Source organism: Mucilaginibacter hurinus, assembly GCF_003324525.1.
Classification (GTDB): Bacteria; Bacteroidota; Bacteroidia; order Sphingobacteriales; family Sphingobacteriaceae; genus Mucilaginibacter; species Mucilaginibacter hurinus.
In genome coordinates this window covers 1-115,343 of record NZ_QGDC01000010.1, presented here as the reverse complement: position 1 = coordinate 115,343, position 115,343 = coordinate 1, and the positions used below count along the sequence as shown (strand labels likewise).

Below are 115,343 nucleotides of genomic sequence, written 5' to 3'. Positions count from 1 at the left end.
ATTTTTAACTCTGTTATTTCCTGGTTCATGAAAAAGCGTATCCACCAGATAGAGCTTTTTATGAAATACCCGCATGAGGTGCAGGAAGAGTGGTTTGAGAACCTGATGATGACGGCCGAAAACACAGAGTGGGGCCGTAAATACCAGTATAAAAGCATCGAGAATTTTAACCAGTTCAAAGAGCGGGTTCCTATACAAACGTACGATACCCTGAAGCCCTATATTGAGCGTATGCTCAGGGGCGAGCAAAATATATTATGGCCGTCAGAAATACGGTGGTTTGCCAAATCATCAGGTACCACCAGTGACCGCAGTAAGTTTATACCTGTTAGCGAAGAAGCGCTGGAAGAATGCCATTTTAAGGGCGGCAAGGATGTGCTTACTATTTACTACAACAACCGGCCCGAGGCAAAATTATTCACCGGTAAATCACTCACCATTGGCGGCAGCCAGCAGATAAGCCAGTTTAGCGCTGACACCTCTTTTGGAGATTTATCGGCCGTAATTATGAAAAACCTGCCTTTTTGGGCGGAATTTGGCCGGACGCCAGACCTGGAAATCGCGCTGATGGAAAATTTCGAAGAAAAGATCGAAAAAATGGCGTATGCCACCCTGGATGTTAACGTAACCGGTTTCGGCGGCGTACCTACCTGGAATATTGTACTGTTTAACCGTATGCTTGAGCTTACAGGTAAAAGTAATATGCTTGAGATTTGGCCAAACCTTGAGTTCTGCTTTCACGGCGGTGTAAATTTTACGCCGTACCGCGAGCAGTTTAAAAAATTTGTGCCGAGCGACAGGATGTATTACCTCGAGAACTACAACGCGTCGGAAGGCTTTTTCGGCATACAGGATTTAGAAGAGCCCGGAGAAATGTTACTGATGCTTGATTACGGTATTATTTACGAATTTTTACCTGTTGAGAACCTGCACGACGAGAATCCCCGTACGCTAACCCTTGATGAAGTAGAGATAGGACAAAACTACGCCCTTATTATTAGCACCAATGCCGGCCTGTGGCGATATATGATTGGAGACACCATCCGTTTTAGCAGCCTGTCGCCTTTCCGTATACAAATTACCGGCCGTACCAAACATTATATAAACGCCTTTGGCGAAGAGGTGATCATTGACAATGCCGAGCGTGCACTTGAGGAAGCCTGCACAAGTACCGGCGCCATTATACGTGATTACACCGCCGCTCCCGTTTATTTTAGCGGGAACGAATGCGGCGCGCACGAGTGGCTGATAGAATTTATAACTCCTCCTAATGAGTTTGAGCGTTTTATAGACATTATGGATGATACGTTGCGAAAGATAAATTCTGACTATGATGCCAAGCGCTTTAAAAACCTGGCGCTACGCCGCCCCGTGGTTCGCCGTATGCCCGAAGGAACTTTCTTTAATTGGATGAAAGACAAAGGTAAACTTGGCGGTCAGAATAAAGTACCCCGTTTAGCAAATAACCGGGAGTATGTGGATGCTATTTTGAAAATGGAGCCGGCGGGATAGCTTATGCGGCCAAATGCATTAACACTTATTTGCGTAATTATTAGCATCATGTTGGGTGGTTGTAAAACCCAAATTGATGAACATTTATATATAGAAAATTTTGACAATGGTAAAGAATTGGTGTACGTAGATGTTGACGATTATATGTTTTCAGTTATTGATGCAGACGTGAAAGCGTACGCCAAATGCAGTAAGTTCTTATTTGTAATACAAGAGGATGCTAATGGCCGGCTACAGTATTACATTATTGATCGAAGCCTTGATTATTCAGATGAAAAGCTAAAACCCACACCATTTTTAAAAAGCTATTTTTATTCATTCTTAAATGATGAGTGCACCAATGTTGAGTTAGCGGAGTTTTAAAAGTTATATTTTCATCCGCTGGAACTAAGCGATAACATTGTGGAGAGCATAAAAATAAGGATGACGGAAAAATTGAGCCCGACCAATTGGGGTTAACCGTTCCGGCGGCATCTACTGGCACTATAGCATAGGTGCTGCAAAGCAATAACCCTAACAGTAAGGCGCAGCCAAGAGGCTTTCCCTTAGTACTGCCTTTTTTTCGAAAAAAATAGGAATACATCACTAACTTTCAAGGCTGTTTTCGGAAGCAACGAAGAGTTAGGATCTGTAAACGACTGTATTTAAAAATTGAAGAAGAGATCAATTAAACAATGCCGTTGCATCTCTTAGTTTACTTATCCGCTTCATCCATAACCTTCCTAACCAAAAAATTTGCATTGATATGGCAAGGATGACAACGGCTAGCAAATAATATTTCCCGGTATTAAAGCTGATACCATAAGTGAGAAATACAAGCAGGCCGGACGCGTAAAACACTCTTGACGCAACCGATACAAAAGCGTAGACCCTTATTTTTGAAAAGTAATTTTGAAGCGATTGCCTGATATTTATCCCATTTATCAGGCATTTAGAAAACCGGTAACCTGCAAGGTTATGCAGTACAGGGAACAATATACATCCAACCAGCAAAGCATTTATATGTAAAGGTTTCCTGTCGCCGTCGAGGGCTGTATAATAAAATACCAGGAAAACCACCCAGCAGGTTATTTCAAGTGTAAACTGTCTCCTTATCTGCTTTAAAACCGGGTGCTTGTTTTCATGCAGCATCTCTTTAATTTCTTCTGTTGTTTTAGCTGCGGGCGATACATCCTTCCAGGCTGATTTAAGTGCGTTAAGTTCCATGATATTTATTTAATTAAAAGTTTCTGAAGTTTTGATTTAATACGATTGAGCCTAACGCCCACGTTGTTTTCGGTTATGCCAGTAATCTCAGCTATTTGTTTATAACTGCAATCATCAAGGTATAGGGTAATAACGGCCTTCTCGCTGTCATCCAGTGTTTTCAGGGCTGCAAAAAGTTTGTCTTGCCTTAAAGCCAGCTCTTCATCGGGTTGCTCTTCGGCCATATCAGGCAGCACCTCGCGGAATTGAACTTCCGGCTTTCTTTTACGATAAGCGGCGATGGCGGTATTGAGCGTGATTCGATACATCCAGGTGCTCACTTTAGCGTCGCCCTTGAAAGATATTCTGCTGTTCCAAAGTTGAAAGGTAATCTCCTGGAAAAGGTCTTCCCTATCTTCCTCACTGTCGCGGTATAAGCGGCAAATTTTATGTATTATGCCCTGGTGTTCTTTAATCAGGGTCAAAAATTGCGCTTCGTTCATGCCTGTTATTTTAGCTATAAGTAGCAGAAATCACGATAAACTTACATCAATCCCGAAATATAATGGTACGTTACCTGGATTGGCGGGTGGGATGAGGTATTTAATTAAATGCTGTCTTTTCTTATTTTTAACGGAAATATGTTTTTCCGCTACACGTAAACTTAAAATGTTTACTTATCACATCCATTATGAAAAAGCTATTTATATCCCTTGTTGTGGTTCTACTATGCTTTGGTTGCAGCAAATCCCGAAAAAATTCCACTGTTAATAGCGAGGCGCTGCAGGGTGTCCTTAATGAAAAGGTTGCGTCCTACAAGGCAAAAATGCAGAATAAAGACATTGGGATAGGATTATATATCAAGAGTGAGATGTCTGATATTTACCTGTCTTCCGGCCTGCCCCAGGGTTATAAAGAGAACATCCGGTTTAGAGGTGCAAGCACCACAAAAACCTTTACCGCCGCTGCTATACTTAGGTTGCACGAACAAGGAAAGTTAAATATTGATGATAAAATAACGGCAAATATACATAGTGCAAACCAGCCCTATCTTCCAAACAGTGCAGATTATAACGTGCCGTATAAGGATGAGATCACTATTCGCCAACTGCTTAACCACAGGGCCGGTGTATTTGATGTTACCAATACCGCTATTCCCGATACGGTAGACGCTCCATATGCCGGACAAAATTACACCCAGTATCTTAAAATGGTTAACGGGGATGCGTACACCTTTAATTTTACAGAATTGATTGGGGTTGTCGCTAAACATGGCCTCAGCTATTTTAAGCCGGGTACCGCCTTTCATTATTCTAATACCGGTTATAATATGCTTGGGGTAATTATTGAAAGGATATCGGGCAAGCCGCTTCATCAGTATTTTGAGGATGAGTTTTTAAAGCCGCTAAACATGCAACATACCTATTTTCCGCACATGGGTACAGATCGTGAACTGCCGCAACCGTCGGTAACCTCATGGCTAAAAATTGAAAGCGAGCTTATACCGCTTACACTGGATAATGTAACCTCGGCCGCATCAGAAGGTAATATAGTTACTACACCCAAAGATTTAAGTACATGGGCCTATAACTTATACGCCGCGAAAAAGGTATTAGGCGAACAAACACTTCAGGATATGGTTACCGGCCTGCCTACTTTTGAAGAACATGTAAGCTATGGGCTAGGCTGTGAATTAAATCCTGCGGATATAGGGTATGGGCACAACGGGGCGCGCCCGGCTTATCTTACGCTTATGCGATACCATCCTGATACGCGCCGCACATATGTTGTATTTACCACATTTTTCAATTTTGACGGCTTTGAGCAACAAGCACGTGATATGGAAGAGGTGATTCGGCGTGCAATAAACGAGGTGGCCAAAACACAAAGTTAACTATCGTTTTTTCCAGCATTTAACTCCAATTGCCTTTAAACAAGTTATTATTACCGTTATGAAAAATATATATCTATCGCTTATTTTAATAGTATTGGGAATAGGCTGTAGTAAATCAAAAAAAGATAATACTGTTAATTCCGATACCTTACAAGCTATACTTGATAAAAAAGTATCGTCCTATAAAATTTTGATGCAAAGTAAAGCGATAGGCATGGGACTGTATATAAAAGACGAAGTGTCCGACATGTATTTATCTTCCGGATTTCCTGAAAGTCATAAAGAAAATATCCGGTTTAGGGGAGCGAGCACTACTAAAACGTTTACCGCAGCGGCTATACTAAGGCTGCAGGAACAGGGCAAGTTAAACATTGATGATAAGATAACAGCAAATATACACGGTTCAACAGAGCCGTATGTTCCAAATAGCGCTGATTATGAAGTGCCTTACAAAGAAGAAATAACAATTCGCCAGCTGCTTAGCCACCGGGCCGGTATATTCGATGTTACCAATACTCCCATTCCGGATACAGTTAAAGCACCCTACGCCGGGCAAGACTATACTGAATATCTGCAAGCCATTAAGGGGGATACCTACACCTTTGAATTTTTGGATCTGATTGGTGTGGCTGCAAGGCATAAACTAAGTTATTTTAAACCAGGTTCGGCATATCATTATTCCAATACCGGGTATAATATGTAAGGAGTGATCGTCGAAAGGATTTCAGGCAAGCCGCTTTCTAAATATTTTGAGGATGAATTTTTGAAGCCGCTAAATATGCAGCATACGTATTTCCCGCAGCAAGGTACCGACCGTGAATTACCACAGCCTTCGGTAACATCATGGCTTAAAGCTGATAATAAACTTACACCGTATACGCTTGATAATGTAACTTCGGCTGCATCTGAAGGTAATATAGTAACAACACCGAAGGACCTAAGCACGTGGGCATTTAATTTATACGCAGCTAAAAAAGTATTAAGCGAGCAAACGCTCAGGGATATGATAGCGCGGGACGATAATGGCCAAGAGCCTGCTAGTTATGGGTTAGGCTGTGATTTGGAGCCCGCGGCCATCGGTTACGGCCATAACGGTGCCCGCGCCGCGTACGTAACCATAATGCGTTACCATCCCGGAACACACCGTACCTATGTAGTATTCAGTACGTTTCTTGATGTAAAAGGCCTTCGGGAGCAAATAATGGATATGGAGGAGGTTGTTCAACAGTCTATAAACGAGGTTATTAAAGCCGAGCGCTAATAATTGCCGGTAGTAGCCTGCCAAACTTTAACTGCTTGTACAGCTTCTTTTACATCATGTACGCGTAATATGCCAGCGCCTTTTGTTAATGCTATGGTGTTTAAAGCAGTGGTGGCATTTAAGGCTTCTTCGGGCGCTATATCCAATAAACCATAAAGCATTCGCTTACGTGATATACCGGCAAGTAACGGTAACTCAAGCGGTGCAAAATCCTGCAACCGATTCATCAGTGCGTAGCTGTGTTCAGCCTTTTTTGCGAAACCGAACCCAGGGTCTATAATCACATCGTTTACTCCAAACTGCCGTAATTGGTTGTACTTGTCTACAAAGTAATCAAACACTTCAGCAATCACGTCTTCATAATCTGCAAGTTGATTCATCGTTTGCGGATTGCCTTTCATATGCATTAATATATAAGGCACCTGCAGTCGTGCTACGGTGGTAAACATCTGCTCATCTAATTGTCCGCCGGAAATGTCATTAATAACATTCGCCCCTGCTTTTACAGCATTTTCTGCCACAGAGGAACGAAAAGTATCAACTGAAATAACAGCGTCAGGAAAGGCGGCAGCAATAGCCTCAACCACCGGCAGGAGTCGATCAGTTTCTTCCTGAAGACCGATATCAGCAGCGCCCGGTCGGGAAGAATAGGCGCCGAGATCAAGAAATGTCGCGCCCTCATTCATCATTTTTTCTGCCTGCAGTAAAGCGTCTTCAATGGCAGGTTTGCGGCTGCCTGTATAAAAGGAGTCGGGAGTGAGGTTGATAATACCCATAACTTTTGGGATGCCCAGGTCTATTAACTTGCCGCCTGCGTTAATGCTTGTTTTTTTACGAAAAAATGAATGCGTGATTTGCATAAGAGCTCACCAAAGATTAGATGATGTAAAGTTACTTTATATATTTGCAAATAGAACTAAAACTGATGGCCCCCTTTCAGAAGAAGGAGCAATGAGAGACTTCGAGCGCTCTGCTTCCGCCAGTACTAAACGCACAAGGAATGTCCAATACAACAGCAGAATACGAAGCAGTAATTAATGTTTGCAAGGGGCTTTTTATAAAAAAAACCCGCGATTACGGGACCGCCTGGCGTATACTGCGTATCGAATCCATCACCGACCAGATTTTTATAAAAGCCCAGCGTATCCGCACGCTCGAAGAAAAGAAAATATCAAAGGTAGGTGACGACATTACCGGCGAATACATCGGTATTGTAAACTATTGCGTTATAGCTATGATGCAGCTGGATTGCGAGGCGGAAACGCCCATTGAACTACCTGCCGATCAGGTAAGTATAATGTTTGATGAAAAGGTACGCGAGACTAAAGAACTCATGTTCGCTAAAAACCACGACTATGGCGAGGCCTGGCGGGATATGCGTATCAGTTCGTTAACTGATTTGATATTGATGAAGTTGCTGCGGGTAAAGCAAATAGAAGATAACAAAGGCGAAACGCTGGCATCAGAGGGGGTAAAGGCTAACTACCAGGATATGTTGAATTACGCGGTATTCGCGCTTATTAAATCAGGAGTAAAATGAAAACAGCGTTAGTTTGGTTTTGCAGGATATTTGTAGGCCTGCTGTTTATTTTCTCAGGTCTTATTAAAGCTAATGACCCGCTTGGCTTCTCATATAAATTAATTGAGTATTTTGAAGTCTTTCATATAAACTTTCTGGATAATTTTGCGGTGGCCATAGCCATGATACTTTGCGCCCTGGAAATAATATTAGGCTTTGCATTGCTAGTTGGAGCACGGGCAAAAGCAACGCTGTGGGGATTGCTTGCACTGATTATATTTTTCGCTTTTCTTACATTTTACTCAGCCTATTTTGAAGTAGTGCGCTCATGCGGCTGTTTTGGCGATGCCATACCACTGACGCCCTGGCAGTCATTCTTTAAAGATCTGGTGCTGCTGCTGCTAACACTTGTTGTGTTTTTTAACCGCGATAGGGTTAAACCGGTGTTCACAAAAAAGGGAAGCGATATTGCGGTAGGGGTAGCCACTGTTTTGGCCTTCGGTGTTGGAATTTATACCTATAGCTTTTTACCGGTACTTGATTTTTTGCCATATAAGGTAGGCGCAAATATTCCGGAAAGTATGAAGATACCGCCGGGAGCCCAGCCCGACGAATATGAGCAAACGTACAATTTGAAAAATAAAGCTACAGGCGAAAAAAAAGTAATGAACGATAAAGCTTACTTAAGTTCAGGTATATGGAAGGATGATAACTGGGAGGTTGTAGGCGATGCCGAGAGTAAGTTGATTAAAAAAGGCTTTACGCCCAAAATTGTTGACCTTGCTATAGCTGATATGCAGGGAAACGATTACACACAGGAACTGCTGACAAATCCGTTTTATAATTTAATGATTGTGGCCTATGATCTGAAAAAAACAGATGAGACGGCGATTGATAAGATTAATGTACTGGCACTTAACCTGGCCCAAAACTATAATACACGCGTAGTATTGCTTACTTCAAATTCGGCGGCAGACGCTATGAACTTTAGTAAAAAGCATAAGCTTTATGGAGAGGTGTTTTTTGCTGATGCCGTACCGCTGAAAAGTATGGTGCGTGCAAACCCCGGCGTTCTATTGCTAAAGGATGGAGTAGTAATTGACAAATGGCACCATAATAATATGCCCGGCTACGATGAACTTGTTGAAAAGTATTTTGACAGAGATGCTGTTCGCGGCGGCGGAAATCAGCGGGTGAAATAACTACAATGATACACTATCTCATTCGCAAAGCAGGATACGCATTGGCAGTAATGCTGGGTGTTATAGTGGTAGTTTTTTTCCTGTTTAATATTCTGCCTGTTGACCCCGCCAGGATGACTCAGGGGCAGCGCGCCGACGTGCAATCGTTGGAGGCGGTACGTAAAGAATTTGGGTTGGATAAGCCGTTACCTGTACAGTTTGTTTACTATCTTAATGATCTCTCGCCCTTAGGTGTGCACGTAAACACCGCTGCTGAACAACAACGATACGGTTACGCCGCACTTTTTAAAGTGTGGCATGATAAGGTACTGGCCATAAAGTGGCCCTACTTACGCCGCTCATACCAAACCCATCAAAATGTAACCGTTACGCTGGCAGGCGTTGTGCCAAATACCCTGATACTCGCCGCCTCGGCCATGCTGATAGCTATTGTGGTTGGTGTATTCCTGGGTGTTACATGTGCCGTGCATCAAAATACATGGATAGACAGAGTTTGTATCAGTCTTTCCACTTTAGGGATTTCTGCGCCCTCATTTTTTGCAGGCATCATCATTGCCTGGCTGTTTGGTTTTGTATTAAGCGAATATACCGGCTTAAATATGTCGGGCAGTTTGTATAGTTATGATCCATTTGAAGGGGAGGTGATGACTATCAAAAATTTAATATTACCCGCTGTGGCCCTTGGCCTTCGGCCGTTGGCTATAATTGTGCAGCTTACCCGTAATGCTATGCTTGATGTACTGGCACAAGATTACATCCGTACGGCAAAGGCAAAGGGTTTAAGTAATAACGCAATAGTGTATCGCCATGCGCTAAAAAACGCGTTAAACCCGGTTGTTACCGCCATAGCCAGCTGGTTTGCATCCCTACTGGCAGGTTCGTTTTTTGTAGAATACGTGTTTGGCTATAACGGTTTGGGGAAGGCTACAGTCGAAGCGCTTGAAATGTCTGATTTCCCGGTTATAATGGGTTCTTTGCTATTTATCGCTTTTATTTTTACCGTTATTAATATTTTGGTAGATGTTGTATATGTTTGGATTGATCCTCGCGTAAAAGCTGTATAATAAATGATTGATATATCTGTTAACAACGACGATTCAGGAAGCGGCAAAGACCTGATATTTTTTGTAGGCTTTATGGGGTGCGGTAAAACAACCTGGGGCCGCAAGCTTGCTGCGCATTTACAATACTCATTTGTTGATTTAGATCACGCATTGGAAGAAAAAGCCGGTATGAGCATAGCCGACTATTTTTCATCCTATGGCGAGCATGCCTTTCGCAAATTGGAATCATCAGTCCTTAAAGAAACGTTATATCCAGCAAAAACAGTGATATCAACAGGCGGCGGGGTACCGTGTTTTTTTGATAATATGGAATGGATGAACGCGCACGGAAAAACCGTATATATCAAACTTTCGCCCAAAACTCTTGCCGGCCGGCTGGAAAATAGCAAGACTGAACGTCCTGTGCTCCAAGGCAAAAAGGGCGATGAGCTGGTAGCCTTTATCACTGCCAAACTTGCCGAGCGCGAAGGATATTACGAGCAGGCAGAGTACATTGTTAACGGCATTGATTTGTCGGTAGAAGGGCTTCAAGCCGAGTTGCATGTTTAGCCTTCTAATTCTCTTTTAATAAATTGAGCAAACCATCCCATGTCAATGTTGTTAAACAGTTATTATGGACCACAATGTGTACCTGTTAGCGACCGATCCGAACGACCCGTGCCGAGATATTATTCACTCAAGGGATACAAGCCTTAAGGTAAGGGTTTTTTGCCTTAACAGTGACAGATTTAGTGCTGACAATAATGAAATACAGCTGTACGGTTATGCCCATGATAAACTATACGCCTTTGAAACCATTAACATAACCGCGGAAGACGCGCTGGATGTGGTAGGTGCGATACAGTGGTACGCTGAATACATTAATTATCCCGAAATGGAAATACTGCCTGAAGATCCGCGCCCGGGTCATCATCTGGCTGTATAGTATTCTACATTGCATATTAGATATTGTTAAATTTGCTTATGCAGGAGCAAACAGCTATTTCCGTCCCTTTATCATTTAAAAATGCTATAAATCAAGATAGCAATGAAGTAAATGCAGCTATTATTTATCACGAACTAAACCAACATCTTCCTGCTATTTCAAACATGCTCACATCTTACCATTGGGAGGAGCGGGGAGCGGTACAGGAGGTAATGATAGAACAAGATTCTATCCATGTCAACAAATCAGGCGAGGGCAAGTTCAGCGTTAAATATGGGGTAAATATCCATTATGGTTGTTCTGACAAGGACATCGATATGGATCACACGATGCTTATTACCATGAAAGCCAATGCCGATAGCAGTATAATCATTTTAGCAGGCGAGAACTTCCCCGAAAGAGACCCGGATATTTTTTAGTAGCTCCTTGATGTACTCAAATTTAGATATTCGAACTATACGTGTAAACGTTTTGTTATCGTGAATATTAACTGACGTCTCTGCTACGTCAGAGTTTGCCAATAAATTTTCCAAGTAATTACCGTAAATGCTTATGTAAGCATGGCCAGGTAAACGGATTGTTTAAATAAAGACACTTACAAAAATAAATGGCAAAAGTACATTTATACGCTTTTTTTGCTTATTAATTTAAATATTTATGGATATATAGTTAATAGTCAATGGTTTAATTACTGTATTTTCTACAGTAATTGTTAATCGTACACTTTGCAGGCCAGCTTTTAAATCAATTTTACAATTGTAATATATAGTGATTTTGGGTTTAAAAAAATGATTTAGCATAAAACAGGATGTAATCGATTGTAGAAATAAATCAAAGCAACACTAAAAAAAATTACTTACCCAAAAGCCAATATTTCATCAATAATTGGTAATAAAACATCATTTTTCGGTTATTCCCTCCTTTAGATTTATCAATACCAATTGCCAAAAATTAAATTATGAAAAACTTCAAACCATTTGGGCTACTCGCGGCCAGGGCTATGTTGCATCTGCAAATGCGTGAGGAATGCAAACTAAACTTGGATAAACTAACAGGAGCGTAAGTTAAAAATGTAACTACACCTGCCTGCTGATTATTTACCGACTTTACTTTAACCGTTCGATTCACAAATCTGTGCTCACTCTGGGGTTGTCAATAATTGATCGCTCCGGGTCACAGCATGATTACATAGCCACCAATTATTAACCTTGAAATAAAAATTATGAGAAAATTGAGACTACTGGGCCTGCTTACGGCAGGTGCTTTGCTCATGCTGCAAAGCTGTAAAAAAAATGAACTGGCAGGTAAATCGCCTGCTGATGTTGCCGGAAAAAATAAAAAAGCCGGACACTGGGCTCCTGATGATGCCATTGTAACCGGCACTTACCGGATATTTCAGCATCAGTATAACACAAAAGCGGTATCAACCGTAGGGCAGGCCGACGGCAACGGCGTAAAAATACATCACTGGAGCTACGCCAGCCAACATGCAAGCCAGAAATGGTACATTGAAGACCGTGGTCTTATCAATGGAACGCGATTTTATACGTTAAGAAATACTGATAGCCAGAAGTACATGCAGTCGCCGAACGGGGCTGTGAGGGGCAGCGAAGTTGAACAGTGGGATTACGTAGCCGGTGATGCAAAACAGCTATGGAAAATTACGCCAAAAGGTATATATGGATTATATATCTTGGTAAATAAAGCTACGGGCCTGGCCCTTACCTTATCGCAAAACGGTGGTAACCCGGGGGCAGACGGTGCTAAGTTACTGCTTGGTGCAAATGATGATACTGCACCTAAGTGGTTCACTATGATGAACCTCGACGACTATTTTTACAACTCCATATTGCAAGACGGGCCCGACCCTTGGGTAGTTGAAAAGGATAACGTGTATTATTATATGAACACTACCGGTTCAAATCTCATTATCCGTAAAGTGTCAAAAATGTCAGATATGCGGGTATGGGGTTGGGGCACTGTAGTGTTTACGCCGCCGGCGGGCACATCGTATTCAAAAAGACTATGGGCGCCTGAGCTGCACTTCCTTAATAATAAATGGTATATTTATTTCGCAGCTTCATATACAGACGGTGAGAATGACCTTAGCCACCGTATGCATGTGCTTGAAAACGCGAGTGCCGACCCCACTCAAGGTACGTGGAACTACATTGGAGAAATGAACACAGGCGGCATATTTTCTATTGATGGCACAGTGTTGAAGTTGGGAAGCAATCTTTACTTCCTCTGGTCAAGCTGGACTCATCAGAATATCTCGCAAAAAGGAATACAGCAGATTTATATAGCGCCTATGAGCAACCCGGTAACTATATCCGGCGCGCGTGTAAAAATTGCCGAGCCGATTTACAGCTGGGAAACCAACGGCCTGGTAAACGAAGCACCCCAAGTGCTGAAAAGCCCGGTTAACGGTGCCACCTTTATCATTTATTCGGGTTCAGGCTGCTGGACGGATGATTATAAGCTGGGGCTAATAAAATTAAATAATGCTGGGGCGCCGTTAAGTGCATCATCGTGGCAAAAGAAAAATGTGCCGGTGTTTGAAAAGAGTACAGGCAATTCGGTATACGCACCGGGTCATTGTTCATTCTTTAAATCTGTAGCGGGTAATGAAGATTGGATAGTTTATCATGCCAGTAATCAATCTTACCCGGCCGGCCAGGCGTGTGTGCCTTCGCGCAGCCCACGTATGCAGCCGTTCCTTTGGGCCGGCAATGGCGAACCGGTTTTTGGAGCTCCGTTAAATATAAATACACCGATACGCCAACCCTCAGGCGAATAATACAAATAACCTCCGGGCTTAAACCAGCCCGGAGATTACTTATTTATTTAATCACATTAGTTATGAAGAAACAATTACTTATACTGTTATCAGCATGTATGCTGGTAATTTTTGAAGGCTGTAAGCGGGATGCCAATCTTCAACCGGCAAAACAGCTTGATAGTAAAAAGGCTACTTTATGGGAAGGAGGAGATCCGCTGGTTAATGGCCGGTGGAAGTTCACGCAATATCAAAACCCTAATAAGTCTGTTTGTGTAGTAGGTAATGCACTGAGCGATGGCGCCGGCATACATCAATGGTATTACAAGCCCACCAATTCGCAAAACTGGGACCTTACCAAGCAAACCGTTGGCGGTATTGATTACTTTAAAATTGTAAGCGTAGCCAGCGGCAAGGCATTGGCTGCACCAGGCAATTCATCGGGTGTACAACTGGTGCAAAAAACAGTAACTGCGGATGATAAGCAGTTGTGGCGCATAATATATGTAGGCGGCTACGGGCTATACTACATAACCAACAAATCAAGCGGTTTGGCTATTACACTGCAAAGCACACCCGGAGCTGATGGCACAACATTGATACAAGCCGCTTATACCGCAGCCGGTAGCCAGTACTTTCATTTTTATAATCTCACGTATCCGGTACTGGGTGCCCGTATACATATTTACAATCCCCAGCCGGGCGGACAGCAATATTATATAAACGATCATTGTTTTATACAGCACACCAATGGCATATGGCATATGTTCGGCATTACACGCAAGTGGGATACCGATGATATTGATGGAGGAAAGGAGATAAGCTTTGCACATGCTACAGCCAGCACACTTGATCAAATTGACTGGAACCCGAAAGCTGATATTCAGCGTCACCCGAGTGAGGTAACTCCCGGAGGGTGGAACCCGATATGGGCGCCACATGTGGTATATGACGCAGCTACGGCAAAATACTATATGTTTTATTCGGGGGGCATAAGCAGCCACCAAATGCAAATGCGGGTGCGTACTTCAACAGATTTGTATAACTGGTCGGCGCCTGTAAATTTATTTATTGACGGTTACCTGGCGCGCGATCCGCGGGTAATGAAAATTGGTAGCCAGTGGGTAATGTATTACTCTGCAACCGCTAACGGTAATGCTACCGATTTTGGGCTAAACATCGTAGCCTATCGCACAAGTGCCAGCTTAACAAGCGGATGGAGCGGCCGCAAGGTAGCATTCAGCGATTACACAAATGATTATCTTACTGAGTCGCCATATGTAGCTAAAGTGGGTTCATATTATTACCTGTTCAGGTGCTGGGGTGGATTTCCGTGGGAAACAAAATATGAGGTTACAGACGTGTATCGCGGAACAGACCCTTTTAACTTTACTTCGTTTCAAAAAGTAGGTGTTATAAAGGCCCATGCCGCTGAGGTACTGCAGGGGGAAGGCGGCCAATGGTGGGCCAGCCATTGCGGCTTAGGCAAAAACGGTTTGTACCTCGCGCCAATTGACTGGGAGCCTTAATCACTTATATACATCCAAAAAATTATGAACATTAAAAATATTAGTATCGGTATTGCCTTAATAGCCACAGCTTTCTTTATGCAAAGCTGCAGCAAAAAAGACACATTTAACCCCGGGGAGAAATCGGCAATAAAGGGTTCAGACCGGCCCAAAGCCAACAACGGTATTGTTATTGCTAATGGCCGGTATTTTATCGCATCGCGTAAAACATCTACAGTTAACCCTTACCGGTTGGTTGAAATAGGCGGCGCGGTAACTACCGATGGCGCAGAAGTAAAGCAATGGGACGCATACACTGCCGGCGACAACCCACACCAGCGCTGGGACGTTCAGCGTATATCAACTGAAAGCGGCGTAAATTATTACCGTATAATAAATGTAAAAAGCGGTAAGGTAATGGATCTTTTTGCCGGCTCAACCGCCGACGGTCAGATCATACGTCAATACCCTTATACGGGCTCCCCCTCGCAATTATGGAGTTTTGAACCCGTTAACGTAAGCGGTACCTACTGGTGGCGAATCAAGAATAAAAATAGTGGTAAGTATATGACGCTTGAAGGTAATAATCCTGCTAACGGAACCTTTATGACGCAGCGCCCGTTGTCATCAACGGCCCCCGAATCGCAGCAATGGGTTGCATCATTTGCCGCGCCTGATGATACGCCTCCGGCTGATGCAAGTTCTCCAACCTTGTCTGTTAGCTGGCCCGCTGGGGATGGTGTAAAAATTTCGCACGCGGCAGCGGTAAGCGCACGCTATGGCCGTGTTATGCGATTGTCGTCAACCACGTTATTGGCTACGTATAACTTTCATACGTATCTGTCACCCGGTAAAATAGCCGTGGCAAAAAGCACCGATAACGGGGCTACATGGACGCTGATAAAATCGTTTGAACCAAGCGGTACAGATGCAAACTACTATCATTCTAATTTTAAGAAACTGGCTAATGGTGATATATTACTTGGCTTTACATCTATAGGTGTTACAGATGATAATGCCAACGATAAAGTATACCTGTCGCGAAGTACCGATGACGGTGCAACATGGTCTAACCACCAGGTTATAGTTTATGGCCGCAGCTGGGAACCCGCGTTTATTCAATACAGTTCGGGTGAGGTACAGGTGTTTTACTCAAACGAAGCGCCTTATTATTCAGCAGGTGTTTTTCCTATTCTGCAACAGGAAATAACCATGAAGAGCTCGCCGGATAACGGTGTAAACTGGTCGTTGCCAAAAACTGTTGCTTTTACTGCCAATATGCGCGATGGCATGGCAAACCCAATACATCTGGGTGCAGGCAAAGGTGCGGCATTTGCTATTGAAAGCGTTAACGCTGCCAGTTCGCCATACATTGTATGGTCAAATACAGGTACGGCAAAGTTCAAGTACGGAGGATATGGCACGGTCGCTAATGGCCGCAGGTGGCTGCACCGGGCCAATCCCGGTTATTTCGGCGGTGCACCTTACCTTGCCTTGCTGCCTAATGGTAATACCGCATTATCGTTTCATTATGATGGTGGCCGTACAATAAACGATTGGCAGAAAAGCACCATGGGCTTTTGCATAGGTAACACGGTAGCCAAAAACTTTAGCGCGCCTACCCAGCCATGGCCGGGATTGCCGGCAGACCAGGGCGCTATTGAAAACTCCATAACCGTAGATGGCAGCAACGCAATTTTTGCGGTATCCAGCCGACGGTATACCGATGGACATTACGAAGTAAGGATGAAGCGGGGGACTTTTTAAAGGCTTAAGTTATCTAATCAACAACGCTGCTTTTAAGCAGCGTTGTTGATTTTTTGAACGTTTAGTAGTGTTGCCCATACACAATATCAGTTGTCAATTTATTTACCTGACCGTACACTCTTGCTCACCCGGATGTTGAAGATTACAACAGCAGCAAAAACCACTGCATAACCAGTTAACTGCATAGCGTTAACCGGCTCATGAAATACTATAACGGCAATAGTAAATCCAATTAGAGGGTTAATGCTTAATAACATACCCACTGTTGATGAAGTTAAGGCTTTCAGCGCATAGAGGTTTAAAAAAAGCGGGATGATGGTAAATACAACAGATATAATGGCCGTATAGCTGTAAAAATCAGCACTGGTAGGTAACCGGGCACTAAAAAAAGGATAGAGCGGCAATAGCAACACTGCGGATATCACAAAATGAAAAGTAAGCACCAGCAACTTATCAAACCCGGCATTACGGCGTTGGCTAACCAGATACAGCGCGTATGACAGCCCCACTACAAGGCTGTAAAGCATATCCAGCATATTGCCAAGGGCCAGCAGCAGACAGCCACCTATACTTAAGCCTATTGCCAGTCGCTGATACTTATTTAATTTCTCTTTCAATACGAAGAATGCCAGTAGCGCGGTAAGTATGGGGCAAACCAGGTAAGCAAGCGAAGTAGCTTTTATACTGATGTGGTTCATTACATAAATAAAAAAGAACCAATTGCTTGTTAAGAATATGCCGCCGCCAATATTCAATAACACACTTTTCTTTTTTTGATGGTAGGCCAGCTTTCTAAAAAGTTGTACATTCTCATTAAACGTGCGGCGCCTGAAAATAGCGGTTATCAGCAGCATTAATACAGTAGAGAAAAATACCCGGTAAAAAAGTATATCTAATGATGGATAGTTCTGCAAAGGCATTAAAGCAAAGCTGAAAAAGCCCCATATTGCAAATGCCGCAATAGCGGCAGCATAATACTTTGTGGTATTTGATGTATCTGTTTTTTTCACCGCCGGCAAAGCTGTACAGAATTATTTATTGTACCATCATTCCTGCGTAAAACTGTATTGCGCTATTTTTACAGCTTACTAAAATAATTTACTGTGTCATGTACAGCCTTCTTACACAATGGCTGACTTTTACAGTTCAAATCTATAGCTATGGATATATATTTAATGTATATTTAAAAGCATAATATGGGTCAATCAATCTAAATAATTCTTGCATTATATTCACTTCATTATAATTTTGGGTAATGTTTAAAGCCAATTCGAGCAGTTATCTAACGTTTGTCGGTCCATTTAAAACTCAGCTATTCATAAATATCCAGGAGCTTATTCATTCCGGATATGCAGCATTTCAAAATGTACTTTTAGAGAGATTACAGCAAGATCCCGGAAATGGGATTTGGCGATATTTTTCTAATCAACCACGGTCGAGCAAATTGAGCTTTGATGTAGACACTTACCAGGGCGAAACAATTACTCCGAGGTATTTAATGGAATTTGATTACCTGCCCGATGCTGCACTGCAGCAAAAAGTGAACGAGTTGACCGGCAATGTTTCTGCTGATATAAAAATTAAGATAGACAGCATAAGTTTAAAGTACATGGATTCTGGTACAGGCACTATTTACTTTAACACCGAATATTTACTTGAAGCGGCTAAATCGGCTGGTGAGATCAAAGATTTTCATGAGAAGCTAAGTTCGCTTTTGTCTGAAATGGCCAACGGGCTTATAGTACAATGCACTGCAAAGCTAAAAGCAGCTTTGCCGGCGTGGTGCTTGTTAAAAGATGAACGAAGTGCAGCACAGCCTGTGTTGGCGTGGATGCACTGGGTGTTTTATGTAGCGGCAGCAGATCACGATGATTCAAACATTAAGCATATAGCAAACTCTTTTATTTCCAGATTGGATGACAACGGATTAACCGATGCATCTATTATTGAAGGTTTACATTTTTACCCCAGTATTGGCAACTCTTTAGTTATTTATACTGATCCGGGGTTGGTATCAAACAAACATTTCGGCGCTTTAGAGGGTATGGTAGGTTACTTAAATTGTAACTGGTTAGCCATGAGTGAGATGGATAAAAAGTTGTTTTATCAAATTAATGAATTGAGCAGAAACAACCATATACTTAAACTAAAAGATCTTGAGATTAAATACAACCTCATTCATGATACTTTTGAACAGATTACCTTATTTAAGTCCATTTGAACCCCGCCGGGGTGTTAAGGATAACTGGTTTGTTTTCGTTGTTTTCGTTGTTCATGTTTGTTATTATTTTTTTCTCACTCTACTTTACTTGTACCATCATCATGCTGGCACCTCACATAATAACTATTATAGTTTTATTTGGGTACTAAAGTTTATTTTATACAAGAATCTAATTATCAATTATTTATAATGCAAATATAGTCTATATTTGAGCCCTGTCAAGCGGTGCATTGAAGTATTTTTTTACTATAAAAGATAAAGATAGGGTAGCCCGAAAACAACCTTGAAAACCCCGTAGTTACCCCGTTAAAGACCACACCATATATAATTAATAGTAATAGTTAATAGAAATAGAAAAGATTAATATAACTTATAATATATGAAGCGTCACTTTAGAATACTGTGGCAATTTTAATTTGTTAAGGTTTTTAGCATCAATCATTCTGTGATAATGCTATGGAATATTCTTCTCTGCCTAAGTTTCCTTGATAGATTGCCCTGCGCAGCAGAACCTCTCAATCGTTTGAGTGCCGGGCGGCGCCGCTAAATTTGTAGCCTATAAATCCTTTCATCAAGTTCTTGCCAGTTACCAATATACTTGGACAACTCAGCCCAATATTCCTTTGAATGATTTTTAATTTTAGTATGTACCAACTCATGTACTATTACATAATCAATCAGTGAGAATGGTAACTTAATAGTATCTATATTAATGATAATATTGTTGGTGTCCGTACAGCTCCCCCAACGTTTCTCCAAAAAAAGGAATTTGATTTTGTTGTAGGGTAGTCCGGTAGCGGTAGACCACTTGCGAATACGTGGGTTAATCTTTTCAACGGCTTTAGCCTTGTAGAATTGTTTAAGTGCTTTACCTATCTCAACCTGAATATCTATGAACGGGTTTACTGTAAACTTAAATTGAGAATGATTGAAGTCTACCGTTACCCCTTCAACCTTAGAATCAAAAATAATTTCAGCGTAGTACTTCCGCCCAAGGTAGGGTATACGGGAACCGGTAACGATTTCATCGGCATCAACCTGCTTCACTAAATCCAGCTTATTGAGTATCCACCGGGCTTTTTTCAGTATCATTTGGTCGGCTTTGTACAGCGGTACAGCTTTGCCCTTTAATACTACACCTACACCTTTTTGCACACTAATATAATGCGCTTTAAGCCCTTCCTTTTCCTCAATGGTATATTGAATCGTACTGCTACCGTAAACTACGTCAGGCATGTTTATTTCGCTTTAAAACCTCAATCAATTCTTTAGCCTTAATCTTAGCGGCGGGTCGGTCAATCTTATCTTTCAAAATGGAAATTATTTTTTTCTCCATCTCATGTAGCACCATTCCCTTAGCTTCCCAACCGATAATTTCCAACTCGCCGGTTATATTATCAAATAACGCATTTGTGGCTGCCTCAGCATCTTCGGCACCATAAATAGTTTTCATGGTATTGTAAACAGCAACCTGCTGCTCTGTGATGAAGCCCTTAGATGCACCTTCCCGCTGTTCGTTAGCGATTACATCCTGAATGTCGGCAAATGCCTTTAACAGGCTTATTTGCGTTATCCTGTCTTCTTTACGCTCTTTCAATAGCTGCTCTAACCGCTCAGCCAAAGGCCGGTAAAAGTCCGGGTTCTTTTCTAATCCAACCTTGATAACGTGTATCAGGTTATTACGCATTTTAAGCTCTGTGGTAGCAGGTGATGCATTCAGTATTTCCTCTTTAAACTTATCTTTATCGATAATAGAAACCGGTTCGTTCAGTAACGACTCAATACCTTCCGATTTCAAATAGGTATCAATCAGGGTTTGCAGCATCTGGCTTTCGTCCTTGGTTATCTTCAACTCCTCATCGTCCGGGTAAGCATTCTTAGCCCTGAGCTTAATCTCGTTGTATAACTTGAAATCATCCAGAAACTTTATGGCCTTAACATCCGGCAGCACAATAGCAACCGATTTGTTAAACTGCTTTAAAAGCTCTTTGAAGTTGTCCCGCTTATCTACAGGTTCAATATAGCGCAGGGCTTCATCAACATATTTGTTGCGGTCTAAATGTCTATCCGCTTTTAGTGGCCTGAAAAAATCAACCAGCTTATTGTGGTTTAATTCAAGCTTTGGATATTCCTCATTGATGTTCTTAAGAATGTCGTTTGGCCGAATGTCGCCGGAGAAAATCTCCAATGACTGTATTAGGAACGCTGAAATACCAAAGTAATCAACAATGTACCCTGCGGCCTTGCCTTTTCTACTTCGGTTAACACGAGCTATCGCCTGTAACAGATTATGCTCCTTTAATGGCTTATCGAGATATAAGCAGGAGGCTATTGGGGCATCATACCCGGTTAGCAACATATCGGACACTATCAGGATGGCTGTGTTGTCAAACTTCTTCCTACCTGATTTTTCAATGTCAGTAACATCCCCAAAGGGAAGCTTGTAATCTTCGGTAACCTGCTTTATGTCATCGGGTGCAACTACCCAAATTGGTTGAGTGTCATGCGGGTGGTTTTTATTCCATTCAACCGTTTTGTAGTACTCTTCAGCTACCTCATCCGTTTTAGGCGAACCAATGCTCACCACAACCTTGGCGTCAAAATCGTGGTAACCCTCAGCTCGTAACGCTTCAAAGGCTTGCTTATAACGTATGGCACCAAACCGGCCATCACAAACCAGCATTGCTTTGTTGCCGTTGCTGTATATTTTCTCCTGAAAATGATTGATAATGTGCTTGCTTATCTCACCGATGCGGCTTGCCGAGAACTGATAGGTTTTAAGGGCTTTATCTTTTAGTAATTCCTGTTTCTTTTCCGATTCATGGCCGAACTTTTCGTGAAACTCTGCATCCAGTTCATCTTTTTTAACATCCAGTTTGGCTATGCCCTCATCATACAGCAGCTCAACTGTGGCACCATCAGCCACTGCCTCTTTAATGGTGTAAGTGTCCAGATAATCGCCGCCATAGAACTCGCCTAACGTACTTTTATCTTCTTTTGATATTGGCGTACCAGTGAACGCTACAAACTTGGCATGGGGCAGCACAGAGCGCATAAAAGTGGCAAGAAAGCCGTATTGGGAGCGGTGGGCTTCGTCTACTAAAACATAAAGGTTCTTTTTATCAGATAACTCTTCCAGCTTTACTTCTTCCCGTTCAATTTCTTCCCACCGGCCATCTCTTGCAATCTTTGTGATTTTAAAAAGCACATTGTTACTTATATGCTTTTCCACTTTTAATCGCTCTTCTTCGGCCTCTGTCTGGTCGGGGGTATCGGTAGCATCTTTATCAACCTCCTGAAATTTTTGTATAGTAGTGGTAATGATACCCCCGTAGTCATTTCTTAATAACCTATCCAAATTCCTTACAGAAGTAGCCTGTCTCACATTCTTTAGGCCAACGTTCCTAAAAGTTCCGGTTATCTGTGCATCTAAATCCTTTCGGTCGGTCATCACTATTACCGTAGGGTTATCAAAGCCAAATTCTGGTGCCTGTAGCTTCCGGGTAACGTAGGCCATTGTGATAGACTTACCACTACCTTGGGTATGCCAGACTACGCCCCCTTGCCCTCCTTGTAATTTCTCTATAGTGTTGTTAGTAGCCCTGATTTGTTGGTAACGAGGTAGCTTTTTAATTACCTTCCCCTCGTCAACTTCGAAAATGACAAAGTGCCGAATAATATCCAGCAACCTCTCCTTTTGGAACAGGTTATATATTAATTTATCCTGCTCAGTGATAATACCGGCAACCTCCTCAAAGGGTTTCAGGCGATACACTGAATAAAAGGCGGCTGGTGAGTTAATTGCGCCATATCTCCCGCCGACCTCCCAAATAGCTGCGCATATCTGGTTGTAATAAAACAATTTTTCAGAGTTGCGCTGGTAAAAATCCAAGTCGCTGTAGGCATTCTCAAAAGCATTGTGAGAGGTTGGTGATTTACATTCAATAACCCCCACCGGGAGGCCATTGACATAAACCACTAAGTCTGGTACTGAATGCCGGGCAGTGCCATGGAATTTTAACTGGTTAACTACTAAGAAGTCGTTGTCATTAATCCGCTCGGCATCGTACTCAATATACTTAACAGGGATAAACTCGTCTTTACCTCGTATCACCTGCTTGACTGAAAAGGCGGCACCCTTTAACAGCTCCCAAAAGTTTTGATTTATTTCTATCAGGGATGCGCCCTGTGCGTCTGTAATCTTATCGTACGCCTTGTTTAGGTTATTATTGTCAATCCAAGGGTTAAGGCGCTTAATAGCTTGTAGTAGCCGGTCTTTAAGGGTTATTTCGGTAATACCGGTACGCTCATCTGTACCGCTGCCATCCCAATACTGATAGCCAAGCTTTCTAAACAACTCAATAGCAGGCACCTCGCTAAAAGTATACTCGGGGGATTGGCTCATGCTACTGCGCTTTCTGGTTGGTAAGTATTTACCCGGACTTTACCGGTAAGGAGTTGCTGCATCAAACTTATTTTAAAATCAATGTAAAGACTTTGTTTACTCGCAAGTAAAGTCAGCTTTTTATCTATAGTTTCTAAGACTTCAACTATTTTAGCTTGGTCTTCAATTGGGGGGAGGGGTATTGAAAACTTCAATATATCTGATGCTGGCAAATTAGAAATAGTTCCTTTTCTCGCAAACTTCTTCACTTGGCTAATCGCAAAATTAGACTGCATAAAATATTTAAAATACTTTGCCATCAATTTATCATTGAGCCTTATCCTTACAGCATACGCACTCGGTATAAACGGAATATCTTGATTATAAAACACACCTGTTAGGCCACAGTCTGCGGTGGTTATCATTATGACATCATTTTCCCTCAATTTATGTTGAGTAATTATTTCTTCATCCAAGAGCGCAAGGGGAACCTGTTCGTACTTGATTTCCCCTTTTTTATTGATGTCTGTACCTCTTATTGTTTTAACATTACCGGTTAAAGAATAATCATTGGCACTAAATCGAGGGCCATAGTTTATGCTCTCAATAACATAAGCAAAAACAGCTTTTATCCAACTTTCCGGTATCTCACCCAATTCAGAACTTTTAAACGCAGTGTGTCCTATACCTTTAATAAGCAATTGTTGCGTTAAGCCCTGCTTAAGTTTTTCTGTTTCGACTATTTGGGTTGTAATGATATTGATTTTATCATCTACAGTCGATAGGATTTCCGCTATCTTTTGTTGCTCAGATAATGAGATGGGGTAGTGGATAATCAATGTCTTTGGAAGGTCACTCGGGACGTGAGGTATACCCGAGCCTGTCCTATTCTTTTGTATCCAAGAGTAATTATTCTGTAATTGATAATATAAAAAGTATGGATTGATTGTAATTTTGGGCGTTATCTTAGTTACGGTAGACCCAATAATACCTTGGTGTCCAATCGTTGTTAGACCGGAGCGTTCCCCATCCCATAACATAAGAATATCATCTAAGTCGCATTTTACACCACTTGCCGAAATTGAAAAATTAATATAATTTCCTTCAAAAGAACCGGCTCCAATTACTGGCATACAATTTTCGTCCATTGAATTCTGTACATCAACCTTTTTTCCCTTCTGAAACGATGCAAGCATTCCAATATAATCAGAACGCCATCCTTCAATAAGAATTTCGTTTTTTTTCATAATCCCAGTTCAGCTAACAGAATTTGCAACTTTTCATTAATGACGTTTTCTTTAAGCTCTAACTGTTCGATTCGCACTTTAACTTTATGTAAGTCTATTTCTTCAACCTTAACATGGGTGTCAATATATCGGCTAATATTCAGGTTGTAGTCATTACCGGCAATCTCGCTTACCGGGACAAGCCTTGCAAAGCTTTCAAGCACGGGTACGGCTACTAATTCCTGTTGGGCAAAGTGATTATAAGCTTCTAAGATAGATTTGACATTACCATTTGTCAACTCGTTTTGATTACTGCCTTCCTTATACTCTTTGCTCGCATCAATTACTATAACTGAGTTTCTTAAAAGTTCCGGTTTGCTTTTATTGATAATCCAAATGGAAGCCGGGATACCGGTATTGTAAAATAGTGCTGGCGGTAACCCCACAATACCCTCTATAAGGTCTTCTTTCAAAAGCTTTTCTCTTATTGAACCCTCTGCGCCACTTCTAAATAATGTCCCATGTGGTAACACTACCCCGGCTTTGCCGTCTTGCTTTAGCGAAGCAATCATGTGCTGCAAAAATGCTAAGTCGGCGTAACCACGTGGCGGGATACCATACTGAAACCGCCCATGCTTATCAACTACCTCTTTGGTATAGTTTGGCGTGGACTTCTTTTCCTTACCATTTTTATCTAACTGTACTTCCCGGTTAGCCTCAATCAACCCCCACCACGCATCTTGTGAGAACGGAGGATTGGCAATAACCCGGTCGAACAGCATTAAACTATCATTTTCTAAATGCTGCGGGTTGGTAAGGGTATCACCTTTACGTAAGTCTGCTTCAACAAAGTTATGTAGTATCATGTTCATCTTGCCGATAGCCCATGTACCAACATTTTTCTCCTGTCCGTAAAGCGATACGTTAATGTTGTTATTAACCTTACCGCCCGGTAATTGAGCTACATATTTAGCAGACTCTATCAACATGCCCCCGCTGCCAAATGTGGGGTCATATATCTTATGCTTAGGCTGTGGTTTGATTAATTGCACTATTGTTTTTACCACGCCCTGCGGGGAATAAAACTCGCCACCTTTCTTCCCGGCATCGTCCGCAAACTGCTTAATCAGGTACTCATAAGCATCGCCCAAAAGGTCCGGGGTGTATAAGTCCTTGTTGGCTAATGAATGCTGGTTGAAGTGGCGTAGTAGCCTTTGCAGCACTTCATCACTCAGACGGTCTTTATCGCCAAACTTTGTGGTGGTTAATACACCCTCCAAGTATTTGGTGTTCTCACGCTCTATCGCTGCAAAGGCTTTATCCAGTGCAACGCCAATATTTTCCGTTACCTTTTTAAGTTCTTCCCACTGGGCTTCTGCCGGTAGTTTAATAAAAGGCTCTTCTTCGGCCTCTTCCCGGCTCAGGTTGTCACGCTCCATGATGTTAATTACTTCTTCTTCGTACACATCATTAGCACGTTTTAAGAATAGTAATCCGAATATATAGTTCTTGAAATCTGAGCTATCGATGCTGCCCCTCAGTATGTTGGCTGAATCCCAAAGCCACGATTCCAGTTTATCAAGTGTAAGTTGAGCCATAGTAAAAATTAGTATCTCCCGGTTAAAAAATCGGCAAAGCTAATCTAATTTTTTGATTTGAATTTTCTGCGAAAATTTTTGGCAGGGAATTCACTTCTCTATTAGGCTGCTTTTCTGGCGTCAAATTTTTAGCAAAAATTTTTGACGGTAACCCACGGGAAGGGGTGGTAGGGGGTAGCTGGGGGCTACTGGGGGATACCTCCGGCATGCCGGGGAGTAAGGTAAACTTAAACTTTGCCTTGATAATTCCGGTAAATTTCGTATATTGTATACAATTAATCAAATCAATAACCCGGTTTGGTTGCTGTAAAATTTGCAAACATTTGCAAGCGATTTGCAACACGTTTACAGAATGGTAAAGTTAAAAGCAACAAAAAAGCCCTTAGAATTTAATCTAAAGGCTTTATTTCGTGGGAGCAACAGGATTCGAACCTGTGACCCTCTGCTTGTAAGGCAGATGCTCTGAACCAGCTGAGCTATGCTCCCTTCCTTTTGGGTCTGCAAATATAGAAGCTTTGTGTAATTGTTCAAAAAATAATTTGCAATAATTTTACAGCCAGCGGTAAATGCTTGTTTATAAAAAAGTTAATTTTTAGTCAGGGTGCTTTTTGTTGTTATTAATACTGCCTATTTGCTGCCAAATCTGTATTGGAATCCTAGCCCGGCATTAAAAGTTCCATAGTTAACTTTGTCATCCAATACTTGTTTGCCCATTATACCGGATAGTTTATACCCTGCATACTGGTAACCTGCGTCAATAAGCACCGCAAAGCGTTTATTAATCATCAGCGATGGGCGAACGTGTAATGCATAATAAAATGCGCCGCTGCCGCCAGCCTTGTAGGTGTAGGTGGTATGTGGCTCGGTATCTGCAATTACAGTGATTTCAGGCGTTTGCAACTGCGAGTAACCGATCAGCGGTGAGAGCCTGACAAAAAAAGAATTGCCAAAATTCCAGTCGTAATAAATACCTGCACCAGCGTTGGTGATATTAAAAGCACCTGTTTCCACTGTCAATGCTACGGCATTAGGATCGGTATGCAGCAATCTCTCTGCCATGCCCTTACTGTTTGCCGACAGAACGTTGTGCTGGATATTCACAACACCTCCCCATCTTTTGCCTAAAGGGAACATCCCCGATGCCTGCACATAATATCCTTTATCAGCTTCGGTAAAAAGTGAGCCGCCGTTACTGCTTTTGGCCTTGCTAAACCCGCCTGATACAGATGCCGAAAATCCCCGGGATTGCGCATTTGCTGTTAGGGTAAAAAGGCAAATACTTACCACAGCCGTTATACATTTTGTGTGGTATCCACTGTTGAAATATAATCTCCCTATCATAACTTTTCCAGGATTATCCGGTTATTAAGCGGTTGTACAGGGCGGGCATTATTGTGGTGATGTGAGGCAAAATCCTCAATTTGATCGCGGCTGGCTTGAATGTGCTCTTTAAATATAATAAATTGTACCGAAGCCGAACAAGGCGGCGTTGTTAAGGAACCGAAATAGGTATAGTACGCCTGGTTGGCGGGCTGGAATGAAGCAAGGTCTATCTGCACACTCGGAAAATCCCTTTCTTTGTTCACTTCATCAGGGACGTGGCTCAAGGCCTGTTCAAGCAATTCATTTTCGGCACCTTCGTCTATCATATAAGCTAACACCAGCAGGTTGCCTGCGTTGTCGCGATGTACGCAATGTAACTCCATCTGCGATGCCGAGTTATTGATTTTATGTTCGCTTGCATGATGAAAATGAAGCTGTACAAAGTTGTATTTTGTGTTGTTATAAAGTATTGATGACTCCTGGTTGGATGCATTTACCTGTATAGTATGCCCGTTATCTACAATTTTGAGCGGAAACGGCGCGTAATCAAATTCAATACCTGACAGGCCGCCGCTGGTAAGCACCTTGGCTGTCTCTACATTGATAGGCGACTGCGAGTTACCGCCGCATTGTTTATAGCCTATATCCTGCCAGTTAGGATTTTCATATTCCCAATGTGCGGCTTCTTTAGTTACGGTAATGGTTTTTTTGCACGAGCCGATGGTAAGTGCAATAAAAGCGGTTAAAAGCAACCTAAATAAAATGTTCATATTGTGTATGGTTTAGTATCCGGGGGCCAAATTTACATTTTTCTCCGGTTAAATGTCCATACATTTTGTACAAGGAGTGCTATGATGATAAGCGCTGAGGTACTATAAGAATTGGGGGCGGCGATATACTATCACTGTTTATCCCTGGTGCTAGTTGAAACTGTAATGGTGTACGTTATAACGTTATTGATACATTCATTTTTTCGTGTATTGATGCATGTTTTATTAAATTGCCCCTTCTTTTAAACCAAATCATATAATGAGAAGTATAATCCGCGCAGCCTGCTTTTTTATTGGTTTAACAATTTTTGCCAGTGCTTGTAAAAAAGCCGGTATTGAGCCTGTAGATGCTAGTCTACCGAATGAACCAGTATCGGCAGCGAATGTGAACCCGCCCAAACCCGATCTAAAAAACTACAATCCCGATCCGCAACCTGATTTAACTTTTCAGGGATATTTTACCCGTTCGAGCGGCTGGAACAGCGGCGACGGTGCGCAATCCATTTTGCTGCCAGACGGACGTACTGTATGGCTGTTTGGCGATTCATATGTGGGTGATGTAACCCCCGACCGGAAACGTATACAAAACAGTAAACTGGCATTTATTAATAACGCGGTAATGATACAGGAAGGAAGCAACTTCACTTCTCGCTATGGCGGTACCGAAACAAAACCTAAGGCTTTACTTATACCCGCGGCGCCAAATCATTTTTACTGGACAAGGCACGGGTTTGTTGATGGCAAACGGCTGTACATCACCCTAATGGAGCTTTATAAAACAAAAATTAACGGTAAAGAGGAACTAATACACCATGCCGACAGGGCCGCGGTAATTTCATTGCCCGACCTTAAATTTATAAAATTGATAAATATACCTTACCGCAATAAAATAAGCTATGGCGACAGGGCGTTTGCTGATGGTGGTTACAACTATATTTTCGGCAGTTGGAGCGATGGCTGGAGTACTAAACTTTATATGGCCCGCGCCCGATTTGGTCGTGCCGAACAACCTTGGGAATTCTTTGCCGGCGGAACCAATTGGATAAAGGACATGGATAAAGCCGTGCCACTAAACATTGCTAAACACGTTACTTTACCAACTGTAATAAAAAGAAATAGCCGGTATTATCTTATTACCCAGCGCAACTTTTACTCAAAAGACATCCTGATGTTCAGGGCTGATAAGCCCGAGGGACCGTACACCGATGAAGTAAAATTATATACCACACCCGGAGACATCCACACCTACCTGGCATTTGGCCACCCGCAGTTTACGGGTAATGATAACCGTTTACTTATAGGGTACTCCTTAGGGGGAGATATATTTAAATCGTATCAAAACGTGGATATATGCGTGCCTAAATTTATCAGAGTTACTTTGCCTGAATAATTATATACGCCGGTAGAAGTTAAATGGCCGAGATAAATGATAACCGCCAAAGTTGGGAAAGCCTTAAAAAAGGAAATAGTGAGGCGCTTGCCGCTATTTACCGGCGTTTTGATGACGATCTTTTAAACTATGCCTTTGCGCTAAGCCGCGATAAGGATATGGCGAAAGACTGCGTGCAGGAGCTTTTTTTAAATTTATGGGCCCAGCGTAAAAATCTTACAACCCCTGTTTCAACAAAGGCTTACCTTATTGTTTCACTACGCAACATCGTTATAAGCCGTTTAACTGCAGAGAAGAGACGGTTGGGCATGCACCTGTTATTTAATGGGGAGCAGAATAATGCCGAAGCTGATGTACTGAATAGCAGCATAACAGAAGAAGAGGAAAAAAGTCGTAATAATTGGCTTTATAAAAACCTGGGCGCGCTTACTAAACGGCAGCAGGAAGTAATTCACCTGCGTTTTATCCAGGAGTTGGATTACAACCAAATAGCCGAAATTACGGGCCTTAATTACCAGGGTGCCCGTAACCTTTTATATAAAGCGCTGCAGGCGCTTCGCAAACAAATATTGGTGCCGGCGCTGGCATATTTGCTGGTTTCCTGAACCTGTATCTGCAAAAAATTTAAAAAAAATAGCAAAAAAAAGGTTACAAAAGTTATTTACACTGCTCTATGTGTAAAATAGCTTTATAGCCTTTATGAAAGATCACCGTAACTGCCAGTGTGAAGATTTTGCAGCTGACGAACGCTTTATAAGTTGGGTTAAACACCCGAATGAAGAGTCAAACCAATATTGGCATGAATATCTTATAAATCATCCCCTGACGGCAGACGCCATTAATGAAGCCCGCGAACTGGTGCTGCGGCTATCTCAAAAACAGCATTTTTCAACAACTGAAAGGGATTTACTATGGGAAAATATTAACGATTTGTTACCTAAACCACAAAGACGGTTAGCGGCGATACCTGCATTACGTTATGCGGCTGCCGCTTGCCTGCTTATCTTTATGCTATCTGTCGCTATATCAGCCGGGTGGTATTTTTTTTACAAGGATGTAACCGTTCGATCTGGTTATGCGCACAAACAGACGATTATTTTACCCGACGGATCAAAGGTTATATTAAATGCCAACTCAAAGTTGACCTACCCGCGGCAGTTTAGCACAACCAGTGTGCGCGAGGTTTGGATAGAGGGCGAGGCCTATTTTGATATAAAGCACCTGAACAATGATATCAACAAGGTAAAAAGTCATGAACGCTTTGTTGTACATACAAGCAACTCGGATGTTGAAGTGCTTGGAACGAGCTTTACTGTTTTGCACCGCCGCAACGATATTAAGGTAGCCCTGATAGAAGGTAGTATACAATTAAAATTGGACAAGGTGCCTGGTAAACTCCGTATGGTACCCGGGGAGTCGGTTGAATATGGATCTAATACAGGAGAATATAAAAAGGGTAATGACCAAACAGCGGTAGCCGTTGCATGGCTGCAAAATAAGATAGTACTTACAAATACGCCACTTACAGAGCTTGCACAAAAAGTGAAAGACATCTATGGCATAGATGTAAAGATTGAAGGCGGAGCTCTTAATAATGAAAGAATAACAGGTGAACTGCCTTCAAATAATTTGGCCCTGTTGATAGAAGCACTGCGCCAGGCATTAAATGTTAACGTGGTAAAGGATGGAAATAAGATAACAATCAAAGCTTTATAATCTAATGAAGCATTTCTACAAAGGCTTGATTTTATTTGCCCTGGTACTTGTGGTTTCGCTTAGCCTGAATTTAAAGGCTCAAAACATACCACCGGACTTACGGCAAGACCCCGTATCAAAAACTGATAGTATTCCTTTACACGCTGCCTTAGATAGTATTAAAAAGCTTTATAAAGTCTCTCTTCTCTTTGTTCAACAATATATTAACGACAAATATGCGTCGGCAGAATTTGATCGAAAACAACCACTTGAGCAGTTGTTGGACCAAGTACTGTCGCCCCAAAATCTGAGTTACAAAAAGATTTCTGAAAATTATTACAGCATATTCCGGGGTGATGCGGTAAAAGTAAATACCACACATCGGCGGGGCACATTCTCTATTTCAGGGGTAGTTAAAGGCGAGAATGGTGAAAAAATGCCGGGTACCATCGTGTTCGTCAGCGGATCTAAATATATCACCGCGGCCGATGCCAACGGCGTATACAGGCTGGATGGTTTAACATCAGGTAATTATGAGCTTGCAGCCAAAATGATAGGGTATGAAAATTTCAGGCAAACTGTTAACGTTAATCAAAAGTCCGTCCTGGTTAACATAACTCTTAGGGTCAGCGCTACTTTGCTGGACGAGGTGGTGATAGTTTCACAGGTAAACCGCCAAAAATATCTAGAGACCTTTACAAAGTATTTTATTGGGCAATCAGCCAATGCATCGAAATGCAGTATTTTAAATCCCGATGTGTTAAACTTCAGGTATCAAAAGAGCGATAATACACTGCATGCGTCTGCCGATGACTTCTTACTTATAGAGAACAGAGGACTTGGTTACAGACTAAAATATTTGCTTAATAAATTTGAGTTTAACTACAATACGGAGCTTTTATATTACAACGGTTCGCCATACTTTGAAGAACTTATTGGTACCGGGAAGCAAATAGCGAAGTGGAAGCAAAACCGTGACGTGGCTTTTAATGGTTCTGTCAGACATTTTTTCAGGTCGGTATTTAATAATACTTTAAAGGAAGAGGGGTATGCAGTGTATGAATCAAAAGACCGTGACAAGGAAAAGCGAGCATCCATATCTGACATTTACTCACTGTGGGATATCAGTCGTGTGAATAATGATTTTGTATATGTTAAGCCTAAGGCAAAGTTATATGTTTTGTTCGGAAGGGAGGACTCAGGTACTTATGATCCAAAGGCCGCTTTTGGTCAGTCATCTATGCTTAAGCCCCTGCAAGATAGTGTGCTGATAGACAGGAACGGTTCCTTTGCAAGTAAGGGGTTTTTATTTAACGGTTACTGGTCGTGGGAAAACGTAGCAGAAATGGTTCCGGTTGATTATAAGATGGATCATGAACAACCAACGCACTCGGGAACCATAGCTTTTCAGAACTCAGTCGGTTCGCCAGCCATGAAGTTGATAACCGCGATTGACAGTTTTGCTGTACGTATGCCATCAGAGAAGGTATATCTACATATAGACAAACCCTATTATACCAATACAGACACGATCTGGCTGAAGTCGTACGTGCTGAACGGCAGCCTGGGCGGGTCAGAACAAAGCGGTTTACTATACGCCGAGCTGGTAAATGATACAGGGAGGGTAGTTCTGCGGCAAAGCATGCCGGTGTTGATGGGCATAAGCTGGGGTCAGATAGCGCTCGACAGTGTCGGGGTGCCGGAGGGCAGTTACACACTCCGCGCCTATACCAACTGGATGCAGAACCAGGGAGAGGAAAGCTTTTTTACCCGCCAGTTATACATAAGTAAAACTGATGCAGGCAGCTGGCTGGTAAAGGCGGGGAGCAAAACAGATATCAGGAATGGTAAAGAGAACACAGAAGTAGCGCTGCAATTGCTGGGGCAGGATGGCGGCCCGGTGCGCCTGCAGGACCTGGAGCTAAAACTAAGGGACGGCAACAAAACGCGGCTTCGCGAGAAAATGCAGACGGATATAGAAGGCAAGCTCCGTTTTAACTTTGATGTACCGGCAAAAGCCGGCCGGCTGAAGCTGGTAGCCGAAGACAAAAGTGGAAAGCGAATCGTGTTTCCGCTTAACCTAAACCGTGATGAAAATGCCGACGTACAGTTTATGCCCGAAGGGGGCAGCCTTGTAGCCGGCCTCACCTCGAAAGTAGGCTTTAAGGCCATCGGGGAAGACGGCAGGGGAATAAATGTAAGCGGCGTAATAACCGATAGCAAAGGCAACGAGGTGGCCGCTTTTAAAAATGGCTATAAGGGGATGGGTTATTTTGTGTTAACCCCTGCCGAAAATGAATCATATATGGCCAGGGTAAAGCTGCCAAAAGGCCAAATCAAAAGCTACCCGCTACCCCCTGTTAAACCATCAGGCATGGTATTGACAGTAAATAATGTGCCGGGGCGGGACAGTGTCATCTTATCAGTGCAAGCCACCCCGGTTGTATTGGGCAGTTATTCACTCATTGGCCAAAGTGGTGGTAAAGTTTATTATGCTTCGACAGTAAGCTTTAAGCCGGGAACACATATGATAAATGGCAGGATAGCAAAAAGTAAATTCCCCACAGGCGTAGCCAGGTTTACATTGTTTGGCAACACCAACCAGGCTGTTGCAGAGCGGATAGTATTTATTGATCACCACGACCGGCTGCAGATCAGCATAGATACCGACAAGCAGCATTACCAGCCTAACGACAGTGTAAGTTTGGCAATAAAAGTAACCGACCATTATAACAACCCGGTGCAGGGCAGCTTTTCATTAGCAGTAACGGACGACAGCCAGGTGAAGGCGGATAGCACCAATGTGCCTGACATCAGCAGCTACATGCTTTTGCAAAGTGAATTAAAAGGGGATATAGAAGAGCCGGGCTATTACTTCACTAACCCGAATGCTGAAACAGCATTGCAGCTGGACAATCTTATGCTAACACAAGGCTGGGTAGGGTATGACTGGAAAGATGTATTTGCCCCAACTAACCCGCCAAAGTACAGGGCCGAAAAGGAAATAGAAGTGAGCGGGATAGTTAAAAGACTTAACAAGCCCCAGCCCGGATTACAGGTAAGCGTTTTTACACCTAAAATGCCGATTTTTTTTCGTGATACGCTTACAAACAATCAAGGCCAGTTTAGTTTCAACGGTTTACCTAAGCTGGATACGCCCGCTTACCTGGTAAAGGTTAAAGATAAAAGAGGTAAATTATTTGAATCGGTTATTGAAATGAATGAATTTACACCTCCCAGTTTAAAAAAAATTCCCTACGCAGATGTCATGCCTTGGTACATAAACAGCGATACAGTTATGCGTAACCACAACAGGCTGAATGTAATCCGGGATAAAAACGCACGAATAATACAGGCACCGGGAGCAACAGCATTAAAAGAGGTGGTTATCAAGGCAAAAAAGATAGTAAGAAATTCAAAAAATTTAAACGGCCCGGGTAATGCCGATCAGGTACTTGATGAGGAAGACATCATAAAATCAGGAAAAATTAGCCTCATTGAATTACTTAGCAAAAGAATAAAAGGCTTTGGATCAAGGGTGTTACCCACCGATCCCAGAAAAGATCCATCTGTTAAATATTACAGTATATATCAAAACCAGGTTAAGTTTGTTTTTGACGGGGAGGAACTTGATCTGAGGTTTGAGCCTTTAGAACGGAATAGGTTTAGGGATTTTGAGCATTTTGCTTTTGTTCAGTCTGCCCTTTCACCTTACAATTCTGCTGATATAAAAGGTATTGAAGTGCTTTATAGTGATAGCTACACCAGCAAATATAAAATGGCTTATGAACCTGATGCGATGATTACGCCAAGTTATGAGCATCTGTCGTCGGGTTCATCTATCAGAGGCAACCTTAATAATTGCATTTACTGTACACCGCCGCGTTATGGGCCTCTGGTATATGTCGAAATCACTACATGGTCAGGCGCGGGATTAGCGCATCACCGTACGAGTGGTGTTAGTACCTACCGTCCGTTACCTGTTAACTGGCCCAAACAATTCTACAGGCCGAAATATGCCTCAATAGCTAATTCACTCTTCAACCTGCGCTCAACTGTGCATTGGCAGCCAGATATTTTTACAGATGCGGAAGGCAAGGCCATGGTGTCCTTTTACACCAAAAGTAAAAAAGCTTCTTATACCCTTATCCTTCAAGGCGCTAACCTGAACGGTAATATTGGAGATCATAAGAAGAGAATAATAGTAACAAACAACACAAGATCGAAATGAGCCGGATGGTTAGATATCTGTTAATTTCAGTCCAGTTGTTCCTGTGCTGTAAATCTTATGGACAAAATGTGAAAGAGCTTGTGGGTAAAATTGACAGTTTTGCTGTACGTATGCCATCAGAGAAATTATATCTTCATATAGACAAACCCTATTATACCAATACAGACACGATCTGGCTGAAGTCGTACCTGCTGAACGGCAGCCTGGGCGGGTCAGAACAAAGCGGCTTGCTGTATGCCGAGCTGGTAAATGATACGGGGAGGGTAGTTCTGCGGCAAAGCATGCCGGTTTTGATGGGCATAAGCTGGGGTCAGATAGCGCTGGATAGTATCCAGGTAACCGAGGGCAGTTATACACTCCGCGCCTATACCAACTGGATGCAGAACCAGGGAGAGGAAAGCTTTTTTACCCGCCAGTTATACATAAGTAAAACTGATGCAGGCAGCTGGCTGGTAAAGGCGGGGAGCAAAACAGATATCAGGAATGGCAAAGAAAACACAGAAGTAGCGCTGCAATTGCTGGGGCAGGATGGCGACCCGGTGCGCCTGCAGGACCTGGAGCTAAAACTAAGGGACGGCAACAAAACGCGGCTTCGCGAGAAAATGCAGACGGATATAGAAGGCAAGCTCCGTTTTAACTTTGATGTACCGGCAAAAGCCGGCCGGCTGAAGCTGGTAGCCGAAGACAAAAGTGGAAAGCGAATCGTGTTTCCGCTTAACCTAAACCGTGATGAAAATGCCGACGTACAGTTTATGCCCGAAGGGGGCAGCCTTGTAGCCGGCCTCACCTCGAAAATAGGCTTTAAGGCCATCGGGGAAGACGGCAGGGGAATAAATGTAAGCGGCGTAATAACCGATAGCAAAGGCAACGAGGTGGCCGCTTTTAAAAATGGCTATAAGGGGATGGGTTATTTTGTGTTAACCCCTGCTGAAAATGAATCATATATGGCCAGGGTAAAGCTGCCAAAAGGCCAAATCAAAAGCTACCCGCTACCCCCTGTTAAACCATCAGGCATGGTATTGACAGTAAACAATGTGCCGGGGCGCGACAGTGTCATCTTATCAGTGCAAGCCACCCCGGTTGTATTGGGCAGTTATTCACTCATTGGCCAAAGTGGTGGTAAAGTTTATTATGCTTCGACAGTAAGCTTTAAGCCGGGAACACATATGATAAATGGCAGGATAGCCAAAAATAAATTCCCCACAGGCGTAGCCCGGTTTACATTGTTTGGCAACACCAACCAGGCTGTTGCAGAGCGGATAGTATTTATTGATCACCACGACCGGCTGCAGATCAGCATAGATACCGACAAGCAGCATTACCAGCCTAACGACAGTGTAAGTTTGGCAATAAAGGTAACCGACCAATATAACAACCCGGTGCAGGGCAGCTTTTCATTAGCAGTAACGGACGACAGCCAGGTGAAGGCGGATAGCACCAATGTGCCTGACATCAGCAGCTACATGCTTTTGCAAAGTGAATTAAAAGGGGATATAGAAGAGCCGGGCTATTTCTTCACTAACCCGAATGCTGAAACAGCATTGCAGCTGGACAATCTTATGCTAACACAAGGCTGGGTAGGTTATAGTTGGCAAGATGTATTTGCCCCAACTAACCCGCCAAAGTACAGGGCCGAAAAGGAAATAGAAGTGACCGGAACTATTACAAAAATATCTGGTACGCCCTTGGCCGGATTACAGGTAAGCTTACTATCGACAAGGAAACCTTTACTATTCATGCAAACGGTAACCAGCAAGGACGGGCGGTTTAAATTTAGCAACCTGCCTCGTATTGATACAGGTTCTTTTTTAGTGCAATTGAAAGATAGTAAGTGGCGGATAATGGAACCCAGGATCAATGTGGACGAATTTATTCCGGCGAGTACCAGGGGTATTTCTGCTTTCAGTCTTACCCCATGGTATATAAATACCGATGATATAGTGCTCAATTTTACTCAACAAAGCCTGGCATCGCAAAAACAGTTAGAAAGGCTGATGATTCCTGCAGGCACCGCTCTTGCTGAAGTATTGATAAAAGGCAGGAAAAAAATAAAGGGATCCCGGTTTTTCGCCGGCGTCGGCGCTGAACCGGATTTGGTGCTTGACGAGAAAGATATGTTAACCGCTGGAAAAAAAAATCTTGAAGATGTGATGAAGGATCATATTAAAGGTTTTAACCCTAAAATGTTTCCATGCAGCAAACCTGTAGTATATCGTTATATGGTAGGCTGTTGCCCTGCGATGATTCGGATTGACGGCATGTCGCTTGATTCGGCATATGTACCGCCATCCAGTTTTAACAGTAGCGACTTTTTTGGTTTTCAGCAAAGTTACCTTCAAACCATTACAGCGGAAGATGTACGTGGTGTAGAAGTTCGTACCGCGCATGCAGCTACCTATTGCTACACCATTATAGAAATTACTACCTGGAGTAAAAAAGGTGTGTACATAAAGCGAATGCATGGCCAATATCTGTACCGCCCCTTACCTTTGTCCTGGCCAAAGGAATTCTATAAACCAAAGTATGGCGTTAATACCAATTCACTTTTTGATTATAGTTCAACATTGCATTGGCAGCCGGACATTGTCACAGATGAGGCTGGAAAAGCACGTGTTTTCTTTAAAGCAAAAAGTAAAAAAGGGTTTTACAGTATCATACTACAGGGAGGTGATATAAAGGCAAGTACTGGCTGTATCAGGAAAAAATTAAGCGTTTTTATGCAATAATAACCGCATATTTTAAAATACCAGCATAAATGCTTCATTAAGGGTAAAAAACGGCCGTAAAACTATGCAACAAAATCAATTTTGGTTAATTCAGTGACAAAACAGTCGAATTCAGGTTTTTTTTGAAAAATTTTATGTTAAAAAAGGTTAAAAAATTCGTGTTTTAAAAACCTGTGTCATATATTTGTATCATATAATTTATCGTCCTAAAACAACTCGTTCTTTATGATAAATTTTATGAGGTCAGTTAATATAAAAAAGAGGAAGTTGCTGCTTTCTCTTTTTTTATAGCCAATAATTTTGCGTGTTTAAACACCGAATAAAATTTTCTCTGGTTCAGAAACATATATCCTTTACAAAGTGTTATAAATTTAAAACACTTGAACCATGATAGAATCTGGAAATATATCACCTGCAGAAAAAGACGGACGTTATGAATTTAGAATTTACTATTCAGAACAAGAGCGCCTTTGCCGGGTTGAAAAAGAGCAAAATACGCTCCACGTGAGCATCGACAATGGTACGGAGGCCAAGTTTCAAATAAACAATGACGGTACCGTACAACAAATTGACGGAACGCCTTTACCTGAATCCATTGTTGAATATATCAAAAAACACATTTTAGAACACTAATGCTAACAAAGCACCTGGAGGGGAGTTGTCAGGCTCTCGCTCCGGATGCTTATTTTAGTATCAGCGAGGGTTGAGCACCTCTTCCAAAACCTCGTGCGAACGAATATTACCGAAGCCCTCTATATGTAAAGCATAATAATCTAACAGCTTATTTAAAAGATATCGTCGCTCATCATTAGGCAAAACAATTTCATCTGGTTCGTTGAAGTTAAACTGCAGTAACCTATAAAAGTTTTGAGTATGTGGTGGTGACAGTATCAGGGGGCTGTCGGGTTTAAACAGACTGAAAACTCCATTTTTCATGTCGAAATAAGGGGCGTCCTTCGCCTGTATCCTATCAGGATAGAAACCAAGATATCGCGTAAGCTTTAATAAAAATAGCAGGTGGAAATTTGCCAGTCCATTAACCTGGTGATCAAGCCATTCTATTGAACTAAAGATATAATCAAAAAGATGTTCGTCTGGTGATTGCTGTTTTACAGCTTTGTGTAGTACTTCGTTTAAAAAAATGGCGATGCTGCTTTTTATGATATCATATGGTATTGATAGCAGTATAGGTGAATTTTTAAGCTCGGCTATACGCTGCACGCCTCCTGTATGTTTATGGTATACCACCATGTCAACCAAGTGCAACGGCTGCAGCATATTTGCAGAAATTTTGGCCCGTGGTTTTTTTACACCGTTTATGATGTATGATTGTAAGCCGAATTTTTCCGTAAATATTTGTACAACAACGCTGCTTTCGCTGTAGTTGGTAGTTTTAAATATAATTCCACGGGTTTTGTGCAGCATAGTTTATAAAAAATCATACTCCGGTAAAAGTATAGTAAGCCTGGTGAAAATTACAAACACTGCTAATAACTACCACCTGCCCTTACACCATCCATTTACCCGGCGCTGCAAAAATATACAGCAGCATCTATTGTCAAAATCCCAATAATTATGCATTCGCAAATAGGTTGTAAAAGGTAGCACAGCCCCTAAAAGGGTGACTAATCTTTAAACGAATTCTAAATTATTTTACCTGGATAATGGAATACATATCAAGCGGCGGTGTGGTAAACATAACCAAACCATTACTGTATGAAAAATTGATGTTCGTATTATCTGGCTGCCATTTTATTGATGACGGTTTCTTATCCATGCGCAGGGTGACTTTTAGTGGTGGTGTCGGTTTGATAGTATTGGGCAGGCTCCCCCCGCCTGAAGCGTAAACTTTTGAGACGTTTACCAGGTTAATCAACGTTTCGCCATTTTTAGCAGCGGTATGTAGGTGTATATTGCTGCTGCTGTCAATACTTACCAATGGGTTAGGGAATATTTTAGCTAATGCAGTGGCAACGGTGTTCTTTATCTGGTCTTCACGCTGTTTCAATTCTTTAAGGCTCATGCGTGGTATAACACTTAAAACAACACCTTTACCATAGCTAAATGATTCCATAGTCAACCCTGCGTTATCACCGTAGCTGGTGCCATTACCTAAGTTAGAGGTAAGCATTTTACTAACAGATGGCCCTATTACGACTATTCGTCCACCGTTTTTTACATAAGCTTTAAACTCGTTAACCATAGCCGGTTCGATATAATTGGTTTGCGGAATTACAATAAGGGGATATTTAGCAGTTTTGCCTTTAAGGTTGTGTTCGTTTAACATTTGTACGGAGTACTTCGCGTCAAGTAACATATCCAACGTAGTACTGGCAAATGTCGATCCCTGATTATCGCTGTTAAAGGGATGCTGCGATTCGCGATAATGCCCTGCGGCCGATACAAATAATGCTACTTGAGGGATAGTGGTACTTTTAAAACAAAAAGGCTTTCGTTCAAAACAAAAATCCCGCACCTCTTTAGCGGTTTGCAGCATTAAATTATCCTGCGGTATAGCGCCATCACGGTTTTGTACAATGTACAACTCATAAGCGCCGCCTAAAGAGAGGGTAAGTGCTGCGTGCTGTTGCAGCTGCACAGGGCTTTTCCAGTGATATTTAAACCGGTGATTATCAGTATTGGCTGCCCAGCTCATTAGGTCCCACGGAAGCCCCTGCGAAGCCATGCCGTAGTTTTCAAAATTTATTTCAGATACGATGTTTGATGCCAGGTCGCCTGATAAAAAGGCCACAGGCGCGTCTACCGGGCCGGGCATGCGCGATGTAAACGCCCAATTGCTGCCTATCTCAAATTTGGGGTTGTACTTTTTTATTGCCCTCACATAATGGTTAAGATATTTACGGTAAGCTTCACGTGTAAACTGCAAGTAATCTTTTTTATCTACGTCAAGCGCACGGGTGGCTTTCTTACCCCGCGAGGCTGAGTACGCCTTTAAGGCCGCGGGTGAATAATCAGTTTTAACTACATAGTTATCAGCGTCCACCCACATGCCGTCAAGGCCGTAATCACTTATCTCTTTTATTTGTGGAATGAAATATTTGTCGACATAATCGCTAAAAAAAGATATCCGCTCAGTATTTTTCTTACCTGCCGCGTCCATTATTGCCCATTCCGGCCGGGTTTGCGCTATTTCATAATCAACCAGTGATGAATAATGAGCGTATAAAGCAACACCCCGTTTGGCTGTAACCTGTCTGAATATTTTTAGCTGGTCTTTCACAATGCCTCCTTGCTTGCCGACTTTTGTATAAAAGCTGGCAACACCGGGGTTTCCTTTTGCATCTACTTGTATAAAATCTGGCCTTACAGTTGTTAAAAATTGGTCAACCATAGCCGGAGTAACGGTTTGGCCAATCTGTTTATCCTTATTAGTTGCATGAAAATCAAAGTGTACCCCAAAAAAACTGTCGGCCCTAACCGGTCGCGGAGGATTTTGCGCGCAAGCCTGCAGCAGAGGCGTTAATAAAGCTATAGTAATTAAGAAACGGTAACAAGTATTACGTCTGAGTTTATGGGCATGTGCAGGGTGATTTTTCATATATCTGGTTAAATTAATAGCGTAAAATTGCGTATTTTTGCAACCTCTTAAAAATTGAGGTAACATACATTGAAATACAACGAATATAAGCAGTTAAACTTATCTACAACAGGAAAAGAGATACTTGAGTTTTGGAAGCAGCAGAATATTTTTGAAAAGAGTATAAGCAGCCGCTCAGAGAATAACCCTTATACCTTTTACGAGGGCCCTCCGTCGGCCAATGGCATGCCTGGTATACATCACGTAATGGCACGTACCATTAAGGATATTTTCTGCAGGTATAAAACTTTAAAGGGCTTCCGTGTAAAGCGTAAAGGGGGATGGGATACCCATGGATTGCCTATTGAACTGGCTGTAGAGAAAGCTTTAGGCATCACCAAAGACGATATCGGTAAGAAAATCTCTGTAAAGGAGTATAATGATGCTTGCCGTAAAGAGGTGATGCGTTATACAGATGTATGGAATGACCTGACAGAAAAGATGGGTTATTGGGTTGATTTAGAAAATCCTTATGTAACCTATGAAAACGAATATATCGAAAGCCTTTGGTGGATACTGAAAGAATTTTATAAAAAAGGTTACTTATATAAAGGCTACACTATACAACCTTATTCGCCAAAGGCGGGTACCGGCCTGAGTTCGCATGAACTGAATCAGCCAGGGACATACCGCATGGTAAAGGATACCACCATCGTGGCGCAGTTCCATTTGCAAAAAGATCAGCAACATCCGCTGATTGCCAAGTTGCTGAAGGAAGGCGAAGACACGGCGGTATTAGCGTGGACCACCACCCCGTGGACCCTGCCATCAAACAGTGCGCTGGCTGTAGGTAACGATATTGATTACGTGCTGATACGCACATTTAATCAGTACACTCATGCGCCGGTAAATGTTGTACTGGCAAAGGACCTGGTGAAAAAGTATTTTAAACCTGAAACTGAAAATACTTCTTTTGCCGATTATAAAGGCGGCGATAAATTAATTCCATGGGAAGTAAAAGCCACTTATAAAGGAAAAGAACTGGTAGGATTGAAATATCATCAGTTAATGCCTTATGTTACTAATGCTGATCTTGAGCAAAATGGTTTCCGTGTAATTTCCGGAGATTTTGTGACCACTGAAGACGGTACCGGCATAGTGCATATTGCCCCCACCTTTGGTGCGGATGACTTTAGGGTTGCCAGGGAGGCTGGTGTACCCGCTGTTATGGTAAAGGACGAGGGCGGCAAGGATGTGCCATTGGTTGACAGGCAGGGCAGGTTTGTTGCCGAGGTAAGTGATTTTCCGCTTTACTACGTAAAAGAGGAGTACTACAGCGACGAAGATCGCGCAAAACCTGAGTTTAAGCCAACTGATGTCCTGATAGCTATAAAGCTTAAAGAGGATAACAAGGCATTTGATGTAAAAAAGTACGAGCACAGCTATCCGCATTGCTGGCGTACCGATAAGCCGGTATTGTATTATCCCCTTGACAGTTGGTTTATTAAAACAACGGTGCTGAAAGATAAGATGGCAGCCTTGAATAAAGGCATCAACTGGAAACCTGAATCAACCGGTACCGGCCGCTTTGGTAACTGGCTTGAGAATTTGGTTGACTGGAACTTATCGCGTTCGCGCTATTGGGGCACCCCGCTGCCTATCTGGCGCGAAGAGAATGGAGGTGAAGAACGTTGTATAGGATCTATCGAGGAGTTAAACACAGAGATAGCGAAATCAATTGCAGCTGGGCACATGCCTGCCGGGTTTGTTATTGAAGATATGCACCGTCCGTATGTAGATGATGTGATACTAACATCGTCAACAGGAAAAAAAATGCTGCGCGAACCTGATCTGATAGATGTTTGGTTTGACAGTGGTGCCATGCCTTATGCGCAATGGCACTTCCCGTTTGAAAATAAAGATGAATTTAAAAATGCTTACCCGGCTGATTTCATCGCTGAAGGAGTTGATCAAACCCGCGGCTGGTTTTTTACCCTGCACGCTATTGCCGTTATGCTAAGCGAAAGCAGCGAGGAAATAAAGGGTATCAATGCCGCTGTTAACAATCCCGGTATAGCCTTTAAAAATGTAGTATCTAATGGCTTGGTGCTGGATAAAAACGGCAACAAAATGTCAAAACGCCTGGGTAATGCTACAGATCCTTTCGAAACCATTGAGCAATACAGCGCCGATGCTACCCGCTGGTACATGATCAGTAATGCATCGCCATGGGATAACCTGAAATTTAACATTGAAGGTTTAGACGAGGTACGCCGTAAATTCTTCGGCACCCTGTACAATACTTACTCATTTTTTGCACTGTATGCTAACATTGATGGTTTTACTTACAGTGAACCTGAGATAGAACTTGAAAAACGCCCGGAGATAGACCAGTGGATCATATCGTTATTAAACACGTTAAGTAAAGATGTAGATGGATTTTACGCAGATTTTGAGCCTACCAGGGCTACCCGTGCTATACAGGACTTTGTTGACGCGCATTTTAGCAACTGGTTTATTCGCTTAAGCCGCAGGCGTTTCTGGAGATCAGATAACTCTGATGATAAATTGTCGGCTTACCAAACGTTGTACACCTGCCTGGTTACCATTTCAAAATTAATAGCCCCAGTGGCGCCTTTCTTTGCCGAGCGATTATATAATGATTTAAACAAGGTAACCGCTAAAGAGAATTTCGAATCGGTACACCTTGCCTACTTTCCTGAATACAATGCAGAACTGGTGAATAAAAAGCTGGAGGAGCGTATGCAGCTGGCTCAGGATATATCGTCACTGGTATTATCGCTACGTAAAAAAATGGGTATCAACGTAAGGCAGCCATTAAGCAAAATATTGTTGCCCATCCTTGATAAAGGGTTTGAAGAGCAGGTTGAACAGGTAAAGGAGTTAATATTGTCTGAAACGAATATAAAAGATATTGAGTATATTACCGACGCAGCGGGATTTATCAAGAAGAAAGTAAAGCCTAACTTTAAGGCTTTAGGGCCCAAAGCAGGCAAGCACATGAAAGCAGTGGCCGACGCCATAGTTAATATGGACCAGCAGGCATTAGCTAAATTTGAGAGTGAGGGTACCGCTGCATTCGAAATTGCAGGTTTAAAATTTGACGTTGCAATTGCTGACGTTGAGATTATAGCAGAAGACGTACCGGGATGGCAGGTTGCTAATTTAGGCAAACTCACAGTTGCGCTTGATGTTACAATAACCGATGAACTTAAGCAGGAGGGTACATCTCGCGAGTTTGTAAACCGTGTGCAAAATCAGCGTAAAAACTCTGGTTTTGAAGTGACAGACAAGATTAATGTACGTGTAAAATGTGCCCCGGTTATTTGGCAGGCTATTGAAAATAATTTAACTTATATTTGCGCCGAAATTTTAGCAGAGAACATTTCGCCGGATAATGAGTTAATTGATGGCGAAGCAACCCAAATTGACGATAACGAACTATTGATAGTTATAAGCAAAGTATAATGGCAAACGAAAATTTAAAAACCAGGTATTCAGATTCTGAGTTACAAGAATTTAAGGATATCATTCTTGAAAAATTGCGTGTAGCACGTGAAGAGTTGAACTCATTGGCAACTTCATTAAGCTCACCTAACGCAAATGGTACTGATGATACAGCCGGCACCTACAAAACGCTGGAAGACGGTTCGGCTACTTTGGAGAAAGAGCAGATAAATCAGTTAGCCGCCAGGCAAAAAAAGTTTATTGAGCAGTTAGAAGCGGCATTGGTTCGTATTGAAAATAAGACTTACGGTGTATGTCGTGAAACAGGCAAGTTAATTCAGAAAGAGCGCTTACGTGCTGTGCCGCATACTACACTGAGCATGGAAGCTAAGATGAAGCAAAACTAATTAATGAAGGCTTCTTACGTTAAACCTTTTCTTGTAGCTTTATTGATTATTGTTGCCGATCAGGCACTCAAGATATGGGTGCGCAACAATATGTACATGGGCGAGGAGATAAAGTTTTTAGGTGACAAAGGCATGCTGCATTATACCGAAAACAACGGTATGGCTTTTGGCATGGAATTGGGCGGTGAGTTAGGCAAGCTGGCGTTAACTTTATTTCGTATTGTAGCGGTTGGAGCTATACTTTACGGACTGATACACTTTATAAAACATAAATATCACCGTGGATTGATTATGAATGTGGCGTTGATTTTGGCCGGTGCTATTGGCAATATCATCGACTCTACTTTTTACGGTGTAATTTACAATTACGCGCCTATCTTTCATGGCAGGGTAGTGGATATGTTTTACTTTCCGCTTATATCAGGATACTTCCCAAGCTGGTTCCCGATATGGGGTGGCCAGGACTTCTTATTTTTCAGGCCGGTTTTTAACATTGCCGATTCGGCTATATCCGTAGGGGTAATACTGATATTGATATTCCAAAAAACGTATTTCAAAACTGAAGAGCCTGAACCCGCCAGCCCTAACAGCGAGGTTGTAGAGGAATAGGTTAACCAGTTTTACGATAAAAAAAGCCACGTTATGTGGCTTTTTTTATGAATATGAGCTGCATAAGTTACGTCTGTTTGATGAAAGGCAGGGGACGAATATTGTTACAATCTGAAAAATCGAGTATATTGTGGTGCATACAATACATACAAGCTGAAACCGTTTAAATTCAAATCACAATAATTGCACTATGAGTACATTTAAAAGTTTATCCTACCTTCTGGTTGTTTCGGTGGGCATTAGCACCATGTCTGCATGTAAATCAAAAAAAGCAGTGGTTGCACCCCCACCTACGCCTGTGAAAACTAAACCGGTCGCACCGCCTTCGCCCACGCCTGTTAAAGCAGAGCCCGCGGTCGCACAGCCCGTGCCACCACCACCTGCACCGCCTAACTATAACTTCAGCAATATTCTTTTTGAGTTTAATTCGGGTATATTAAAAACCGAGTCGTATCCTATTTTAGATAAAGCGATAGTTGAAATGAAGAAGGACCCATCTGTTAAATTCTTATTAGACGGTCACTCATCAGCGGAGGGTAGCGAAAAGCACAACATGGATTTATCGGTTGAGCGCGCGAATTCGGTGAAATTGTATTTAACCAACAGTGGTATAAACGGCAATAATTTAATGGTTAAGGGATTTGGTGAAAGTAAACCTCTATCATCAGGCACAGATGAAGCCAGCAGGGCGAAAAACCGCCGGGTTGAAATTAAAAAGCAATAGAAAGTAAAAAGAGAAGAGCCCTCAGATACACATCTGAGGGCTCTTCTCTTTTATTCAACGGTGTTATTTATACATCAAGCACAATATCTGTAACCGGCACACAGCTGCAAGGCAGGCAATCGCCGGCAGCCGGTTCTATCATGGTTGGGTGCATGTATTTTACTTCACCTTTCATAAGTGTAGTAAGGCAGGTTCCGCAATCACCAAACAGGCATCCAGAAACTATCTCGATATCATGCGCTTCCGAAAACTCAAGTATAGAGCGGTAGCGGCTATCCCATTCAAGTTCCCTGCCTTCGCGATTATAGTAAATTTTAATGGCCTCTTTTCCGGTCGTATCGCCTTCGGCTCCGGCTGCCACTTCGGTTTCTGTTTCTTCAGGTGCTGCCAGCGACGCAAAGGATTCCATATGGATCTGATTTGCATCAACACCACGCTCCAGCAGGCTATTCTCAACAAAATGCATCATAGGAGCAGGGCCGCATATGTAGTATCCGGATTGTGCGTCCTTAAAATCTGAATGCAGTAAGTTAAGGTCAATAAACCCCTGGTAATCATAATCAGCGCCTGCAACATCCGCAGGGGTTACATTATTATAAAAAGTATGTACCTGTATATTTGGATAAGCCTTTAACGCACTTACTTCCTCTTTAAACGAATGGTTATCCCTGTCGTTCACCCCATAAAATAATGCTACGCGGCGTGCCGGGTTTATTAATGCAATGGCTTTAGCCATGCTTAACAGCGGTGTAATACCTATTCCACCGGCAAATAAGGCCACCGGATGATCTTTTTCAACCTCCAGCGCAAACGTGCCCTGTGGGCCCTTTGCTTCAACAATCTCGCCTACCTGTAGGTGGTCAAATATGTATGATGAAACAACACCCTCTTTTTTGATTGACACCCGGTAGAATTTTGGATCATAGATTTCTGAAAAGCTGTAATACCTGAAAAGCGGTATATCACTTCCGGGAATGGTAAACCTGAACATCAGGTGCTGGCCGGGCAAAAAAGGTTCTGTCACCGCGCCATCTAATGGCTCAAGGTATAACGAATAAACCAGGCTGCTCTCCTTAACTTTCCTGACGATCTTATATTTTTTATACATTTTTTTTACTTGTCGGCCTCAGTATTAGCCGGTGTACATAATCAATTACAGCACTATTCGGTAAGGGCAATCCTATCAGGGCGCGATTCGCGATAGCTGGTATCGTAAGCCAGTATTTGCGGATCAGGTTCTACCTGCCAAAACTCGCAGGCTTTCTTATATACCTCTGGCCACCAGTTTTCATGCTTGGTAAGTCCATTAGCTTCAAAATCATCAAATGAATTTGCGAGGGCCTTAGACCATGCCTGGTTACCATACTCAAGCGCAGCATTTTGGCCGCCTAGTTGCGGTACAATCCAATCGCGTCCTATTCGTGCGTGCAACACTTCGTCAGCCCAATCGTAATCCTGTATCAGTTTAGTAAGCTGGTTGGTTGTTTGCACGGCAACTTCCCATTCATATTGTTTACCGGTTTTGGCCGGCATTAACCCTTGCTCAATAAAGTACAAAATAGAGTGCCTTTCAAGCGGAGTCATTTTGGTATTTAGCAGGTATGACCATGTGAAATTAAAAGGAATGTTTTCCCAATTTACGTTAATTGACGTAAATCCAACCTCGCCCATCATAGCATGGCGCGATTCGTCCCATAACTGCCTTATCATATCTTTATAATAACCCCAGGGTTTGTCGGGCGTTTCAGATATAATGCTGGCCATCATTTCAGGAACATCTATTTCACGCATACGTTTAAAGTATAGCATTATCGTTTTCGGTAGCGGTTCAATATCCCTGTTTAGCAAAAATGCCTCGGCGTTAACACCCATATTATATAAATCCTTGAACCTTTCGTCGCGTTGCGGTGCGCCCTGGTATACGTAAGGTGTTTTTGAAAAATAGCGCTCCGGCACCACGTTGGATTCGGTGCCCGTCCCGTCTAAACCGCCCATTGCTTGTAAACAGCTGTTTAGCGTAGCTATAAACGGTTCGTATTCTTTTCTTAAATCGTCTGTTATCAGGGATTTTACAGCTGCGTTGCCATAATCCTGTATTTCTTCTACTTCAATTGCAGCAAACCGGCATACCCGGTAAGTAGGATGATCAAAAAGTTTATTATTATCCTCAATATGTTTTTGTAATCCTTTTAAAAACGCAGGTATAACTACTTCATAAGCGCCTAATACAAATGCGTGATCGGGTGCGTTTTGCAACTCGTCTAAAAGTATGTCGAGTGCCGCATGTGGAGCTTTATCCATGCCGTAGGGCGGTTCACGCATCTCTCTAACCCGGTTAAAAAAGCTTTCAACATGCTCCGCAAGGTAATGCGAGTGAAGCCCGAAAGCCATTTTTAATTCATAAACGGGCATAGCCGTTATCCTCGTTGTGAATATAAGGCTTAGTCTTTTGGCCGTCCAGTGGAAACGCTTCAGGCGGTTCACACTTTCTGACACGGTAAGTCCTTTTGACATTGCTTCGTTCATGGTATGTAAGCCAACCAACTCGGGAAGGCCTTTATAACCGGAAAAATTTGTAGAAAGCATACGCTGTTTCTTTATGATAATTAATTACTGAAAATAAAGGTATATAATATTAAACCAAAATTACCGGACTATATTGTTGAATTGCTTGCTAATCTTAACAATGTATTACCTTATTTTGATTGATAAATTGCAATAGTATTTAATTTTTACACAAAAAAGTGTAAAATATTATTTCCTTCATGAATAAGTATAGCAACTGGAAAGCGGCTGTCAAATGGTGATGATTCTTGTTAATATTAAGAGGGGTCTTGTTTATTGTGTAGCTATTTTTCTGATGGTAATTTCCCCGTTATCATTAGTGCACCATTGCTGACGAGTCCATATCTAAGTTTGTTTGCATCTATTCTTAAGTAACATTTCTGAATTATTACTTTTTGTAAACTTAATAATCCATAATTTCGCTGATTGCAATCGATACCAGTGCTAATACTGTATCGCCTTTAATGTTAAACTGAATATAATGTTTATTGCTATAAATATCATTTTTTTGATATCCTTTTTGGGTTTTGCTTATGTAAACTTAAATGATAACGACTCGTGGATTTGGGTACCAATTTATGTAGCCGCGGCTGTGTGTTGTGGTTTATCGCCGTTTGTTGTTATCCCTCCCGTGATTTACCTTGTTTTGATAGCCGTATACATGATATATGCCGTTACGTTATTTTTTGCTAAGGATGGCGTACGCGACTGGATCGTTAAATATAATAAGCCTAGTATTGTTGAAAGCATGCAGGCAACCAAGCCTTATATAGAGAAAACAAGGGAGTTTTTTGGCTTGCTTATCATCTCAGCGGCATTGCTGTTTAATTATCTGGCGATTTAATAGAAGTTACGGCAATACATATATTAAGAGTGATGCAATTTATTGACGCAGAGGGATTAAAAACTTTACTTACAGACGTTATAAGGCAAAATGTTACGCCTGAAGCACAAGCTTGGTTGTTTGCCCAGGGCGGTTTAAAAGATTTATCGGCATTTTATACAGCTTTTGCGCTTATGCCGCGCAAAACCGGAAAATTTCAGATTAACATCGACGAAAGTCAGCAAAAGCAAATAAACCGTTCGCGAGAAGGCTTTACCATCAATAACTGGACTACCGACAGGCTGGCAAGGGTTTGGCTGCTGATGCAAGCAGAAGGTGAAAATAACGATGCCTATTTTAATACCATTGAAAAGTTATTTTCCACTGGTGAAATGAATGAATTGGTTGCGCTTTATTCAGCTCTGCCAGTTCTATCTCATCCACAGTTGTGGGTGCGCCGTTGTGCCGAAGGGATAAGAAGTAACATAGGCACGGTGTTGGAGGCTATAATGTACGACAATCCGTATCCAGCTGAAAATCTTGATGAGCCAGCCTGGAATCAAATGGTAATGAAAGCTATTTTTACTGAAAAAGACCTGACCCGGATAACGGGGCTTTACACACGCGTAAACCCTGAACTGGCCCGTATATTGATTGATTATGCACGGGAGCGTTGGGCAGCCGGTCGGCAAGTTGATCCGGCACTGTGGCAACTGGCGGTAATATTTGTTGACGAAACAGCGATAAACCAAATGAAACGAGGGAACTGGGAAAACTATACTGCTGGATGATCAGCATAATAAAAATTTGAACTAATGTGTTGTAGCCATAGCATTGAAGACAGGCAGATACCGGCAGGACAGCCGGAATCATTTGATATTAACGCCGTGAAGGGAATGAAGTTTTTTGACCCTCACGTGCACATGACGTCGCGGACAACAGACGATTACCAGGCCATGGCCGACGCAGGTGTGGTTGCTTTGATAGAACCCGCTTTTTGGCTTGGGCAGCCACGCACAGGCGTTGATAGTTTCAAAGACTATTACAGCAGCCTGGTAGGGTGGGAGCGGTTCCGGTCATCCCAGTTTGGGATAAAGCATTATTGTACCATCGGCCTAAACTCACGCGAGGCTAATAATGAGGCGCTGGCTGAACAGGTGATGGAAATACTGCCGCTTTTTGTTTATAAAGACGGCGTTGTTGGCGTAGGTGAGATCGGTTTCGACGACCAAACTCCTGCCGAAGAAAAATATTATCGTGCACAGCTTGAGTTGGCCAAGCAAGCCGGCCTGCCGGTGCAGGTACATACACCCCACCGCGACAAAAAGAAGGGCACGCAGCGGAGTATGGATATTGCTATTGAACACGGCCTTGCGCCGCATATGGTTATTATAGATCATAACAACGAAGAAACCGTAAAGGAAGTGCTGGAAAGGGGCTTTTGGGCGGCATTCACCATCTATCCGTTCACAAAAATGGGCAACAAACGCATGGTAGAGGTAACCAGGCAATATGGCCCTGAGCGTATTATGGTAAATTCGGCAGCTGATTGGGGTATCAGCGATCCGTTGGCCGTACCTAAAACGGCGGCTTTAATGAAATTAAGCGGCATCAGTGACGAAGCCATCAATCTGGTAACCTATCGTAACGCCGTAACGGCGTTCGCTCAAAGCGGTCAAATAAACGAAGATGATTTTGCCGGAGTAATAGATCAAAGTGCTAAGTTTGAAGGAAATAGTATTTTACGCGGCGGTCAGCAGCCACGTATTGATAAATCATCCATCATAATCAGTTAATTACATTGAAAAAAACTATAGGATATTTCAGGCTGATGCGGCCGGCCAACATTGTAACATCAGTTGCGGATGTGCTTGCAGGCGCTGCTATTGCCGGGGTACTCACAACCGATCTTATGCTGGACGCGCATTTACCTTCGGTGGCGTTTTTATGTTTTTCAACAGCTTGCCTCTACGGCAGCGGCGTGGTTTTTAATGATGTGTTTGATGCAGAACTGGATAAGGTTGAACGCCCGGAGCGTGCAATACCCAGCGGTATGATCAGCATAGTGCAGGCAAGTGTGCTGGGCACCGTGTTGTTGTGCGCCGGTATAGCCTCGGCGGCGGCTTGCGGTTTCATTCCAGCCATAGTGGCTATCGCAATAACAGTATTTGCCTTGCAATATAACAGACTTACCAAACACCACCCTTTTTTTGGTCCGTTTAATATGGGTGTATGCCGAGGGCTTAACCTGTTGCTGGGCATCAGTGTATCTGCCGGTGCATTAAACCAATGGTACCTGCTTATCATTGTGCCTATCGTTTACATTTTTTCAATTACCATGATAAGCAGGGGAGAGGTAAATGGTGCTAAAATTAAAAACTTGTATATAGCTGCCGGTCTTTACGGCATTGTAGCTGTTGTTTTAGCATACTTTGCGTTTAGCCACACGCGGTTGACCGAAAGCGCGATTTTTTTGCTGGCCTTTTTATGGATGATATACGCGCCGCTTATTAAGGCTATAAAAGATCCCGCAGCAAAAAACATCGGACCTGCAGTAAAAGGAGGTGTTATAGCACTAATTATGATGGACGCTGTTTGGGCGGCTACCTTCAGTACAATGTATGTTGCCATTGCCATAGCCTGCTTACTTCCCTTGTCTCTTTGGCTGTCGAAGATTTTTGCAGTTACGTAATTACCTCACTATATATACGTTTATATAATAAAGCTGAATACTCCTGTACATGGACCACTTACACCAATCGTTTACTGTTAAATTTGAATATAACATATATTTTACCACGGGTATATTTGATATCGGCAATACCCTTTTTAGCAGTTACCTCGGCGGCAGCGAAAATCGCCAGTTGCGTAAAATATTATTTATCGCAGATCAGGGTGTTATAGATGCGCATCCGCACTTAATTGAACAGATAAAAAAATATTTTGCGCATTATAATACAGTACAAATGGTACCGGACGTATTAATTGTACCCGGCGGCGAAGGTGTAAAAAACGATGAAACTCATTTCAGCCAGGTTGTAGAAGCTGTAAATACTTTTGGTATTGACAGGCACTCATACATAGCCGCTATAGGCGGCGGGTCGGTGCTGGATATGGTGGGTTACGCGGCGGCGGTATCACACCGTGGCATTAAGCACATACGCATACCAACTACAGTGCTTTCGCAAAACGACTCGGGGATTGGTGTTAAAAATGGCATAAATTACTTTTCAAAAAAAAATTTCCTGGGCACGTTTGCACCACCGGCAGCAGTGTTTAACGACGAAATTTTTTTAACAACATTGAGCGATCGGGAGTGGCGCTCGGGTATATCAGAAGCGGTGAAAGTAGCGCTGATAAAGGACGAAGCTTTTTTTGATTGGCTTGAGCAAAACGCGCAAGCGCTTGTGCAACGTAACATGGCTGCCATGAATTACCTGGTATGGCGTTGCGCCAAGCTGCATATGGAGCATATTGCAGGAAAAGATCCTTTTGAAAGCGGTTCATCCCGCCCGCTTGACTTTGGGCATTGGAGCGCACATAAACTGGAATACCTGAGTAATTTTGAAGTTCGGCATGGTGAAGCTGTTGCCATGGGTATTGCACTTGATACGATGTATTCCAATCTATGCGGACGTTTAGCGCCTAAGCAATGTAACCGCGTTATACAATTGCTTCAAAACCTGGGTTTTGATATCACCCATCCGCTGTTGCAGGTACATGGGGATGCCAGCCCGATACTTGCCGGTTTACAGGAGTTCAGGGAGCACCTGGGTGGTGAGTTGACCATTATGCTGCTAAACGATATTGGCGAAGGTATCGAAGTACACGATATTGACACCGGCCTACTTGAAAAAGCAGGGCAGATGTTATATGATATACAACACCATCAGTTACAACAGTAATATTAACGGCATGGAACTATATGCAGGGCATTTAACTTATTGCACCAATATTCATGCAGGGGAAAGTTGGGCCGCGCATTTTGACGCGTTACAACAAAACTTTCCGTTAGTTAAATCACAATTGTCACCTGATAAGCCTATGGGTATAGGCCTGCGCCTTTCAAACCAGGCCAGTATTGAAATATTGTTGGGTGATAATATGTTTCAGTTTAAACAATGGCTGCAACAAACAGATGCCTATGTTTTCACCATGAACGGTTTTCCATATGGGGGATTTCATCACATACAAGTAAAAGACCAGGTGCATGCCCCGGATTGGACTACCACTGACCGATTAGCATATACCCTTAGATTGTTCCGCATATTGTCGGCGTTGCTGCCCCCCGGCATGGACGGCGGTATATCTACATCACCGCTAAGCTACAGGCATTGGTACGACACTGATAATGAGTTAGCGCAAGCCCGCATGGCCGCTACTAAAAATATTGTATTAGTTGCAGAAGAGTTACACATGCTTAAGCAGCAAACCGGGCTTACCATGCACCTTGATATTGAGCCTGAGCCGGATGGGTTGTTGGAAACAGGCGGGGAGTTTATTGATTGGTACCAGGACGAATTGCTGCCGAATGGCATACAGCATTTTACAGAAAAGCTGGGCATTGCTGCCAAGGATGCCGAAGAGATTATAAAACGCCATATAACGCTGTGTTATGATGTGTGTCATTTTGCAATAGGATATGAGCCTCATCAGGCCGTTATAGATGAACTGGCTGAAAAGGGCATAGTTGCCGGAAAAATACAGATAAGTGCGGCCCTTAAAGCTACATTTACTGACAATAACAGAATGGAAGTGCTGGACGCGTTCAGAAAGTTTGATGAGCCCACGTACTTACACCAGGTGATAGCCAGGCGCCCTGATGGAGCGTTGATCCGGTATAAGGATTTGCCTGATGCCCTGGCAGCAGAGGACGAGGTTGCTGAATGGCGGGCACATTTTCACGTGCCTGTATTTGTGGAAGATTTTGACTTGTTACAATCTACCCGGTCGGATATTGAAACTGTATTGAGCATTCAGCAAAAACAGCCATTTACCCGGCACCTGGAAGTTGAGACGTACACTTGGGGAGTTTTACCGGATGCGCTTAAAGTGCCTATCAGCCAATCAATTATACGCGAACTGGAATGGATAAAACACAGGCTTAACAATTAAAAAAGAGATGAATAAAACGGTTGTAATTGATATTGTGGGGCTGTCGGCCTCGGTGATAGGAGAGTATACACCTTTTCTTCAGAAGTATATTGCAAAAAAAAATATAAGCACTATTGAGCCCATATTGCCGGCGGTAACTACTTCCGCGCAATCAACCTATCTCACCGGTAAATATCCCGCCGAAACAGGCATTGTAGGCAATGGATGGTATGACCGCACAGACTGCGAGGTGAAGTTTTGGAAGCAATCTAATAAATTGGTAAACGGTGAAAAAATTTGGGACAAGGCTAAGAAGGAGGATCCGTCCTTCACATCGTCTATGATGTTTTGGTGGTACAATATGTATTCTACCGCCGATTTTTCTGTTACGCCCCGACCGCAGTACCTGGCCGACGGACGCAAACTGCCCGACTGTTATTCGCACCCGGCCGGCTTGCGGGATGAATTGCAGGAAAAGCTTGGTCAGTTCCCATTGTTCCAGTTCTGGGGGCCCGGAGCAAATATTAAGTCGAGTAAGTGGATTGCCGATGCGGCTATGCATACAGATAACCTGCACAATCCCACGCTTACGCTTATTTACCTGCCCCATCTTGATTATTGCCTGCAAAAGTTTGGGCCGGATAATGCGAAAATAGCAAAGGGGCTGGGGGAGATTGACGCTCTTGTAGAAGAGGTGGTCTCTTTTTATGAGCAGAAAAACGCACGGGTAATTTTGCTGTCAGAATATGGCATAGCGCCGGTTAATAACCCGGTGCACTTAAACCGCCTTTTTCGGCAGCACGGATTGTTAGAGGTACGGGTTGAACGCGGAACGGAACTGCTGGATGCGGGCGCCTCGAAAGCGTTTGTAGTTGCCGACCATCAGATTGCGCATGTGTATATAAACGATCCATCGGTTACTGAACAGGTAAAGGAGCTTATTAAAACTGTGCCTGCCGTAGAGCTAATACTTGATCGCGCAGACCAGGCTAAATACCATATTGACCATGAGCGCGCTGGCGATTTAGTTCTGATGGCTGATAAAGACAGTTGGTTTACTTATTATTTTTGGCTTGATGATGCCAAAGCTCCCGATTATGCGCGCGTAGTAGATATACATAAAAAGCCGGGCTATGATCCTGTAGAAATGTTTATGACGTCAAAAGCCCGCGCAGGGTATAAGTTATTGCGTAAAAAAGCTGGTTTGCGTTACGTGATGGATGTGATACCCCTGGATTCGACATTGATAAATGGGTCGCATGGACGGATAGGCGTTGAAGACCAATACAAACCAGTGCTGATTACTGATCAAAAACAAGCAGATACTATAACCGGGCCGGATGTTTATGATATAATATGGCGACATTTAAAAGGCTGATCGGGTAAAAGCAGAAAGGTTAAACTGACTGGCTTTTTAAATTGAGCAATATACGGCTAAGCAATCCGGTTAGGGCAATTTTTTCATCAGAGGTAAATCCCTCAAGTGTTTTAGCTTCAAGTATTCGCCATGCATCATTTATTTTCCCTACGCATTGCCTGCCTTCACCGGTGAGGAAGACACGCGAGGTACGTTTATCCACCTCATCTTTCTTTTTATTAAGTAAGCCTGCCGCTTCCATACGGTCAATCATGTTTGATATGGTAGCATATTGTACCTGCATTTTTTCTGCTAACGCGGTGATCGTCTGACCGTCATGCATATCCAGGTAATATAGCAGTACATCCTGCCCTGCATGCAACCCTGAAGCCGACAGTAGCAGGTTGCTTTGATTACGGCGCAGTTTGCATACCTGTGTAAATAAGTAATTTACCGACTCTTTCTGGGCTTTAAATTTCATAACTCAAACCTAAAACATAATTTAATTAGCCGCCTAATTAAGTTACAAACATACTAACAACCCCACAGCTTTGTTTATTAAAATAAATTAAGTAACTTGTAATAGATTAAAAGGTCGCCTGCTAATCTGCGGTTATAATTACGGAAGGAGCTTTAGTTTATGAAATGGACGCTTTTTATACAACAGAAAATGAAGGTGGCGGCATTGCTGCTTAGCATTATGTTTTTTGTCATATTAACTAATGTACTTGGTAGTCACAATCTTGAGAATATCAACCGGTCCGCTAACTCCATTTATAAAGACCGTCTGATCCCGGCGACTGACGTGTATTACATAAGCGATCATTTGCATCGTAAAAAGGCTTTACTTGAAAGCTATTTAGTTGTTGAGGGCAAAAATGCCGGTATTGTAAATGAGTTAAAGCAGTTGAATCAACGCATAACTGAACGCATCACCCATTTTGAAACCACTTACCTTGTTAATGTCGAGGGCAAATTTATCTCTCACTTTAAAGCTAATAACAAACAATATAACGGGGCCGAGCAGGAGGTTTTACACCTTGTAAAATCAGGCAATATGGTGCAGGCCAAAGCAGTATTTGATAGCCGCGTTAAAACATCGCATGAAAAAAATATTGCCACTTTAGGTAAACTGATGAATATACAATCGGACGTAGGAAAAGACCTCATCAAGGATTCACAGTTTTATACCAGCAGTTTCAATTTGCTATCTACATTACAGCTTATATTAGCCGGAGTTATCGGAGCTCTTATTGTAAAACTGGTTATGGCTGCACGGCTTACAACCCCGCAAACAGAAAAGTACACCATGAATTAAATTTGCCGTTGGGATGTTATGTACCATTAACGTTTAACGTATGGTATACAAACAGCACCAGACTTACATGGCATATAAAGGAAAGATTTTAAACAACCCGGTAACAGGGCAAAGCATCAAATTCCTGCAAACTAACAGCGACACCTGCGGGCAGTTACTGGAAATAGAAACTACGTATAGCGCCAGTTCGACAGAACCGCCGGCGCATGTTCACCCTTACCAGGATGAATACTTTACAGTGCTTGATGGTGAATTGCGCGTGAAGCTGGGCGGTGAGTTGATTGCGCTGAGAGCCGGTGATGCACTTTATATCCCGGCTAATCAACCCCATGCAATGTGGAACGACAGTGCTGAGAAAACCGTGGTTAATTGGCAAGTTCGTCCAGCTATGACAACCGAATATTTGTTTGAAACAACGTGGGGTTTAGCTGCAGATGGGAAAGTTAACAAAAGGGGTATGCCCAATTTGTTGCAGGCAGCAATTACAGTCAACAAGTACTCGGACGTTTTCAGGTTTGTTAAACCGCCATTTCGGGTTCAAAAGTTTTGTTTTTACTTGTTGACTCCTGTAGCTTACCTTTTTGGCTACCGCGCTACCTACAAAAAATACATTATCAGGTAACCTTTCAATTTAACTCCGTCGTAGCATTTTTGATTGCATTCTGCTGAAAAACTCAGGTGTTACGCCAATATATGAAGCAATATCTTTTTTAGGCAGATTGTTTATGAGCGTGGGATAGCGTTTGCAAAAGTTATGATAACGTTCTTCGGCCTCCAGGCTGAGATTATCCATCAACCGCTGCTGATAAGCTACCAATGAATTTTCGGTAATGATGCGGAAGAAGCGTTCAAATTTTGGCACTTCGTGATATAGCTTTTCCTGGTTAGCCTTAGATAGAAGTAACACGTCTGAGATTTCGTTGGCTTCGATGTACAGGTTGCCGGGCTTTTGGCTTAATAAACTGTACATATCTGCTATCCACCATCCGGAAGGGGCAAAGTTTAATACATGTTCGTAACCATTTTGATCGATAGTGAATCCCCTGAGGCAACCGTTAACGGTGAAGGCGGAGTTTTTACAGATGTCGCCTTCTTCTAACAAATACTCTTTACGGCGGAGCGTTTTTGGCTTTAGCAGGCTAATAAAATAGTCGCTCTCCTTTTCGGTAAGATTGATATACCTTGTAACACTTTGTAAAATCAGATCGGTTGCCATACGCTTATTGCTGCACCAAGGTAGCAAATTTACGTATACGGCAAATTAGCGGTAGGTTATAAAAAGCGACCGGCGCGTTTTATTCTCTACGTTCCGCGACCTGTGGCCTCTACCGTCGATGTCTTCAGCCTGCAGTACCTCCCCGGGGCCGAAAATCCGCTTTTCGCCGGCTGATGTCTCAATTTCAACCTCCCCGTCAGGTAACACCACAAATTGCCTGGCCGGGGCGTTATGAAAGTCATAGTCGTAAGCAGGTTCTACCGCGCGAAATGTCATCTCTTGTACATTGACTTTCTCGGATAATGCGCCAATGATACCTTGGCTGTGTAAAGGATAAAATATATCCTCAAACCGGCTCTCGCCCTCTGAGTCAGTGTAAATTCGTGTTACTTTAAATGAAGTCATAGATTGTCAGATATATCATCGTGTTCGCTCGGCGAAAATCAGCCGGTTAGCCAATTCTATTTCTGGCAACGATATGGTATGGGGGCGACCTTTATAAACCTGTAAAGTCACCTCCCCATTCAGTTGCCTTAGTATTTTCGCACTATCCTGTACACGGCCAAGCGGTACATGCGGATCAGGGTCTCCTGTAGTAATAAGTATAGGCGTACCCTCAAAGTCGCCGGTATATCTGGTCGATATCAGCGCTTCACCAATAAGCCCGCCTGTAAACGCTACAACACCGCCATAGCGTTTTGCATTGCGGCCAACATACTCGAGCGCCGCACATGCTCCTTGCGAAAAACCCAGAAAAAATATGTTCCCGGGCAAAATGCCGTCCTTCTCAATCTGTTGCACTAAATTGCCTATTATATCCATAGTCGAATCCAGGGCCGGCTGATTTTGATCTTCAGGAGCCATAAAACTGTACGGGTACCAGCTTTTATTGGCAGCTTGTGGCGCGTACACCGCAAAGTCACTAACATTAAGGTCATCTGCAAGCGTTGAAATATTAGCTGCGGTACCGCCCCTGCCATGCAGCATCACCAGCGCGCCGCTAGCTACCGGCGCAGGTGCGCCGGTAGTAAGATAGTCTGTGTTATGCCGGTACATGTTATATAAGTTTTGGTAAGGTATTTTCTAAACTGGCCCGGTATTCTTCGTACTGTGCGGGTAATTTCAGGTGCGTGCCTAACTCTTCCACAGATTCGTCTACGTCAAAGCCGGGATTATCAGTGGCTATTTCAAATAAAACGCCTCCGGGCTCACGGAAATAAAGCGAGTAGAAATAGTTACGGTCAATCTTCTCAGTAATATGTAATCCAAGCTTAGTGATCTGGTCGCGGAAGTGCATCAGCACCTGCTCATTGGCAACCCTGAAAGCCACATGATGTACCGAACCGCCGGCTACGTGTCCCGGCTTTTCGCCTTCCACCTCAACTAAATCCACAATGTTGGCATTTTCAACTGTATCTGTAATGTAACGGTAACGGTTAATATGCTGTTCAAGCAGCCTGTATCCAAAAACATGTTTAAGTATGTAAGCTGTAGGTTCGGCTTTATTGGTTGTTATGGTTACATTATGAAATCCCTTTATAGCGTGTTCAGCCTTAATGTCATCGGTTTGCCAACCTTTACGGTTGTCATTATTTTTTGCGATGGTAAGCTCCAACTTTAAGCCATCGGGGTCAAGAATGGTAATGTATTGCTCGCCGAATTTTTCGGCGGGTTTATTATATATTACGTTGTGGTCCTCAAAACGCTTTAACCAAAAATCAACACTCCCTGCCGGGATAGAGTAGCCAATCTCTGTGGCTTGCCTGCTACCGCGGCGGCCGCTCTGAATATTCGCCCAGGGAAAAAAAGTTAATATAGTGCCCGGCGATCCGGTTTCGTCTCCGTAGTAAAGGTGATAAGTTTCAGGATCATCAAAGTTTACAGTTTTTTTTACTAATCGTAAACCCAGGGTTTTTGTATAGAAATCAAAATTGCGTTGGGCATTTCCTGCAATTGCAGTAATGTGATGTATGCCATTAATTGTATTTTCCATGTGCTTATGTTTTAATGTGACAGGTTTGCCTTATCACATAACAAAAGTACAGGCGTTTTGTATCGTAAAACTTGATGTAGGATAAGAAATGCCGGGGTATGCAGAAATGATTATATGCCCGTGTCCTGGGTTAATTTTTGTAGCCCCCCATGGTTGGTTATCATGATGCTTTTTCCGGCAAGAGCTATTAACTTATCATTTACCAGCTCATTAATTACCCTGAAAACGGTTTCATAAGTAGCTCCTGCAAATGACGCCAGGTCCTGACGGCTTAACTCGATGTTGATAAAGCCCTCGGGTGTTAAACCAAATTGGTCTTTTAATAAAATAAGAGCTTCTGCTACACGGCCCTTAACAGGCATATGGGCAAGGTTTCGCATTTTTCTCTCAGACTCGCCCAGTTCTCCAGCAAAAAACATAAGGAGTTTGTAGGTAAAATCTGTATTCACCTTAAGAGTAGCTTCAAAAAAGTCCATATCAATATAACAGGCTATGCTGTCTTCCAGGGCGGCTGCCGAGACAGGATATGTGCCGTTGCGACCTAATCCGCGGTGCCCAAATATCTTTCCTGTATTGGCAAACCTGATGATAAGTTCCTTATCGGCTTCCCACTTTTTATATATCTTAACATTGCCGGAATATGTGAAATAAATGCCCGTTACCGGATCTCCTTCGCGAAATATTACCTCGCCTTTTTTTACTTTAAAGTTGGTTTTGTTTGCAGCAATAGCGGGGTGCCACTCGTTAAGGCAATTTTTACATAAAAAACAGGTATTTAAATCACATACAAGATTTTTTTTTACCATTGTGCCTTAAGATAATTGTGTTATTTGCTAAAGTACTCTTTTTGTCGGTTGTTTTTAATTACTTAAATAACAATTTTGAGAAATATACTAATAATGAAGATTTAAAAATCTAAAACTTGGGATTTTATTTAGAAAGATGTTATAACAATAATTAAAATTGATTATCGGCTTGTCTATTCTTTCTTTTTCTGTTTTTCTAAATCGCCTTCGCTCATTTTGGCATTAGCTTTTTTTTCATCCATTTCGCTTACACCGGCACATTCCTTAACTCCGGCAAACAGCGTTTTCCAGGCAATTTTAAAAAAAGGATAACTTACAGGCCTCACGTATGTGATGTTAGCGCTACGTGGTGCCTTTCCTGGCTCGTCAGGGTTATTGCGTTCAATTATAAAAGCATTGGCCATCATTGACATCAGCCCTTTCTTTTTTAACCGACCATCATCTAATTTAAGGATATTTATATTGAGGTCGTTATAAAGAAGGGTCATTTTTCCTTTCGCACGGTAACGGTTAGCATCTACATCAAAATCAAAGCGTTTTAATACTCCCGAAGTCACCTTCACCATTGATATAGGCATAATAGCCCTGTTTAATGATGAAAGCTTCATCGGTCCCAAGCTGCCCTTGTAGCTGAACGAGGCATCTGCAGCGGTGAGATTTAATACGAACCGAACATCCAGGCGGCCGCGATCCATAAAGTAGGTAGTTAGATTTACCCTTGCCAGGTTATTCCTCTTCAAAGCTGCTTTATTGTTGGTCAGATTCAGCATTTGGCCTGCCGTGTTGCCAAAAACCAGCGTGCCTTTCTTTTTCGAATCGTTATTTAACTCGCTATAAATAATGTGCAGCTTTTTAATACTTACTGTATCAATCTTCAGTCCGAAATCAAGCTTGCGTATAGCCATGTGCGGGAAGCTGCCCACATTTTCACGCGTATAATTGGGAATTTTATTTGGTGCGCCAAACACATCGAGCGTGCCTTTGCTAAGTGTAACTTTTGAGGCGCTGAATGTGCGGTATTTGTAGTAATTGGTAAAATCAAAATTATCTATATTAAGAGAGTCTAGTTTTAAATTGAAACGCTCGCTGCGGGTTTTGGTAAAAAAGAGTAACGAGTTATGCGGCTTAAACACTATGCCCTGCACGTTTAAACGAGCGGTGCGCGTAGAGAATTTTATATTTTTTAATGCGTATGTATAAAGGCCGTTGCCGGTGCGGCCGCTATAATTACTCACCTCTGTAATCAGATCCTTACAGTAAAAAAAGCGTGATGTGTCTGCCTGCGTTGCCGAATCTATCAACAAGTTTACTGCTCTTAAATTCACCTCTTTCACTACGGTGGTTAATGGTTTTTTTCGGGCGTAATTAACGTGTTTAAATTTTAAGTTATTCAGCAATATCTCACCTACCTGTACCGATTGCAGGCTTTTTGATATGCGTTGCCAAATGGTCCGCTTGTCCCTGGATGCAGAGTCTTCAGGGTTATTGGCCTCATAGCTCATCTCAATTTCAGGTTCGTTAAGTACTATTTTGCCAACATCGGCTTTTTTGCTGAAATATAGCTTCAGCCCCTTTACGCCGGTAAGGCGCAGCTGTTTTACGCTTACGTTATACAAGTTATTTGGCGCGGTACCCTCACTCTTTTTTTTCTTATAAACAGCGCTGTCAACTTTAAGCGTCGCATCTGTAAGGGTGATATTGCCCTGTAAAAGACTTATATCAGCATCATTATAATTAACTATATATAAACTGTCGCTGCTTTCGCGTATACTGGTTTTTAGTTTATTTTGCAGGGCGGGGACGACAAACAGGTTGGTTGCAATAGTAAGTAATATAGCTACTATTGCTATAACAAGTACAGTATAAAATATTACGCGCTGCCACCTGTGTTTTAAAAATTGTTTTATCATAATTAGTTCCCCTCTGTTTCGCTATTCTCCCGTGTCTTTTCGGCCTCTTTTTGTTTTTGTTCAAGTGCCTCTTTTTCCTCTTTTGCCTTTTTCTCTGCTGCCTCTTGCGCTTCCTTTTTAGCTTTTTTTAATGCCTTGGCTTTCTCTTTTGCAGCTTTTTCTTCAGGTGTAGCTTTCTTAAAAAGCTTAATGTTCTCTATTTTTTTAATAATGTTACTTACGTCTTCCACCGTTTTTGTAACTTCATTTTCCGTCTTTTCATCAAAACCAACGCTGGGCTTCAGGCCATCAAGCAAAGCCTTATATAAAAAACTGAAGAATGAAGTTTTTGGATCGCGCGCCAGGTTTATCGGCCCCGGGCGAAAATTTCCTTTTTTATCAGGATTGTCATGGTCGATAAAAAAGGTATTGGCTAATGTTGACACAAAGCCCTGCTTTTGCAACTGTTTTTTGCCTTCTTCTTTTTTTAGCAGATGTATTTTGAGATTATTGTAGTAAAACTGAAGTTGGCCTTTGCCCTGATAGTTACTGGCGTTTACATTAAATAGCAGCTTTTTTACATCCGCCGATTCTACATGTACCAGCGCGAGGGGCTTAACAAGCTTATCCAGTACACGGCCGTCAAACTTTCCCAGCGTACCGTTGTAATTAAACGCGCCTGTTTTTGATGTAAGGTCAAATTTAAAGTTGACATTAAGATTAGCGGCGTCCATAAAACGAGTATTGATATGGGCGGTCATAAATTTATTAAGCTTTTTGGCAGGCGCATCATTGGTCATGTTTAGGATGTAGCCATTAGTATGCTTAAAACTAGTTACCCCGGTGAAACCGGTTTTCGCGTCAGCTTCCTTATAGATGATATCCGTATTTTTGATGTTAAGGCGCGTTAGCTTCATGTCAAGCGCTAATTTTTGTAATGCCTGGTGCGGGTCTTTACCTATCTTGTTGGTCTTTACGCCTTTATAAGCATTGTTATTGTATATCTCTACATCTGCCTTATTCAAATCGATGGCACCGGCATACAGTTTTTGTTCGCGCAGGAATAACTGCAGGTTAATGTCTTTTATGTCAATATCCTTAAATTTTAAACTGAAGATATCGCCTGGCGTGCCGCGCTTTTTATAAAACTCGCTTTTGTTGTAACGTGGTAAAAACGAAATGTTATCAAGTTTTATTTGGCGGTTGACCGTGGAAAAAAAGATCTTTTTTACTCTGGCTTCATACAGGTTGTCAGGAGTATTTATCTCGTAGTTATTTACGGTAACCTCAATGCCCTTGGTATAATAAAAACGGCTGCTATCCTGTGCCGATAGTGAATCAACAAAAATATCTGATACGCTGATATGGAGGTCTTTTAAAGACGATTTACGTATAGACGATCCGTTTTTATTAATATAGGTAAGGCTGATATTATTTAAAGCGACGGAATCAACCCGTAGTTTTTTAAACGTCTTTTTAATAATTTCATAAGGTGTTTTAGGCTTGCCAACTTTAACCGTGTCATTATAGGCGTAGCGCTTATTTACAATGGTAAGCTCGGGAGCTTCTATAAATACAAGGTCTGCATTTAATATTTTGTCCTGGTAAGCCTTTTTAGCTTCCAGGTTTTTAAGGCCGAGTTTTTTTACACTTAAGGTAAAAAGGTTATCAGGCGCTTTTTTCAACGCCACCATTTTATTGTATACCAGGGTATCGGGTATCAACTTAAAATCACTCAGGGTAGCATCACCCGATGTAATATCCACATCAAAGTCCGAATATTCTATCCGGTACAAGCTGTCGGTCGATTCAAGAACCAGCTCTTTTAGTTGAGCTTGTAAAAGAGGTTTCCAGCCTTCGTCGGCGATATATTTATTATACAGATAATACCCTGAACCACCCAGCACGAGTAAAATAGCGAGTAAAATATAAGGCCATTTTTTTGCGGGTTTATTAGGGGAATCAGCGTTTACCATGTAATATTTGTTTGTCTCTCAGAGGTATAACAACGGAATGTCTATTTTGTTAATTGTATGACAAACTGTCATTTAAAATGTAAAAGATTATGTATTTTTGCAGGCATTAATTTTTTTTAAATGATTGATTTGGTTGTTCCGGACAAAACGCATGATGAGAGCAGGCAGGGAGAGGCTTTAGTACTTGAGCCCGCCGGGAAAAATAATGGCCGCAAGCTATACATTGAAAGTTACGGTTGTGCCATGAATTTTTCTGACAGTGAAATAGTTGCTTCAATTTTAGCTGAGCACGGTTTTGAAACCACTAAAGACCATACCATTGCTGATGTAGTGTTTATTAATACCTGCTCAATACGTGAGAATGCCGAGCAGCGTGTGCGTAACCGTTTAAAAGAATTTACCATTGCGAAGGTGAAAAATCCGGGAATGGTGGTGGGTGTATTAGGTTGTATGGCCGAACGATTAAAATCGAAGTTTTTAGAGGAAGAAAAACTTGTTGATGTAGTTGTAGGACCTGATGCTTACCGCGATTTACCTAACCTGATAGACCAGGTTGACAGTGGACAAAAGGCGGTAAATGTGTTGCTGTCACGCGAAGAAACTTATGCCGACATTAATCCTGTGCGGTTAAACAGCAATGGCATAAACGCGTTTGTATCCATTATGCGTGGCTGCGACAATATGTGCTCGTTTTGCGTAGTGCCGTTTACCCGCGGCCGCGAACGCAGTCGCGATCCGCAATCAATCGTTGCTGAATGCAGTGCTTTGTTTAACCAGGGTTACCGCGAAGTTACTTTACTTGGCCAAAATGTCGACTCGTATAAATGGAGCGCCGGCCCGGCAAAGCCCGGGAAGGCTGATGTAAGTAACGAAGAGTTACAGGAGCAATACTTAAACGGTATTGGGCGTGCGGAAGCCGGAGAATCAATAGCAGAGGGTTCGCTTTTATTCACACACGAAAAGGAGAATGTGACCAACTTTGCCAACCTGCTTGAAATGGTAGCGCTTATTCATCCTGACTTGCGGGTGAGGTTTTCTACTTCGCATCCTAAGGATATCACTGATGAGGTGCTGTACACCATAGCTAAATATGAAAATATTTGTAATTACATACACTTGCCTGTACAATCAGGAAATAGCCGTGTGCTTGAATTGATGAACCGTACCTATAGCCGTGAATGGTATATAGACCGTATTGACGCAATCCGTCGCATTATACCCGGATGTGCGATATCAACAGATATTATTGCCGGTTTTTGCACCGAAACCGAAGAAGAACATGCCGATTCATTAAGCATGATGGATTATGTAAAATACGATTTTGCGTATATGTTTACCTACTCAGAAAGGCCGGGTACGCTAGCTGCCAAACGTTACGCCGACGATGTGCCCGAAGCCGTTAAAAGCCGCCGGTTAAAAGAAATAGTGGCTAAGCAGCAACAATACTCGTATTATCGTTTGCAGCAGCAATTAGGTAAGGTGCAAAAAGTACTGATTGAAGGCTACTCAAAAAAATCAGCCGACGACTATTGCGGCCGTAACGACCAAAATGCCATGGTGGTATTCCCGGTACACCCGGAGTATAAGCCCGGCCAATACGCCTATGTAATGGTTGAGCGCACTACTACAGCTACATTGATTGGCCGAATCATTTGATTGGAGAATCAGGAATTGAGAGTAAGGAAGTAAGATTGGAACGTATGCTTAGGCACAATTTTAAAAATCTTAGAATATGGCAAAAATCAATGGATTTAGTTGATTTGATTTATGCTTATACAGATGATTTGCCCATTGAAGAACGTTATAATCTTATTAGCCAAATAAACAGGAGTGTATGCTCAGTTCCGTCAAATATTGCCGAAGGTTCCGGTAAAAGAACCAGTTTGCATTTTGGAGAATTCCTTACTACTGCTTTAACATCATCATTTGAATTAGACACTCAGTTGCTAATATGTAAGCGCAGGTGTTACGGCTCGTCAAAAAAATTAGAAGAATGCCTTGAGTTATTGGCTGAAGTTCAGAAAATGATTTTTGCGTTCAGGGAGTATATTTTAAACAACGAAATCCGGACTCAGAATCTTAATTCTTGATTCCTGACTCTTGATTCTGCTTATGGAAATACAAGACATAAAACAACGCTTTGGTATAATCGGCAATTCGCCGCTTTTAAACCGGGCTATAAACATAGCTAACCAGGTAGCACCTACTGACATTTCAGTTTTAATAACTGGTGAAAGTGGGAGCGGTAAGGAAGTTTTTTCGCATATCATTCACCAAATGAGCCCGCGTAAACACGGGCCGTTTATTGCAGTTAACTGTGGGGCGATACCTGAAGGTACCATAGATTCGGAACTATTCGGGCACGAAAAGGGAGCCTACACCGGCGCGGTGGGCGAGCGCAAAGGATATTTTGAAACGGTTAACGGCGGAACTATATTTTTAGATGAAATAGCTGAGATGCCTTTAGGCACGCAGGCCCGATTGCTGCGCGTATTGGAATCAGGGCAATTTATACGGGTGGGCGCCTCAAAGGTTGAAAAAACCAACGTACGCGTTATAGCGGCTACCAATGTGGATGTATACGATGCAGTTAAGGCTGGTAAGTTCAGGGAGGATTTGTACTACCGGTTAAATACGGTGCCGCTGCGCATTCCACCGCTTCGTGACCGGAAGGAAGATATTTACCTGCTTTTCCGCAAGTTCACTTCAGATTTTACAGATAAATACCGGACTCCGCCTATCCACCTTGATGAAGGAGCAAAAGAGGTGTTAGTAAATTACAGTTGGCCGGGCAATGTGCGCCAGTTAAAAAACATGGCTGAACAGTTAGCTGTGCTTGAGCGCGACCGGACCATCACGGCCCAAACCCTGCTTACTTATATACCCCATGAGGCAGGCAGCAGAAATTTGCCCATGCGACTGGAAAGCCAGCCTAAAGACGACTTCTCGGAACGTGACATACTGTATAAAGTGCTGTTTGATATGAAGCGGGATATGGTAGAATTAAAAAAATTGGTTGCCAACATTATCGAACACGGCGGCGTAGCAACCGGTTACGGTGATCAATCGCAGGTAATTAACCAGCTATACCGTGATATCGAGCTGCCGGGCAGTGCCGATGCGCAATTTACATTGCAGCAACCCGTTAATAACAGCAGTGTTAATAGTAATATAAATCATAACAACGACAACTATCATATTACCCATGAAGCCGAGGAGGTGGAGGAGTCATTGTCGCTTATTGAAAAGGAATCAGACCTGATACGCAAAGCCCTGAAGAAGCACAAGGGAAAGCGTAAATTAGCCGCCAACGAGTTGGGAATATCTGAACGGACATTGTACAGAAAAATTAAAGAGTTAAACTTATAAAGGTAAATGAGAAGGATACTTGGTTTTTTTACAGCGATAATTGCATTGATGCTCACTTTGCAATCGTGCAGTGTTACGCTCAACGGTGCATCCATTCCGCCTGAACTGAAATCAATAAATATTGAATTTTTTGAAAATAACGCGCCGCTGGTGGTGCCCACGTTAAGTCAAACATTTACTGAGGCGCTCAAAGAGCGTATACGTTCGCAATCAAAGTTAACCATCACGCGCGACCCGGCAGCTAACGCCACCATGTCTGGCGCCATTGTAAACTATACCATAACTCCGGCATCTATTGAGGCTACTGATCCGACACGGCCACCCCTGGCAAATGCTTCGCGCTTAAGTATTACCGTAAATGTAAAATACACCAACGAGTTTGATAAGAAGTTCAATTTTGAGCAGCAGTTTACAAAGTACCAGGATTTTCAGGGAGACATTTCCAGGGTGGAGAATGAACTCATCAGGAATATAGTAAGGCAGCTTACCGAAGACGTTTTTAACAAAGCTTTTGCTAATTGGTAACAAATTCGTAGTTTCAGCCTCGTGGATCAATACACAAACAAAAGGCAAAGCCAATTTCTGTATAATTTGATAGCCAATCCGGCCAATCCGGGTCAGGAGTATATGAATGACCTCCAACAGCTCGTTAAAAATTTTCCGCAAAGTGGAATATTGCAGGCTTTACTGGCACATGCCAACGGTTCGTTAACACTCCAGCAAGCAGCGGCTTACTTTGATCCCGCACTGCTTTATAAAGTGCTGAAACATCCGGAAGGGCTTCCCGTTGTTGAACCCGGACAAGTTTTTTATCAATCTGCTGCGGCCGGTTTTATTCGCCCGGCCCCCGCAAATACGCAGTCTGAAATTATAACTCCTGTTCAACTGCCGTATATAAATGACTTAGTGTCGCAGCAAACCGGCGACTCATCGCCTGCCGCAACTGTTGAACTGGAGGGCGAGGTAGTAGCCGGGATAGAGAATGTTGAACCGCAACTAGCTGATTACAATAGAGATCAGGAAATAGCTGATGTACCTGCCATTGCCGCTGACAACCATGAGCAAGATATCCAGGATGACGAACCGAAAGAAGTAGTTACATCACAGTCTGTAGCCGATTACGGCACACAGCCAACCCCTGAAATAACTGAAGATTTATCGGCCCCGGCAAATGATGTTGATACAAGCCTTACGGAGGTAGAGCACAGTGACGCGGCTTTATCAGAGCAGACAACAGACGTAGCGGTTGATAACAGTGTTACGATTGAAATTGGTGCCGATAGGCCGGATGAAGAACCTGCGCAACCGGAAAGCGTTAGCCCGGTATCTGAAGAAAATGCTGACGACGCGGAGGCTGACTATATTGAAGATGAAGTTTACGACGAGATAGTAAGCATTGATGATATCAATATTGAAACAGTAAAGCAACCCACTGATGACGAGGTGGTTTTTACTTTTTCAGAGCCTTTCAGCGAACAAGAGGCAGACCATCTTGTAGCCGGAACAGAAGATACGCATGCTGACCATAATTTTAAATTGGAGGACGAAGCAGATAAGCTTATAGTCGGCAATATCGCAGCTACCGATTACTTCATGTTTGACCGTGCTTTTGGTAAGGTTGAAGTAGAGGATGCCGTTACCGGGGCTGAACCTGTGCAAGACGTGGTTACACCAGCGCCGGAAGCAAGCACGCAGACAGCCTCTGATGCAGTTAGTGCGGATGAAGAATCAAACGTATCACGTTACCACGATGAAAAGATGCCTTACAGCTTTTTATGGTGGCTTGATAAAACCCGTAAAGAACATGCAGGGGTTTACCGTCCGTATGCAGCTGTACAACCGCAGGCATCGGCCGGGCAGGTTGCCGTGACCGACGCTTTACAGCAACAGTATTATGAAAATATCTTTCACATCACATCTGTTGATCAACTTGACAAAAGCACTGCCGGTAATGGAGATAGCAAAGTAAAGCATAAGGGTGATGAGATTATAGAGCGGTTTATAAAAGAAGAGCCGCAGATAAGACCTACCAATACTGAGCGGCTCGACAATGAAAATAAAGCGAAGAAAAGCTCAGAAGACCAGAATGACCTGGTTACCGAAACGTTAGCCAATATTTACGCGGAGCAAATGCTTTATCCCAAAGCAATAGCGATTTACAAAAAATTGATGTTGAAATTCCCGGAAAAAAGCCGTTACTTTGCCGACCGTATAAAAAATTTAGAAAAGAAATAAAGTTGATATAAATAATGGATATCGTATTAATAGTAATAGCCGTTTTAGTTTGTGTACTGTTAGGGCTAATCGTGCTGATACAAAACCCAAAAGGTGGTGGCTTGGCGTCAAATTTTTCAAGTTCATCGCAGTTGATGGGTGTGCAAAAAACCGGTGACTTTTTAGAGAAAGGCACCTGGGTGCTGGCCATTACGCTGATGGTGCTTTCGCTGGCAATTAACGTGGTAATCAAAACCGGCGGAACCACACAAACTAATAATGCTGCAGTAGAAGAGGCTTCAAAACCAAGTCGTCCGGTTACTGCACCTGCAACATTACCAGGCATGCAAAAGCCTGCTGATACTACAAAAAAATAACAACAATTTTTTAGATATACAAAGGGGCTTTGGGAATATCCTGAAGCCCCTTTTGTTTTTAGTGCACTGACACGTTGACATTTTGTGATGGAAAAATTGTCAAGTGCGATGTCATTTTACCCTTGGGTGCAGCAAAATACGTATATATGTCATAAACATTGCCCCTTGGCACAATTGATGTACAAAAGCAAACGAAACTTAAAATAAATTAAAATAAGCATAGTTATGTCATTAAACATTAAACCTATCGGAGACAGGGTGGTAGTGGAAGCTGCACCGGCCGAAGAAAAAACTGCTTCAGGAATCATCATTCCGGATACTGCAAAAGAAAAGCCACAGCGTGGAACCGTTGTAGCTGTTGGCGAAGGAAAAAAAGATGAGCCTTTAACTGTTAAAACAGGCGACCAGGTTTTGTACGGCAAATATGCCGGGACCGAAATTACCTATGAGGGTAAAGAGTATTTAATTATGCGCGAATCAGATATATACGCGGTATTATAATTGTTGATTTATTGATTGGGTAACTGTGTGATTCACTCTTTCCTGTATCAGTAACAAGGTTATTAAAAAATTTATTGGCTCAGTGTATTAATCACTAAGTCAATAATTCACTAACTCACAAATTAAAAAAGACATGTCAAAACAAGTTAAATACAACGTAGAAGCACGCGACGCACTCAAAAGAGGCGTTGATATTTTAGCCAATGCGGTTAAAGTAACCCTGGGCCCTAAAGGCCGCCACGTAATCATCGATAAAAAATTCGGCTCGCCCGCAATTACTAAAGATGGTGTTACAGTAGCAAAAGAAATTGAATTGAAAGACCCTATTGAAAACATGGGTGCGCAAATGGTGAAAGAAGTTGCATCAAAAACTGCTGACATAGCAGGTGATGGTACTACTACAGCTACCGTTTTAGCGCAGGCTATTGTTACTGCGGGTATCAAAAACGTAGCTGCCGGTGCAAATCCAATGGATTTAAAGCGCGGTATCGATAAGGCGGTTTCATCGGTTGTTGAAAACCTCAAATCGCAATCACAATCAGTTGGCGAAGACAACAATAAAATAAAACAAGTTGCAGCTATATCGGCTAATAACGATGAAGTTATAGGCGCGTTGATTGCTGAGGCAATGGAGAAAGTTGGTAAAGATGGTGTTATTACTGTTGAAGAGGCAAAAGGTACCGAAACTGAAGTGAAAACTGTAGAAGGTATGCAGTTTGACCGTGGTTACCTTTCACCGTACTTTGTAACCAACTCTGATAAGATGGAAGTGGAGTTAGAGAATCCATACATCCTTATTTACGACAAAAAAATATCTTCGATGAAGGAGCTGCTTCCTGTACTTGAAAAACAAGTACAAACCGGCAAGCCTTTATTAATCATCGCCGAAGATTTAGATGGTGAGGCTTTAGCTACCCTGGTAGTTAATAAAATACGCGGCTCACTAAAAGTGGCTGCTGTAAAAGCACCAGGCTTTGGCGACCGCAGGAAAGCTATGTTAGAGGATATCGCTATCCTTACCGGTGGTACTGTTATTTCAGAGGAAAGAGGTTATAAATTAGAGAACGCCGATCTTTCTTACTTAGGTACAGCCGAAAAGATCATTGTTGATAAAGATAATACTACCGTTATCAACGGTGCAGGCCAGGCTGAAGAAATCAAAGCCCGTGTTGGTCAAATCAAATCTCAGATTGAAACCACTACTTCAGATTACGATAAAGAAAAACTACAGGAGCGCTTAGCTAAATTATCAGGCGGTGTTGCGGTATTATATATCGGTGCTGCATCTGAGGTTGAAATGAAAGAGAAAAAAGACCGTGTTGACGACGCTTTACATGCTACCCGTGCTGCTGTTGAAGAAGGCATTGTTGCCGGTGGTGGTGTAGCCTTTATACGTGCTGTTGAAGCATTAAAAGAAGTTAAAGGTGTAAACGAAGACGAGAATACCGGTATCCAAATTATTCGTCGTGCAATTGAAGAGCCACTGCGCCAGATATGCGAGAATGCTGGTATAGAAGGTTCTATTATTGTACAAAAAGTTAAAGAAGGCACAGCCGATTTTGGTTATAATGCACGCACAGACGTATTTGAAAATATGATTGCTGCCGGCGTTATTGATCCTACTAAGGTAAGCCGTGTTGCTTTAGAGCATGCTGCTTCTATCGCCTCAATGCTGTTAACTACCGAGTGTGTGTTAGCTGATGAGCCGGAAGAAGACAAAGGCGGTGCGCCGGCAATGCACGGTCACGGCGGTGGCATGGGCGGCATGATGTAATATTGCCCATTGCTCCTTCGGGGCTTTGAAATGCTTAGATATAAAGCGGTTAGTCGATTATGACTAGCCGCTTTTTTTCATATGTAGCTTTTACCGATGGATATAGGCTGTCTTTTTTAACAGACAAAGGTTTTGTTTTTAGGAGAGGTAGCCTAGCTACATTGTTATCTAAATGTAATTTGCAGGCAACCCACACCGGCAAATAATCTAAAGCTTGTAATGATTAGATGAATTTATACGTAAATGTTATAGGTGCAGCTGTAAGGGCACAGCATTTGATAACACCAGCGTATGAAACACATAAACCGTAAAAGGAAGCAACTGCAAACCCGGATATTTGAATGGGCCTTGTTAAAATCGCCGGAATTCCTGGTTACCCTTCTGTGATAAATTATTAATTTCGAAGCTTCATGCTGAAACTATGAAGTTGGAGAAATTTTACGATACAGCCTATGATTGGGTGCTGATTCATGGCCCCAATATCCTCTTCGGAATAATTGTCCTGATTGTAGGTTTGTGGTTCATTAGCTTTCTGAAAGCCCGTATCAGGCGTAAGATGAGTACGCGGGAAGTTAACTCATCGCTTCAGCCCTTTTTATTAAGCCTTAGCATAACTGCACTTAATATTTGCCTTGTGCTGCTGGTAATGCAAATACTGGGTATCGAGGCCACAATTTTCACTACGTTAGTAGGTGCTTTTGGCGTGGCGGCAGGCCTTGCCCTATCAGGCACGTTGCAAAACTTTGCCGGCGGAGTGCTTATTTTGCTGCTTAAGCCCTTTGAACTTAACGACAATATAATTGCCCAGGGACAGGATGGCAAGGTTACCTCAATCCAGATTTTTTATACAGTTTTACTAACGGCTGATAACAAGACAATTATTATCCCTAATGGTAAATTGTTTAATGAAGTGATAGTTAATGTTACCCGCGAGGGTAACAGGAGGCTTGATTTTGAATTGGAGCTGGGGTATGCAGCTAACCCTGAAATGGTAAAAGCAATAATCCTGGAGGCCATTAATAACACCCCGCACATAATTCCCAAATTACCGATGCGGGTAGGAATAGCCAGGCTGGCTTTTGATAGAATGACTTTCCTGGTGAATGTTTGGGTAAAGCCATCAGAATTTTTAACTGTAAAAATTGAACTGCAGGAAAAAATTATGAAGAGATTGACCGAGGAGGGTATTAAATTTCCGGGAACGTGATCTAACCGGCTGTCAAATGCCGCCTTATCGTGCTCACCGATTAAATTTTTTGCTTCGCTTTAATTTCCAGATACCGGTTTATTGTATTTATCGTGAGGTTTTGCGGGGTACTAAGTATTGACTGTATACCATGCCGCTTTAACTCCTTTACCACAAGTTTTTTATCATTGGCAAATTTTTCGGCAATGGTTTTTATGTACACTTCTTCCACATCCCGGGCTGGTTCTTCGCTGAGCGCCGTTAGTTCGGTATTTTCAAAAAAGACTACCAGAAGCAAGTGAAACCGCGCAATACGTTTTAAAAAAGGCAGTTGGCGATGCAATGATGAAAAACTTTCATAGTTGGTAAAAAATATCACCAGGCTGCGTTGCTTTATAATACCCCTAACTGTAGTATATAGCGCTTCCATATTGGTTTCCAGATAACGCGTCTTCTCCCTGTATAACACCTCCATTATGCGGTTGAGCTGAACAGCTTTTTTATCAGCGGCAACTACCGAACCTGTTTTTTCGGCAATGGTTATCAAACCGGCTTTATCTTCCTTTAATAAAGCAACATTAGTTAATACCAGGCTGGCGTTGATGGCATAGTCAAGCAAGCTCAACCCCTCAAACGGCATTTGCATGGCGCGCGATTTATCAATTACACAATACACATGCTGCGATTTTTCGTCGGTATAGGAGTTTACCATAAAGTTGCCGTGCCTGGCTGTGGCTTTCCAGTTTATGGTGCGATAGTCATCGCCTGCAACATAATTTTTTACTTGCTCAAACTCAAGGTTATGGCCAAGCCGCCTTATTTTTTTTACGCCTATTTCATTTAACCGGTTTGAAATAGCCATCAACTCGTACCGGCGCATTTGTAAAAACGACGGATATACGGGGAGTACCTGGGCCTGCTTAAAATTAAACCGGCGGCTTATAAGCGCCAGGGGCGACCGTACAAACACCCTTATGTCGCCAAACTCATATTCGCCGCGTTTTGTAGGACGAAGTATATAATTTAGTAATTTTTGGCGCCGCGATGGCAAACTTGTTTTAAACCATACATCGCGTTTTTGAAACTGAAACGGTATTTCATCAATAATACCGGCTTGTATAGGAAACGGGTAAAAGTTTTCGATAAATATGCCAAGTTCATTATCGTCGCCGTTGCTCATACGTTCGGGCGCATGCCGTCGGGCAAAAACTCCTTTGTTGTTGCCGTAAAGCAATATCAAGTCGGCTGCAATAAGTATAACCAATGTCCAAAAAACAAGGTCGGGTATAATACCCATCCAGTTAAAAAAAAACTTAAGCAAAAACAGTATTACGCATACAGCAAACCCGGCAAACAAACGGTTAGTTAAAAACAGGTTGGCGTAAAACAGGCTGAATATCTTTTTCACCGTAAAGGTTTAGCGGGGTACTTCTATCTTTTGTATTATCTGTGCAATAACATCGTCCGGTGTAACGCCTTCCATCTCTTTGTCCGGTGTTAACATAATGCGATGCCTTAATACGGCTGGCGTTACCTGTAGTACATCATCAGGGGTAATAAAATCACGGCCCTTGATAGCAGCGATAGCTTTGGCAGCACTTACAACAGCTAATGAAGCCCGTGGCGAACCACCCAGGTATAACGATTTGTGATTGCGTGTTTCGGTAATGATGCGCGCGGTAAACTCCAGTATTTTAGGCTCTACGTGAAAGCCGCGTACTTGTTCACGCAAGTCAACTACCTCCTGTGATGATAGTACGGGTTTAATATGACTGAGTTGCTCAGTATTTTTTTTCTGGTGCTGCTGGGTTATAATCAAAATTTCCTCTTCCAGTGTAGGATATTTTATCTCTATCTTAAACAAAAACCTATCAAGCTGGGCTTCCGGCAGGCGGTAGGTGCCTTCCTGCTCTATAGGGTTTTGGGTAGCCAGTACCATAAAAGGTTCGTCCATTTTATAGCTGGTACCGTCAATAGTTAGCTGGCGCTCTTCCATTACTTCAAACAGAGCTGATTGTGTTTTAGCAGGTGCGCGGTTAATCTCATCTATCAGGATGATATTGCCGAAAATAGGACCGTGCTTAAACTCAAACTGCGTGGTTTTAGGATTGAATACCGGCGTACCTAAAATATCTGACGGCATCAGGTCGGGCGTAAACTGCACGCGCGAGTATTTGGCATCAATGGCTTTGGCCACAAGTTTGGCCGTTAAAGTTTTTGCCACGCCGGGTACACCTTCTATCAGTATATGCCCGTCAGCCAGTATGCCTGCTATAATAAGGTCAATCGTTTCGTGCTGACCTACAATAATTTTAGCAAGTGTAGCCTTTATGTGTTCAACCGCATGGTTGAGTTTACTCAGGTCAGTTCTTTGTTCAAATATTTCTTCTTCCATTTTTATGCAGATATGGTATAAAAATTCTCTATGAGTTTATTTAATTGCATTAGTTCATAATCACTTACTCGTTGCTGGTGCGCAATGTAATTCATATAATCTACAAGCTCTCGTGCGTCAGCCTGTTCTATACCCGCTTTTTGCGCCAGCGCATTAGTAAAATCATCGTCAAGCTTATTGGTTTGCAGGCTGAACTGCTCACGCAAAAAAGTTAAAAAGTATAGTATCTTTTTGTGTGCAATGTTTTGGTTGTCATGGCTCTCATAATACACCTGTCCTACTACACGCACAAAATCCAGCGTAGAGTTTTGCAGGGGCTCAATCACTGGAATGGGGCGCTGGCGCCGTTTAAGATTATACAACACATATACAATTAAACTAAAAAGCGCTGTATAGTATGCATGCCGTAATGCCGGGTTGTTGAAGAAAACGCGCATAGGTGATGCTTCGTTAGCTGAGCCCTGCGAGTAATATTCGTCCCATAAAATTTGTTTAGGATTAAGGTATGATAATGCTGCCGGCGCATATTGTGCAGATAAGGGCTTCAATAGCCCATAATTCGCAAACATCTTAGGGTTGGCCGAAAGGTAAAGCGACCCCTTGCCAATTTTATATTTTATAAAATTGGCAAGCCCGTTGTTGTTAACGCCAAGTACAACGGTATTGGCGGTATCCAGCTCACTAAAATAGTTGTTTATAGCCCCTTTATCTACAAAATATTGCCTGTCGGGATTTAGCGCCGGATTTACAAAGCTGATGTATTCGGGCTTGTTATACTCGCCATATAAGTCATTTGCCTTAATATTTAATCTGTCTCTAAACAAAGTGCCAAAATCTTCGGCAGCTATAAATGCATCATTACCGGCTTTTATAAATCGTTCTAACTGCTGCTGGTCCTCTTCTGATGTTTGGATACGATTGCAAATAATGATGTATGCTGCGTTTTTATACTCTGTATCAACAAGTACGTTATGTACAGATTGCCTCCGTGGTGTTACGCGTGCATCCGGGAAAAGGTCTTTTATATGGTTGTAAATTACAAAAGTGCCGAAAGGGGATTTTTTGGTGTTGATATAGCTGACATTCCAATCAGTTTCTTTCGGCTGGTTATATTGCATTACTACATAAGCAGTAAGCAGTATAGCGCCGGCAATAAGATATATCTTTAAATCCTTCATGGCAACTGTTGCTTAAACTCACCAAACATGCGGTTGATATCGTTAAAGATGTGCTCGTTTATGCCAAAATCGCCGTACCAAACGTATTCAAACCTGCGGGTAAGCGCACCGAACATTTCACGCTGCGCAGGGTTAGATAATTCATAATAATAGGCCGAGTTGGTTTTGTCAATCTGCCACTTTATCAATTCCCTGTCGCTTAACTGTTTCAGGCATTTAAGATATAGCAACCGTACTGCAAGCCTGTAGTTATACTGCGCTATGGCATTATTTATCTCGCTGTCGAAGTCTATTTCATGAATGTTTTCAAGTGATTCATAATAGGGTATATCGCTTTTTTTTGCTTTGCGGCTAAACAGCGCCGCTACATCCATACCCGCGGCTTTCATAATAACATAAATCAACCCTGCAAGTGCCAGCCCCGGCAGCAAATACTTAAATATTACTGAGCCTAAAAATGTGTTGGATATAGCATAAATTATCAAGGCCCATAGCCACATCCAAAAGCGGTTCCAGGCGGATGGCTGTTCTTTTTTTTCTTTTACGTAGGCAAAGTCTTCGTCTTCCGCATATTTTTTTAGCGTTTTGGTGTCAAAGGCTTTTACAGTTACGGCCGCACTGTCTTTGTGCAGTACAGCAGGCTTATTGCCGGTGGCCGAGGTATTTAGCTCCAAAGCCAATAACAGCCATAATAAAAAATATCTCCTTAAATAGCGGGTCATTCTTAATATTGCTCGGTTGGCAAGTTAGAATTGTCATCGCCTTGCTTGCCAAGTTGATCAATCCGTTGCAGCAAGCTGGTGCCGTCTTTTTGTTCGGTAAAACTGAAATAACACAGTGCTACCGCAACAGCTACTAACGAGTAACCAATTAATATAATGGCGTGCATCAGCGTGCTTAACAAAGCGATAAGTGGATACACTATAGCAGTATCTATATTTAAAAATGTATTAAAAGAGGTAATCAGGGCTATAGGAATACTGGCTATTGAACCCGAAAAGCCTACCACCATAACCATAACCAGTATCACCCCAAAAGTAAGCCACCAGTTCCCGGATATAAGTTTAAAGCTTTTTCCGAAAGCGTAACTAAAACTTCCGTTTTCAAATACTATAACAGGCAGCAGTAAGCTTAACACAACACCAAGGTAGATACCTGGTAGTAAACAAAGCACGGTGCCCACCACGCACAAAATAACTGTGATAATAAATGCGCCGGCGCTTCGTAAAAAGTAATATTTAAAGTAACCCCAAACTTCCTCCAAGGTCGGTTTATTGCCATCTTTCTTTTCTAACGATATTGCCATATAGCTATAGGTTACTAAATATACGCCTAATATTAATGGCAAAACTCCCGCGTAATAGTACCCCATACCCTTATAAATATCAACTACGGAGTTTTGTGACGCAGACGGGTCGCCGGAGCGTATGCCTTCCATTACGGTTATGGTATTCATTTGCATCATTATATGCGCTATAACCGTTATAAGTAAAAAAAATCCGGTAATTACTATCAGTGGTTTTACCAGCGCTTTTATATTATGCTTAAAAAAGTCAAAAGAGTCGCTAATTATTTCGCCAAAGTCACGTATCCGGCGCAGCTCAAAATGTGGTTTCATCAGTATTATTTATTGTGTTTAAGTTTAGTTTTTTATTTAATAGGGCGGGGTAAAGTACTACGTACCATGTAATAAATACAAATGAGCAGGTTAGTATAGTTATACTAAGCCACACAGGCATTTCGGTATGGCGGGTTACAAATCCTTCAAAAAATGCAGCTGTCAAAAACAACGGTATAATACCTGAAGCTATTTTAACACCATCTTTAGCGCCCATTTTTAATGCTACCAGGCGCTTGTATGTTTTAGGGAAAAGCAAACTGTTGCCTAAAATTAACCCGGCTGCGCCGGCAATAATAATGGCCGATATTTCAAGGGTCCCGTGTATCCATATTACCAAAACGGACTGTAAACCTAATCCTTTACTAAAAAAATAGTACTGGAACGAACCCAGCATTACGCCGTTTTGCAATAACCCATACAGGGTTCCTACGGAGAAAAAGATACCAGATACAAACAGGCGGAGCTCTACATAAATATTGTTTGCCGCGATAGCTGCGAACATGGTAAATTCATCAGCTTGCTTGTAAACTCCAAACGGGTCACCTTTGGCTATATTGTCATTAGTTTGATTGACATAATCATTTCCCAGTATAAGTCTTACAAAGCCACTATCGTATTTTGCCGATAGTACACCCATGAGCGTAAATGTTGTAAAAAAAGCAAACGCATATAACAGGGATTTGCGGTGCTTATAAAATAACAAGGGCAACTCAAAACGCCAGAATGTTACAAACCGGCTGGTTTTTTCTTTTTTGTTTTTGTAAATAGACTGATGGAACCGTGATGCCAGGCCGTTGAGGTATTTGGTAGTGTTTGAACGGGGATAAAATGTTTTGGCGTAAGCAAGGTCGTCAGTTATGCTGATAAAGCTCTCGGCCAATTCATCCGGGCTTTTAGCTTTAATTTGCTCGTAGCCCTTCCATCTTTCGCTGTTCTGTTTGATAAAGAGGGCCTCACGCATCTTATTAGTCTGGTATTATTTCGGTTTAAAATAACCACAAAAACTTAAACCGCAAGCAAAAAAGTGAATAACAATTTTATATTTGTTTGCTATGGGGACGGTAACTATACAAACTACACAAAATATCGGAATTGATTACGAGGTAGCCGGGTTGGGCGAACGCGTTGTTGCTACCGTAATTGACTATGGGATTTTCATAGTATCGATGATATTCGGCCTGTTTTTAATGGCAGCGATAGACAACCGTAGCACTATGGTAGTGTTAATGATAATTTGGGTTATTTTATATGTTTTTTATGATTTGGCTTGCGAAACACTGTTTAACGGGCAAAGCCTTGGTAAACGTGTAATGAAAATACGGGTGATAAGTCTTGATGGCGCACGCCCATCCTTCAGCCAATACCTTATGCGCTGGCTTTTTAGGATAGTTGATTTTGGCATATCAAGCGGGGCTGTTGCCCTTATATGCACTGCCTGTACTAAAAACGTACAGCGTGTGGGTGATATAGTGGCCGGTACAACGCTTATAAAAACTGAACCGCGCACCCAGATTCAAAACCTTGTATTTACACCCGCTAATGATGATTATCAGCCGGTTTTTAATGAAGTTGTTCAATTAACAGATAATGACATTGCGCTTGTGAGCGAGGTATTAAACAACTACTACAAAACCGGTAATACCGTTATTGTATTTAATATGGCTGAGCGATTAAAAAAGTTGCTTAATGTACAACCACCTGCCACAATGGATGATATGCATTTTTTACAAACCATTGTTAGGGACTATAGCCACATGGTTTCAGCAAACGACTTTACTATTTAATTATTAAAAGGATATATCGTAGTGTTCCGTATGATCCAAAAGGCGACAACGATTACGAAGACAACCTTAGGTGTTGCACGGTGGTAGAGTAATGGCCATTGTAGCTTTTGTTTTTTTATTAGCGAAGCAATTTTGTAGCCCCAATGCACCACAAGCAATGGCATGCTTATCACCAGTAACAGGTTATGACCAATAGCTCCGACTACATCAGCGTGCAAAAGTGCATGTGCGGCCCGTTGCGAGCCGCAGCCCGGACAATCAAATCCTGTTAAAACGCGAAAGGGGCACTTGGGAAAAAAACTATGTTCTGAGGGATTAAAAAGATAGTAAACCATACACATTGCTAAAAACCCAGCAACAGCGCAAGCAATGTATATGGTTTTCCTTACACTCACACTCGGCCCATGCTAAATAAGCTTACTCCAAGTATCACCATTAGTATCACGTAGAGTACCCAAAAGCCAATAGCAACCCAAAATGACACCTTAGTCCACATGGCAGCTTGTTTGGAAGCTCTTAACGCGCCTTCATAGTCTCCAGAGTCATATCTGCTGTTTACTGCATTAGCGTTTACGATGCCGGCAATACCAAATGGCAGGCAGCAAAAAATAGTTGTTAAAATTGATTCAACCAGCCAGTTCTTAGGTCGAATTTTTGGCACTTGGCCAAATGTTTCATTAGGTTCCATAATTGATTTAAAGGTTTATTTTGAGGTTCAAGGTATTGATTCACTTTCAGATATTAAAACTTTCAATCAATTTTTTTGTCACTACTATCACTAAGTTTGTACAGATGCAACGCGAACAGATATCCGTATTTGACATGTTTAAAATTGGCATCGGTCCGTCAAGTTCGCATACGCTTGGTCCATGGCGGGCGGCACAGCGGTTTGTGAAAAAGCTGAAGGATGCCGGGGCGTTGCCTTTGGTAACAGGCATAAAAATATTACTATACGGCTCATTAGCTAAAACGGGCAAAGGGCACGGTACTGATATAGCCGTATTACTAGGGCTAAGTGGCGATGATCCTGTGACATTTGAGGTAGACCGCGTGGAACCTAAAGTAAAAGATATAGCGCAAAGTGGCCGATTAATTTTAGGTAACGAGATACAAATCCCATTCAACAGGGAGGAGGATGTGCTTTTTTTATATAATGAAAGCCTTGCTTTTCATCCCAACGCACTAACATTTCAGGCACTGCTAAATACAGGTAAAGCTATGTCTGGTACCTATTATTCCATCGGCGGCGGTTTTGTTGTTACCGACGGAGAAGAAAAAAGTGCCAAATCACAGGTCGATCTTCCTTTTCCGGTAGAAACCGCCGGCGATCTGTTGCATTGGTGTATGAAAACCGGTCTTAAAATATCTGAAGTGGTAATGGAGAACGAATTGGCCTGGCGTAACGAGCAGGAAACCCGTAAAGGAGTGCTGCAAATATTCGAAGCCATGCGCGATTGTATGTATCGCGGATGCCACACGGCCGGAAATTTGCCGGGCGGTTTAAACGTAGCCCGTCGTGCTGAAGGGCTAAACGAACGGTTAACGGGAGGTAACGGCTACAATAATTACAGCGAATGGGTAGAGGTAATCCGTCGTTCAGGTAACGGTTTCCAAAACACGCTGGATTGGGTAAGCTGCTTTGCCCTTGCGGTTAACGAGGAGAATGCATCTTTTGGCCGGGTGGTTACAGCACCAACTAACGGAGCCGCCGGTGTAATACCTGCGGTGCTGCAATATTACATTGTTTTTTGCGATGGCTTTGACGATGATAAGATCATTCGTTTTTTACTAATAGCATCGGAGATTGGTAGTATTTTTAAAAAGGGAGCCACCATATCTGCCGCGATGGGAGGCTGCCAGGCCGAAATTGGTGTTTCTTCCGCCATGGCAGCCGCCGCACTGACAGAGTGCCTCGGCGGTTCGCAGCGGCAGGTATTAATGGCTGCCGAAATAGCCATGGAGCACCATTTGGGCCTTACGTGTGATCCTATTGGCGGTTTGGTACAGGTGCCCTGCATTGAACGGAATACCATGGGGGCCATAAAAGCCATAACCGCATCGCAACTGGCCTTGCAAACTAATCCTGATAACGCCAAAGTAAGCCTCGATAACGTTATAAAAACCATGTGGCAAACCGCCCAGGATATGAGTTCGAAATACAAGGAAACTTCAGACGGTGGGTTGGCGTTGAACATACCCATTAGCTTGTCTGAATGTTAAGGCCAATTGTCTAAGTTAACCCGGTTATTATTTTTTTAACTGTGCTGAAACTTTTGGTAACAACAGCTCCACCCACTCACTATACATTTTGCCCGATGGATGCAATCCGTCGTCTGCTACAAGCGCCGGATCGTTTTTACGGGATATTGGTGTTATATCGGTAAAGCTTACGCCTGCCTTCTCGCTCTCTTGTCTTGCTATGGCATTGTACTGGTCAATTTCGTCAGCAATTCTTTTCTTATCAAGTCCTGAGGCAAAAGGGGTAACACTATAATCAGGTATCGATACTACAAAAACCTGCGATGCCTTACCGTCAGCATATGATAATGCTGTGTTCAACAACTTTACAAAGTCCTTACGGTAGGCTTTGATATCGTAGCCGTTGTATTGATTGTTTACGCCGATTAAAAGGGTTACAATATTGTATTTTTTAGTTAATCCGCTGCCGTTTATGGCAGCAATAAGCTGTGCGGTGGTCCACCCGGTACGCGCAATAATTTCAGGTAATGCAACACCGTAACCCGCCTGGTTTAACCGCATAGCCAATTGATTTGGGAAACTGGCAGATGCCGGTACTGATTGGCCGATTGTATATGAATCGCCCAGGGCCAGGTAACTGGAAGCGGCAACATTTGGTGTATCGGGCTGCAAGGGATGCCTCATCGCATCAGCCGGTTTTTTGTCGCAGCCGGATAGTATAAATAACGTTAATAGTAAATTTAAGACTCTCATTACAATATCTCCATACCAAAAAGTACGGAAATATGATGTTTAAGGATTTCTTTTATTTGTTGTAAATCAACCTGTTTCCCTAATTCTTTTTGCATCGAGGTAACGTCTTTATCATCAATGCCGCAGGGTACAATGTTTTTGAAGTAATCAAGATCGGTATTTACATTAAAGGCAAAGCCGTGCATGGTTACCCAACGGCTGCAGCGTACACCCATGGCGCATATTTTACGTGCGCGTTGCGTATCCTGTTCAATCCACACACCGGTATAGCCCGGATACCTGTCACCCTTTATGTCAAATTGCGCCAGGGTAAGTATAACTGCTTCTTCCAGCGTGCGCAGGTAGAGGTGTATATCTGTAAAAAAATTATCAAGGTCAAGTATAGGGTAGCCTACCAACTGTCCGGGGCCATGGTAAGTGATGTCGCCCCCGCGATTAATGGGATGATAAACAGCATTTTTTTCTTTTAGGCCCTTTTCATCCAGTAACAAATGTTCGGGCTTGCCGCTTTTGCCAAGCGTATATACATGCGGGTGTTCACAAAATACCAGGTAATTGGGTGTTTCAACCAAGTCGGCGGCTTCATCGCCTTCAAGGGCGCGTTTGTTACGCAAATCGGTTTTAAGCTGTACGGTTTCCGAAAAAAGTTTTTCCTGCCTCTCCCAGGCTTCCTTATAATCAGTTAATCCCCAATCCTGGTAAATAACCTTTTTATTTTTCATGCATTCTCCTCTATCACGTAGCCTATCATATAATCCTGGTACTGCTGGTATCCTACTTCATAATCAATGGCAATACTTTCCTTTCTTAAATGTGCCTTTACCACGCCATGACCTTCAAAATTAAATGGCTCAAGTAAAATATTGTCTAAAAAGGATACTTCCTTTTGTCCGTAACATTTGTAAACAGCCTCCTTGATGCACCAGCATACATAAAGTTCTTCTATCTTATATTTTTCACTTATAAAGTCAAGTTCCTGTTTACGCATAAATTTATGTGCAATCCGCTCAACTTTTTCTTTCACCTGCTCTATATCAATACCCACATGATGTTTACGGCTTATCATTACCGCGGCATAATCAAACGAGTGGCTAAACGAGATATGATAGGGATGATTAACCAGGTAGGGCTTGCCATGGCTGTCTACTTTGCAATCTATATACTCATTAGTGCTCAGCATAACGCGCAATAATACCCGGGTGCTTAGCCAATGCAGGTGACGCTTGTTGGTGCCCAGGTTTTCAACCACCACCTTCTCATCGTCATTTAACTGGAGTTGCATATACAGGTCATCGGCGGTTTCCTCAATTTTCCAAAGGGCAAATTCAGTATCATCATCAATGCGTTGCCTGTATGCTATAGCCATAAAGTAAAGTTGCAAAATTAGTAACAATAATCAGCAAAATCCGCTGTTGTTGTAACGCAATTATTTACCCTCAGCTGTAACGAAACGGCGGCTCCTTTCGTCTATACAAGTAAAACCATCACAGTTATATTAAAATGAAAAGAATATTTACAGCGGTAACTATTTTAGTGGCAATAGCAATAACGGAGTCCTGCCGTAAACATGAGCTTGAGCAGAGTATTTCAACCGGAAAAGTTATCAAACAATCGCCCCGCGCCAGCGCGAAAATTCAAAAATTATGATCCTGTTATTTGTTGATTATCCTGTTGGCTATTATACTAAATAATTATAATTTAGCCGGATAACATCCTGAACATGATATTATCTGACAAACGCATCCTGGAAGAAATAGACAAAGGCCATATTATTATTGAACCGTTTAAGCGGGAGTGTCTTGGAACAAATTCATATGATGTGCACCTGGGTAAATATCTGGCAACTTATAACAACAGGGTGCTTGATGCCAAAGTACATAATGAAATATCATCTTTTGAAATACCTAAGGACGGATTTGTTTTACAACCTAACACCCTTTACCTGGGCGTTACCATGGAGTATACAGAAACTCATGCTCATGTTCCGTTTCTGGAAGGTAAATCGAGCACCGGGCGTTTAGGTATTGATATTCATGCTACCGCCGGCAAGGGGGATGTAGGCTTTTGCAACACCTGGACACTTGAGATATCCTGCGCCCAGCCGGTTCGCATATATGCTGGGATGCCGATAGGCCAGCTAATATATTTTGTTGTAGAAGGTGATATAGAAACCATGTACAACACAAAGGGTAACGCCAAATACAATAACCCAACCACCCGTCCCGTTGAAAGTATGATGTGGAAGAATAAATTCTGATACTTCCTTTTTCAGTATTTTAGTGTTGGCTTATAAATCCGCTGCATTTTTTGTAGATTGGGTTAGGGTTTATTATGAAAAAAAAGATATCCGCGGTTTTATTGGTTTTAGCCGGTGCGTTACTGCTAAGCTTTAATAAGGTTGATGACGAACTTATTAAAACCGTAGCGGTACAGCTTGATAGATGGCTTAGTGAGCATCCGCAAGAAAAAGTTCATCTTCATTTAGATAAGCCTTACTACGCAGCTGGCGAAGATATATGGTTTAAAGCTTATGTTACTGTTGGCCCCGAACATCGTTTAAGCGCCATAAGCGGGATTTTAAATATTGAACTTATTAACTCGGATGACAGCATTAAGCAGGCAATAAAATTACCGCTTACAAGTGGTTTAGGCTGGGGCGACTTTAACCTGCCCGACACGCTGGCCGAGGGCAGCTATCGTATACGGGCTTACACCAATTGGATGCGTAACGCCGGAGATGATTATTTTTTTGATAAAACCATTACTGTTCTCAACGCTGCTGCTAACAAGGTTTACACCAGCACAAAATATACATATAATAATCAAACTGGTAGGCGGCAAGATAGTGCTATTATTACTTATGCTGATATTAACGGCAACCCGTATAGCAATAAAGAAGTTAGTTACAGGGTAGAGAATAATAACCGTTCTGTTGAAAAAGGTAAAGGGGTAACTAATGCTAAGGGCGAGTTGACCGTTAATTTTGCTAACAACTCCATTCAATCAACCGGGTTGGCCCGGATGCAAACAGTGATAGCTATTGATGGTAAAGAAAAGGTCACTAAAAGCATTGTTATCAAAGCGCTGTCTGACGAGGTTGATATACAATTTTTTCCGGAAGGCGGTTACCTGGTGAACGGAATAAGCTCAAAAGTTGCTTTCAAAGCTACGGGTGCCGACGGATTGGGTAAGGATGTGAAGGGTGTGATTAAAGACGGCACGGGAAAAACCATAACAAATTTTAATAGTGCACACCTGGGGATGGGCGTATTTGCATTTCAGCCGCAAGCCGGTAGTACTTACAGCGCCCGGGTTACCTATGCCGATGGTTCACAAAAAACAGTCCCCCTGCCTGTTATAAAAGATGCTGGCTATGCTCTATCGGTTGATAACAGTGATACGGCTAGGGTAGTATTGCGAATACTTGCGGCCAATGTTGCCGGTAATGAGTCTTTAAGCGTGGTGGCGCATTCTGGCGGCAAACTGCTTTACGCGGCCAAAACCAAACCGGGGGGTACGGGTTTTATGGCGGCCATACCAAAAGCCAGGTTCCCGTCGGGCATTGTGCAATTTACACTGTTTTCTTCAGCTGGCGAGCCGCTGAACGAGCGTTTGATATTTGTTCAACAGCCCGATTTACTTAAATTGAACATATCAGCGTCTAAACGGGTGTACAGCCAGCGCGAAAAAGTTAAGCTGGATATAACTGCGTCTACCGTAAAAGATAGTTTGATTGAAGGTGCTTTCTCTGCCGCGGTTATTAACGAAACAATTGTCAATGCAGACGAAGCAAATGAAAATACGATACTGACCGACATACTACTTACCTCGGATATTAAGGGCTATATTGAAAAGCCGAACTACTATTTTACAAATATCGGTGACCAGACGCGCGCCAACCTGGATATATTGATGTTAACGCAGGGCTATCGTCGTTTTGAGTGGAAATCAATATTGAACGCAAATTTTTCAGCAAGCCGGTATCAGCCGGAAAAAACGTTGGATATATCAGGCACCGTTACACAAAAAGGCAAACCGCTTGCAGCCGCAAAAGTTACCCTTTTCAGTTCGACGGGCGGAATATTTTCTGCCGACACCGTGGCTGATGCGAATGGGCGTTTCAGGTTTAAGGATTTAGTTTTTGCTGATAGCGCGCGTATGGTGGTGCAAGCCAGTGCGGCAAATGGTAAAAAAAACAACGTTGACATTATACTGGATAACATAGAGCCCCCGGGAATCGCCAAAAATAAAAACGTGGGGGATATACGTGCCAACTTGAATGAAGGCTTTTCAGCATATCTGCAATATAGCAGCAAGTGGTATGCGGCGCAATTAAACTCAGGTATGGGAGTACGTACTATTGTGTTAAAAGAAGTCAAGGTTACTGAAAAGAAGCAAGTGGCTAAAAACTCATCAAATCTGAACGGTTCGGGCAATGCCGACCAGGTGATAACGGCTAAGGATTTACCATTGGGTTGTTTCCGGCTTGATATGTGTTTGCAAGGGCGACTGGTAGGGGTGAGATTTGTGAACGGAAGGGCTTTTTCAACCCGCGGCATAAATACACCGATGCTGATTGTGGTTGACGGCGTTTATTTAAGTGATGATTACTTGAATGTACTAAACGTTAATGACGTTGAAACCGTTGAAGTACTTCGGGGAATAGGCAGGACTGCTATATACGGTGCACAAGGGTACGGCGGTGTTATTATTATCACAACCAGACGCGGTGGATCTAATTATGATTACCTTAAGCGTCCGGCACCGGGTGTAATTAGTTATACTCCTAAAGGTTATTACGTTGCCCGGACCTTTTATTCGCCGCGCTACGACGATCCGAAGACTAATGTACAGGTTGCCGATATGCGCAGCACTATTTACTGGAACCCTAATATTATAACTGGTAAAAACGGCAAGGCATCAATTGAATATTTTAACGCCGGCAGTGAGGGAACATACCGCGTGGTTATTGAAGGTATTGACAATGACGGCAGGTTAGGAAGACTGGTTTACCGGTATAAAGTAGAATAGAAACCTTTATTTGCTTACAGGTTTTTTGAGTAAATTTGCGTACTTATGCCAACAGAAGTACAGGAAGAGACGTTTACACTTGAAGAGTTACTGGCCGGACTAAAGGAAATGCACCGGCTTATTTTATGGAACGACGATTTTAACACGTTTGACCATGTAATTCACTGCATGATGAAGTATCTGGACTACTCAGAATCGCAAGCAGAGAAGATTGCCTGGAAAGTACATAATGAAGGTAAGTGTGCTGTACTTGAAGGATCATTTACAGAAATGGAGATTTACCGCAAAATATTACAGCAGGAGGGACTAACCGTATCTGTTGAATAATAGCCCGTTTGCACAGGCTATAACCCAAATATATTATACTCAAGCCTTACTAAATACATATTCATGCTATTGCGGCGCATAGCGTTGTAAAGTGGAGTACGGTAGGAGACGTCGACACGAAAAACACTGTTAAAGATAAATTGTAACGCAGGCGCTATATCCAGGTAACTTTGCGCGTAACCAGGGTTGGTTTTACCCAGCAATTCCACATAAAGGTTAACATTCACCTGGTCATAATTTTCATAGCGTTTGGGTAATAGTAAATAACCTGCCGATAGGGTATAACCCAAACTGTTACGTGCGTTTGCCTCAGGGAATTTATGTCCGTTGCCGTTATCAAATGCACGCAGATAACTTGCCGAGCCGGACAAGGCCAGTTTATGCAACAGTTGCGTGAATACCACGCCGGTTTGCAATGCTGTGTTGTCGCCCTCCAATGATATTTCCTGGTTTACTAAAGGGTTGTTTATACTGGCTGCCTTTATAAAAGCAGCGCCCCTAAAATGTTTGTGTACGGTATCAATTGATAAAAACCGGTATTTAGCGTACAGACTTCCGCCCTCCAGCTTTTGACTTTGTTGATAAAGGTTTGACATGTATAATGAACCGTGAACCATTAGCTCCTTGCTCGCCCCATACATCAGCTCCAGCGTGCTGCGATTTTTATACTGTGGCCGGAAAAACCCCTGGTTTTCTAATCTTATACCTAATGATCTTGTTGCCATATTACTGGCTGGTTCGGTATTAACATATAATTCCTGGCCATACACTGCACCTACAATAAGCAGCAGCACTGTTGTTGATATTAATATTTTCATCTGAAGCGTTTAAAGGATTTATCACAATGATGTGGCAATCTCACCCGCGGGAGGTAAGATTGCCACATTATTGTTTATATCAATTTAATATCCAACTATATCGCTACGCAGTAAACCTTTTTGGTATTAGGTACTTCTGGCTTTTGGCCATGATATTTTTTAGCCAGTGATGATGGAGCAAGACCTTTATCAACAAATGTAACAGCTATCGGGCCATTTGGAAGCTTGTTAGCTGCGTTAACCAAATGGAAACTATAGCCTGCGTAATGGAAGATGTCATTGGTAAGCTTGACGTTGTTAAAATTGAATACGGCTTTTAGGTTGTTTACAGAAAAGCCTGCACTTTGTACCTTGTTGCTCAATTTGTCAAAATTTACCGGCACATTCTTTTTAAAGGTTATCATAAAGATATTCCGGTTCAGGTCTGGTTTTATACTGCTTACAAAGTCCAGTGTTTTTAATGATTTTTCGGTGGCTTTTGAACACATTGAGCATGTCAGGCCGCTAACTTGTAATTCAGCGGATGTAAATTGAGCGTTGGCAGTTGCCACAGATATAGCCATAAAGGCTAAAAATATTTTTAATGTTTTCATGATTATCAAAAATTAATAAGTAAAAAAATAGGGCACGGTAATTCCGCACGATAAGTTCAGGCTATTAATTTTTAATCAGATACGGAGGGTGCAGTTTTTTATAAAAACAGAGATGCTCTTTTCTTGCTTTTCAGGTGGGCCACGGTCAAATATTTTTTCAAAAAGAGCCCGTTGTGCCGAAAAGAGAAATTCTTCAAAAGGTAATGCCGGTATATCAAATGCAAACAATTTGGCCAGAAACGATTGAGATTTTTCAGCCTGGTGTTCATCTTTAACCTTGATGTCCACTTGTTTATCCTTGCAGCACTTCATTTGTTTGGCTGCATCAGGCATGCATTTTTTGGCAGGACTGTCAATTTTTACCGATGCTACTTTACCGCCGCAATAATGAAAGTTTAGGGCAAAGCCAAATACTGTACAAGTGTACAGTAATGTAATGGCCAATATCCCCATCCTTTTAAGCATATACAAAAATACCTGTTTTTTTATCAATCAACGAATTGAGGCCAGATAATTAAATTTTATGAGATTTATATGTACAAAAAAGCCGGCTGCTAACCGGCTTTTGTTTATATGCAATAAACGTTAAAGTAATATGCAGGGCTTATTGTGCAGCCTTAGCTTCCTGTTTTAAAGCCTCATTTGCTACTATAACAATTTCTACGCGGCGATTTTGTGCACGGCCGTCCGCGGATGTATTGTCCGCTATAGGCTCACCTTCACCTTTGCCTACGGTAGTTAAGCGAGAGCCATCAATGCCGTTTGCAGTGATAAATGTTTTAACCGCCTGGGCACGGCGCACAGACAGATCCTGGTTATACGTATCAGAACCGGTATTATCTGTATGGCCAATTATTGAGATATTGGTTTGCGGATTGCTTTTTAGCGATGCCGCTAAATTTTCGAGGTTGGTTTGCGCTGCAGACTTTAAAGCAGTTTTATCTACGTCGAATAAAATGCCGGAGTCAAATTTCACTATAATACCTTCCCCTTCACGAGTTACAGTAGCTCCCGGCACGGTTTGTTTTATTTCGGCAGCCTGCCTGTCCATTTTACGTCCTATAAAAGCACCTGCTGTACCTCCTACTGCACCGCCAATTATCGCACCCAACGCAGTATTTCCGGCAGCTTTACCAATAAATGCGCCCACTGTACCACCGGCACCGGCGCCAATGGCCGCGCCTTTTTGTGTTTTTGTCATGGAGTCGCAACCTGATGCTAATACACCCAGTGTTGCTATAGCTATGCTATAAGTAGCTATTTTAGTTTTTAAAGTTTTCATCGTAGTAAATGATCTGGTTAAATGATATACTTATATTGACAAAGCCAGTGCCAAAAAGGTTTAAAAATATTTATTATCCGTAATGCCGCCCAGATAATACTCCCGCAATAATTTTTTAATATTTAGGAAATTAAACGTCGTATTACATTCAGCCTGCTTTGCGATGGTATATTTACATGGCTGGTATTTAGTACACTTACAGTAACGTATTAATCGTGTTTTTTGATAATGGAGGCAGGTATAATTAACTTGAATGTACTCCCTATATCCTTTTGTGATTCAACTTCAACTTTAATATTATGAAATCCAGCTATTGATTTAACAATAGGGAGCCCCAGGCCAAAGCTATCCTGTTGTAAAGAGCGTTTGAATTTTTTGAAACGGTTAAAAATATAAGGCAGTTCATCGGCGTGTATGCCAATGCCCGTATCAGCAATGTTGATGGTTACAGCATTGTTATTTAACTCTTCTTTAATGGTTATTTGGCCGCCTTCGCGGTTGTACTTTATGGCATTATTTATCAGGTTGAAAAACAAGTTGAATAGTAAAAATCTGTTTACGTTGTGCAGCCGGGTTTGCGGCGATAGATGCATGGCAAAATGTATATCTTTTTCTTCGATGCGAATGCTAATTTCTTCGTACACTTCTTCCAGCAAGGCATGCAGGTTCACCTCGTCTTCTTTTATAAACTGTTCATTTTCAATTTGTGATATCAGCAGCAAAGTTTTAGTAATACTTTTTAAACGATTGAGTATCCTTTGCATCTCCAGCAGTTTTACCTTTAACTCGTCCGCTATATCCTCTTCATCAAACATATTCTCAATTTTTGATTGAAGGATAGATATCGGTGTCATTAATTCATGCGACGCATTAGAAATAAACTCCCGCTCTTTCTGAAATTTATCAGCTATGGTTTCTATCATCCGGTGAATACTCAGGTCCAGGTGTTGGAAATCCGCTGTTGACGTACGAACGCGCCTGTATGACCCGAACGAGGGGAATCGGTTGCCTACGAGTTTGGTTTTTATAATTTGCCGCAATGGCCGCAATACATAACTCGAGTAAAATTGGTCGGCCAGTATGGTAAGCAGTATCATACTCACCAATATAACAAAGGCTATGCTTTGCAGCGCGCTGCTGGTTTCGTTGAGCGTATCAACACTTTTGCCTACCTCGAGCAGGTAGTTGTTATTATTTACACTAAACGTATGACTAAGTATGCGATACTCTATAGTGTCGCCTTCCACTATGCGGCGCTCGTTCTGTATAGTGTCTAAAAACTGATCAGGGGTAACTTCGTCAAGGCTAACGTATTCTTCTTTAAGTAGGGTATAGCTGCCGTAACTTTCGCCATCGGTTATATAATTACCAATGCCAAGCGTTTTTACAATTTGCAGTACCTTATCCTTCTGTTTAACAAGCTTACTATCAGTATAGCTTTGGTTTATACGGGTAATAAGTAAGGGTAGTAACAATACAAACAACACCACTATCACCAGTTTTGATATGGTGTTAAACAGGGTGAGTTTAGTATTTAACTTCAACGCTTAAGTGTTAACGGTAATTTTATAACCCAGGCCGCGCATGGTTTCAAGCCAATGCGGCGGTGCATAAACATTTAATTTTTTTCGGATATTTTTGATGTGTGCGTCAATGTAGTTTGAATCATAATCATCATTCACTACACTACCCCATATATGTTCACTCAACTGCGTACGTGTAAGGGTACGGTTTTTATGCAATATCATATACGCTATAAGGTCAAATTCCTTTTTTGTGATGGTGTTTATAACCGCGCCGTTATAGCTTATGGTACGTTCGGTAAGATTAATGAAAAAGTCGCCTAGTGTAACAGTGTTTTGTTTAAGGCCAAATTTACGGCGGGTTATAGCCTGCATGCGGCTCTGCAATTCAAGCAGCGAAAAGGGCTTTGGTAAATAATCATCTGCACCAAGGTCAAGCCCTGTAATACGGTCTTTCACCTCGGCACGTGCCGTAAGTATAATACATGCAGCTTCAGAATTGATTGCCTTAACCTCACGCAGCAAATCAAGCCCGTCATAGTCAGGCAGGCCAAGATCAATCAAAATAAAATCGTACAGGTTAACCGCAATTTTTTCAGATGCAGATTTGCCGTTATAACAAATCTCACATATATAATTGTAGTTATTTAAAAAGATTTCTACCTCTCTCGCCAGCGATCGTTCATCCTCTATGATTAATACATTCATACCTAATAGAACAAATAATAAAAGGTTAAATTTAAAAACGACGCGTGCCTGTTTTGCAAAGCATTTTCCACATTCACCGGGATGGAATAACGGTACGAAGCCTCCAAAGTAAAATGCGGTGTGTTGTACGCTACCGGAACTTTCAAGTAATAATTTAAAACTGTAAACCTGCCGTTGTTACGGGTAAGCATGTCTGATGAAAAAACTTTATCGCGGTTGGCCAGGTAAAACCTGTCCTGAGAGTATTTATTAACGAAATTTTGCGTGCCAAAAATTATATTAAATGACGGGTTGAAAGTAAGATAATCGCTATCTGTAAATATGCTCCAATCAGGTTCAAAGCGCTTGCCATTGCTTACGGTTACAAAAAAGTCGTGCGATTTACCGAACAAAAAATCCATTACCACGCTTGAGCGAAGGTATTTCCAGTCGTATGTGTTTTTAAAGTTAATATCATTAGACGATGCCGACTTTATAATGCGCGCATCATTATTAAAAATAAAGCGGGTATAGCTAATGGCGCCTGAAAACTTTTTATTAAACTTATAAAAATAACCGCCACCAATATCCACCTCATCAAACACAGGCTTGTAACCCAAAACTTTTAACCCCGAGCCGTAAATAAACAAGCCCGACTTATCGTTATACACAACATCAGTAGTTACATAAGGATATTTAACCGGGCCCACACGGCCAAAAAATATCGCATCGTTGCCATAACTTACCCCAACTGATACCGACCTTTTACGGACAACGGTATCACTATCTGATGCCGGTTTTGACGGAATTAATACATGCCGCGGCTCAATTACAGCAGCACGTGTAACTACACTAAACAATATAAATAGGAGTAAGCCGGAATATTTCGTCATCGTGTGAAAGTTATTAACCGCCATTTCTGCGAATAATTTCAGGCGGACGCTCCATCCCCTCGGGCCGGCGCTGCCTACGTTTCTTGCTTTTATCTTCGTTGTCAGTTACTTTTTCAGGTTTTAACTGCTTTTTGGCTTTAGCAATTTCCTTTATCTTGTTTTTCTCGTCCTCTTCTCGCTGCTTTTTTGATCGTTTATTAATAACCGTATCGGCCCTGGTTTGTGTAACAGAACGCAAACCTAGGTTATAATCAGTTAAAATTAAATGAAAATGCTTTTTTTTAGTTGCTGCGAACGATAAAAACGGCACCAGCATCAATATGAATATAATATAGCAGAGCCGTTTTATCATGTATACGAATAGCGTAAAGTAATTTCAAATATCGTTATTATACAGTAAAACTAAGGGCCTAACTGTTTTAAGGTATGCCTGTAAATTTAAAAGGCACCGTGATAACATGAGTTAAGAAGGATGTAAAACGCTTTACTTAACCGCGATGTCTTTTGAAGGGTATATGCGGCTATTATCATCAATGATAAAGCAAGCTACCTGGTTAAGTTTATTAATCAAATACAAGCCGCCATTTATTCCCATGCGCAGCAATGGCGTTGCTATGGCGTCGGCTAGTTCTGCAGTAGGCGCAAGTACGCTCACACTATGTACAGCGCTTACTTTAAACCCGTTATCATTATCAATGGCACCGGGTAATTTTCCTGTATTTATTGCAGTGTATTTATTTGAATTAACCGAGGTTGTCCACGCCATATTACTGATGTTAACGTGTGAATATGGTTTGGTGGCCTGTTCAACGTCGGCGGTACCAACAGTCCATGGCTCATCGCCGGGCTGAAGTCCCCATGCCAGTAAGTCGCCACCGGCGTTAATAACGCCGCTGCGCACATCCTGCAACTGCAAAACGTATTTAGCCCTGTCAGCAGCATACCCTTTGGCTATAGCCGCAAAACTAATCCGCATACCTTCTTCTTTTAAAAATACGGTTTGGGCACCCGCGTCAAGCACTATATTTTTGTAATTTACCGTTGAGCTTTTTTGAGATGTGGTGTAAGTAATATCAAAAGTACCGTGAGTAAGCTCTGCTATTTGCAGCGAGCGTTCAATCAGCCTGAATATTTCAGCATTTACTTTAACTGGTTGTATGCCCGCGTTGCGGTTTATCTGGTTAATGTTGCTATCGTCGCCAAAAGTGCTAAGCAATTTTTCAACACGATTAATCTCTGTTATCGCGTCGTTGATGCGTTGAGTTGCCCACGCCGGGTTGTCACCTGTTACACTGATCTCAAACCGGTCACCCATCAGCATTGTGCTGTGCCTGTACACAGTTAAGTTGTCATTTACCAGACTTTTTATTGCCAGCATAACCATAGCTTACAAATTTAACTTACAACTTAGCTTTGCCTGATAATATTAAAGTATCCTGCAAAACACTTTTATTCAAAAGCTAAATTAATATGGCTACATGAAAATAAAATGAAACGAAATCAGTCGTCCCCGGCAAGGGATTAAACCGTCCGAAAAAACTTAAAGCACTTCTAAGGATATTTACGAATTTAAGCCACGGTGCCTTCCTTCAGTTTTTCAGCGTTTTCAGCAAATTGCAATGCTTCCATTATCTCCTGTAAATCGCCATTTAAAACACCCGGAAGGTTATAAATAGTTAAACCAATGCGGTGCTCAGTTAAACGGCCCTGTGGGTAATTGTAGGTGCGTACTTTAGCAGAACGGTCGCCGGTAGCCACCATGGTTTTACGTTTTTTTGAAGTTTCTTCAAGATGCTTTTGCAGTTCCATTTCATATACCCTTGAACGCAGCACCTGTAAGGCCTTATCAAAGTTTTTTAACTGCGATTTTTGGTCCTGGCATTGCGCTACAATGCCAGTAGGAATGTGTGTTAACCGCACTGCGGAGTAAGTGGTGTTTACCGACTGGCCGCCGGGACCTGACGCGCAAAACAGGTCCTTACGTATATCGGCGGCATGTAACTCTATATCAAACTCGTCAACCTCAGGCAGTACAACAACTGATGCGGCAGATGTATGTACACGGCCCTGTGTTTCGGTATCAGGTACACGTTGCACACGGTGTACACCCGATTCAAACTTAAGCGTGCCGTAAGCATCTTCTGCCAGTACGTTAAACACAATTTCTTTGTATCCGCCAGATGTGCCTTCGGTATAATCTACCAATTCTGTGCGCCAGCCACGTTTTTCGCAGTAGCGGATGTACATCCGGTACAAGTCGCCGGCAAAAAGCGCGGCTTCATCGCCTCCGGTGCCACCGCGTATCTCAATAATCGCGTTCTTTGAGTCTTCGGGATCCTTGGGAATAAGCATCAGGCGTATTTTCTCTTCCATTTCCTCCTGTTGTTTCAGCAGGGTGTCCAATTCTTCTTTCGCCATTTCGCGAAACTCCTGGTCCTTTTCAGTCGCAAGTATATCTTTGTTGGTATCAATGTTGCTCATGATGTTGCGATAAATATTATACTCGTCAACTATCTTAGCTAAATCTTTATATTCTTTGTTCAGTTGGGCAAAACGCTTCATATCAGCCATCGCGTCCGGACTGCTTAGCTCGCCTTCAACGTCTTTCCAGCGTTGGTGTATTGCTTCTAATTTATCTAACATAAATATTATTCAGTTGAGCGACGGATGATACAGGTCGCCCAAAAAGTCCACAAAAATAAGACTTTTAAAGGGAATATTTTTCAGGGTAACGTAAACAAGCAAACCTAATCTTCTGTTGGCTTTTCAAAGTATTCCAGCGTCAGGTGGCGGCCGTCAAATACGGCGTAGCTGTTGTAGTTAAACCACTCACCAAGGTTAACATATGTGCTGTCGGGGCCAACATCAACAATCATCGGGAGGTGATGGTGCCCGTATATAAAATAGTCGTAATGTTCTTTTTTTAGCATCTCCCTGCTGAATGCGGGCAGCCATTCGTGTTGCCCGGTCTTAGGCTTTTTTAAATGCGTATCCCGGCTTTGCTGCGACCATGCACCCGCCATCCCCATCCCGAAATTAGGATGAATGCGGGCAAATAGCCATTGGCATATCTTACTTCTGAATATTGTTTTAAGCAGCTTATACATCGTGTCGCCCGGGCCAATGCCATCGCCATGATGTAAAAAAAACTTTTTGCCTCCGCGCTCAATCACTAACTCATTGCTGATGATGGTGGCGCCAAGTTCGTTTTTAAAGTAATCAAACATCCACATATCATGGTTACCCTTAAAAAGGTAAAGCTTTATGCCGGCATCGGTAAGTTCGGCCAGTTTGCCCAAAAAGCGAATGTAACCCTTGGGCACCACTGTTTTATACTCAAACCAAAACTCAAAAACATCCCCCATTAAAAATATTTCGGCAGCATCATGCTTAATGCTTTCAAGCCAGCGCACCAGCCGGGCCTCGCGGTCACGACTGCTACCATGACTGTTAGTGCCAAGGTGAAAGTCTGAAGCGAAGTAGAGTTTTGTAAATGTGCTCATGGCTGCGGCAAAAGTACAATGTTAACGTGAAAGGTAAAAGGTTATAAGTTTGTAAAGTTGCCGCGGCTCAATGCAATGGTCAATAGGCCTTACCCGCATAGCCTGTAAACAATATCAATTGCCAGGCTTATTTGGCTATGCCGTGCGTGGGCATGGGCTATGTTCACAGGCAATATCAATAGTGTGAGGATCCCTTATACATGGCGATGACGGTTATTTGCATAGTAAATGCAAAGCTTTATTAGCAACATGCTGAAGCTGGTGTGCAGCATACAGTCTGTTCAATTTTGGTACCACAACTATTGCCCGGGTTTACAGCTTTACATTGCGTTATGTCAGGGCTAAGTTGTACCACCAACTCGTCGCCTGCAGGCATAATGCGGGCCGGGTACATCTGGCGTATATCAAAACCGGAATTGCCATATTCAATTTTAACAATTGCCAGCGGGTTTAAGGGTAAGTTTTTTTCAACCATTTGTATAATTGATAATATTTTATCTGCAGGCATTGCCGGCCCGTCTGCCCCGTTTGCAGGTTCCCATAACTGGATGATTATTTCAGTCCAGCTATTGATGTTACCGCCGCAGTCTACAGAGGTTATCAGCGCCTGCTTTATTTCTGTGATGTGATAATAAGGCGCAACATATTTGCCGGCGGCATATTCAAATTGAACATTTAACCTTATATGCGATAGCAGTACGTTTTTGAATTCCTGCCACCTGATATTACTCGTATTCATGTTTTATTGTAATATTACGATTGATTTAAATAAATTTTTTTAACAACAGTTTGCCGGCCCTTTATAGCCATCTAAAAAATTACTTAACATATTTTGCAATTTTTTCCATGCCCGGGGTTCAATACAGTAACAAACTTTTACCCCCTCGATAGTTCCTTGTATAATACCTGCGTTTTTTAATTCTTTAAGATGTTGAGAGATGGTGGCTTGAGCCAAGCCAAGTTCGTCAACAAGGTCGCCGCAGATGCAAGCATTGGCCGATATAATTTGTTGGAGTATTGCAATACGTGCCGGATGGGCGATAGCTTTAAGCTGTAGGGCCAGCTCGTTTTGCTCCTTTGAAAATATTTCCTTTTTTGTGGTGCCCATATCGCAATATTACGATAAATAATTGAAATGTCAATATTAAGTATAAAAATACCCTATAAGCTATCAACCTTTGCCATATCCATTAACATTTGATATATTTGACTAAATGCACACCACGCTTTACATATTTAACTCAAAAAGTGCCACACAACTTAAGGTTGCTGCGGCAGATTTCAGGCGTGTGCTATTATGTCAATTCAAACTTGGAGATGCTTTTCTCAAAAGCAGTAAGGATTTTATAAACTAATCCCGACTCGTTAAAGAGACGGGAAATCATTAAATCTTACGGTAAGACTGTACAGGGCGCTGGCTTTTCATGTAAAATATGATCTTGCCAGACGGCCTAACACCTCTTATAATCTATTTTTTCAATACTAAATATAATGCACTATGAATTCTGATGTAAAAATTTCTGATACGCCAATTATTTTAACTACAGGTATGTATGACCTTTTGAAAGAAGAATTGCGAAAACGTAGGCTAAGTAAATATAACGAAGAGAAGCTTACACAGGAATTAAAAAACGCTAACCAGGTACTTAGCAAAGATATTCCGGAAACAATTGTAACCGTAAATAAATCTGTTACGGTGAAAGATGTTGAAACTGCCGAAGAATTTAACTACAAACTGGTGGCACCGGGTAAAGCAAGGAGGAAAAATAATAACCATTCTATACTATCACCAATTGGTGTGGCTGTAATTGGCTACGCACAGGGAGCACTGGTAGTATGGGAAATGCCCGAGGGTGTGAAGGCTTTTAAAATTACCGAAGTCAAATATTTGAAGTAAACAGGATGTCCACAATATCCTGGTAATAACTATTTAAGCATACTTAACTATAAATCATGAAAAACGCTCAATTAATATTATCGAAGATTGAACATGATATGTTGGTGAATCATCTTAAACTGAGTGCCAACCTGTCGGAATTTAACCGGAAAAAACTTGGCATCGAGCTAAAGTCTGCCCGGGTTTTACCTGAAGAAGAACTACCTGCCGATGTAGTATTACTTAATTCAGAAGTTGAGATACAGGACGCGGAAAGTAAGCGAACATTCTTTTTTCACCTGGTTGACCCTAAAAAAGCTGATATACAAAATAACCGTTTGTCAATAATGTCGCCGATAGGGGTTGCGCTGCTTGGTTACAGGCCGGGCGTTGATGTGGAATGGGAAATGCCGAACGGTTTAAAGACATTTAAAATTGTGAAGGTAATCCGGCCGGTTGAGGCTGTTGCAGGTGAGCAGCGTGTTTAGCGGCTGTTAGCCTGCAATATATTCTGTTGCTATGTCGTTGCAGGATAGTATATTTACATCTTAATCAGATAAAAGATGACGAATCGCATAAAAGTATATTTTCTGGCGCTTACAATAGTGGTTGCAGGTTGTGCTAAAAAGGCCGAAATAGCGCCCGAAAGTGAAACTGATGATGCGAGACTGTTGGAATTGTTTAGCGGTGACGCCCCCAAAATGTGTATCAACAAAGCAGTTGGTGCTGATGATAAGCACACGCATGGCGTAGTGCTGCGCGATAAATTTTGGTCGAACGGGCAAAAGCTACGGGTAAAGTTTATGAATGAGGACAGTTTTTTGCACGGTAAAGTGCTAAAATATGCGAGTAAATGGATGCAGCACGCTAACATTTCTGTACAGTTGGTTACGGGCAGCGCGCCAAGTGATATTCGCATCGCATTTAAGTATGAAGGTGATGAAACGTCATGGTCTTACATCGGGAAGGATGCCAAATTGATAGACAAAACGAAACCTACGATGAATTTTGGTTGGTTTACTAAAACAACAGCTGAAGATGAGTTTAGTCGTGTCATTATTCACGAAGTTGGTCACGCTCTGGGGCTCGCGCATGAGCAATCCAGTCCGGCGGTTAATATCAACTGGAACAAAGCCAATGTTTACTGGTACTACAAACAGCCACCAAATAGCTGGACCACAGAGCAAATTGATTATAACATTTTTTACCGCTACCCGGCTTCCCAGGTTTATCATTCGCCTTATGATCCAAAATCTATCATGCAATATCCTGTGGATCCCCGTTTTACCAAAGATGGGATAGGAATAGGTTGGAATACAGTGTTATCGTCGATAGACAAGATTGTAATAGGCCGGGTGTATCCAAAGTGATTTGGTGCAACCCGTTAACCAACTACAAGAGTGGTTATGAAATAACTTACTTTACTTTTAGTAAGCTGTTGAGCACCGTATTAGCTTTTTTACAAAACAGTTTTACAAAATGACCGTTATTTATTTAAGTTGCAATCGTCAGATCTGATAGCTGACGCACGGATAAAAATGCAATTATTCACCTTAAATTATCGGTTATGAAAAGAGTCGAAGAATTTTTAGAAGGCCTTGAGCTTAAATATACCGGGAGTGCTTTTGCCGGATTTATCGAGGATAATCCGTTTGTTACTTTCCTTGGGTATGACAGTAATGGCTGGTCGCACATTTGGGTGAAATATTGTGGTAAGCCGATATACATGTCTGTACACGACGTAGAACTTAGTTACCCTGCCGTTTAGCACCCTTGTGCAAGCACAGTGGGTAACCTTTTATAAACTGGCAATGCTGTTCAAATCGTAGCTGTCATAACGCTGACTTATTGCGTTTATGCTCAAAAAAAGCTATATTTGAGACTAACCTAAGTATCATGGATAGTTTTTTGAGTACAGCCGTCATCTGGTTTATTATCGGATTAGCATTTTTTTTGCTTGAGTTTGTGGTGCCCGGCTTTATCCTTTTCTTTTTTGGTATAGGGGCATGGGTGGTAGGTATTATTATGCTGTTATTTACCCCATTGACTATTAATGTACAGATCTTCGTTTTTTTAGGCACATCAATATTAACAGTATTGCTGTTCAGAAACTGGGTTAAGGGTAAACTGGGCATGATGCGGTCGCAAAAGCCATTACTTGAAGATGAGATTATAGGGAGAAAAGCAAGGGCAGAAACCCCCATTATGCCCGGTGTACAAGGCAAGGTTACATTCAGGGGCGCCCTGTGGGAAGCTTCCTCGCCGGATGCAATTGCTGCCGGGGAAGAAGTAGTTATTACCGCTAACGAAAGTATTATATTAACCGTACGATCAACTAAATCATTATGACAGCAGGAACCGTTATTCTCATTATTTTATGCGTTTTTATCCTTATTGCTTTTTTGTCAACTTTCAAGGTTGTACCGCAGCGTTCGGTTTATATTATTGAGCGTCTGGGCAAATACAGCCGTACCCTTGATGCCGGTTTTCATATACTCATACCCTTTATTGATAAGGTTGCCTATAAACAGAACCTAAAGGAACAAGCGCTGGATGTAGCATCGCAAATTTGTATAACCAAAGATAATATCGCTGTAGAAGTTGATGGTGTATTATACCTGCAGGTGATAGATCCGCAGAAGGCATCATACGGTATTGATAATTATCGCTTTGCGGTAATACAAATCTCGCAAACCACCATGCGTAGTATTATTGGGAAGATGGAACTTGATAAAACCTTTGAGGAACGCGATACCGTTAACGCCAGCATAGTGGAGGCTGTTGACAAAGCCAGCGAGCCCTGGGGTATCAAAGTATCGCGTTACGAGGTAAAAAATATTTCGCCCCCGCAAAGTATAAAGGATGCGATGGAGAAGCAAATGCGTGCCGAGCGCGAAAAAAGGGCGCAGATAGCGGAGTCTGAAGGAGATAAGCAAGCTAAAATTAACCGTGCAGAGGGTGACAAGCAGGAGATGATAGCACGATCAGAAGGCGAGAAGCAGCGTAAAATAAATGAGGCCAGCGGTACTGCTGCCGAAATTGAAATGGTTGCCATTGCTACCGCGAAGGGTATACGTGAAATTGCTACGTCGATAAATGAGGAAGGCGGGATGAATGCCGTAAACCTGCGCGTAGCCGAGCAATACCTGAACGAGTTTGGCAAACTGGCAAAAACGAACAACACCATGATAGTACCTGCTGACCTTTCAGACATTGCAGGGGTTATTTCAAGCATTACCTCTGTATTAGGTAAAACGCAACCGTCATTTGATGTTAAACCACCCCAGCGCGACATTGCGCCGGTGAGCCAGAGAACACCACGGCCGGTGCCTCCGCGCAAAGACGAGTAATTTATAAGAACGTTTAAGGGAGCCCGGTGACAATGCGCCGGGTTTTTTATTGCATATAATAGAGTGGTGTTTATAAACCCCAGGCTAACGAAAACGAAGCTAAATTAAGTTGTTACCGTAACAAATAACTTAATCAACAACCAATTATTGCAACGTCAGCTGCCCGTTAGTCTGTCATTTTTGTTATTTTCGCAACGCATTTTTTCGGAGTAAAGTATATGGATTACCAATTTAAGGATATAGAGCAGAAATGGCAGCAGTTTTGGGCAGATAAGCAAACCTTCAAAGCCGAAAACCATACTACAAAACCCAAGTACTATGTGCTTGATATGTTTCCGTACCCCTCAGGTGCGGGGCTGCATGTGGGGCATCCCCTGGGTTATATCGCTTCGGATATTTTTGCCCGTTACAAACGTTTAAAAGGATTTAATGTGTTGCATCCCATGGGGTACGACTCGTTTGGCTTACCTGCCGAGCAATATGCCATACAAACCGGGCAACATCCTTCTGTTACTACCGAAGACAACATAGCTACCTATCGCCGCCAGTTAGACCAGATCGGTTTTTCGTTTGACTGGAGCCGGGAAGTACGCACCAGCTCGCCCGACTATTACAAGTGGACACAGTGGATATTTATGCAACTGTTTAACTCCTGGTATAACAAATCTGCCGATAAGGCTGAAAGTATCGACGAACTGGTTAAGCATTTTGAAACATCGGGCTCACAAGGTATTAATGCCGTAAGCGACGAAGATATTTTAACGTTTACCGCCGACGAGTGGAAAGCGTTGCCTGATAGCAGGCAGCAGGAGGAATTGTTAAAGTACCGCCTTACCTATCTGCGCGAAAGTACGGTTAACTGGTGCCCGGCACTGGGTACAGTACTGGCCAACGACGAAGTAAAGGACGGCTTTAGCGAGCGCGGCGGCTTTCCGGTTGAGCAAAAAAAGATGATGCAGTGGAGCATGCGCATTACTGCATATGCCGAACGCTTATTACAAGGCCTTGATACGATAGACTGGCCCGAACCGCTGAAAGAAATGCAGCGCAACTGGATAGGCAAAAGTGTTGGTGCGTCTGTTAAATTCCCAATAGAAAGCCCCCTCTCCTTTGGAGAGGGCCGGGTTGAGTCTGCCTCTATAGAGGTTTTCACTACCCGTGTCGATACGATCTTCGGCGTAACGCTGGTTGTGCTGGCGCCAGAACATGAACTAGTAGCGGCATTAACCACACCGGAACAAAAAGCCGGTATAGATGCCTACATTGCGCAAACTAAAAAGAAAAGTGAGCTCGACCGCATGGCGGATACAAAAACCGTATCCGGCGCATTTACAGGCAGCTATGTGCTTAATCCGCTTAACGGCGAACGCATCCCGGTTTGGATAGCAGATTACGTACTGGCCGGTTACGGCACCGGCGCGGTAATGGCCGTGCCCAGCGGCGACCAGCGTGACTACCTGTTCGCAAAACATTTTAACCTGCCTATAATACCTATACTGGACAGCCAGAATATTGACACGGAAGCAGACCCAACCAAGGAGGGCAAATACATTAACTCCGGCTTTGCCAACGGACTTGAATACAAAGAAGCGACCGCGGCTATTATAGCCAAACTTGAAGCGGTGGGCGCAGGCAAAGCCAAAGTAAACTTCAGGATGCGCGATGCTATTTTTGGCCGTCAGCGTTACTGGGGCGAACCGGTGCCCGTTTACTTTAAAGATGGGCTACCTTACTTAATAAGTGAGGCCGATCTACCTTTACTATTGCCTGAAATTGATAAATACCTGCCTACCGAAAGCGGCGAGCCGCCATTAGGCAGGGCAACAGGTTGGGCTTATCATGCCTCTCCGAAGGAGAGTGTTTCAGAAGAAGAATTAAAAGCCCCCTCTCCTTTGGAGAGGGCGGGGGGTGAGGCCTACCCATATGAACTTAGCACCATGCCGGGCTGGGCCGGCAGCAGCTGGTACTGGTACCGCTACATGGATGCGCATAACAACAACGAATTTGCTTCAAAGGAAGCCATTGAGTATTGGAAAGACGTTGACCTGTATATAGGCGGCAGCGAGCATGCTACCGGGCACTTATTGTACAGTCGTTTCTGGAATAAGTTTTTAAAAGACATTGGCAAGGTGACCGAAGAGGAGCCTTTTAAAAAGCTTATAAACCAGGGCATGATACAGGGGCGGAGCAACTTTGTTTATCGGTTGATTGATGAACAAGGCCGCGGCACCAACACTTTCGTTTCGCACGGATTAATAAAAGATTACAAAACTTCGCCGCTTCATGTAGATGTGAATATAGTGGAAAATGAAGTGCTGAATCTTGACAAATTCAAAAAGTTCCGTAGTGAGTTTGAAAATGCTGAGTTTATTTTAGAGAACGGCAAATATATATGCGGCGTCGAGGTTGAAAAGATGTCAAAATCTAAATTCAACGTTGTAAACCCCGACGACATTATTGAGCGTTACGGCGCTGACACCTTGCGTATGTACGAAATGTTTTTAGGCCCGCTTGAGCAAAGCAAACCCTGGAACACGAATGGCATCGAGGGCGTATTTAAGTTTTTAAGAAAATTCTGGCGTTTGTTCCACAATGATGCCTGGGAACTTAATGTGAGCAATGAGGCACCGACGAAAGCGGAACTAAAGTCCTTACATAAAATCATTCGTAAGGTTGAAGAGGATATTGAGCGGTTTTCATTCAACACTTCTGTATCCAGCTTCATGATAGCCGTTAATGAGCTTACCGAACTTAAATGTAACAAACGCGCCATTTTGCAGGAAATGGTGATTGTGCTATCGCCTTACGCCCCGCACATATGCGAAGAGCTTTGGACGTTGCTGGGCAACCCGGCCGGCACCCTGTCTTATGCAGCTTATCCAAAATTTAACCCCGCCTACCTGGTAGAGGATGATTTCGCTTACCCGATATCGATCAACGGGAAAACAAAGATGAACTTAAGCATACCGCTAAGCCTTGAGGCGAAAGAAGTGGAGCAGTTTGTTTTAGCAAACGCCGATGTACAGCGTTACCTGGATGGTAAAACACCTAAAAAAATCATCGTGGTTAAAGGGCGGATTGTTAATATGGTAGTGTAAGAATTACACTACTTGTAACGAATTAATGACATTGCGATTTTATTACAAAAGTTAACTTGTAAGATGTAACATTTTAATGATTTTCGCCTCCTATTAAAAAATCATTAGAGAATGAAACGCTTCTACATATTAACTGTTTTTATTTGCTATTTTTTTACTGGTGTTAAAGCGCAGGGTATTCCAACGGGAGGCCCGGCCATTGTTGGCCGTATTTCCGGGACGGTTATCGATTCTGCAACAAAAAAACCTGTTGAATATGCATCAGTAAGTATTTACCGCAGTGGGGGCAAAGCCCCAATCACCGGCGTAGTTACTGACGATAAAGGCAACTTTAAGCTGGATAACGTAAAAGCCGGAAGTTATAAAATAGGTTTTACGTTCATTGGCTATCCAACAAAATTTGTTGATCCGGTTACTACTACGCCCGCAAAGCCCGATTTTAACATGGGCACCGTCTATTTAACGGCCTCAGCAAAGTTGTTAAACGAGGTAGAGGTAACGGCCGAGCGTTCAACCATTGAAAACCGCATAGACAAGATTGTTTTTAACGCCGAAAAAGATGTAACATCTGCCGGCGGTAATGTTAGCGATATTTTACGTAAGGTGCCATTAGTATCTGTTGACATGGATGGCAATGTCTCCGTGCGAGGCGACCAGAATATTCGCGTATTGATTAACGGAAAGCCATCTGGCGCTATGGCAGCCAGCGTGGCTGACGCGCTGCGTGCCATTCCGGCCGACCAGGTAAAAAGCGTGGAAGTGATAACTTCGCCATCAGCTAAGTATGATGCGGAAGGGTCGGCTGGCATTATCAATATTATAACCAAGCAAAAAAATATGTCGGGCGTTAGCGGTACCATTAGTGGCGGCATCGGCACACGCCAAAATAACGGTAACGCCAACTTTAACTATAACAAAAATCGCCTTAGTTTATCTATTAACGCAGGCGGTAACTTTACGTGGCCGCAAACTTCTATAACAGATCTTTTTCAGACCCTGTCACCTGTCAGCGGGACAACAACAGTGAATGACAACCATTCTGAAAACACAATTAAGCGTTACAGCACCAGCAACAGCGCAACGCTTAACTACGATATTAATAATTATAACAATATCTCCTCTACCTTCAGGTTTAACCAGGGCGGTTTTGACCTTGATGGGTGGTCTGATAACGAACAAAAGCGCGGCATTGAGCCTACTGTTGCATACCGAGGCTTAACAACATCTAAAACTACATTTGGCGGATTCGACTGGAGTGCCGATTACACACGTAAGTTTAAAAAAGAAGGACATGAAGTTATTTTTTCAGGACAATGGAGCCACAGTAAAATTAATAATGACTTTTTGTACAGGTACTCAGCAATCAATCCTAACCAAAGCGGACTAAACAAGGGTATCAATAATGAATATACCGCTCAGGCTGATTATACGTTGCCAGTGTCGAAGCTGTTAAAATTTGAAGCAGGCGGTAAAGGCATTTTCAGGAGGTTAAGTAGTGATTATAATATTTACACTGATAAGCTCGGTGGAGGCATAGATGCAAACCCTGCTGACTTTACACTGGATCCGCTTAACTCAAACGATTATGAGTACAATCAAAGCGTATATGCCGGCTATGGCGTATTGACTTTTACTCTATCCGACAAGTATTCAATACTAACCGGTGCGCGGTATGAGCATACGGCTATAAACGGCAAACCGCTTGGCACGCCGGTACCCGGATTAGATCCCTTTAGTGCAGATTACAACACATTTATACCTAGCTTAACCGTTCAGCGTAAACTAAGCGCTACTTCTACGCTTAAACTGAGTTATAGTAAACGTATACAGCGACCCAGCCTGCAGTTTTTAAACCCATATATTAACCGTAGCAATGTGTTTGCACAAACACAGGGTAACCCTGAGTTGCAGCCCGAGATATCGCAAACTGTCGATCTGAATTTTAATACTTTCATTAAAAGCTCGGTTATCAACTTTTCTGTGTACTACAAACATACAGGCAACCTGATAGAGGGTTTTGCTAATCCTATAACCGAAGTTTTTGAAGGCGATACAATTAACGGTACACGCAGTATTTATCAAAATATTGGTGAAAATAACTCCTGGGGCAGCAGTTTCTTTGGCTCGGTGTCACCTTTTAAGCCATTAACCATACGCGCCAATATTAATGCCTACACGTACAGCCCGCGTATCAGCCAAAATCTTTTTGATGATGCGGTTAATACAGGTACCTACGTAATGGTCAACGCGTTTTTAAACGCGCAATACGACCTGGGAAAAAATTTTGTTGCCGAAGCTTTTGTAATGTATAATACAGCGCGGCGTAACATACAAGGTACAAACCCGGCATTCAGCATGTACGTGTTAGGTGTTAAAAAGCAATTCATGAACAAACGTGCATCGCTCGGCTTCAATACCGTGCAGCCGTTTAAAGAGCACTTGTCGTTTAACCAAACAGTTAGTTCAAAAACCTTGCAGCAAACTAGCAAAACCCGCGTGCCGTTTCGGTCATTCGGTATTACGTTTAGCTACAGCTTCGGTAATGTTAAGTTCAGCAACCCACAGCAAAAGAAAAAAGGCATCAATAACGATGACCTGAAACAGGATGAAGGCGGCGGTGGCGGTATGGGCGGCGGCGGTACGCGCGGCGGTTCAAGATAATTTTTAAAGGCTTGCAGTTGCAGGCCTTTTTTGTTTAAAACTATGATTGCTGATTATATGGTTATCAGGATCAAAGTAGCCGGGCCTGTGAGCATCCCTCCCCTGGGAGGGTGTAGGGAGGGGTTAAGCTAGTTTTTAATTGTCCAGTATGCTTTCATCAAAGCCCTTAGGTAATACTACTAATGGATCCTTTTTAATAATGTCAATTATTACACCCTCAATAGCCCTTATAACATTTATCCGGTCATATTTAACTTCCGCTTCGGTGAACCGTAAAAACCTGATGCCGAAATTTTCCAATTTTCGCTGGCGCACAGTATCATTAACAAATGCCTCTTCATTATCATGCGAAATGCCATCAACTTCAATAACAAGCATTAGATCTTTACAATAGAAATCGACAATATAATTATCGATGCAACGCTGCCGGTCAAAATCAAAGCCAAAGAATTGGTCATCTTTTAATTCATTCCATAACAGTACTTCCCCATAGGTCATATCCTTGCGCAGTTTATTTGCTAAGGATTTATTGGCAGGGTTGTATGGAATTATTTTACGCATGAGGTATATGTACAAAAAAGTAAATTTTCTAAACCCCTCCCGGCACCCTCCCAGGGGAGGGAAGCGCACAAGCCCATTCTTTCAACGCAGATAAGTTCATCAAATCCGAAATCCCCCATCACTCCACATTTATACCTATCTGCTTTAGCAGTAACGATGCGTTAAAAATATTGCATTCGCCATGTTTCAGCTTATAGTCAAAAAGCATCTCGCCCTGTTGTACCTGTATGTCGAAATGAAAATTGCGCACGTACTCTGGATATTTATCTTCCAGCCGCGCAATTTGCAGGTCGTGGGTGGCAACCAGCCCTACGCCCCTTTTGGCTATCAACTGCTCTATCACGGCTTTGGAGCCGCGGTATTTGTCTACAGAGTTAGTGCCGCGCAGCATTTCATCTATCAAAAAAAACACTTTAGGTTCATGTTCAACTGCGGCCAACAGCATTTGCAGGCGGTCCAGTTCGGCTTTAAACGTTGATGTGCTTTCGTTTAGCGAGTCCTTAATACGCATGTAGCTCATTAAGGTAATTACCGATACCTCCATCTCACCGGCACAAACCGGCGCACCACACAGGGCGAGTACAGTGTTAATACCCAGAGTGCGTAAAAATGTACTTTTACCGGCCATGTTCGATCCTGTGATGATGTCAATTTTAAATGCATTTTCCAGGTGATAATCGTTTTCTATCCTCTTACCTGCCGGGATAAGCGGATGAGTAATGCTTTTTGCTGATAGCGTGTAACATTCACCATCAGCAATCTGCGGGATGGTCCAGTGCCGGTAGTTGATGTGCAGACTTGCCAGGCTCATCAGCGCTTCAAATTCGGCAAGCACGTCAAAGGCATCCTGCAGATTTTGCCGGTTGGTACGCTTCCATTCTTCAATGGCGATAATCTGTTTTATACTCCATATAAAAACCAGGTTAAGCATCAACCCTACCAGCATGTTCAGGGTATAGTTGAGTTTATTGATCAAGTGGGATAGCTCGTTAATTTGCTCAGAAGTGTTGCCTTGCTTTAATCTATTAAACAACCCGGCGCAGTACGCTGATTCCCATTCTTCGGCTTCCACCTTTTTAAAAGCTTTAGCATAGCGGCCAAGCGTATCACCTATCTTACCGGCAACCAGGTCGGCTTTTTTTATGTATGCGGCTTTAGAAGCTACCAGTCCTAGATTACCCAGGCCCAGCAAAATAGCCAGCGCTTTAAGGGCCGGAAACAGTATGGCCATCACCACGGCAGTTATAAACAGGTAAGGGGCTATGCGGCAATATTTTTTTAACCAATTTTCCCCGGGCAGTTTTAGTGGTGAGGCCAGGAAAGCCGATAGCCGTACCAATTGGTTTGCATCCGCCGATTTTGCAAACAGAAGCAGCGTTTGCAGCTCCGTCTTCCAGGTGTTTTTGGCCCTTATTTCTTTTATTGCTTCCTGCCTCGCTAAAATAGTTGCTTTGTTTGCCGGGGCGCTAAGCCAACTTGCGAGTTTGTCGTTACCGGGCGCTGTCGCCCCTCGGTTTATCAGCTTGTAAAGCGAAGCTTCGCCAAAAATGTCTAAATCTGCAGTATAAAAGTGCTTATCGTTATGGTACCGTATGCCGTTGTTGTATAGGTTGCCGTAGTTTAGTATGCTGTCTATTTCATTCTCGTTCACTTTAACCAGGTCATCAAAATAATTGCGTTGCTCTTCAAAACGGCTTTGGCGGGCCACCAGCCAGGCAAAAGCGAGTGCCATTAATACAGTGCTTGCCGCAATAAAGGTAAAGTTGTCAAGTATGGCGCCGGTTGTTATTGCCGCTATGGTGAGTGCAAATACGCCCAGGCGCAGCAGGGAGTAAAGGTTAGCAAGTTTTTTAAACTTATTGGCTTTCGCCTTGGCACCCAGCACCTGTTCGCGGTAAAAATTTATAATATCTTCTTCCATGTACTCATACAAAAAACAAAGGGGTAAAATAACCGCTTATATTTCAAATTACCGTTTATTTGTATTGATTTATGAAGATAACTTTACTTACCGTTGGCAAAACCGAGGATGCCTACTTAAAAGATGGCATTGAAAAATATGTAAAGCGCTTAAAACATTACACAAAGCTCGAGTTGATAGATATGCCAGAGCTTAAGAATACTAAAGCCCTGACCCAGGAACAGCAAAAGAGTAAAGAAGCAGAACTCATCATGAAAAAGGTACAGCCATTAGATTTTTTGGTACTGCTTGACGAGAAAGGCGCCGAACTTACCTCAACCCAGTTTGCTGCGTACATCGACAAGCGGCAGATCGGCTCAACCTCGCATATAATATTTGTGGTGGGCGGGCCATATGGCTTTGATGCATCTGTGTATCAACGTGCCAATGATAAGCTGTCGCTGTCGCGGATGACCTTTTCGCATCAAATGGTGCGGTTGTTTTTTGTAGAACAATTGTACCGTGCCTATACCATTTTAAAAGGCGAGCCTTATCACCATTCATAAATTTAATAATTGCTGATCCCTAAATCTAAAACCATGACAATAGCTTTTCTTAATATCGGTACAGCAGAGATGCTCATCATATTTTTTTTATTTGTTTTATTAACGGTTTTTGTAGCGAACTATGGCCGCGATACACCGCTTGGTTACTGGGGCTCTGTGTTGCTTTGTTTATTGACATCTCCACCCGTCGCATTTTTGATTTTGTTCCTGTTTAAATCTTTAAACAAGTCTAAGGCATAACGTGCCTGGATTTGACAATACACTGGTAATAGTTTTCCCGTAAATAGCTATCTTGGTATATGTCTGCAGGCCATAACCATTCGCACCATCATCACGATCATCCACCAAGGCTTGATCATCTTAACCGTGCGTTTATAATAGGTATAAGCCTTAATATCGCCTTTGTTATTATAGAAGCTGTAGCCGGTTTTTACAGTGGTTCGCTGGCGTTATTAAGTGATGCCGGCCACAACCTGAGCGATGTGGCCAGTTTGGCACTGGCGCTGCTGGCCTTTAAGCTGAGCAAAATAATCAGTAATGCAAAGTATACTTATGGTTATAAACGCTCAACCATTGTCGTATCGTTTTTTAACGCCGTTATCCTGTTTGCAGCAATTGGTTTTATCGTTTACGAGGCTGTACTTCGCTTTATAAATCCTCAACCATTACCTGCAGCTGCCATTATTTGGGTGGCTTTGGCAGGCATTGCCATTAACGGCTTTACAGCATGGCTGTTTGTGAAAGATAAAGAAAAGGACCTGAACGTAAAGGGGGCATATATGCACATGGCAGTGGATGCCATTGTATCGTTGGCGGTGGTGATATCCGGTGTACTTATTTATTATACGGGATGGTACTGGCTGGATAGCGGTATAAGCATCATTTTAGCAATTGTAATACTGATAAGTACCTGGCGGTTGTTTACCGACAGCCTGCGGCTGGAAATGGACGGTGTACCTAAAACGCTGGACGTTGAAAAAATAAAAGCCGAATTACTAAAAACCAAGGGTGTTACCGATGTGCATCACGTGCATGTGTGGGCATTAAGCACTACCGAAAATGCCCTTACCGCTCATTTAGTTATCACCCCCGAGGCCATGGCGTCCTTTGATATAATAAAAGAAGACTTGCGCCACCGCCTGGAGCATATGGAAATAACGCACAGTACCTTTGAACCCGAGTTTACAGGCGCCAGGTGTGAGCAGCATAATTGTTGAGATACTCCAAAAAAAACGTCATTGCTGTAAAGGTCAGATAATTCGGCAATGGAATTAGCTTTAACAAATAAAGCTATAGTTATGCGCAACAATAATAATGACCTTACATTAAAACGTAATTATCTAAGTAAATATCGTTTTCT

105 protein-coding genes, 1 tRNA gene and 1 pseudogene (1 of these 107 running past the window's edge) are annotated in these 115,343 nt (G+C 42.4%); 58 read left to right on the top strand and 49 right to left on the bottom strand.

All coding sequences use genetic code 11. From position 1 onward, the window contains the following. Both DJ568_RS16265 and DJ568_RS16260 read left to right on the top strand, forming a co-directional pair. Positions 1–1,512 carry the 3' portion of a GH3 auxin-responsive promoter family protein gene (locus tag DJ568_RS16265; RefSeq protein ID WP_114006362.1) on the top strand. Its footprint begins 6 nt before the window's first position, so only the last 1,512 of its 1,518 coding nucleotides appear in the window; its start codon lies off the left edge, out of view; the stop codon is at positions 1,510–1,512. Between the two features lie 3 nt (positions 1,513–1,515). Then, entirely contained in the window at positions 1,516–1,875 is a 360-nt protein-coding gene (locus DJ568_RS16260) for a hypothetical protein (protein WP_114006361.1), read from the top strand. A 300-nt stretch (positions 1,876–2,175) separates the two neighbouring features. On the opposite strand, the gene DJ568_RS16255 is transcribed toward DJ568_RS16260, so the two are convergent. Together DJ568_RS16255 and DJ568_RS16250 are read right to left on the bottom strand one after the other, a co-directional pair. Continuing rightward, the gene (locus DJ568_RS16255; RefSeq protein WP_114006360.1) at positions 2,176–2,718 is read right to left on the bottom strand and encodes a hypothetical protein; all 543 of its coding nucleotides are present in this window, start codon (positions 2,716–2,718) and stop codon (positions 2,176–2,178) included. 5 nt (positions 2,719–2,723) lie between these two features. Further along, positions 2,724–3,200, bottom strand: a complete 477-nt coding sequence (locus DJ568_RS16250) for an RNA polymerase sigma factor (protein WP_114006359.1) — start codon at positions 3,198–3,200, stop codon at positions 2,724–2,726. A 188-nt stretch (positions 3,201–3,388) separates the two neighbouring features. On the opposite strand from DJ568_RS16250, the gene DJ568_RS16245 reads away from it, so the two are divergent. Further along, positions 3,389–4,591, top strand: a complete 1,203-nt coding sequence (locus DJ568_RS16245) for a serine hydrolase domain-containing protein (protein ID WP_114006358.1) — start codon at positions 3,389–3,391, stop codon at positions 4,589–4,591. 58 nt (positions 4,592–4,649) lie between these two features. Beyond that, positions 4,650–5,852: pseudogene (locus tag DJ568_RS17495) on the top strand (serine hydrolase domain-containing protein). Here DJ568_RS17495 and folP read toward each other — a convergent pair. Further along, entirely contained in the window at positions 5,849–6,712 is an 864-nt protein-coding gene (folP, locus tag DJ568_RS16230; protein WP_114006355.1) for a dihydropteroate synthase, read from the bottom strand. The pseudogene DJ568_RS17495 and the gene folP overlap by 4 nt on opposite strands. 140 nt (positions 6,713–6,852) lie before the next feature. Here folP and DJ568_RS16225 point away from each other — a divergent pair, with 140 nt between their 5' ends. From DJ568_RS16225 to DJ568_RS16185, 9 genes are all read left to right on the top strand, one after another. Further along, positions 6,853–7,392: a DUF1599 domain-containing protein gene (locus DJ568_RS16225; protein ID WP_114006354.1), complete on the top strand. Its 540-nt coding sequence runs from the start codon at positions 6,853–6,855 to the stop codon at positions 7,390–7,392. Then, entirely contained in the window at positions 7,389–8,573 is a 1,185-nt protein-coding gene (locus DJ568_RS16220) for a BT_3928 family protein (RefSeq protein ID WP_114006353.1), read from the top strand. Before DJ568_RS16225 ends, DJ568_RS16220 begins: the two co-directional genes overlap by 4 nt. A 5-nt stretch (positions 8,574–8,578) precedes the next feature. Continuing rightward, positions 8,579–9,637, top strand: a complete 1,059-nt coding sequence (locus DJ568_RS16215) for an ABC transporter permease (protein ID WP_114006352.1) — start codon at positions 8,579–8,581, stop codon at positions 9,635–9,637. Positions 9,638–9,640: 3 nt separating this feature from the next. Beyond that, on the top strand, positions 9,641–10,186 hold the full coding sequence (locus tag DJ568_RS16210) for a shikimate kinase (protein WP_114006351.1): 546 nt from the start codon (positions 9,641–9,643) through the stop codon (positions 10,184–10,186). A gap of 64 nt (positions 10,187–10,250) precedes the next feature. Then, positions 10,251–10,562 carry a hypothetical protein gene (locus DJ568_RS16205; RefSeq protein ID WP_114006350.1) on the top strand — a complete coding sequence of 104 codons (312 nt, stop codon included), beginning with the start codon at positions 10,251–10,253 and terminating at the stop codon, positions 10,560–10,562. 38 nt (positions 10,563–10,600) lie between these two features. Then, positions 10,601–10,981: a hypothetical protein gene (locus tag DJ568_RS16200; RefSeq protein WP_114006349.1), complete on the top strand. Its 381-nt coding sequence runs from the start codon at positions 10,601–10,603 to the stop codon at positions 10,979–10,981. A gap of 803 nt (positions 10,982–11,784) precedes the next feature. Then, entirely contained in the window at positions 11,785–13,362 is a 1,578-nt protein-coding gene (locus DJ568_RS16195; RefSeq protein ID WP_114006348.1) for a family 43 glycosylhydrolase, read from the top strand. Between the two features lie 62 nt (positions 13,363–13,424). Further along, positions 13,425–14,870, top strand: coding sequence for an RICIN domain-containing protein (locus DJ568_RS16190; RefSeq protein ID WP_114006347.1), 1,446 nt, complete (start codon positions 13,425–13,427; stop codon positions 14,868–14,870). A gap of 24 nt (positions 14,871–14,894) precedes the next feature. Next, positions 14,895–16,616 carry an RICIN domain-containing protein gene (locus tag DJ568_RS16185; protein ID WP_114006346.1) on the top strand — a complete coding sequence of 574 codons (1,722 nt, stop codon included), beginning with the start codon at positions 14,895–14,897 and terminating at the stop codon, positions 16,614–16,616. Positions 16,617–16,714: 98 nt separating this feature from the next. Here DJ568_RS16185 and DJ568_RS16180 read toward each other — a convergent pair whose 3' ends face one another. Continuing rightward, the gene (locus DJ568_RS16180) at positions 16,715–17,626 is read right to left on the bottom strand and encodes an EamA family transporter (protein ID WP_199561013.1); all 912 of its coding nucleotides are present in this window, start codon (positions 17,624–17,626) and stop codon (positions 16,715–16,717) included. A gap of 434 nt (positions 17,627–18,060) precedes the next feature. Here DJ568_RS16180 and DJ568_RS16175 point away from each other — a divergent pair, with 434 nt between their 5' ends. Further along, the gene (locus DJ568_RS16175; protein ID WP_147238783.1) at positions 18,061–18,837 is read left to right on the top strand and encodes a hypothetical protein; all 777 of its coding nucleotides are present in this window, start codon (positions 18,061–18,063) and stop codon (positions 18,835–18,837) included. Positions 18,838–19,380: 543 nt separating this feature from the next. Here DJ568_RS16175 and DJ568_RS16170 read toward each other — a convergent pair. From DJ568_RS16170 to DJ568_RS16135, 7 genes are all read right to left on the bottom strand, one after another. After that, positions 19,381–20,073 (bottom strand): M48 family metallopeptidase, encoded by a 693-nt coding sequence (locus tag DJ568_RS16170; RefSeq protein ID WP_114006344.1) that lies wholly within the window; start codon positions 20,071–20,073, stop codon positions 19,381–19,383. Then, positions 20,066–23,242, bottom strand: a complete 3,177-nt coding sequence (locus tag DJ568_RS16165; protein WP_114006343.1) for a type I restriction endonuclease subunit R — start codon at positions 23,240–23,242, stop codon at positions 20,066–20,068. The genes DJ568_RS16170 and DJ568_RS16165 overlap by 8 nt, the downstream gene beginning before the upstream one ends. Next, positions 23,239–24,468 (bottom strand): restriction endonuclease subunit S, encoded by a 1,230-nt coding sequence (locus tag DJ568_RS16160; protein WP_114006342.1) that lies wholly within the window; start codon positions 24,466–24,468, stop codon positions 23,239–23,241. Before DJ568_RS16160 ends, DJ568_RS16165 begins: the two co-directional genes overlap by 4 nt. Further along, positions 24,465–26,045 carry a type I restriction-modification system subunit M gene (locus DJ568_RS16155; RefSeq protein ID WP_114006341.1) on the bottom strand — a complete coding sequence of 527 codons (1,581 nt, stop codon included), beginning with the start codon at positions 26,043–26,045 and terminating at the stop codon, positions 24,465–24,467. The genes DJ568_RS16160 and DJ568_RS16155 overlap by 4 nt, the downstream gene beginning before the upstream one ends. Before the next feature lie 411 nt (positions 26,046–26,456). Next, a tRNA-Val gene (locus tag DJ568_RS16145) sits at positions 26,457–26,531 on the bottom strand. Between the two features lie 141 nt (positions 26,532–26,672). Further along, positions 26,673–27,386, bottom strand: coding sequence for a hypothetical protein (locus tag DJ568_RS16140; RefSeq protein WP_114006339.1), 714 nt, complete (start codon positions 27,384–27,386; stop codon positions 26,673–26,675). Next, on the bottom strand, positions 27,383–28,138 hold the full coding sequence (locus tag DJ568_RS16135; protein ID WP_114006338.1) for a carbonic anhydrase: 756 nt from the start codon (positions 28,136–28,138) through the stop codon (positions 27,383–27,385). Before DJ568_RS16135 ends, DJ568_RS16140 begins: the two co-directional genes overlap by 4 nt. A gap of 259 nt (positions 28,139–28,397) precedes the next feature. On the opposite strand from DJ568_RS16135, the gene DJ568_RS16130 reads away from it, so the two are divergent. The 6 genes from DJ568_RS16130 (at position 28,398) to DJ568_RS16105 (ending at position 38,813) form a co-directional block, all read left to right on the top strand. After that, positions 28,398–29,528 carry a DUF5005 domain-containing protein gene (locus DJ568_RS16130; RefSeq protein ID WP_114006337.1) on the top strand — a complete coding sequence of 377 codons (1,131 nt, stop codon included), beginning with the start codon at positions 28,398–28,400 and terminating at the stop codon, positions 29,526–29,528. A gap of 23 nt (positions 29,529–29,551) precedes the next feature. Then, a complete protein-coding gene (locus tag DJ568_RS16125) occupies positions 29,552–30,133 on the top strand; it encodes an RNA polymerase sigma factor (protein WP_114006336.1) in 582 nt (193 codons plus the stop codon). A gap of 94 nt (positions 30,134–30,227) precedes the next feature. Then, a complete protein-coding gene (locus tag DJ568_RS16120; protein ID WP_114006335.1) occupies positions 30,228–31,244 on the top strand; it encodes a FecR family protein in 1,017 nt (338 codons plus the stop codon). Positions 31,245–31,248: 4 nt separating this feature from the next. Beyond that, complete coding sequence (locus tag DJ568_RS16115; RefSeq protein ID WP_114006334.1) at positions 31,249–35,454, top strand: carboxypeptidase-like regulatory domain-containing protein; 4,206 nt, start codon at positions 31,249–31,251, stop codon at positions 35,452–35,454. 68 nt (positions 35,455–35,522) lie between these two features. Beyond that, positions 35,523–38,180 carry a carboxypeptidase-like regulatory domain-containing protein gene (locus DJ568_RS16110; RefSeq protein ID WP_114006333.1) on the top strand — a complete coding sequence of 886 codons (2,658 nt, stop codon included), beginning with the start codon at positions 35,523–35,525 and terminating at the stop codon, positions 38,178–38,180. A gap of 387 nt (positions 38,181–38,567) precedes the next feature. Further along, a complete protein-coding gene (locus DJ568_RS16105; RefSeq protein ID WP_114006332.1) occupies positions 38,568–38,813 on the top strand; it encodes a hypothetical protein in 246 nt (81 codons plus the stop codon). A gap of 60 nt (positions 38,814–38,873) precedes the next feature. Here DJ568_RS16105 and recO read toward each other — a convergent pair whose 3' ends face one another. Then, positions 38,874–39,605: a DNA repair protein RecO gene (gene recO, locus DJ568_RS16100; protein WP_114006331.1), complete on the bottom strand. Its 732-nt coding sequence runs from the start codon at positions 39,603–39,605 to the stop codon at positions 38,874–38,876. A gap of 223 nt (positions 39,606–39,828) precedes the next feature. Continuing rightward, positions 39,829–41,739: an alpha-amylase family protein gene (locus DJ568_RS16095; RefSeq protein WP_114006330.1), complete on the bottom strand. Its 1,911-nt coding sequence runs from the start codon at positions 41,737–41,739 to the stop codon at positions 39,829–39,831. A gap of 69 nt (positions 41,740–41,808) precedes the next feature. Here DJ568_RS16095 and ileS point away from each other — a divergent pair, with 69 nt between their 5' ends. The 4 genes from ileS to DJ568_RS16075 all read left to right on the top strand — a co-directional run bounded on the left by ileS (position 41,809) and on the right by DJ568_RS16075 (position 46,926). Next, entirely contained in the window at positions 41,809–45,207 is a 3,399-nt protein-coding gene (ileS, locus tag DJ568_RS16090; protein WP_114006329.1) for an isoleucine--tRNA ligase, read from the top strand. Continuing rightward, positions 45,207–45,593, top strand: a complete 387-nt coding sequence (locus DJ568_RS16085) for a TraR/DksA family transcriptional regulator (protein ID WP_114006328.1) — start codon at positions 45,207–45,209, stop codon at positions 45,591–45,593. The genes ileS and DJ568_RS16085 overlap by 1 nt, the downstream gene beginning before the upstream one ends. A gap of 3 nt (positions 45,594–45,596) precedes the next feature. Then, positions 45,597–46,202, top strand: a complete 606-nt coding sequence (locus tag DJ568_RS16080; protein ID WP_114006327.1) for a lipoprotein signal peptidase — start codon at positions 45,597–45,599, stop codon at positions 46,200–46,202. A 190-nt stretch (positions 46,203–46,392) separates the two neighbouring features. Further along, on the top strand, positions 46,393–46,926 hold the full coding sequence (locus DJ568_RS16075; protein ID WP_114006326.1) for an OmpA family protein: 534 nt from the start codon (positions 46,393–46,395) through the stop codon (positions 46,924–46,926). A gap of 67 nt (positions 46,927–46,993) precedes the next feature. Here DJ568_RS16075 and DJ568_RS16070 read toward each other — a convergent pair whose 3' ends face one another. Further along, the gene (locus tag DJ568_RS16070; RefSeq protein ID WP_114006325.1) at positions 46,994–48,034 is read right to left on the bottom strand and encodes an FAD-binding oxidoreductase; all 1,041 of its coding nucleotides are present in this window, start codon (positions 48,032–48,034) and stop codon (positions 46,994–46,996) included. Between the two features lie 53 nt (positions 48,035–48,087). After that, positions 48,088–49,512, bottom strand: a complete 1,425-nt coding sequence (locus DJ568_RS16065) for a hypothetical protein (RefSeq protein WP_114006324.1) — start codon at positions 49,510–49,512, stop codon at positions 48,088–48,090. A 460-nt stretch (positions 49,513–49,972) separates the two neighbouring features. Here DJ568_RS16065 and DJ568_RS16060 point away from each other — a divergent pair, with 460 nt between their 5' ends. The 7 genes from DJ568_RS16060 to DJ568_RS16030 are packed head-to-tail and all read left to right on the top strand — an operon-like array spanning position 49,973 to position 56,786. Beyond that, a complete protein-coding gene (locus DJ568_RS16060; RefSeq protein WP_114006323.1) occupies positions 49,973–50,335 on the top strand; it encodes a transmembrane 220 family protein in 363 nt (120 codons plus the stop codon). A 32-nt stretch (positions 50,336–50,367) separates the two neighbouring features. Next, a complete protein-coding gene (locus DJ568_RS16055) occupies positions 50,368–51,105 on the top strand; it encodes an EboA domain-containing protein (RefSeq protein ID WP_114006322.1) in 738 nt (245 codons plus the stop codon). A 24-nt stretch (positions 51,106–51,129) separates the two neighbouring features. Beyond that, a complete protein-coding gene (locus DJ568_RS16050) occupies positions 51,130–52,110 on the top strand; it encodes a TatD family hydrolase (protein WP_114006321.1) in 981 nt (326 codons plus the stop codon). Positions 52,111–52,115: 5 nt separating this feature from the next. Continuing rightward, on the top strand, positions 52,116–53,006 hold the full coding sequence (eboC, locus tag DJ568_RS16045; protein WP_199561011.1) for a UbiA-like protein EboC: 891 nt from the start codon (positions 52,116–52,118) through the stop codon (positions 53,004–53,006). Between the two features lie 49 nt (positions 53,007–53,055). After that, positions 53,056–54,219 (top strand): 3-dehydroquinate synthase, encoded by a 1,164-nt coding sequence (locus DJ568_RS16040; protein WP_114006319.1) that lies wholly within the window; start codon positions 53,056–53,058, stop codon positions 54,217–54,219. After that, complete coding sequence (eboE, locus tag DJ568_RS16035) at positions 54,188–55,429, top strand: metabolite traffic protein EboE (protein WP_233496706.1); 1,242 nt, start codon at positions 54,188–54,190, stop codon at positions 55,427–55,429. Before DJ568_RS16040 ends, eboE begins: the two co-directional genes overlap by 32 nt. A gap of 7 nt (positions 55,430–55,436) precedes the next feature. Then, positions 55,437–56,786, top strand: coding sequence for an alkaline phosphatase family protein (locus DJ568_RS16030; protein ID WP_114006318.1), 1,350 nt, complete (start codon positions 55,437–55,439; stop codon positions 56,784–56,786). A gap of 19 nt (positions 56,787–56,805) precedes the next feature. Here the strand turns inward: DJ568_RS16030 and DJ568_RS16025 are convergent, their stop codons facing one another. Continuing rightward, positions 56,806–57,246 (bottom strand): MarR family winged helix-turn-helix transcriptional regulator, encoded by a 441-nt coding sequence (locus tag DJ568_RS16025; protein ID WP_114006317.1) that lies wholly within the window; start codon positions 57,244–57,246, stop codon positions 56,806–56,808. Positions 57,247–57,405: 159 nt separating this feature from the next. Here DJ568_RS16025 and DJ568_RS16020 point away from each other — a divergent pair, with 159 nt between their 5' ends. Continuing rightward, positions 57,406–58,083 (top strand): MCP four helix bundle domain-containing protein, encoded by a 678-nt coding sequence (locus DJ568_RS16020; protein WP_114006316.1) that lies wholly within the window; start codon positions 57,406–57,408, stop codon positions 58,081–58,083. A gap of 67 nt (positions 58,084–58,150) precedes the next feature. Next, positions 58,151–58,705, top strand: a complete 555-nt coding sequence (locus DJ568_RS16015; protein ID WP_114006397.1) for a cupin domain-containing protein — start codon at positions 58,151–58,153, stop codon at positions 58,703–58,705. A gap of 9 nt (positions 58,706–58,714) precedes the next feature. Here the strand turns inward: DJ568_RS16015 and DJ568_RS16010 are convergent, their stop codons facing one another. The 7 genes from DJ568_RS16010 to DJ568_RS15980 all read right to left on the bottom strand — a co-directional run bounded on the left by DJ568_RS16010 (position 58,715) and on the right by DJ568_RS15980 (position 65,963). Then, positions 58,715–59,299, bottom strand: a complete 585-nt coding sequence (locus DJ568_RS16010) for a Crp/Fnr family transcriptional regulator (protein ID WP_114006315.1) — start codon at positions 59,297–59,299, stop codon at positions 58,715–58,717. A 45-nt stretch (positions 59,300–59,344) separates the two neighbouring features. Then, positions 59,345–59,704, bottom strand: a complete 360-nt coding sequence (locus DJ568_RS16005; RefSeq protein ID WP_114006314.1) for a cupin domain-containing protein — start codon at positions 59,702–59,704, stop codon at positions 59,345–59,347. A 15-nt stretch (positions 59,705–59,719) separates the two neighbouring features. Continuing rightward, positions 59,720–60,355 carry an alpha/beta hydrolase gene (locus DJ568_RS16000; protein WP_114006313.1) on the bottom strand — a complete coding sequence of 212 codons (636 nt, stop codon included), beginning with the start codon at positions 60,353–60,355 and terminating at the stop codon, positions 59,720–59,722. Position 60,356: 1 nt separating this feature from the next. Then, complete coding sequence (locus DJ568_RS15995) at positions 60,357–61,292, bottom strand: ring-cleaving dioxygenase (protein WP_114006312.1); 936 nt, start codon at positions 61,290–61,292, stop codon at positions 60,357–60,359. A gap of 110 nt (positions 61,293–61,402) precedes the next feature. Continuing rightward, a complete protein-coding gene (locus DJ568_RS15990; RefSeq protein ID WP_114006311.1) occupies positions 61,403–62,098 on the bottom strand; it encodes a Crp/Fnr family transcriptional regulator in 696 nt (231 codons plus the stop codon). Positions 62,099–62,271: 173 nt separating this feature from the next. Then, positions 62,272–64,008 carry a hypothetical protein gene (locus tag DJ568_RS15985; protein ID WP_114006310.1) on the bottom strand — a complete coding sequence of 579 codons (1,737 nt, stop codon included), beginning with the start codon at positions 64,006–64,008 and terminating at the stop codon, positions 62,272–62,274. Positions 64,009–64,010: 2 nt separating this feature from the next. Continuing rightward, positions 64,011–65,963 (bottom strand): hypothetical protein, encoded by a 1,953-nt coding sequence (locus tag DJ568_RS15980; protein ID WP_114006309.1) that lies wholly within the window; start codon positions 65,961–65,963, stop codon positions 64,011–64,013. Positions 65,964–66,083: 120 nt separating this feature from the next. Between DJ568_RS15980 and DJ568_RS15975 the strand changes: the two genes are divergently transcribed. The 9 genes from DJ568_RS15975 (at position 66,084) to DJ568_RS15935 (ending at position 75,405) form a co-directional block, all read left to right on the top strand. Beyond that, a complete protein-coding gene (locus tag DJ568_RS15975) occupies positions 66,084–67,619 on the top strand; it encodes a MiaB/RimO family radical SAM methylthiotransferase (protein ID WP_114006308.1) in 1,536 nt (511 codons plus the stop codon). Positions 67,620–67,663: 44 nt separating this feature from the next. Then, on the top strand, positions 67,664–68,053 hold the full coding sequence (locus DJ568_RS15970) for a four helix bundle protein (RefSeq protein ID WP_233496708.1): 390 nt from the start codon (positions 67,664–67,666) through the stop codon (positions 68,051–68,053). Between the two features lie 22 nt (positions 68,054–68,075). After that, the gene (locus tag DJ568_RS15965) at positions 68,076–69,332 is read left to right on the top strand and encodes a sigma-54 interaction domain-containing protein (RefSeq protein ID WP_114006306.1); all 1,257 of its coding nucleotides are present in this window, start codon (positions 68,076–68,078) and stop codon (positions 69,330–69,332) included. Between the two features lie 6 nt (positions 69,333–69,338). Further along, entirely contained in the window at positions 69,339–69,857 is a 519-nt protein-coding gene (locus DJ568_RS15960) for an LptE family protein (RefSeq protein WP_114006305.1), read from the top strand. Between the two features lie 21 nt (positions 69,858–69,878). After that, complete coding sequence (locus tag DJ568_RS15955; RefSeq protein ID WP_114006304.1) at positions 69,879–71,567, top strand: hypothetical protein; 1,689 nt, start codon at positions 69,879–69,881, stop codon at positions 71,565–71,567. A gap of 14 nt (positions 71,568–71,581) precedes the next feature. Beyond that, positions 71,582–71,923, top strand: coding sequence for a preprotein translocase subunit SecG (gene secG / locus DJ568_RS15950; RefSeq protein ID WP_114006303.1), 342 nt, complete (start codon positions 71,582–71,584; stop codon positions 71,921–71,923). Between the two features lie 225 nt (positions 71,924–72,148). Beyond that, positions 72,149–72,424, top strand: coding sequence for a co-chaperone GroES (gene groES / locus DJ568_RS15945; protein WP_114006302.1), 276 nt, complete (start codon positions 72,149–72,151; stop codon positions 72,422–72,424). A gap of 133 nt (positions 72,425–72,557) precedes the next feature. Next, positions 72,558–74,198 (top strand): chaperonin GroEL, encoded by a 1,641-nt coding sequence (gene groL, locus DJ568_RS15940; protein WP_114006301.1) that lies wholly within the window; start codon positions 72,558–72,560, stop codon positions 74,196–74,198. Positions 74,199–74,619: 421 nt separating this feature from the next. Next, complete coding sequence (locus DJ568_RS15935; protein ID WP_114006300.1) at positions 74,620–75,405, top strand: mechanosensitive ion channel family protein; 786 nt, start codon at positions 74,620–74,622, stop codon at positions 75,403–75,405. Positions 75,406–75,445: 40 nt separating this feature from the next. Here DJ568_RS15935 and DJ568_RS15930 read toward each other — a convergent pair whose 3' ends face one another. The 6 genes from DJ568_RS15930 to DJ568_RS15905 are packed head-to-tail and all read right to left on the bottom strand — an operon-like array spanning position 75,446 to position 81,539. After that, positions 75,446–76,792, bottom strand: a complete 1,347-nt coding sequence (locus DJ568_RS15930) for a DUF58 domain-containing protein (RefSeq protein ID WP_114006299.1) — start codon at positions 76,790–76,792, stop codon at positions 75,446–75,448. Positions 76,793–76,801: 9 nt separating this feature from the next. Further along, complete coding sequence (locus tag DJ568_RS15925) at positions 76,802–77,779, bottom strand: AAA family ATPase (RefSeq protein WP_114006298.1); 978 nt, start codon at positions 77,777–77,779, stop codon at positions 76,802–76,804. Between the two features lie 2 nt (positions 77,780–77,781). After that, entirely contained in the window at positions 77,782–78,957 is a 1,176-nt protein-coding gene (locus tag DJ568_RS15920; protein WP_114006297.1) for a DUF4350 domain-containing protein, read from the bottom strand. Beyond that, on the bottom strand, positions 78,954–79,679 hold the full coding sequence (locus DJ568_RS15915) for a DUF4129 domain-containing protein (protein ID WP_114006296.1): 726 nt from the start codon (positions 79,677–79,679) through the stop codon (positions 78,954–78,956). Before DJ568_RS15915 ends, DJ568_RS15920 begins: the two co-directional genes overlap by 4 nt. 2 nt (positions 79,680–79,681) lie before the next feature. Then, complete coding sequence (locus DJ568_RS15910) at positions 79,682–80,575, bottom strand: hypothetical protein (RefSeq protein WP_114006295.1); 894 nt, start codon at positions 80,573–80,575, stop codon at positions 79,682–79,684. Further along, positions 80,559–81,539: a stage II sporulation protein M gene (locus tag DJ568_RS15905; protein WP_114006294.1), complete on the bottom strand. Its 981-nt coding sequence runs from the start codon at positions 81,537–81,539 to the stop codon at positions 80,559–80,561. Before DJ568_RS15905 ends, DJ568_RS15910 begins: the two co-directional genes overlap by 17 nt. A 91-nt stretch (positions 81,540–81,630) precedes the next feature. Between DJ568_RS15905 and DJ568_RS15900 the strand changes: the two genes are divergently transcribed. Further along, the gene (locus tag DJ568_RS15900; RefSeq protein WP_114006293.1) at positions 81,631–82,362 is read left to right on the top strand and encodes an RDD family protein; all 732 of its coding nucleotides are present in this window, start codon (positions 81,631–81,633) and stop codon (positions 82,360–82,362) included. Here DJ568_RS15900 and DJ568_RS17655 read toward each other — a convergent pair. After that, positions 82,359–82,697, bottom strand: a complete 339-nt coding sequence (locus tag DJ568_RS17655; protein WP_158534960.1) for a DUF2752 domain-containing protein — start codon at positions 82,695–82,697, stop codon at positions 82,359–82,361. The two genes, DJ568_RS15900 and DJ568_RS17655, sit on opposite strands and share 4 nt — an antisense overlap. Positions 82,698–82,753: 56 nt before the next feature. Next, positions 82,754–83,023 carry a CD225/dispanin family protein gene (locus tag DJ568_RS15890; protein WP_199561009.1) on the bottom strand — a complete coding sequence of 90 codons (270 nt, stop codon included), beginning with the start codon at positions 83,021–83,023 and terminating at the stop codon, positions 82,754–82,756. A gap of 131 nt (positions 83,024–83,154) precedes the next feature. Between DJ568_RS15890 and DJ568_RS15885 the strand changes: the two genes are divergently transcribed. Next, positions 83,155–84,582: an L-serine ammonia-lyase gene (locus DJ568_RS15885; RefSeq protein WP_114006290.1), complete on the top strand. Its 1,428-nt coding sequence runs from the start codon at positions 83,155–83,157 to the stop codon at positions 84,580–84,582. A 27-nt stretch (positions 84,583–84,609) separates the two neighbouring features. On the opposite strand, the gene DJ568_RS15880 is transcribed toward DJ568_RS15885, so the two are convergent. The 3 genes from DJ568_RS15880 to DJ568_RS15870 are packed head-to-tail and all read right to left on the bottom strand — an operon-like array spanning position 84,610 to position 86,680. After that, positions 84,610–85,314, bottom strand: coding sequence for an SGNH/GDSL hydrolase family protein (locus tag DJ568_RS15880; protein WP_114006289.1), 705 nt, complete (start codon positions 85,312–85,314; stop codon positions 84,610–84,612). Next, positions 85,314–86,036, bottom strand: a complete 723-nt coding sequence (gene lipB, locus DJ568_RS15875) for a lipoyl(octanoyl) transferase LipB (protein WP_114006288.1) — start codon at positions 86,034–86,036, stop codon at positions 85,314–85,316. Before lipB ends, DJ568_RS15880 begins: the two co-directional genes overlap by 1 nt. Further along, positions 86,033–86,680, bottom strand: a complete 648-nt coding sequence (locus DJ568_RS15870) for a 4'-phosphopantetheinyl transferase family protein (RefSeq protein ID WP_114006287.1) — start codon at positions 86,678–86,680, stop codon at positions 86,033–86,035. The genes lipB and DJ568_RS15870 overlap by 4 nt, the downstream gene beginning before the upstream one ends. Positions 86,681–86,814: 134 nt before the next feature. Between DJ568_RS15870 and DJ568_RS17300 the strand changes: the two genes are divergently transcribed. From DJ568_RS17300 to DJ568_RS15855, 4 genes are all read left to right on the top strand, one after another. Next, on the top strand, positions 86,815–86,961 hold the full coding sequence (locus DJ568_RS17300) for a hypothetical protein (protein ID WP_158534959.1): 147 nt from the start codon (positions 86,815–86,817) through the stop codon (positions 86,959–86,961). 73 nt (positions 86,962–87,034) lie between these two features. Beyond that, positions 87,035–87,571 carry a dCTP deaminase gene (gene dcd, locus DJ568_RS15865; protein WP_114006286.1) on the top strand — a complete coding sequence of 179 codons (537 nt, stop codon included), beginning with the start codon at positions 87,035–87,037 and terminating at the stop codon, positions 87,569–87,571. Positions 87,572–87,645: 74 nt separating this feature from the next. Further along, the gene (locus DJ568_RS15860; protein ID WP_114006285.1) at positions 87,646–90,345 is read left to right on the top strand and encodes a TonB-dependent receptor plug domain-containing protein; all 2,700 of its coding nucleotides are present in this window, start codon (positions 87,646–87,648) and stop codon (positions 90,343–90,345) included. Positions 90,346–90,390: 45 nt separating this feature from the next. After that, complete coding sequence (locus DJ568_RS15855) at positions 90,391–90,672, top strand: ATP-dependent Clp protease adaptor ClpS (RefSeq protein ID WP_114006284.1); 282 nt, start codon at positions 90,391–90,393, stop codon at positions 90,670–90,672. Between the two features lie 17 nt (positions 90,673–90,689). Here DJ568_RS15855 and DJ568_RS15850 read toward each other — a convergent pair whose 3' ends face one another. The 13 genes from DJ568_RS15850 to DJ568_RS15790 form a co-directional block, all read right to left on the bottom strand. Then, positions 90,690–91,490: a hypothetical protein gene (locus tag DJ568_RS15850; protein ID WP_114006283.1), complete on the bottom strand. Its 801-nt coding sequence runs from the start codon at positions 91,488–91,490 to the stop codon at positions 90,690–90,692. Positions 91,491–91,585: 95 nt separating this feature from the next. After that, complete coding sequence (locus DJ568_RS15845) at positions 91,586–92,083, bottom strand: heavy-metal-associated domain-containing protein (protein WP_114006282.1); 498 nt, start codon at positions 92,081–92,083, stop codon at positions 91,586–91,588. A gap of 75 nt (positions 92,084–92,158) precedes the next feature. Beyond that, positions 92,159–92,548, bottom strand: coding sequence for an HYC_CC_PP family protein (locus DJ568_RS15840; protein ID WP_147238781.1), 390 nt, complete (start codon positions 92,546–92,548; stop codon positions 92,159–92,161). Positions 92,549–92,687: 139 nt separating this feature from the next. After that, a complete protein-coding gene (locus tag DJ568_RS15835; RefSeq protein ID WP_114006280.1) occupies positions 92,688–93,365 on the bottom strand; it encodes an OmpA family protein in 678 nt (225 codons plus the stop codon). A gap of 209 nt (positions 93,366–93,574) precedes the next feature. Continuing rightward, positions 93,575–94,909, bottom strand: coding sequence for a sensor histidine kinase (locus tag DJ568_RS15830; protein WP_114006279.1), 1,335 nt, complete (start codon positions 94,907–94,909; stop codon positions 93,575–93,577). Positions 94,910–94,912: 3 nt separating this feature from the next. Beyond that, positions 94,913–95,596, bottom strand: coding sequence for a response regulator transcription factor (locus DJ568_RS15825; protein WP_114006278.1), 684 nt, complete (start codon positions 95,594–95,596; stop codon positions 94,913–94,915). A gap of 2 nt (positions 95,597–95,598) precedes the next feature. Next, positions 95,599–96,468 carry a hypothetical protein gene (locus tag DJ568_RS15820; RefSeq protein WP_114006277.1) on the bottom strand — a complete coding sequence of 290 codons (870 nt, stop codon included), beginning with the start codon at positions 96,466–96,468 and terminating at the stop codon, positions 95,599–95,601. Between the two features lie 13 nt (positions 96,469–96,481). Further along, the gene (locus tag DJ568_RS15815) at positions 96,482–96,820 is read right to left on the bottom strand and encodes a hypothetical protein (protein ID WP_114006276.1); all 339 of its coding nucleotides are present in this window, start codon (positions 96,818–96,820) and stop codon (positions 96,482–96,484) included. 132 nt (positions 96,821–96,952) lie between these two features. After that, entirely contained in the window at positions 96,953–97,846 is an 894-nt protein-coding gene (locus DJ568_RS15810) for an FAD:protein FMN transferase (RefSeq protein WP_233496705.1), read from the bottom strand. Positions 97,847–98,037: 191 nt separating this feature from the next. After that, entirely contained in the window at positions 98,038–99,111 is a 1,074-nt protein-coding gene (gene prfA, locus DJ568_RS15805; protein ID WP_114006275.1) for a peptide chain release factor 1, read from the bottom strand. Between the two features lie 104 nt (positions 99,112–99,215). Next, positions 99,216–99,971: a UDP-2,3-diacylglucosamine diphosphatase gene (locus DJ568_RS15800; RefSeq protein WP_114006274.1), complete on the bottom strand. Its 756-nt coding sequence runs from the start codon at positions 99,969–99,971 to the stop codon at positions 99,216–99,218. Positions 99,972–100,212: 241 nt separating this feature from the next. Then, complete coding sequence (locus DJ568_RS15795; protein ID WP_114006273.1) at positions 100,213–100,710, bottom strand: DUF6428 family protein; 498 nt, start codon at positions 100,708–100,710, stop codon at positions 100,213–100,215. Positions 100,711–100,749: 39 nt separating this feature from the next. Further along, complete coding sequence (locus DJ568_RS15790) at positions 100,750–101,079, bottom strand: ArsR/SmtB family transcription factor (RefSeq protein ID WP_114006272.1); 330 nt, start codon at positions 101,077–101,079, stop codon at positions 100,750–100,752. 390 nt (positions 101,080–101,469) lie between these two features. Here DJ568_RS15790 and DJ568_RS15785 point away from each other — a divergent pair, with 390 nt between their 5' ends. From DJ568_RS15785 to DJ568_RS15750, 8 genes are all read left to right on the top strand, one after another. Then, entirely contained in the window at positions 101,470–101,868 is a 399-nt protein-coding gene (locus tag DJ568_RS15785) for a GreA/GreB family elongation factor (RefSeq protein WP_114006271.1), read from the top strand. Between the two features lie 56 nt (positions 101,869–101,924). Continuing rightward, positions 101,925–102,335, top strand: a complete 411-nt coding sequence (locus tag DJ568_RS15780) for a GreA/GreB family elongation factor (protein ID WP_114006270.1) — start codon at positions 101,925–101,927, stop codon at positions 102,333–102,335. 75 nt (positions 102,336–102,410) lie between these two features. Continuing rightward, on the top strand, positions 102,411–103,217 hold the full coding sequence (locus tag DJ568_RS15775) for a matrixin family metalloprotease (protein ID WP_114006269.1): 807 nt from the start codon (positions 102,411–102,413) through the stop codon (positions 103,215–103,217). Between the two features lie 197 nt (positions 103,218–103,414). Further along, entirely contained in the window at positions 103,415–103,615 is a 201-nt protein-coding gene (locus tag DJ568_RS15770) for a hypothetical protein (RefSeq protein WP_114006268.1), read from the top strand. A gap of 128 nt (positions 103,616–103,743) precedes the next feature. Further along, positions 103,744–104,196 (top strand): NfeD family protein, encoded by a 453-nt coding sequence (locus DJ568_RS15765; protein WP_114006267.1) that lies wholly within the window; start codon positions 103,744–103,746, stop codon positions 104,194–104,196. Continuing rightward, entirely contained in the window at positions 104,193–105,197 is a 1,005-nt protein-coding gene (locus DJ568_RS15760) for an SPFH domain-containing protein (protein ID WP_114006266.1), read from the top strand. Before DJ568_RS15765 ends, DJ568_RS15760 begins: the two co-directional genes overlap by 4 nt. 218 nt (positions 105,198–105,415) lie before the next feature. Continuing rightward, positions 105,416–108,295, top strand: a complete 2,880-nt coding sequence (leuS, locus tag DJ568_RS15755) for a leucine--tRNA ligase (RefSeq protein WP_114006265.1) — start codon at positions 105,416–105,418, stop codon at positions 108,293–108,295. 111 nt (positions 108,296–108,406) lie between these two features. Then, positions 108,407–110,956: a TonB-dependent receptor domain-containing protein gene (locus tag DJ568_RS15750; protein WP_114006264.1), complete on the top strand. Its 2,550-nt coding sequence runs from the start codon at positions 108,407–108,409 to the stop codon at positions 110,954–110,956. A 135-nt stretch (positions 110,957–111,091) separates the two neighbouring features. Here DJ568_RS15750 and DJ568_RS15745 read toward each other — a convergent pair whose 3' ends face one another. After that, positions 111,092–111,517: an endonuclease domain-containing protein gene (locus tag DJ568_RS15745; protein WP_114006263.1), complete on the bottom strand. Its 426-nt coding sequence runs from the start codon at positions 111,515–111,517 to the stop codon at positions 111,092–111,094. Between the two features lie 118 nt (positions 111,518–111,635). Continuing rightward, positions 111,636–113,438, bottom strand: coding sequence for a MutS-related protein (locus DJ568_RS15740; protein WP_114006262.1), 1,803 nt, complete (start codon positions 113,436–113,438; stop codon positions 111,636–111,638). Positions 113,439–113,509: 71 nt separating this feature from the next. On the opposite strand from DJ568_RS15740, the gene rlmH reads away from it, so the two are divergent. Both rlmH and DJ568_RS15725 read left to right on the top strand, forming a co-directional pair. Continuing rightward, positions 113,510–113,983: a 23S rRNA (pseudouridine(1915)-N(3))-methyltransferase RlmH gene (gene rlmH, locus DJ568_RS15735; RefSeq protein ID WP_114006261.1), complete on the top strand. Its 474-nt coding sequence runs from the start codon at positions 113,510–113,512 to the stop codon at positions 113,981–113,983. A gap of 299 nt (positions 113,984–114,282) precedes the next feature. Continuing rightward, positions 114,283–115,200: a cation diffusion facilitator family transporter gene (locus tag DJ568_RS15725; protein WP_114006259.1), complete on the top strand. Its 918-nt coding sequence runs from the start codon at positions 114,283–114,285 to the stop codon at positions 115,198–115,200. Positions 115,201–115,343 lie beyond the last annotated feature (143 nt).

Coding starts and splice junctions, on each gene's coding strand:
- DJ568_RS16260 (WP_114006361.1), top strand. CDS start 1,516: ATGCGGCCAAATGCATTAACACTTATTTGCGTAATTATTAGCATCATG.
- DJ568_RS16255 (WP_114006360.1), bottom strand. CDS start 2,718: ATGGAACTTAACGCACTTAAATCAGCCTGGAAGGATGTATCGCCCGCA.
- DJ568_RS16250 (WP_114006359.1), bottom strand. CDS start 3,200: ATGAACGAAGCGCAATTTTTGACCCTGATTAAAGAACACCAGGGCATA.
- DJ568_RS16245 (WP_114006358.1), top strand. CDS start 3,389: ATGAAAAAGCTATTTATATCCCTTGTTGTGGTTCTACTATGCTTTGGT.
- folP (WP_114006355.1), bottom strand. CDS start 6,712: ATGCAAATCACGCATTCATTTTTTCGTAAAAAAACAAGCATTAACGCA.
- DJ568_RS16225 (WP_114006354.1), top strand. CDS start 6,853: ATGTCCAATACAACAGCAGAATACGAAGCAGTAATTAATGTTTGCAAG.
- DJ568_RS16220 (WP_114006353.1), top strand. CDS start 7,389: ATGAAAACAGCGTTAGTTTGGTTTTGCAGGATATTTGTAGGCCTGCTG.
- DJ568_RS16215 (WP_114006352.1), top strand. CDS start 8,579: ATGATACACTATCTCATTCGCAAAGCAGGATACGCATTGGCAGTAATG.
- DJ568_RS16210 (WP_114006351.1), top strand. CDS start 9,641: ATGATTGATATATCTGTTAACAACGACGATTCAGGAAGCGGCAAAGAC.
- DJ568_RS16205 (WP_114006350.1), top strand. CDS start 10,251: ATGGACCACAATGTGTACCTGTTAGCGACCGATCCGAACGACCCGTGC.
- DJ568_RS16200 (WP_114006349.1), top strand. CDS start 10,601: ATGCAGGAGCAAACAGCTATTTCCGTCCCTTTATCATTTAAAAATGCT.
- DJ568_RS16195 (WP_114006348.1), top strand. CDS start 11,785: ATGAGAAAATTGAGACTACTGGGCCTGCTTACGGCAGGTGCTTTGCTC.
- DJ568_RS16190 (WP_114006347.1), top strand. CDS start 13,425: ATGAAGAAACAATTACTTATACTGTTATCAGCATGTATGCTGGTAATT.
- DJ568_RS16185 (WP_114006346.1), top strand. CDS start 14,895: ATGAACATTAAAAATATTAGTATCGGTATTGCCTTAATAGCCACAGCT.
- DJ568_RS16170 (WP_114006344.1), bottom strand. CDS start 20,073: ATGCCTGACGTAGTTTACGGTAGCAGTACGATTCAATATACCATTGAG.
- DJ568_RS16165 (WP_114006343.1), bottom strand. CDS start 23,242: ATGAGCCAATCCCCCGAGTATACTTTTAGCGAGGTGCCTGCTATTGAG.
- DJ568_RS16160 (WP_114006342.1), bottom strand. CDS start 24,468: ATGAAAAAAAACGAAATTCTTATTGAAGGATGGCGTTCTGATTATATT.
- DJ568_RS16155 (WP_114006341.1), bottom strand. CDS start 26,045: ATGGCTCAACTTACACTTGATAAACTGGAATCGTGGCTTTGGGATTCA.
- DJ568_RS16140 (WP_114006339.1), bottom strand. CDS start 27,386: ATGATAGGGAGATTATATTTCAACAGTGGATACCACACAAAATGTATA.
- DJ568_RS16135 (WP_114006338.1), bottom strand. CDS start 28,138: ATGAACATTTTATTTAGGTTGCTTTTAACCGCTTTTATTGCACTTACC.
- DJ568_RS16130 (WP_114006337.1), top strand. CDS start 28,398: ATGAGAAGTATAATCCGCGCAGCCTGCTTTTTTATTGGTTTAACAATT.
- DJ568_RS16125 (WP_114006336.1), top strand. CDS start 29,552: ATGGCCGAGATAAATGATAACCGCCAAAGTTGGGAAAGCCTTAAAAAA.
- DJ568_RS16120 (WP_114006335.1), top strand. CDS start 30,228: ATGAAAGATCACCGTAACTGCCAGTGTGAAGATTTTGCAGCTGACGAA.
- DJ568_RS16115 (WP_114006334.1), top strand. CDS start 31,249: ATGAAGCATTTCTACAAAGGCTTGATTTTATTTGCCCTGGTACTTGTG.
- DJ568_RS16105 (WP_114006332.1), top strand. CDS start 38,568: ATGATAGAATCTGGAAATATATCACCTGCAGAAAAAGACGGACGTTAT.
- recO (WP_114006331.1), bottom strand. CDS start 39,605: ATGCTGCACAAAACCCGTGGAATTATATTTAAAACTACCAACTACAGC.
- DJ568_RS16095 (WP_114006330.1), bottom strand. CDS start 41,739: ATGAAAAATCACCCTGCACATGCCCATAAACTCAGACGTAATACTTGT.
- DJ568_RS16085 (WP_114006328.1), top strand. CDS start 45,207: ATGGCAAACGAAAATTTAAAAACCAGGTATTCAGATTCTGAGTTACAA.
- DJ568_RS16080 (WP_114006327.1), top strand. CDS start 45,597: ATGAAGGCTTCTTACGTTAAACCTTTTCTTGTAGCTTTATTGATTATT.
- DJ568_RS16075 (WP_114006326.1), top strand. CDS start 46,393: ATGAGTACATTTAAAAGTTTATCCTACCTTCTGGTTGTTTCGGTGGGC.
- DJ568_RS16070 (WP_114006325.1), bottom strand. CDS start 48,034: ATGTATAAAAAATATAAGATCGTCAGGAAAGTTAAGGAGAGCAGCCTG.
- DJ568_RS16065 (WP_114006324.1), bottom strand. CDS start 49,512: ATGCTTTCTACAAATTTTTCCGGTTATAAAGGCCTTCCCGAGTTGGTT.
- DJ568_RS16060 (WP_114006323.1), top strand. CDS start 49,973: ATGTTTATTGCTATAAATATCATTTTTTTGATATCCTTTTTGGGTTTT.
- DJ568_RS16055 (WP_114006322.1), top strand. CDS start 50,368: ATGCAATTTATTGACGCAGAGGGATTAAAAACTTTACTTACAGACGTT.
- DJ568_RS16050 (WP_114006321.1), top strand. CDS start 51,130: ATGTGTTGTAGCCATAGCATTGAAGACAGGCAGATACCGGCAGGACAG.
- DJ568_RS16040 (WP_114006319.1), top strand. CDS start 53,056: ATGGACCACTTACACCAATCGTTTACTGTTAAATTTGAATATAACATA.
- eboE (WP_233496706.1), top strand. CDS start 54,188: ATGATATACAACACCATCAGTTACAACAGTAATATTAACGGCATGGAA.
- DJ568_RS16030 (WP_114006318.1), top strand. CDS start 55,437: ATGAATAAAACGGTTGTAATTGATATTGTGGGGCTGTCGGCCTCGGTG.
- DJ568_RS16025 (WP_114006317.1), bottom strand. CDS start 57,246: ATGAAATTTAAAGCCCAGAAAGAGTCGGTAAATTACTTATTTACACAG.
- DJ568_RS16020 (WP_114006316.1), top strand. CDS start 57,406: ATGAAATGGACGCTTTTTATACAACAGAAAATGAAGGTGGCGGCATTG.
- DJ568_RS16015 (WP_114006397.1), top strand. CDS start 58,151: ATGGCATATAAAGGAAAGATTTTAAACAACCCGGTAACAGGGCAAAGC.
- DJ568_RS16010 (WP_114006315.1), bottom strand. CDS start 59,299: ATGGCAACCGATCTGATTTTACAAAGTGTTACAAGGTATATCAATCTT.
- DJ568_RS16005 (WP_114006314.1), bottom strand. CDS start 59,704: ATGACTTCATTTAAAGTAACACGAATTTACACTGACTCAGAGGGCGAG.
- DJ568_RS16000 (WP_114006313.1), bottom strand. CDS start 60,355: ATGTACCGGCATAACACAGACTATCTTACTACCGGCGCACCTGCGCCG.
- DJ568_RS15995 (WP_114006312.1), bottom strand. CDS start 61,292: ATGGAAAATACAATTAATGGCATACATCACATTACTGCAATTGCAGGA.
- DJ568_RS15990 (WP_114006311.1), bottom strand. CDS start 62,098: ATGGTAAAAAAAAATCTTGTATGTGATTTAAATACCTGTTTTTTATGT.
- DJ568_RS15985 (WP_114006310.1), bottom strand. CDS start 64,008: ATGATAAAACAATTTTTAAAACACAGGTGGCAGCGCGTAATATTTTAT.
- DJ568_RS15980 (WP_114006309.1), bottom strand. CDS start 65,963: ATGGTAAACGCTGATTCCCCTAATAAACCCGCAAAAAAATGGCCTTAT.
- DJ568_RS15975 (WP_114006308.1), top strand. CDS start 66,084: ATGATTGATTTGGTTGTTCCGGACAAAACGCATGATGAGAGCAGGCAG.
- DJ568_RS15970 (WP_233496708.1), top strand. CDS start 67,664: ATGCTTAGGCACAATTTTAAAAATCTTAGAATATGGCAAAAATCAATG.
- DJ568_RS15965 (WP_114006306.1), top strand. CDS start 68,076: ATGGAAATACAAGACATAAAACAACGCTTTGGTATAATCGGCAATTCG.
- DJ568_RS15960 (WP_114006305.1), top strand. CDS start 69,339: ATGAGAAGGATACTTGGTTTTTTTACAGCGATAATTGCATTGATGCTC.
- secG (WP_114006303.1), top strand. CDS start 71,582: ATGGATATCGTATTAATAGTAATAGCCGTTTTAGTTTGTGTACTGTTA.
- groES (WP_114006302.1), top strand. CDS start 72,149: ATGTCATTAAACATTAAACCTATCGGAGACAGGGTGGTAGTGGAAGCT.
- groL (WP_114006301.1), top strand. CDS start 72,558: ATGTCAAAACAAGTTAAATACAACGTAGAAGCACGCGACGCACTCAAA.
- DJ568_RS15935 (WP_114006300.1), top strand. CDS start 74,620: ATGAAGTTGGAGAAATTTTACGATACAGCCTATGATTGGGTGCTGATT.
- DJ568_RS15925 (WP_114006298.1), bottom strand. CDS start 77,779: ATGGAAGAAGAAATATTTGAACAAAGAACTGACCTGAGTAAACTCAAC.
- DJ568_RS15920 (WP_114006297.1), bottom strand. CDS start 78,957: ATGAAGGATTTAAAGATATATCTTATTGCCGGCGCTATACTGCTTACT.
- DJ568_RS15915 (WP_114006296.1), bottom strand. CDS start 79,679: ATGACCCGCTATTTAAGGAGATATTTTTTATTATGGCTGTTATTGGCT.
- DJ568_RS15910 (WP_114006295.1), bottom strand. CDS start 80,575: ATGAAACCACATTTTGAGCTGCGCCGGATACGTGACTTTGGCGAAATA.
- DJ568_RS15905 (WP_114006294.1), bottom strand. CDS start 81,539: ATGCGTGAGGCCCTCTTTATCAAACAGAACAGCGAAAGATGGAAGGGC.
- DJ568_RS15900 (WP_114006293.1), top strand. CDS start 81,631: ATGGGGACGGTAACTATACAAACTACACAAAATATCGGAATTGATTAC.
- DJ568_RS17655 (WP_158534960.1), bottom strand. CDS start 82,697: ATGGTTTACTATCTTTTTAATCCCTCAGAACATAGTTTTTTTCCCAAG.
- DJ568_RS15885 (WP_114006290.1), top strand. CDS start 83,155: ATGCAACGCGAACAGATATCCGTATTTGACATGTTTAAAATTGGCATC.
- DJ568_RS15880 (WP_114006289.1), bottom strand. CDS start 85,314: ATGAGAGTCTTAAATTTACTATTAACGTTATTTATACTATCCGGCTGC.
- lipB (WP_114006288.1), bottom strand. CDS start 86,036: ATGAAAAATAAAAAGGTTATTTACCAGGATTGGGGATTAACTGATTAT.
- DJ568_RS15870 (WP_114006287.1), bottom strand. CDS start 86,680: ATGGCTATAGCATACAGGCAACGCATTGATGATGATACTGAATTTGCC.
- DJ568_RS17300 (WP_158534959.1), top strand. CDS start 86,815: ATGAAAAGAATATTTACAGCGGTAACTATTTTAGTGGCAATAGCAATA.
- dcd (WP_114006286.1), top strand. CDS start 87,035: ATGATATTATCTGACAAACGCATCCTGGAAGAAATAGACAAAGGCCAT.
- DJ568_RS15860 (WP_114006285.1), top strand. CDS start 87,646: ATGAAAAAAAAGATATCCGCGGTTTTATTGGTTTTAGCCGGTGCGTTA.
- DJ568_RS15855 (WP_114006284.1), top strand. CDS start 90,391: ATGCCAACAGAAGTACAGGAAGAGACGTTTACACTTGAAGAGTTACTG.
- DJ568_RS15850 (WP_114006283.1), bottom strand. CDS start 91,490: ATGAAAATATTAATATCAACAACAGTGCTGCTGCTTATTGTAGGTGCA.
- DJ568_RS15845 (WP_114006282.1), bottom strand. CDS start 92,083: ATGAAAACATTAAAAATATTTTTAGCCTTTATGGCTATATCTGTGGCA.
- DJ568_RS15840 (WP_147238781.1), bottom strand. CDS start 92,548: ATGCTTAAAAGGATGGGGATATTGGCCATTACATTACTGTACACTTGT.
- DJ568_RS15835 (WP_114006280.1), bottom strand. CDS start 93,365: ATGAAAACTTTAAAAACTAAAATAGCTACTTATAGCATAGCTATAGCA.
- DJ568_RS15825 (WP_114006278.1), bottom strand. CDS start 95,596: ATGAATGTATTAATCATAGAGGATGAACGATCGCTGGCGAGAGAGGTA.
- DJ568_RS15820 (WP_114006277.1), bottom strand. CDS start 96,468: ATGACGAAATATTCCGGCTTACTCCTATTTATATTGTTTAGTGTAGTT.
- DJ568_RS15815 (WP_114006276.1), bottom strand. CDS start 96,820: ATGATAAAACGGCTCTGCTATATTATATTCATATTGATGCTGGTGCCG.
- DJ568_RS15810 (WP_233496705.1), bottom strand. CDS start 97,846: ATGCTGGCAATAAAAAGTCTGGTAAATGACAACTTAACTGTGTACAGG.
- prfA (WP_114006275.1), bottom strand. CDS start 99,111: ATGTTAGATAAATTAGAAGCAATACACCAACGCTGGAAAGACGTTGAA.
- DJ568_RS15800 (WP_114006274.1), bottom strand. CDS start 99,971: ATGAGCACATTTACAAAACTCTACTTCGCTTCAGACTTTCACCTTGGC.
- DJ568_RS15795 (WP_114006273.1), bottom strand. CDS start 100,710: ATGAATACGAGTAATATCAGGTGGCAGGAATTCAAAAACGTACTGCTA.
- DJ568_RS15790 (WP_114006272.1), bottom strand. CDS start 101,079: ATGGGCACCACAAAAAAGGAAATATTTTCAAAGGAGCAAAACGAGCTG.
- DJ568_RS15785 (WP_114006271.1), top strand. CDS start 101,470: ATGAATTCTGATGTAAAAATTTCTGATACGCCAATTATTTTAACTACA.
- DJ568_RS15780 (WP_114006270.1), top strand. CDS start 101,925: ATGAAAAACGCTCAATTAATATTATCGAAGATTGAACATGATATGTTG.
- DJ568_RS15775 (WP_114006269.1), top strand. CDS start 102,411: ATGACGAATCGCATAAAAGTATATTTTCTGGCGCTTACAATAGTGGTT.
- DJ568_RS15770 (WP_114006268.1), top strand. CDS start 103,415: ATGAAAAGAGTCGAAGAATTTTTAGAAGGCCTTGAGCTTAAATATACC.
- DJ568_RS15765 (WP_114006267.1), top strand. CDS start 103,744: ATGGATAGTTTTTTGAGTACAGCCGTCATCTGGTTTATTATCGGATTA.
- DJ568_RS15760 (WP_114006266.1), top strand. CDS start 104,193: ATGACAGCAGGAACCGTTATTCTCATTATTTTATGCGTTTTTATCCTT.
- leuS (WP_114006265.1), top strand. CDS start 105,416: ATGGATTACCAATTTAAGGATATAGAGCAGAAATGGCAGCAGTTTTGG.
- DJ568_RS15750 (WP_114006264.1), top strand. CDS start 108,407: ATGAAACGCTTCTACATATTAACTGTTTTTATTTGCTATTTTTTTACT.
- DJ568_RS15745 (WP_114006263.1), bottom strand. CDS start 111,517: ATGCGTAAAATAATTCCATACAACCCTGCCAATAAATCCTTAGCAAAT.
- DJ568_RS15740 (WP_114006262.1), bottom strand. CDS start 113,438: ATGGAAGAAGATATTATAAATTTTTACCGCGAACAGGTGCTGGGTGCC.
- rlmH (WP_114006261.1), top strand. CDS start 113,510: ATGAAGATAACTTTACTTACCGTTGGCAAAACCGAGGATGCCTACTTA.
- DJ568_RS15725 (WP_114006259.1), top strand. CDS start 114,283: ATGTCTGCAGGCCATAACCATTCGCACCATCATCACGATCATCCACCA.